This is a genomic window from Acinetobacter sp. H1(2024) (assembly GCF_046557555.1).
In the GTDB taxonomy this organism is placed as follows: domain Bacteria; phylum Pseudomonadota; class Gammaproteobacteria; order Pseudomonadales; family Moraxellaceae; genus Acinetobacter; species Acinetobacter seifertii.
The window spans coordinates 461,371-576,713 of sequence record NZ_JBKGFO010000001.1; the positions used below are offsets into that span (position 1 = coordinate 461,371).

Annotated in this window: 112 protein-coding genes, 1 tRNA gene and 2 pseudogenes (2 of these 115 only partly in view); 51 read left to right on the forward strand and 64 right to left on the reverse strand. The window is 36.8% G+C overall.

Annotated elements, in window-relative coordinates; translation table 11 throughout:
- Positions 1 to 53 carry the final stretch of a hypothetical protein gene (locus ACLCEG_RS02170; protein WP_019459019.1) on the forward strand. Its footprint begins 316 nt before the window's first position, so 53 of the gene's 369 nt are visible here — the last part of the coding sequence; its start codon lies off the left edge, out of view; it ends in the stop codon at positions 51 to 53.
- A 53-nt stretch (positions 54 to 106) separates the two neighbouring features.
- On the opposite strand, the gene ACLCEG_RS02175 is transcribed toward ACLCEG_RS02170, so the two are convergent.
- The 7 genes from ACLCEG_RS02175 to ACLCEG_RS02205 all read right to left on the reverse strand — a co-directional run bounded on the left by ACLCEG_RS02175 (position 107) and on the right by ACLCEG_RS02205 (position 10,382).
- Entirely contained in the window at positions 107 to 766 is a 660-nt protein-coding gene (locus tag ACLCEG_RS02175) for an SOS response-associated peptidase family protein (RefSeq protein ID WP_410565434.1), read from the reverse strand.
- A gap of 108 nt (positions 767 to 874) precedes the next feature.
- Positions 875 to 2,605, reverse strand: a complete 1,731-nt coding sequence (locus ACLCEG_RS02180; RefSeq protein ID WP_410565437.1) for an ABC transporter ATP-binding protein — start codon at positions 2,603 to 2,605, stop codon at positions 875 to 877.
- Positions 2,606 to 2,617: 12 nt separating this feature from the next.
- Positions 2,618 to 3,760, reverse strand: coding sequence for an ABC transporter permease (locus ACLCEG_RS02185; protein ID WP_086496051.1), 1,143 nt, complete (start codon positions 3,758 to 3,760; stop codon positions 2,618 to 2,620).
- A 7-nt stretch (positions 3,761 to 3,767) separates the two neighbouring features.
- Positions 3,768 to 4,706, reverse strand: coding sequence for an ABC transporter permease (locus tag ACLCEG_RS02190; RefSeq protein ID WP_004709076.1), 939 nt, complete (start codon positions 4,704 to 4,706; stop codon positions 3,768 to 3,770).
- 12 nt (positions 4,707 to 4,718) lie between these two features.
- Positions 4,719 to 6,752 (reverse strand): M3 family metallopeptidase, encoded by a 2,034-nt coding sequence (locus ACLCEG_RS02195; RefSeq protein ID WP_410565440.1) that lies wholly within the window; start codon positions 6,750 to 6,752, stop codon positions 4,719 to 4,721.
- Entirely contained in the window at positions 6,753 to 8,576 is a 1,824-nt protein-coding gene (locus ACLCEG_RS02200; RefSeq protein WP_240287063.1) for an ABC transporter substrate-binding protein, read from the reverse strand. It lies immediately after the preceding gene.
- Positions 8,577 to 8,591: 15 nt separating this feature from the next.
- Positions 8,592 to 10,382 (reverse strand): ABC transporter substrate-binding protein, encoded by a 1,791-nt coding sequence (locus ACLCEG_RS02205; RefSeq protein ID WP_240287061.1) that lies wholly within the window; start codon positions 10,380 to 10,382, stop codon positions 8,592 to 8,594.
- A 142-nt stretch (positions 10,383 to 10,524) separates the two neighbouring features.
- Here ACLCEG_RS02205 and ACLCEG_RS02210 point away from each other — a divergent pair, with 142 nt between their 5' ends.
- The 6 genes from ACLCEG_RS02210 (at position 10,525) to ACLCEG_RS02235 (ending at position 16,492) form a co-directional block, all read left to right on the forward strand.
- Positions 10,525 to 10,638: a hypothetical protein gene (locus tag ACLCEG_RS02210; protein WP_139344670.1), complete on the forward strand. Its 114-nt coding sequence runs from the start codon at positions 10,525 to 10,527 to the stop codon at positions 10,636 to 10,638.
- Between the two features lie 520 nt (positions 10,639 to 11,158).
- Positions 11,159 to 13,861, forward strand: a complete 2,703-nt coding sequence (locus ACLCEG_RS02215; RefSeq protein WP_410565443.1) for a TonB-dependent receptor — start codon at positions 11,159 to 11,161, stop codon at positions 13,859 to 13,861.
- A gap of 117 nt (positions 13,862 to 13,978) precedes the next feature.
- A complete protein-coding gene (locus ACLCEG_RS02220) occupies positions 13,979 to 14,701 on the forward strand; it encodes an energy transducer TonB (RefSeq protein WP_410565446.1) in 723 nt (240 codons plus the stop codon).
- A gap of 41 nt (positions 14,702 to 14,742) precedes the next feature.
- Positions 14,743 to 15,624 carry a MotA/TolQ/ExbB proton channel family protein gene (locus tag ACLCEG_RS02225; protein WP_081407955.1) on the forward strand — a complete coding sequence of 294 codons (882 nt, stop codon included), beginning with the start codon at positions 14,743 to 14,745 and terminating at the stop codon, positions 15,622 to 15,624.
- Positions 15,625 to 15,639: 15 nt separating this feature from the next.
- Positions 15,640 to 16,062, forward strand: coding sequence for an ExbD/TolR family protein (locus ACLCEG_RS02230; protein WP_004701951.1), 423 nt, complete (start codon positions 15,640 to 15,642; stop codon positions 16,060 to 16,062).
- Positions 16,063 to 16,081: 19 nt separating this feature from the next.
- Positions 16,082 to 16,492, forward strand: a complete 411-nt coding sequence (locus ACLCEG_RS02235) for an ExbD/TolR family protein (RefSeq protein WP_410565449.1) — start codon at positions 16,082 to 16,084, stop codon at positions 16,490 to 16,492.
- Positions 16,493 to 16,544: 52 nt separating this feature from the next.
- On the opposite strand, the pseudogene ACLCEG_RS02240 reads toward ACLCEG_RS02235, so the two are convergent.
- The 4 genes and pseudogenes from ACLCEG_RS02240 to ACLCEG_RS02255 all read right to left on the reverse strand — a co-directional run bounded on the left by ACLCEG_RS02240 (position 16,545) and on the right by ACLCEG_RS02255 (position 21,802).
- Positions 16,545 to 16,866 (reverse strand): annotated as a pseudogene (locus ACLCEG_RS02240) (GNAT family N-acetyltransferase).
- Between the two features lie 155 nt (positions 16,867 to 17,021).
- Positions 17,022 to 19,187: a malate synthase G gene (locus ACLCEG_RS02245; protein ID WP_077164009.1), complete on the reverse strand. Its 2,166-nt coding sequence runs from the start codon at positions 19,185 to 19,187 to the stop codon at positions 17,022 to 17,024.
- 369 nt (positions 19,188 to 19,556) lie between these two features.
- The gene (zapE, locus tag ACLCEG_RS02250) at positions 19,557 to 20,699 is read right to left on the reverse strand and encodes a cell division protein ZapE (protein ID WP_004701955.1); all 1,143 of its coding nucleotides are present in this window, start codon (positions 20,697 to 20,699) and stop codon (positions 19,557 to 19,559) included.
- Between the two features lie 83 nt (positions 20,700 to 20,782).
- Positions 20,783 to 21,802: a helix-turn-helix domain-containing protein gene (locus ACLCEG_RS02255; protein WP_410565452.1), complete on the reverse strand. Its 1,020-nt coding sequence runs from the start codon at positions 21,800 to 21,802 to the stop codon at positions 20,783 to 20,785.
- A gap of 121 nt (positions 21,803 to 21,923) precedes the next feature.
- Between ACLCEG_RS02255 and ACLCEG_RS02260 the strand changes: the two genes are divergently transcribed.
- Both ACLCEG_RS02260 and ACLCEG_RS02265 read left to right on the forward strand, forming a co-directional pair.
- Positions 21,924 to 23,471 carry a flavin-containing monooxygenase gene (locus ACLCEG_RS02260; protein WP_410565455.1) on the forward strand — a complete coding sequence of 516 codons (1,548 nt, stop codon included), beginning with the start codon at positions 21,924 to 21,926 and terminating at the stop codon, positions 23,469 to 23,471.
- Positions 23,472 to 23,517: 46 nt separating this feature from the next.
- Positions 23,518 to 24,429 carry a lysine exporter LysO family protein gene (locus ACLCEG_RS02265; protein ID WP_410565458.1) on the forward strand — a complete coding sequence of 304 codons (912 nt, stop codon included), beginning with the start codon at positions 23,518 to 23,520 and terminating at the stop codon, positions 24,427 to 24,429.
- On the opposite strand, the gene pyrF is transcribed toward ACLCEG_RS02265, so the two are convergent.
- The 28 genes and pseudogenes from pyrF to ACLCEG_RS02405 all read right to left on the reverse strand — a co-directional run bounded on the left by pyrF (position 24,426) and on the right by ACLCEG_RS02405 (position 46,468).
- On the reverse strand, positions 24,426 to 25,124 hold the full coding sequence (pyrF, locus tag ACLCEG_RS02270; RefSeq protein ID WP_049063992.1) for an orotidine-5'-phosphate decarboxylase: 699 nt from the start codon (positions 25,122 to 25,124) through the stop codon (positions 24,426 to 24,428). The two genes, ACLCEG_RS02265 and pyrF, sit on opposite strands and share 4 nt — an antisense overlap.
- Before the next feature lie 169 nt (positions 25,125 to 25,293).
- Positions 25,294 to 25,659 (reverse strand): lipopolysaccharide assembly protein LapA domain-containing protein, encoded by a 366-nt coding sequence (locus ACLCEG_RS02275; RefSeq protein WP_004701960.1) that lies wholly within the window; start codon positions 25,657 to 25,659, stop codon positions 25,294 to 25,296.
- A gap of 23 nt (positions 25,660 to 25,682) precedes the next feature.
- Positions 25,683 to 25,985: an integration host factor subunit beta gene (locus ACLCEG_RS02280; protein WP_004701961.1), complete on the reverse strand. Its 303-nt coding sequence runs from the start codon at positions 25,983 to 25,985 to the stop codon at positions 25,683 to 25,685.
- 156 nt (positions 25,986 to 26,141) lie between these two features.
- Positions 26,142 to 27,815 (reverse strand): 30S ribosomal protein S1, encoded by a 1,674-nt coding sequence (rpsA, locus tag ACLCEG_RS02285; RefSeq protein WP_002050239.1) that lies wholly within the window; start codon positions 27,813 to 27,815, stop codon positions 26,142 to 26,144.
- A gap of 104 nt (positions 27,816 to 27,919) precedes the next feature.
- Positions 27,920 to 28,606 carry a (d)CMP kinase gene (gene cmk / locus ACLCEG_RS02290; protein ID WP_151761125.1) on the reverse strand — a complete coding sequence of 229 codons (687 nt, stop codon included), beginning with the start codon at positions 28,604 to 28,606 and terminating at the stop codon, positions 27,920 to 27,922.
- A 10-nt stretch (positions 28,607 to 28,616) separates the two neighbouring features.
- Positions 28,617 to 29,056: pseudogene (locus tag ACLCEG_RS02295) on the reverse strand (SRPBCC family protein).
- Between the two features lie 69 nt (positions 29,057 to 29,125).
- Positions 29,126 to 29,629: a tRNA adenosine(34) deaminase TadA gene (gene tadA, locus ACLCEG_RS02300; RefSeq protein ID WP_410565461.1), complete on the reverse strand. Its 504-nt coding sequence runs from the start codon at positions 29,627 to 29,629 to the stop codon at positions 29,126 to 29,128.
- Between the two features lie 7 nt (positions 29,630 to 29,636).
- Positions 29,637 to 30,761, reverse strand: coding sequence for an enoyl-CoA hydratase/isomerase family protein (locus ACLCEG_RS02305; RefSeq protein WP_151685288.1), 1,125 nt, complete (start codon positions 30,759 to 30,761; stop codon positions 29,637 to 29,639).
- Positions 30,758 to 31,471, reverse strand: coding sequence for a uracil-DNA glycosylase (gene ung / locus ACLCEG_RS02310; protein WP_410565464.1), 714 nt, complete (start codon positions 31,469 to 31,471; stop codon positions 30,758 to 30,760). Before ung ends, ACLCEG_RS02305 begins: the two co-directional genes overlap by 4 nt.
- A 50-nt stretch (positions 31,472 to 31,521) precedes the next feature.
- Positions 31,522 to 32,118: a 6-pyruvoyl trahydropterin synthase family protein gene (locus ACLCEG_RS02315; RefSeq protein ID WP_004701975.1), complete on the reverse strand. Its 597-nt coding sequence runs from the start codon at positions 32,116 to 32,118 to the stop codon at positions 31,522 to 31,524.
- A gap of 229 nt (positions 32,119 to 32,347) precedes the next feature.
- Entirely contained in the window at positions 32,348 to 33,307 is a 960-nt protein-coding gene (gene gspK, locus ACLCEG_RS02320; protein WP_191000185.1) for a type II secretion system minor pseudopilin GspK, read from the reverse strand.
- The gene (gene gspJ / locus ACLCEG_RS02325) at positions 33,307 to 34,008 is read right to left on the reverse strand and encodes a type II secretion system minor pseudopilin GspJ (protein WP_410565467.1); all 702 of its coding nucleotides are present in this window, start codon (positions 34,006 to 34,008) and stop codon (positions 33,307 to 33,309) included. Before gspJ ends, gspK begins: the two co-directional genes overlap by 1 nt.
- Entirely contained in the window at positions 34,008 to 34,388 is a 381-nt protein-coding gene (gspI, locus tag ACLCEG_RS02330) for a type II secretion system minor pseudopilin GspI (protein WP_019458993.1), read from the reverse strand. Before gspI ends, gspJ begins: the two co-directional genes overlap by 1 nt.
- Positions 34,378 to 34,929, reverse strand: a complete 552-nt coding sequence (locus ACLCEG_RS02335) for a type II secretion system protein (protein WP_004701984.1) — start codon at positions 34,927 to 34,929, stop codon at positions 34,378 to 34,380. Before ACLCEG_RS02335 ends, gspI begins: the two co-directional genes overlap by 11 nt.
- Positions 34,930 to 34,938: 9 nt before the next feature.
- Positions 34,939 to 35,547 (reverse strand): TetR/AcrR family transcriptional regulator, encoded by a 609-nt coding sequence (locus ACLCEG_RS02340; protein ID WP_000375838.1) that lies wholly within the window; start codon positions 35,545 to 35,547, stop codon positions 34,939 to 34,941.
- A 37-nt stretch (positions 35,548 to 35,584) separates the two neighbouring features.
- Complete coding sequence (locus ACLCEG_RS02345) at positions 35,585 to 36,358, reverse strand: TatD family hydrolase (protein ID WP_410565470.1); 774 nt, start codon at positions 36,356 to 36,358, stop codon at positions 35,585 to 35,587.
- Positions 36,359 to 36,375: 17 nt separating this feature from the next.
- On the reverse strand, positions 36,376 to 36,717 hold the full coding sequence (locus tag ACLCEG_RS02350) for a PilZ domain-containing protein (protein ID WP_001183024.1): 342 nt from the start codon (positions 36,715 to 36,717) through the stop codon (positions 36,376 to 36,378).
- 11 nt (positions 36,718 to 36,728) lie between these two features.
- Positions 36,729 to 37,709, reverse strand: a complete 981-nt coding sequence (locus ACLCEG_RS02355) for a DNA polymerase III subunit delta' (RefSeq protein ID WP_410565473.1) — start codon at positions 37,707 to 37,709, stop codon at positions 36,729 to 36,731.
- An 11-nt stretch (positions 37,710 to 37,720) separates the two neighbouring features.
- Positions 37,721 to 38,482, reverse strand: a complete 762-nt coding sequence (gene kdsB / locus ACLCEG_RS02360; protein ID WP_410565476.1) for a 3-deoxy-manno-octulosonate cytidylyltransferase — start codon at positions 38,480 to 38,482, stop codon at positions 37,721 to 37,723.
- A gap of 9 nt (positions 38,483 to 38,491) precedes the next feature.
- A complete protein-coding gene (gene lpxK / locus ACLCEG_RS02365; protein WP_410565479.1) occupies positions 38,492 to 39,502 on the reverse strand; it encodes a tetraacyldisaccharide 4'-kinase in 1,011 nt (336 codons plus the stop codon).
- Positions 39,503 to 39,504: 2 nt separating this feature from the next.
- Positions 39,505 to 41,232 (reverse strand): lipid A export permease/ATP-binding protein MsbA, encoded by a 1,728-nt coding sequence (msbA, locus tag ACLCEG_RS02370; protein WP_151741069.1) that lies wholly within the window; start codon positions 41,230 to 41,232, stop codon positions 39,505 to 39,507.
- A complete protein-coding gene (locus tag ACLCEG_RS02375; protein WP_004701995.1) occupies positions 41,229 to 41,657 on the reverse strand; it encodes an ExbD/TolR family protein in 429 nt (142 codons plus the stop codon). Before ACLCEG_RS02375 ends, msbA begins: the two co-directional genes overlap by 4 nt.
- Before the next feature lie 15 nt (positions 41,658 to 41,672).
- Entirely contained in the window at positions 41,673 to 42,308 is a 636-nt protein-coding gene (locus tag ACLCEG_RS02380; protein ID WP_410565483.1) for a MotA/TolQ/ExbB proton channel family protein, read from the reverse strand.
- 49 nt (positions 42,309 to 42,357) lie between these two features.
- The gene (locus tag ACLCEG_RS02385; protein ID WP_049063485.1) at positions 42,358 to 43,245 is read right to left on the reverse strand and encodes a ParB/RepB/Spo0J family partition protein; all 888 of its coding nucleotides are present in this window, start codon (positions 43,243 to 43,245) and stop codon (positions 42,358 to 42,360) included.
- Positions 43,242 to 44,024 (reverse strand): ParA family protein, encoded by a 783-nt coding sequence (locus ACLCEG_RS02390; RefSeq protein ID WP_410565486.1) that lies wholly within the window; start codon positions 44,022 to 44,024, stop codon positions 43,242 to 43,244. The genes ACLCEG_RS02385 and ACLCEG_RS02390 overlap by 4 nt, the downstream gene beginning before the upstream one ends.
- A 21-nt stretch (positions 44,025 to 44,045) precedes the next feature.
- On the reverse strand, positions 44,046 to 44,678 hold the full coding sequence (rsmG, locus tag ACLCEG_RS02395) for a 16S rRNA (guanine(527)-N(7))-methyltransferase RsmG (RefSeq protein WP_410565489.1): 633 nt from the start codon (positions 44,676 to 44,678) through the stop codon (positions 44,046 to 44,048).
- Positions 44,679 to 44,765: 87 nt separating this feature from the next.
- On the reverse strand, positions 44,766 to 45,455 hold the full coding sequence (gene murU, locus ACLCEG_RS02400; RefSeq protein ID WP_410565492.1) for an N-acetylmuramate alpha-1-phosphate uridylyltransferase MurU: 690 nt from the start codon (positions 45,453 to 45,455) through the stop codon (positions 44,766 to 44,768).
- On the reverse strand, positions 45,455 to 46,468 hold the full coding sequence (locus ACLCEG_RS02405; protein ID WP_410565495.1) for an aminoglycoside phosphotransferase family protein: 1,014 nt from the start codon (positions 46,466 to 46,468) through the stop codon (positions 45,455 to 45,457). The genes murU and ACLCEG_RS02405 overlap by 1 nt, the downstream gene beginning before the upstream one ends.
- A gap of 120 nt (positions 46,469 to 46,588) precedes the next feature.
- Here ACLCEG_RS02405 and ACLCEG_RS02410 point away from each other — a divergent pair, with 120 nt between their 5' ends.
- Positions 46,589 to 49,024, forward strand: a complete 2,436-nt coding sequence (locus ACLCEG_RS02410; protein WP_410565498.1) for an LPS-assembly protein LptD — start codon at positions 46,589 to 46,591, stop codon at positions 49,022 to 49,024.
- Positions 49,024 to 50,334: a peptidylprolyl isomerase gene (locus ACLCEG_RS02415; protein WP_200028054.1), complete on the forward strand. Its 1,311-nt coding sequence runs from the start codon at positions 49,024 to 49,026 to the stop codon at positions 50,332 to 50,334. The genes ACLCEG_RS02410 and ACLCEG_RS02415 overlap by 1 nt, the downstream gene beginning before the upstream one ends.
- Positions 50,335 to 50,455: 121 nt before the next feature.
- Here ACLCEG_RS02415 and fba read toward each other — a convergent pair whose 3' ends face one another.
- From fba to ACLCEG_RS02430, 3 genes are all read right to left on the reverse strand, one after another.
- Positions 50,456 to 51,493, reverse strand: coding sequence for a class II fructose-bisphosphate aldolase (gene fba, locus ACLCEG_RS02420; RefSeq protein ID WP_410565501.1), 1,038 nt, complete (start codon positions 51,491 to 51,493; stop codon positions 50,456 to 50,458).
- Between the two features lie 121 nt (positions 51,494 to 51,614).
- Complete coding sequence (locus tag ACLCEG_RS02425; RefSeq protein WP_019458980.1) at positions 51,615 to 51,857, reverse strand: hypothetical protein; 243 nt, start codon at positions 51,855 to 51,857, stop codon at positions 51,615 to 51,617.
- Positions 51,858 to 51,979: 122 nt separating this feature from the next.
- On the reverse strand, positions 51,980 to 53,167 hold the full coding sequence (locus ACLCEG_RS02430; protein WP_410565504.1) for a phosphoglycerate kinase: 1,188 nt from the start codon (positions 53,165 to 53,167) through the stop codon (positions 51,980 to 51,982).
- A gap of 138 nt (positions 53,168 to 53,305) precedes the next feature.
- On the opposite strand from ACLCEG_RS02430, the gene ACLCEG_RS02435 reads away from it, so the two are divergent.
- The 14 genes from ACLCEG_RS02435 (at position 53,306) to putP (ending at position 66,951) form a co-directional block, all read left to right on the forward strand.
- On the forward strand, positions 53,306 to 53,689 hold the full coding sequence (locus ACLCEG_RS02435; RefSeq protein WP_004702019.1) for a DUF2237 family protein: 384 nt from the start codon (positions 53,306 to 53,308) through the stop codon (positions 53,687 to 53,689).
- Positions 53,689 to 54,282 carry a Maf family protein gene (locus ACLCEG_RS02440; protein WP_134261614.1) on the forward strand — a complete coding sequence of 198 codons (594 nt, stop codon included), beginning with the start codon at positions 53,689 to 53,691 and terminating at the stop codon, positions 54,280 to 54,282. The genes ACLCEG_RS02435 and ACLCEG_RS02440 overlap by 1 nt, the downstream gene beginning before the upstream one ends.
- A 30-nt stretch (positions 54,283 to 54,312) precedes the next feature.
- On the forward strand, positions 54,313 to 55,476 hold the full coding sequence (locus tag ACLCEG_RS02445) for a cupin domain-containing protein (protein WP_191105334.1): 1,164 nt from the start codon (positions 54,313 to 54,315) through the stop codon (positions 55,474 to 55,476).
- Positions 55,477 to 55,836: 360 nt separating this feature from the next.
- Positions 55,837 to 56,403 (forward strand): TetR/AcrR family transcriptional regulator, encoded by a 567-nt coding sequence (locus tag ACLCEG_RS02450; protein WP_019458976.1) that lies wholly within the window; start codon positions 55,837 to 55,839, stop codon positions 56,401 to 56,403.
- Positions 56,404 to 56,877: 474 nt separating this feature from the next.
- Positions 56,878 to 57,186: an ArsR/SmtB family transcription factor gene (locus tag ACLCEG_RS02455; protein ID WP_004702027.1), complete on the forward strand. Its 309-nt coding sequence runs from the start codon at positions 56,878 to 56,880 to the stop codon at positions 57,184 to 57,186.
- Between the two features lie 425 nt (positions 57,187 to 57,611).
- Positions 57,612 to 58,814, forward strand: coding sequence for a serine/threonine transporter SstT (gene sstT / locus ACLCEG_RS02460; protein ID WP_019458975.1), 1,203 nt, complete (start codon positions 57,612 to 57,614; stop codon positions 58,812 to 58,814).
- Between the two features lie 5 nt (positions 58,815 to 58,819).
- Entirely contained in the window at positions 58,820 to 59,497 is a 678-nt protein-coding gene (locus ACLCEG_RS02465; protein WP_077164029.1) for a YoaK family protein, read from the forward strand.
- 3 nt (positions 59,498 to 59,500) lie between these two features.
- Entirely contained in the window at positions 59,501 to 60,037 is a 537-nt protein-coding gene (locus ACLCEG_RS02470) for a DUF2058 domain-containing protein (protein ID WP_174736714.1), read from the forward strand.
- A 374-nt stretch (positions 60,038 to 60,411) separates the two neighbouring features.
- Positions 60,412 to 62,259, forward strand: coding sequence for an ABC transporter ATP-binding protein (locus tag ACLCEG_RS02475; protein ID WP_039255223.1), 1,848 nt, complete (start codon positions 60,412 to 60,414; stop codon positions 62,257 to 62,259).
- On the forward strand, positions 62,259 to 62,699 hold the full coding sequence (locus ACLCEG_RS02480; RefSeq protein ID WP_019458972.1) for a MaoC family dehydratase: 441 nt from the start codon (positions 62,259 to 62,261) through the stop codon (positions 62,697 to 62,699). Before ACLCEG_RS02475 ends, ACLCEG_RS02480 begins: the two co-directional genes overlap by 1 nt.
- A gap of 108 nt (positions 62,700 to 62,807) precedes the next feature.
- Positions 62,808 to 63,833, forward strand: a complete 1,026-nt coding sequence (locus tag ACLCEG_RS02485; protein WP_019458971.1) for an AraC family transcriptional regulator — start codon at positions 62,808 to 62,810, stop codon at positions 63,831 to 63,833.
- Positions 63,834 to 63,871: 38 nt separating this feature from the next.
- On the forward strand, positions 63,872 to 64,246 hold the full coding sequence (gene gcvH / locus ACLCEG_RS02490; protein WP_410565508.1) for a glycine cleavage system protein GcvH: 375 nt from the start codon (positions 63,872 to 63,874) through the stop codon (positions 64,244 to 64,246).
- Between the two features lie 97 nt (positions 64,247 to 64,343).
- Positions 64,344 to 65,051: an SIR2 family NAD-dependent protein deacylase gene (locus tag ACLCEG_RS02495; protein ID WP_410566539.1), complete on the forward strand. Its 708-nt coding sequence runs from the start codon at positions 64,344 to 64,346 to the stop codon at positions 65,049 to 65,051.
- A gap of 409 nt (positions 65,052 to 65,460) precedes the next feature.
- The gene (gene putP, locus ACLCEG_RS02500) at positions 65,461 to 66,951 is read left to right on the forward strand and encodes a sodium/proline symporter PutP (protein WP_410565511.1); all 1,491 of its coding nucleotides are present in this window, start codon (positions 65,461 to 65,463) and stop codon (positions 66,949 to 66,951) included.
- 35 nt (positions 66,952 to 66,986) lie between these two features.
- Here putP and ACLCEG_RS02505 read toward each other — a convergent pair whose 3' ends face one another.
- Entirely contained in the window at positions 66,987 to 67,475 is a 489-nt protein-coding gene (locus ACLCEG_RS02505) for an Lrp/AsnC ligand binding domain-containing protein (protein WP_004702048.1), read from the reverse strand.
- A 124-nt stretch (positions 67,476 to 67,599) separates the two neighbouring features.
- On the opposite strand from ACLCEG_RS02505, the gene putA reads away from it, so the two are divergent.
- The 4 genes from putA (at position 67,600) to ACLCEG_RS02525 (ending at position 73,602) form a co-directional block, all read left to right on the forward strand.
- Positions 67,600 to 71,352, forward strand: a complete 3,753-nt coding sequence (putA, locus tag ACLCEG_RS02510; RefSeq protein WP_410565514.1) for a trifunctional transcriptional regulator/proline dehydrogenase/L-glutamate gamma-semialdehyde dehydrogenase — start codon at positions 67,600 to 67,602, stop codon at positions 71,350 to 71,352.
- A gap of 105 nt (positions 71,353 to 71,457) precedes the next feature.
- Positions 71,458 to 71,931, forward strand: a complete 474-nt coding sequence (locus ACLCEG_RS02515) for a GrpB family protein (RefSeq protein WP_200001955.1) — start codon at positions 71,458 to 71,460, stop codon at positions 71,929 to 71,931.
- A 106-nt stretch (positions 71,932 to 72,037) separates the two neighbouring features.
- On the forward strand, positions 72,038 to 73,123 hold the full coding sequence (trmA, locus tag ACLCEG_RS02520) for a tRNA (uridine(54)-C5)-methyltransferase TrmA (RefSeq protein ID WP_410565518.1): 1,086 nt from the start codon (positions 72,038 to 72,040) through the stop codon (positions 73,121 to 73,123).
- Positions 73,124 to 73,371: 248 nt separating this feature from the next.
- On the forward strand, positions 73,372 to 73,602 hold the full coding sequence (locus tag ACLCEG_RS02525; protein ID WP_002050077.1) for a hypothetical protein: 231 nt from the start codon (positions 73,372 to 73,374) through the stop codon (positions 73,600 to 73,602).
- A 35-nt stretch (positions 73,603 to 73,637) separates the two neighbouring features.
- Here the strand turns inward: ACLCEG_RS02525 and ACLCEG_RS02530 are convergent, their stop codons facing one another.
- Entirely contained in the window at positions 73,638 to 74,384 is a 747-nt protein-coding gene (locus tag ACLCEG_RS02530) for a phosphodiester glycosidase family protein (protein WP_410565521.1), read from the reverse strand.
- Between the two features lie 189 nt (positions 74,385 to 74,573).
- On the opposite strand from ACLCEG_RS02530, the gene ACLCEG_RS02535 reads away from it, so the two are divergent.
- A complete protein-coding gene (locus ACLCEG_RS02535) occupies positions 74,574 to 75,164 on the forward strand; it encodes a lecithin retinol acyltransferase family protein (protein WP_039255209.1) in 591 nt (196 codons plus the stop codon).
- A gap of 45 nt (positions 75,165 to 75,209) precedes the next feature.
- On the opposite strand, the gene ACLCEG_RS02540 is transcribed toward ACLCEG_RS02535, so the two are convergent.
- The gene (locus ACLCEG_RS02540; protein WP_019458961.1) at positions 75,210 to 75,791 is read right to left on the reverse strand and encodes a YceI family protein; all 582 of its coding nucleotides are present in this window, start codon (positions 75,789 to 75,791) and stop codon (positions 75,210 to 75,212) included.
- Positions 75,792 to 76,004: 213 nt separating this feature from the next.
- Between ACLCEG_RS02540 and ACLCEG_RS02545 the strand changes: the two genes are divergently transcribed.
- The gene (locus ACLCEG_RS02545; RefSeq protein ID WP_198071160.1) at positions 76,005 to 76,415 is read left to right on the forward strand and encodes an OsmC family protein; all 411 of its coding nucleotides are present in this window, start codon (positions 76,005 to 76,007) and stop codon (positions 76,413 to 76,415) included.
- 16 nt (positions 76,416 to 76,431) lie between these two features.
- Here the strand turns inward: ACLCEG_RS02545 and ACLCEG_RS02550 are convergent, their stop codons facing one another.
- Together ACLCEG_RS02550 and tkt are read right to left on the reverse strand one after the other, a co-directional pair.
- Positions 76,432 to 76,932, reverse strand: coding sequence for a hypothetical protein (locus ACLCEG_RS02550; protein ID WP_410565525.1), 501 nt, complete (start codon positions 76,930 to 76,932; stop codon positions 76,432 to 76,434).
- Between the two features lie 101 nt (positions 76,933 to 77,033).
- Complete coding sequence (gene tkt / locus ACLCEG_RS02555; RefSeq protein WP_410565528.1) at positions 77,034 to 79,022, reverse strand: transketolase; 1,989 nt, start codon at positions 79,020 to 79,022, stop codon at positions 77,034 to 77,036.
- Positions 79,023 to 79,547: 525 nt separating this feature from the next.
- On the opposite strand from tkt, the gene metK reads away from it, so the two are divergent.
- Positions 79,548 to 80,714 carry a methionine adenosyltransferase gene (metK, locus tag ACLCEG_RS02560; protein WP_004702069.1) on the forward strand — a complete coding sequence of 389 codons (1,167 nt, stop codon included), beginning with the start codon at positions 79,548 to 79,550 and terminating at the stop codon, positions 80,712 to 80,714.
- 123 nt (positions 80,715 to 80,837) lie between these two features.
- On the opposite strand, the gene ACLCEG_RS02565 is transcribed toward metK, so the two are convergent.
- Positions 80,838 to 81,086, reverse strand: coding sequence for a hypothetical protein (locus ACLCEG_RS02565; RefSeq protein ID WP_216985175.1), 249 nt, complete (start codon positions 81,084 to 81,086; stop codon positions 80,838 to 80,840).
- 258 nt (positions 81,087 to 81,344) lie between these two features.
- Between ACLCEG_RS02565 and ACLCEG_RS02570 the strand changes: the two genes are divergently transcribed.
- Positions 81,345 to 81,536, forward strand: a complete 192-nt coding sequence (locus ACLCEG_RS02570) for a hypothetical protein (RefSeq protein ID WP_004702073.1) — start codon at positions 81,345 to 81,347, stop codon at positions 81,534 to 81,536.
- A 68-nt stretch (positions 81,537 to 81,604) separates the two neighbouring features.
- Here the strand turns inward: ACLCEG_RS02570 and ACLCEG_RS02575 are convergent, their stop codons facing one another.
- The 3 genes from ACLCEG_RS02575 to ACLCEG_RS02585 form a co-directional block, all read right to left on the reverse strand.
- Positions 81,605 to 82,165 (reverse strand): FxsA family protein, encoded by a 561-nt coding sequence (locus tag ACLCEG_RS02575; RefSeq protein WP_410565531.1) that lies wholly within the window; start codon positions 82,163 to 82,165, stop codon positions 81,605 to 81,607.
- Positions 82,166 to 82,593: 428 nt separating this feature from the next.
- Positions 82,594 to 83,139: a GNAT family N-acetyltransferase gene (locus tag ACLCEG_RS02580; protein WP_410565534.1), complete on the reverse strand. Its 546-nt coding sequence runs from the start codon at positions 83,137 to 83,139 to the stop codon at positions 82,594 to 82,596.
- Positions 83,136 to 83,729 carry a helix-turn-helix domain-containing protein gene (locus tag ACLCEG_RS02585; protein WP_410565538.1) on the reverse strand — a complete coding sequence of 198 codons (594 nt, stop codon included), beginning with the start codon at positions 83,727 to 83,729 and terminating at the stop codon, positions 83,136 to 83,138. The genes ACLCEG_RS02580 and ACLCEG_RS02585 overlap by 4 nt, the downstream gene beginning before the upstream one ends.
- A 226-nt stretch (positions 83,730 to 83,955) precedes the next feature.
- On the opposite strand from ACLCEG_RS02585, the gene ruvC reads away from it, so the two are divergent.
- Positions 83,956 to 84,501 carry a crossover junction endodeoxyribonuclease RuvC gene (gene ruvC, locus ACLCEG_RS02590; RefSeq protein ID WP_002121356.1) on the forward strand — a complete coding sequence of 182 codons (546 nt, stop codon included), beginning with the start codon at positions 83,956 to 83,958 and terminating at the stop codon, positions 84,499 to 84,501.
- A gap of 4 nt (positions 84,502 to 84,505) precedes the next feature.
- Here ruvC and ACLCEG_RS02595 read toward each other — a convergent pair whose 3' ends face one another.
- Entirely contained in the window at positions 84,506 to 85,966 is a 1,461-nt protein-coding gene (locus ACLCEG_RS02595) for an NAD(P)H-hydrate dehydratase (protein WP_410565541.1), read from the reverse strand.
- 26 nt (positions 85,967 to 85,992) lie between these two features.
- On the opposite strand from ACLCEG_RS02595, the gene queG reads away from it, so the two are divergent.
- Together queG and bioB are read left to right on the forward strand one after the other, a co-directional pair.
- Positions 85,993 to 87,093 (forward strand): tRNA epoxyqueuosine(34) reductase QueG, encoded by a 1,101-nt coding sequence (queG, locus tag ACLCEG_RS02600; RefSeq protein ID WP_086497406.1) that lies wholly within the window; start codon positions 85,993 to 85,995, stop codon positions 87,091 to 87,093.
- 87 nt (positions 87,094 to 87,180) lie between these two features.
- On the forward strand, positions 87,181 to 88,170 hold the full coding sequence (gene bioB / locus ACLCEG_RS02605; protein ID WP_004702085.1) for a biotin synthase BioB: 990 nt from the start codon (positions 87,181 to 87,183) through the stop codon (positions 88,168 to 88,170).
- A 42-nt stretch (positions 88,171 to 88,212) separates the two neighbouring features.
- On the opposite strand, the gene ACLCEG_RS02610 is transcribed toward bioB, so the two are convergent.
- Entirely contained in the window at positions 88,213 to 88,425 is a 213-nt protein-coding gene (locus ACLCEG_RS02610) for a hypothetical protein (RefSeq protein ID WP_004702086.1), read from the reverse strand.
- A 64-nt stretch (positions 88,426 to 88,489) separates the two neighbouring features.
- Positions 88,490 to 88,840, reverse strand: a complete 351-nt coding sequence (locus ACLCEG_RS02615) for a hypothetical protein (RefSeq protein WP_004702088.1) — start codon at positions 88,838 to 88,840, stop codon at positions 88,490 to 88,492.
- A 444-nt stretch (positions 88,841 to 89,284) separates the two neighbouring features.
- Between ACLCEG_RS02615 and ACLCEG_RS02620 the strand changes: the two genes are divergently transcribed.
- From ACLCEG_RS02620 to ACLCEG_RS02635, 4 genes are all read left to right on the forward strand, one after another.
- A complete protein-coding gene (locus ACLCEG_RS02620) occupies positions 89,285 to 89,821 on the forward strand; it encodes a fimbrial protein (RefSeq protein ID WP_004702089.1) in 537 nt (178 codons plus the stop codon).
- 73 nt (positions 89,822 to 89,894) lie between these two features.
- Positions 89,895 to 90,635, forward strand: coding sequence for a molecular chaperone (locus ACLCEG_RS02625; protein WP_410565544.1), 741 nt, complete (start codon positions 89,895 to 89,897; stop codon positions 90,633 to 90,635).
- A gap of 54 nt (positions 90,636 to 90,689) precedes the next feature.
- Positions 90,690 to 93,227: a fimbria/pilus outer membrane usher protein gene (locus ACLCEG_RS02630; RefSeq protein WP_410565547.1), complete on the forward strand. Its 2,538-nt coding sequence runs from the start codon at positions 90,690 to 90,692 to the stop codon at positions 93,225 to 93,227.
- Positions 93,224 to 94,243 carry a fimbrial protein gene (locus tag ACLCEG_RS02635; protein WP_410565550.1) on the forward strand — a complete coding sequence of 340 codons (1,020 nt, stop codon included), beginning with the start codon at positions 93,224 to 93,226 and terminating at the stop codon, positions 94,241 to 94,243. The genes ACLCEG_RS02630 and ACLCEG_RS02635 overlap by 4 nt, the downstream gene beginning before the upstream one ends.
- A gap of 945 nt (positions 94,244 to 95,188) precedes the next feature.
- On the opposite strand, the gene ACLCEG_RS02640 is transcribed toward ACLCEG_RS02635, so the two are convergent.
- Positions 95,189 to 96,040 carry a LysR family transcriptional regulator gene (locus tag ACLCEG_RS02640; protein WP_410565553.1) on the reverse strand — a complete coding sequence of 284 codons (852 nt, stop codon included), beginning with the start codon at positions 96,038 to 96,040 and terminating at the stop codon, positions 95,189 to 95,191.
- Positions 96,041 to 96,134: 94 nt separating this feature from the next.
- Here ACLCEG_RS02640 and ACLCEG_RS02645 point away from each other — a divergent pair, with 94 nt between their 5' ends.
- The 3 genes from ACLCEG_RS02645 to ACLCEG_RS02655 all read left to right on the forward strand — a co-directional run bounded on the left by ACLCEG_RS02645 (position 96,135) and on the right by ACLCEG_RS02655 (position 99,311).
- A complete protein-coding gene (locus tag ACLCEG_RS02645; RefSeq protein WP_223861054.1) occupies positions 96,135 to 97,064 on the forward strand; it encodes a DMT family transporter in 930 nt (309 codons plus the stop codon).
- Positions 97,065 to 97,178: 114 nt separating this feature from the next.
- Positions 97,179 to 97,643 carry a hypothetical protein gene (locus tag ACLCEG_RS02650; RefSeq protein WP_410565556.1) on the forward strand — a complete coding sequence of 155 codons (465 nt, stop codon included), beginning with the start codon at positions 97,179 to 97,181 and terminating at the stop codon, positions 97,641 to 97,643.
- 252 nt (positions 97,644 to 97,895) lie between these two features.
- Entirely contained in the window at positions 97,896 to 99,311 is a 1,416-nt protein-coding gene (locus ACLCEG_RS02655; protein WP_410565559.1) for a purine-cytosine permease family protein, read from the forward strand.
- 59 nt (positions 99,312 to 99,370) lie between these two features.
- Here the strand turns inward: ACLCEG_RS02655 and ACLCEG_RS02660 are convergent, their stop codons facing one another.
- Complete coding sequence (locus tag ACLCEG_RS02660) at positions 99,371 to 99,808, reverse strand: PACE efflux transporter (RefSeq protein WP_100192678.1); 438 nt, start codon at positions 99,806 to 99,808, stop codon at positions 99,371 to 99,373.
- Between the two features lie 89 nt (positions 99,809 to 99,897).
- Between ACLCEG_RS02660 and ACLCEG_RS02665 the strand changes: the two genes are divergently transcribed.
- Positions 99,898 to 100,797, forward strand: a complete 900-nt coding sequence (locus ACLCEG_RS02665) for a LysR family transcriptional regulator (protein ID WP_410565562.1) — start codon at positions 99,898 to 99,900, stop codon at positions 100,795 to 100,797.
- A gap of 252 nt (positions 100,798 to 101,049) precedes the next feature.
- Here ACLCEG_RS02665 and ACLCEG_RS02670 read toward each other — a convergent pair whose 3' ends face one another.
- A complete protein-coding gene (locus ACLCEG_RS02670; RefSeq protein WP_191013097.1) occupies positions 101,050 to 102,276 on the reverse strand; it encodes an integrase family protein in 1,227 nt (408 codons plus the stop codon).
- Positions 102,277 to 102,436: 160 nt separating this feature from the next.
- On the opposite strand from ACLCEG_RS02670, the gene ACLCEG_RS02675 reads away from it, so the two are divergent.
- The 3 genes from ACLCEG_RS02675 to ACLCEG_RS02685 all read left to right on the forward strand — a co-directional run bounded on the left by ACLCEG_RS02675 (position 102,437) and on the right by ACLCEG_RS02685 (position 104,920).
- Positions 102,437 to 102,513: transfer RNA gene (locus tag ACLCEG_RS02675), tRNA-Ile, on the forward strand.
- A gap of 865 nt (positions 102,514 to 103,378) precedes the next feature.
- A complete protein-coding gene (locus ACLCEG_RS02680; RefSeq protein WP_031944963.1) occupies positions 103,379 to 103,786 on the forward strand; it encodes a hypothetical protein in 408 nt (135 codons plus the stop codon).
- Positions 103,787 to 104,203: 417 nt separating this feature from the next.
- Positions 104,204 to 104,920: a LuxR family transcriptional regulator gene (locus ACLCEG_RS02685; RefSeq protein ID WP_100192675.1), complete on the forward strand. Its 717-nt coding sequence runs from the start codon at positions 104,204 to 104,206 to the stop codon at positions 104,918 to 104,920.
- A 507-nt stretch (positions 104,921 to 105,427) separates the two neighbouring features.
- Here ACLCEG_RS02685 and ACLCEG_RS02690 read toward each other — a convergent pair.
- Positions 105,428 to 106,291 carry a hypothetical protein gene (locus tag ACLCEG_RS02690; protein WP_410565565.1) on the reverse strand — a complete coding sequence of 288 codons (864 nt, stop codon included), beginning with the start codon at positions 106,289 to 106,291 and terminating at the stop codon, positions 105,428 to 105,430.
- Between the two features lie 276 nt (positions 106,292 to 106,567).
- On the opposite strand from ACLCEG_RS02690, the gene ACLCEG_RS02695 reads away from it, so the two are divergent.
- The 3 genes from ACLCEG_RS02695 to ACLCEG_RS02705 all read left to right on the forward strand — a co-directional run bounded on the left by ACLCEG_RS02695 (position 106,568) and on the right by ACLCEG_RS02705 (position 108,781).
- Positions 106,568 to 107,131, forward strand: a complete 564-nt coding sequence (locus ACLCEG_RS02695; protein WP_019458940.1) for a TetR/AcrR family transcriptional regulator — start codon at positions 106,568 to 106,570, stop codon at positions 107,129 to 107,131.
- 192 nt (positions 107,132 to 107,323) lie between these two features.
- Positions 107,324 to 107,869 (forward strand): 1-acyl-sn-glycerol-3-phosphate acyltransferase, encoded by a 546-nt coding sequence (locus ACLCEG_RS02700; RefSeq protein WP_086497613.1) that lies wholly within the window; start codon positions 107,324 to 107,326, stop codon positions 107,867 to 107,869.
- 162 nt (positions 107,870 to 108,031) lie between these two features.
- The gene (locus ACLCEG_RS02705) at positions 108,032 to 108,781 is read left to right on the forward strand and encodes a YebC/PmpR family DNA-binding transcriptional regulator (RefSeq protein ID WP_004702129.1); all 750 of its coding nucleotides are present in this window, start codon (positions 108,032 to 108,034) and stop codon (positions 108,779 to 108,781) included.
- A gap of 43 nt (positions 108,782 to 108,824) precedes the next feature.
- On the opposite strand, the gene ACLCEG_RS02710 is transcribed toward ACLCEG_RS02705, so the two are convergent.
- Entirely contained in the window at positions 108,825 to 109,295 is a 471-nt protein-coding gene (locus ACLCEG_RS02710; RefSeq protein WP_002050132.1) for an Lrp/AsnC family transcriptional regulator, read from the reverse strand.
- Positions 109,296 to 109,643: 348 nt separating this feature from the next.
- Here ACLCEG_RS02710 and ACLCEG_RS02715 point away from each other — a divergent pair, with 348 nt between their 5' ends.
- A complete protein-coding gene (locus tag ACLCEG_RS02715; RefSeq protein ID WP_191105350.1) occupies positions 109,644 to 110,960 on the forward strand; it encodes a DcaP family trimeric outer membrane transporter in 1,317 nt (438 codons plus the stop codon).
- Positions 110,961 to 111,011: 51 nt separating this feature from the next.
- Here ACLCEG_RS02715 and ACLCEG_RS02720 read toward each other — a convergent pair whose 3' ends face one another.
- From ACLCEG_RS02720 to ACLCEG_RS02740, 5 genes are all read right to left on the reverse strand, one after another.
- Positions 111,012 to 111,755, reverse strand: a complete 744-nt coding sequence (locus ACLCEG_RS02720) for an amino acid ABC transporter ATP-binding protein (protein ID WP_019458936.1) — start codon at positions 111,753 to 111,755, stop codon at positions 111,012 to 111,014.
- Positions 111,756 to 111,768: 13 nt separating this feature from the next.
- Positions 111,769 to 112,446, reverse strand: coding sequence for an amino acid ABC transporter permease (locus tag ACLCEG_RS02725; RefSeq protein WP_004702135.1), 678 nt, complete (start codon positions 112,444 to 112,446; stop codon positions 111,769 to 111,771).
- A 2-nt stretch (positions 112,447 to 112,448) separates the two neighbouring features.
- Positions 112,449 to 113,291 (reverse strand): amino acid ABC transporter permease, encoded by an 843-nt coding sequence (locus tag ACLCEG_RS02730; RefSeq protein ID WP_004702137.1) that lies wholly within the window; start codon positions 113,289 to 113,291, stop codon positions 112,449 to 112,451.
- A gap of 91 nt (positions 113,292 to 113,382) precedes the next feature.
- Positions 113,383 to 114,276, reverse strand: a complete 894-nt coding sequence (locus tag ACLCEG_RS02735) for an amino acid ABC transporter substrate-binding protein (protein WP_004702139.1) — start codon at positions 114,274 to 114,276, stop codon at positions 113,383 to 113,385.
- A 539-nt stretch (positions 114,277 to 114,815) separates the two neighbouring features.
- On the reverse strand, positions 114,816 to 115,343 hold the 3' portion of the coding sequence (locus ACLCEG_RS02740; RefSeq protein ID WP_191105351.1) for a glutathione S-transferase family protein. The gene runs 237 nt beyond the window's last position; only the last 528 of its 765 coding nucleotides appear in the window; its start codon lies off the right edge, out of view; the stop codon is at positions 114,816 to 114,818.

A 115,343-nucleotide genomic window follows, 5' to 3' on the forward strand; every position in this document is an offset into this window, starting at 1 on the left:
CTTATCTAGCACATGATAATCAGGTACAAACTTTAAGTAAGAATATTGACTAACTATAAAGGGTTATTGACTTAACAATTAAGCCAATAACCTAGCCCCACTATTGCTATTCAAACATACTTAATTGAGGTGTTGGTTTTATAATTTTCTCTTTAGGAACATGTAAACATTCGAACTCCTCAACAGGGAAACCCTCAATAAAGCTTGAAATATCTGGTGTTTCTAAACTTAACCATTCATCTAAACGGTCATGTGGAATCACAATGACTGATCTTTTGACATCGCCCGGTTCGTGGAAGTCTTTCATCATAGGATGGTCAATCGCGTCCATGGTTAACATACTTGCAGAACGAACAATGGTTTCATTCATTTTGCAAATTTCATAAATTGCTGCAATGAAAAAGGCCTGTCCATCTTTACGGCGTACAGCCCATCGTTCAGGTTTATCATTTATATATTTACTTTCATAAAACTCGGTCACAGGGATCACACCAAACTTACATTTAAGTGCGGCTTCTTGAAAACTTGGTTTTTGGAAAATTGTTTCGTGACGCGCATTATAAGTATGTTTTGCTATGTTTGTATCTTCCGCCCATTTGGGAACTAATCCAAACATGACTTCACGCCATTCAAGACCTTGCTGTGATTTGAATAATAGCGGCGTTGTGCCAGCAGGATAAACCTCCTCGGCATAACTAAAGCCGACCACAGGCAACTGAAGTTGCTGTAATTGGGCAAGCGTTAAAGGTTTAAAGTTGGCACACATAGCAAGAATAAAACACTATACTTTTTACTTCTCTTATTTTATAAGCATTTACCACATAAACCAAATGAAAAGGCACTCGAAAGTGCCCTTAACGACATAACTTTACGCTTATGAAACGTGTTGAATGCCTTGTGGAATCGCCTGCAATAGTCGCTTAGTGTAGTCATGTTGAGGATGTGCATAGAGCTCATCCGAATTGGCAATTTCAACAACCTCCCCATGATTCATGACCATGACTTGATCCGAGATATATTTCACAACCGATAAATCATGTGAAATAAAGATATAACTTAGTCCAAACTCATCTTGTAAGTCCTGTAATAAGTTAAGTACTTGTGCCTGAACTGAAACATCGAGTGCCGAAACAGACTCATCACAAATTAAAATTTCAGGCTTTAGCGTTAAACAACGTGCAATAGCAATACGTTGGCGTTGCCCACCCGAGAACTCATGTGGATAACGATAGTAAGCTTGTTCAGGTAAATTCACTCGTTCAAGTAACCCAAGTGCAATTTGTTTACGCTCCGCATCATCTTTACCAATGTTATGAATTTGCATAGGCTCTAATAAAATCTGCCCGATGGTAAAGCGTGGGTTAAGCGAAGCATATGGGTTCTGAAAGATGATCTGTATCTTTCGCTGATATTTAGCAAACTCTTTTTCAGTTAATGAAAGAATATCTTTACCCTCAATGAAAGCTTCACCACCTGTTGCTTCATGTAAACGCATGAGCAAAAGTCCCACAGTAGTTTTACCTGAGCCTGACTCTCCCACTAGACCAAGCGTTTTCCCTTTAGCCAGTTTGAAAGAAACACCTTTTACTGCTTGAAATTCTTCTTTTCCAAATAACCCTTTACGGCTATAAAAGCTTTTTTTCAAATCCTTTACTTCTAAGACGATTTGCTCTTCTCCATTTAAACCGCGTTTACGCTGTGGAATTTCTGAAACATCAAAGCTTTGCTCTACCAATACATTGTCTTCTTGACGCATAAAGTCGCTGGTCACAGGCAAACGATAAGGTCGCTGTGACATTTGAGGACGACAGTAAAGTAAAGCTCTCGTATATACATCTTTAGATTGCTCTAGAACTTGTTCTGCAAGTCCCTGCTCTCTAATTTCACCATGACGCATTACAATGACTTGATCTGCAATTTCACCTACCAAAGCCAAATCATGCGTAATAAAAAGCATCGACATTTGACGACGCTGACGCAACGATTCAAGCAGATCAATAATTTGTTTTTGAATGGTGACATCAAGTGCCGTTGTCGGTTCGTCAGCTATTAGTAGCTTAGGTTCACAAGCGATCGCCATTGCAATCATGACACGTTGCTGTTGACCACCAGACAGCTGGTTAGGATAAGCATCAATCTTAGTTTCTGGTGAAGGTATCCCGACCTCTTTGAGTAACTCTAAAACACGTTGACGGGCCTGTTTACGACTCATACCCATGTGTAAACACAACACCTCTGCGATTTGATTACCTACCGTAAAAACGGGATTTAATGATGACATTGGTTCCTGAAAAATCATGGCAATATCTTTACCACAGATTTTTCGCATATCTTTACGAGATAAGCTGAGTAAGTCTTGACCTTCAAAAACAATCTTACTTTTTTCATCAATTTTACTTTGGCCGACAGGTAGTAAGCCCATAGTTGCCAAAGAAGTAACTGACTTGCCGCTACCCGACTCACCAACTAAAGCTACAGTGGTATTTGCTGGAATATCAAAGGATATTCCTTTAACAGTTTCGATATACTGCTTGTCTTCACCTTTAAAGCTTACACGTAAGTTTTCAATGTGGAGTAAAGGGACACTTTTTTGTTGTTCTAACATTAGGTTTTCCTCTTATTTTAGTTTTGGATCTAATGCATCACGCAGTGCATCAGTAAACATTGAAAAAGCCGTAACCAAAACAGCCATTGCGACAGAGGCTGCGACAAGCTGCCACCATTTTCCTAAAAGAAGTTCACTTTGTGCTTCATTTAACATGCTCCCCCAAGACACTACGCCTACTGGCACACCGAAGCCTAAGAAACTCAAAATAACTTCAGATTTAATAAAAGAAACCACCAAAATTGACATTTGAACCAAAGCAATATGGCTGACATTAGGAAAAATATGAATGAACATACGGCGGAAATGTCCAACACCAATTGCCTTGGCAGCCAGAACATATTCACGTGAGGTATGTTTCATATACTCAGCACGAATTAAACGGTAAACACCTGTCCAGCCCGTTAAACCTAAAATTAGAACAATAGATAAAATGCCCTTTTGTTGCAGTACGGCAGCTATCGCAAGAACTAATAATAAATATGGAATAGAAGTAAAAATGTTATAAAACCAGTTAAGGATGTCATCTACCCAACCACCAAAGTAGCCTGAAATTGCCCCTAATAATGTGCCTAAGGTCACTGCGAGTAATGCAGAAACTAGCCCTACAATAATTGAGGTTTCGGCACCTTTAATGGTCTTTTTAAGGACATCTTGTCCCCATTTGTCAGCTCCAAATATAAGCGTACTTTTAAGTTCACTTTGCTGATCGAGTAAATGTCCACCTAGTTGCTGATCAATTGCTTTCATATCATCTGCTAACGGATCAACTACACCATAATAATCAATTGCACTTCCAGAGCTCTTTTCTTGTTTAATTTCAGCCTTGAGTTGGTGAATGACATCTTTTAAGGGATCGACTGGATTTTCCGGTAATTCCTCATCTACAGCAGCTGTCTTTTGCAAAGCTTCATTTGTTTTATCTGCACCTATAAATGTAGGAGGTGCATAACTGACAGCAACTTCTTTATTCCAGTCCGATGCAATCACTCCCGTAAATGATAGTAGTAATACGACCAGATAGAACAGCACAACAATGAGTGATGCAATTGCAATTTTGTCAGCCCGAAGGCGACGCATTGCAAGCCGCCATAAACCCGCTGAAGCAGGCGCTGTCTGGGTTTGTAATTTTCTTTTTGATAGAACACTTAGCATAACCCACCTACTTCAACTGTACACGTGGATCAACCACTTTGTAGACTAAATCAGCAATCAAGTTAAAAATCATGGTTGCAGCTGCAATGTAGACTGTAATTGCTTTAATCACAGGAAAATCACTTCGCTCAACTGCGATAATTACTTCTCGACCAATACCGGGAATACCAAAAAAACGTTCAATTAAAAATGCACCTATGAGCAACGCAGGCAAAGTCGCCATGACATCGGTAATAATAGGAATTGAGGCATTACGTAAAACATGCACACCTAAAATTCGGCTTTCACCTACACCTTTAGCCCGTGCCGTTCTAACATAATCTTGGTTAATTTCATCAAGCACAAAACTACGGTATAAACGTAAAGTAGGTGCAATACTCACCACCAACATAATTAAAATTGGAAGTAAGGCGAACTTAAATAAATTATCGGTAAAATTATCGCTCCAGCCCTGCACTGGGAACCAACTTAACTGATAAGCCAGAACATATTGAAAAACAATAATATAAACCAAGATACTAATCGACATGCCAATGGTACATAACATCATGACCATACGATCTGTTAAAGAGCCACGTACAGCCGACACAGCCAATGCCAAGCCAATTGAAATAACGGTTTGTAAAATAGTAAGTGGAATTAACAGCGTTAGCGAAGGCCCCAAGCGGGTTAAAATAATTTGTGAAACCGGTTCCCCTGTACTCCAACTTGCACCATAGTCAAAAGTGAGAATCTGCTTAATAAAAATCCAGAGCTGAACGTAATAAGGTTGGTCTACCCCTAGCTGTTTACGAATGTTTTCAATCTGCTCAGGATTAGACATCTTACCTGCCAAAATATAAGCTGGATCTCCACCTACCCAGTTAAAAAGAATAAAGATAAACAGTACTACTCCCAACATGGTTGGAATCATCTGCCATAACCGCCGAATAACATATGCCAGCATAGTGATAATTCCTTATTTAACCCGTTGTCCGGTAATTTCATTAAAGAATGCTTTATTGTCAGGATCACGACCAAGGAAATCTTTAACCAACTCAGCTGCTGGTTTTTGGCTACCTTGGGATAAAATCGACTGACGGTAACGTTGCCCGACTTGTGGGTTATTTAGGTTGTCACCATAAGCAGAAAGCATATCGAGAGCTAAAACCTCAGACCACATATAACCGTAATAACCCGCTTGATACCCACCCATTAAGTGTCCAAACTGTCCAGGAAATTCTGTTGTTGGTACATATCCCAAGGCTGTAGCTGCTTCCATTTTTTGCCAAGTTTCTAAAGGTTTTACTTTTAAGGCATCAGCCGTATGAAGTGCCATATCGTACTGTGCATAAAGTGTCTGACGTGCATAACGTAAACCGCGCCCATAGTTATGTACTGCTTTTAAACGGGCAATTAATTCATCATCAACTCGTGGACATGCTGGATCACAATAATCAGCTACTTTAGACAAAGTTTCCTTACGGCGTGCCCACTCTTCATACATTTGAGATGGTGCTTCTACGAAATCACGCTCTACAGAAGTTCCAGACTGACTTGCATAACGGGTATTAGATAAAATGCCATGTAAGGCATGACCAAATTCATGAACAAAAGTTTCGAGCTCATCACTATTTAAACCTTTACGGTTAAAGTTTGTGACAAGTACTGACACAGGTAAGCGGTTAGTTAAAGTACTGCCACCATATACTCCCCAAACGGCAGCATGACCATATTTCCCTTCGCGAGGGAATTTATCCATATATAGAGCACCCAGAAGCTTTCCTGTCTTTTTATCGACTACATCGTAATACTCAACTTCGCTTTGCCATGCTTTCACTTTGACAGGTTTAAAATCAATGCCATAAAGGTCAGATGAAATAGCAAATAACCATTTTTGTGCCGCTAAAGTCGGGAAATAATCACGAAGCTTTTCCTGATCAATTTGATATTTGCTCTTACGCAGTTTCTCACTCCAGTAAGCTTCACTCCAACGTGTTATCTCGGTTTTATCTAATGGTGTTTTTAAAGTTTGTGCTTTAAATGCACGGAGCTCTTCTACTTCTTTGCGCTCAAGTGGTGCCACCGTTTTTTGTACTTCTGCCAAAAACTGATTTACAGCTTCGGGCGTTTTTGCCATACGGTCCTTTAACGCCCAATCTGCATAACTTGCTTTTCCAAATAACTGCGCCAGTTCATAACGTAAATCTATTGCTTGTTTGAGTAATTTTAAGTTTTGTTCAGTACCACGTCGTGTAAAGGCGATTTGATATCTTTTTCGGGCATCATCATTATCTGCCAGTTCCATAAATGGACGATATTCAGGATACTCAAAACCTAATAGATAGTTACCTTTGCCATTTTTCTTTAACCCTGAAATATAACTTTCCGGCAGACCTTTCATCTCTTCAGGCGTAAATTCAAGTTTTTCAGGGTTATCACGAATATTACGGCTATATTCTTGTTCGAGTTTAGTCAACTCATCAAGAATCGCTTTCATTCTTGCACGTTTTGCTGGTTCTAATTGAACCCCTGTGTCTTCAAACTGATCCAAAATATCCTGACGGTATTTTTTATCTATCGGATCAGTCGCTTTTGTATTTTTAATTACGTTATATAATTTTGAATTTTGAAATATATCGGTATGTAACTGATTAATTTTAATTTCGCAATCTTCGGCTGCCTTACGTAATTTCGCATCTGGATCTACATTACTATATAAACCGACAGGTCCTGAAAAATCTTCAAGATGAGCAAAAACTTTGTCCCACTTTGCTAATATTGGAGCAGCGGCAACATCAGTTTTAACAGGTGTTTTTTCAAAGTTTGAAATCTCTTGCTGGATTTTTTTTAAATTAGAATCGCACCATGTGGGAAGTTGCTCTGCTTTAAGTAATGGTAAGGTTGCACGTGTTGTCTCTGCCGATGCAAATTGACTTATACCTATCGTCAACATACATAATGTAGTCATTTTCAGTGTGTTATTTTTCATCGTATCTCCAATTTTTTTCATTTAATGATTAGATTTCGTATTTGTATCAATATCGAAGTACATCCATTCAGCATGTAAAATCGGATGCTTCTTATATCCAATGATTCGTGGTTGAGCCAACATATTTCTATAACGTGCATACAACACTTGCACTGGCATATACACTTCTAACAAACGTGTCATTTTTCGATAAATCACATCTCGTTCTGGGCCAGGCTTAACCTGTTGAGACTGACGATATAATTGATCAAACTCTGGTATTGAACCGCAAGACCAGTTGGTCATATGAGTGTTCGGGCCATAAAAATTCTGCATAAAATTATCCCCATCTGGATAATCGGCAATCCATGCAGAGGAACCAAACATTCCATCACACTGTTTTTGCGCCCGAATGAGATCTGAAAAGAGCATTGGTTTGTAAACCATACGAATATTCAAACTGTCAAAGTTCTTTTTCCAAAGCTCAGCGCTTTGCTGACCAATACTGTCATTGCGCGCCATATATTCAATAACAAGGGGCTTACCATTTGGTTGTGTACGCCAACCTGATGCATCTTTTTTATAGTTATATTTATCTAATAATAAATTTGCTGCTTTGACCGAATATGGGGTACTGCTTCTATATTGAGGTTCAGCCCCTACTACACCTGGTGGAACTGGAAAATGTAGACGCTCAGCATCACTATTACGTACTAATTTAATTTCTTGATCTATTGAACGAGACATTGCAATTGCACGGCGTAAAGCAATTTTTTCTTTACTCATCCCTCCAACAACGGGATTTTTAAGATTCCAATAGTTATAACTAATTTCCGGATCAACAATACGAGATAAATGCACACCCTCTTTTGCAAGCTCAGGACTTAATTTACCGTCTTTAATCGCTTTCGAGACTAATTGCCCTTCAAGTTGAATGATATCAACTTCACCACGCTGAAATGCCAGCCACCTTGACTGGTTTTCTTCCATTACCTGAATATCAATTATGCCGATTTGAGGCATTTGCTTACCTTTGAGGCGTTTTACAATTGCTTGGTCCTCAGCACTACTGGCTACAAAGTTCCAAGTAAAACCGCGATAATCAGGATTCGCTTTTAAAACAATACGCGAAGCAGGCACCCACTTACTGAGCATATAAGGTCCTGTCCCTACTGGATGCCCCATAACAAAGCCAGATTTATCTTTATATTTTTCGATAACTTCACGTGCTACAGCCCCTGTAGGGTCATGTGCTAGTAATAAAGGAAAGTTATAATCAGGCTTCGCTAACCGAATAACCAAAGTGTACTTATCAGGTGTTTGTAAACCACTCACACTTTGATCATAGTTAAACTTTCCTGTTTTACTGGCTGATTGTACTAAAGCATCCATACCCTCAATTTTGTTCTCCAACAACCAGCTATTTGGCGAACGTAAATTTGGGTCCAATAACCGCTTAAAAGAGTATGCATAATCGTAAGCCGTTAACTCTCTAGGTTTACCTTTAAAAACAGGGTCCGGCGTAAAATAAATACCTTTTTTAATGTGAATCGTATAAGTCAGACCATCTGCACTCACTTCTGGCATAGCGGTTGCGATTTGCGGAATAAGCTTTGCTGGCCTTGCTAAATAATCGTAGGTATATAAAGTTTCAAATATCGACGTGGTTACATGTGCCGAATATAAGTCATGGATATACGCTGGGTCGAAACCTGTTTCAGCTGTCGGAAACGTATAATGGAGAACTTTATTTGGATCGGCTGGGCTTTTTGCAAAAATAGTCGTGTTACCCGTTAATGCCATACTGACAAATAATAGACCTACACTACAGTGCTTGAGCTTTTGTTTTAAATTTTCAGTCATGATGATCTTTATCTAAAATTATTTTTTAATAGGGGTAATATCAAGATATTGCCAGTTTGTATTCATCATAGGGTGAGGTTTAAAACCCTGAACTTGTGGGCGTATCAACCAATTACGAATTCGAGTTACATGAATAATCCAAGGATTATCAGCTTCTATCTGGCGATTAAGCTTTTCATAATATGGTAGACGTTGTTGCGGTGGTAAATGAATGGCCTGAGTGTAAAGAGCATCATATGTTTTAGACTGATAACACGCATGGTTTCCCTGTCCAGCATTTGGTCCATATAGTAATTGTGCAAAATTATCTCCTTCGGGATAGTCAGCAATCCATGCACCACTCCACATCATATATTTACATTGAGTTGCGGCTTTTAAGTTATCTGCAAAATTACTTACTTTAAAATCAGCACGAATGCCTATCGCATCTAGATTTTTTTTCCAAAGCTCTGAATGAATAACGGATGCTGAGCTATTTTCATTGTTAATTTTTAAAACTAAAGGCTTGCCATTTGGTAAGGTCCGATAGCCATCAGCCCCTTTTTTATAACCATAATAATCAAGCAGTTTATTTGCTAGCTGCGGATTATATCCTACGCTACTTTTATACTTCGGGTTATATCCGTTTACACCTTCAGGTATGAACATTTCTGCTCTCACTGCCTGACCTTTATATGCCTGTTTTATGCTTTCTTTTTGGTCATAGGCCAAAGTAATTGCTCGACGAAGCGCAATTTTTTCTGGACTAAAACCCCCAATAACCGGATCCCGCATATTCATCATGGTATAAATAATTTCGGGATCTTTATTCGGATAGTGTTTGATTCCTCTTTTTTGAAAAGAAGCCTTAAGTTGATTTCCATCTAAGGCTTGAGGAACAGCATCGGCTGTAAGTTTGTCAAAATCTAATTGACCAGACTGGAAAGCTAACCATCGTGACTGTTGCTCTTCAATAATACTAACCACCACCTTGCCAATTTGTGGCATTTTCTTTCCAGACATTTCCTTAACAAGTTGGTTATCCCAAGGCGTTCCTGTTGACTTAAAATTCCAGACAAAACCACGATAATCAGGATTGGCAACCAACTCGACCTTACTTCTTGGAACATATTTACTTAGCATATAAGGTCCGGTACCTACAGGGTGCATACCAATACGGTCACCATAATAATCAACAACCTCTTTGGCAACGCCGCTAAATGTAATATAGGCAAGAATATAAGGAAAATTAAAGTCTTGGCGAGTTAAAGTAAATTGTAGAGTATAGCGATCAGTCGCTTTAAGCCCTGCAATTGGCGCAGCATAATCAAATTTTCCTGTTTTTTTTGCTTGAGCTACCACTGCATCGGCACCCACCAACTTTCCATCCAAAAAAGAAACGGAAGGCGCTCTGTTTTTAGGGTCTAAAATACGTTTAATTGCATAGACATAGTCTTCAGCTACCAACTCGCGGCGTTTACCTTTAAAGGCAGGATCATCCGTAAAATAAATACCTGGCTTAATTTTAAATATATAAACTTTACCGTCTTGCTCAACCTTCGGCATGCTTTCAGCCGTATAAGGAACCAGTTGTAGTGGACGTGCTAAATAATCGTATTTAAGTAGAGGTTCAAAAATAGCTTCTGCAATACTTGCACTATAGAAATTGGTGGTTTTAACCATGTCAAAACCGTCATCAGGTGCTTCATAGGCAACATGCAAAATCTTGTTTGGTTGTGCTGGCGTAATTGCATAAGCACATGGAACTGATGTAATAGCCAAACTTAAAATGGCGAGCTTAAAAAATTTTAATTTCAAGTTCATATCCACGTAACTAATTTTTTTAAAAGACATTAACCTTTTGAGTAACATCTAAATCCGCATAAGAAAAGTTCTTTTTTCAGCAGATAGGCCTATTGGGGATTTGGAATTCACTTTCCTTTATCATCTTTTTATTTGATCAAATGGAAAAATAAATTCAAGTACCCAGTGTTTTGTAACTACTGAATATAAAGCGAATTTCATGCCATCTATGAGTATTCATAATAAAATATTTAAGAATATTAGAAATTCATATTTTTATTAGGTACTTAAATCCGTTTGAACTATATAAATAAAAGTTACTTTTTGCCAAATATTATATTTGTATAACTTAATCATTTAACATCTTAAATGCACAAAAAAAATCCATTGATGATTCATTATGCATCATATTAATCCATTTACACTTAAGAGAAAATATTAACTTAATATACTGATAATTAAATAAAATTATATAAAAAAATCTTACAATAAATAGTATAACATTACATATGATAAAGTTCTAAAACGATACATTTTTATTTATTAAGTATGTGAACTGTCCATTAATGTATATTTTTTATACAAATAAATTTGAAACTTTTAGCCAATACAAAAAAATTTGCCAAACGGAAAATTTATTTAACTTCAAAAGATACAGAGGCACTGCCCTCAAACATAATAAAATCAATATTTATCAATATTTTGCATAAACTAAAAAAAGAAAAATATATAGTTGGCACTTGCTTTGCTTAAAAACATTCCAGCAATATCGCTAACTACAACAAAAAGGGATCAAATCCACGATGAAAAAAAAATACAATGTTCGATCTCAGGTAACCCCCAAGATCGGCAAGACAATACTTAAATTAAGTACCCTTAGTTTAAGCATGATGTGTCTTACCATGGCACAAGCAGCAGAAACAGAACAATCAAGCAATGATGATAAACCTGCAAAAGTCGTAAAAGTTGCCGTTACAGGTTCTTCAATCAAAGGTGTTGCAGCACAAAGTGCTTCTCCTATTACCATTATTAAAGGCGAAGATCTCGCTAATGCTGGCGTTACTACAGTTGAAGAAGCATTAACCCGTGTAAGTTCCAATCAGGCAGGTTTTTCAACTGACCAAAATGTGGGTGCTAGTAATACTGATGGTTCTACCGCTAACCTTCGGGGTTTAGGTAGCGATAAAACACTCGTTTTACTGAATGGACGACGCCTCGCAGCGAACCCTTTTGGTACTTCCACCGTAAACCTAAATATTATTCCTTTGGCAATGATTGACCGTATTGAGATTTTACGTGATGGTGCATCGGCTGTGTACGGAGCCGATGCTGTTGCGGGGGTTATCAACTTCATTACAAAAAAAACATATAAAGGAGTTGGCATTAGTGCAGGCTTACTACAACCAGAACAAAGTGGTGGTGACAAACAAGATGTTTCTATTTTTGGTGGCTACGGAGACTTAGATGAAGATGGTTTTAATATTTTTGGTGTCGTAGATTATCGTCGTACTAACGGCATTATGGCAAAAGACCGAACAATTTCAAAACGTGGAGATGTATTACCGGAACTTGGGCTAGATGGCCGCTCTGCTAACTCTTTTACTGCAAATTTTTATGATCCTGTCTCTGGAGTTTCAGGAAATCCATATGCTCAAAATGGGCAATGTCTTGGAGGAACATCCGAATCAGCTGAGGACGGCTTTTGTTATACAAATACTCGTTCTTTAATCGGGATTAAGCCAGATTTGGAAAATGTATCTGTGTTAGGACGTGGTACATTTAAAATTAATGATAATTTAAATGCTATTGGTGAATATATTTATTCGCGCAGTGAAGTTGTCACTTCCGTTGCTCCAGATCCTTATAGCCGTAGTAATCTTGCGACTCGTGTTACTATCCCGAGTGACAGCCCATATTATCCAGGAAATGGTATTGTTCCTAATGTTGAAGGATTAAGTGGCTCACCACTTGAACTTTATTTGCGTTCCCAAGCAGGAAATCGTATAGCTAAATCTATTAACCAATCTCATCGTCTTTTTGCTGGTTTAGAAGGTGAAGTGTGGGGTTGGGATTTAAACACTGGTATAACATATGCAAAAAGTGAAGCATCTGATAATTTCGTTAATGGGCAATTAAGCAAATCTAAATTACAAGATGCTTTAAATAACGGAACATTGAACCCATTTGGTGAAAGTAGTGATCCAGATATCTGGAATACTTTATCAATTAAAGGCAAATACAATGAGGCAACTTTAGAATCTACTACTGCAGATTTCAGTATCAGCCGTCCTATTTTCAGTTTACCTGCTGGTCAGGTTGGTTTTGCTTTAGGAGGAAGTTTTACAAATCAAGATTGGAAGCAACACATTAATGCAGATTTAGTCCGTCAAGCTCCTAGTAGTGGTACAGACCCTGATAAACCCGATAATTCTGGTGACCGTGATATTACATCTGCATTTGCAGAATTACAAATACCTATAACTAAAACAATTGAGGCACAACTTGCGGCTCGTTATGACAACTATAGCGACTTTGGTGACACCTTTAATCCTAAATTCGCGATCCGTTGGGAACCATTAAAACAACTCATGTTCCGTACCTCATATAGCACAGGTTTCCGTGCACCAAGCCTATATGAGATTAATGCGGCTCAAAGCAAAACTTATACTGGCGCAAGATATAATGATCCACTTTACTGCCCAGGCGGTGAGGTTGTAGAAGGGAAAAATAAAAACGATTTTTGTAATAGACAATTTATGAAATTACAAGGTGGCTCACAAGATTTACAGCCAGAAGAATCAAAATCATTTACTGCGGGCTTTGTTTTTGAACCAATCAAAAACTTAGTACTTACCGTTGACTATTTCAATATTAAAATTGATGACCTAATTGCTCAAGTAGGCGAAGCTACAATCTTTGGCGAACCTGAAAAATACTCATCTCTTTTTGTAAGAAATTCTGATGGTACTATCGATTATGTAAAAACTAATTTATTCAACTCGGGTGGTATGAAAACAGAAGGTTTTGATATTAGTCTAAACTATTTAACTCCAATGACATCCACAGGCCGATTTGGCTTTGGAATTGATGGAACTTACGTATCCAAATTAGATTACCGTGACTCAAAAGCTGAACCATGGACTGGTCGGGTTGGCCTATATGAAGACCCAGCCGTTGTACGCTGGAAGCACACAGCTAATATTAACTGGGCATATGAAAATTGGAGATTAGTTTTCGAACAACAATTTATACGTGGTTATGATGATCAAAATCAGATAGGTGAAGAACAATACGATCATCACAAAGTTAGTGATTATACGCTTTACAATATTTCTGGGACATATAAAGGCTTTAAGAATCTTGAGCTAACAGCCGGTATTAAAAATATTTTTGATGAAGACCCATCTGCTTCAAATGTTTTAGATAATTTCCAATATGGATATGACCCTCGGTATGGTGATCCAACAGGACGTACATACTACTTACGTGGTACTTACAAGTTCTAACTGGTTATTTTGTAAACACGAGTTTACAGCTCGTGTTTGCAGAACAAATACTCATTCTTAGCTTCTTAGCCAAACAGTCATTTTAAAAATTGTTTGTCTACAGTTTCAGGAGTAACTATGGGCATGACTTTTACAGACATAGAAAATAAATCTGCCAAACGCCTAATTGGTATTGCTGCAGTCATTTTTCTGCATCTTCTTGTTGCCTATATTCTGATGTCAGGTTTAGCAAACAATATTCAAAAACCAGCGGAAAAACCTGTGGAATTACAAATTATTCAGGATATTAAGCCGCCTCCTCCACCAAAGCCGGAAGAGCCGAAACCAAAGGAAAAACCACCTGAACCACCAAAAATGGTAGAAAAAGTTGCCAAGGTTCCAGAGCCTCCTAAACAGGTTGAGAAAGTTGTGACTCCTGTGCAAAAAAACACTCCAATAGCTCAACCAACTAAAGTTGCGACTCCTGCTCCAGCAGCACCGGCTGCACCTAGTGCACCATCACTAAGTCCAGTTGCGGCACCTGCTCCAGCTGCGGCTGCTCCAGCACCTAAACCAACTGGCGTAACTCGTGGTGTTTCAGAAGGTTCCGCAGGTTGTGAAAAACCAGAGTATCCACGTGAAGCACTGATGAATGAAGAACAAGGTACGGTGCGCATACGTGTTTTAGTTGATACTTCCGGCAAAGTGATTGATGCGAAGGTGAAAAAATCAAGTGGTAGCAAAACCTTAGATAAAGCAGCAACTAAAGCTTACAGCCTATGTACATTCAAACCAGCAATGAAAGATGGTGTGCCTCAGCAGGACTGGTATGAAATTGAATATCCTTTCGTAATTGAATGAACAAATTGAATTAATCAGAAATTAAAAATATTGGAGAAAATATGATGAAAAAATCAACTCAAGCGCTAGTACGTTTCACTTCTGCAAGTTTAATCGCAGCTTGCTCACTGCTCCCATTAAGTACAGTTTTTGCAGAAGAAACAAGTAATACTCCTGTTGCAACGGCAACGACTGAAGCGACATCAAACTCAAGCACACCGACTCCACCGCCAAAGCCTGCAACGAGTGAAACCGTTAAAAACCCTTATGGTTTAGAAGCACTTTGGCGTGAAGGTGATTTAGTTGCAAAATCAACCCTATTCATATTAGTACTTATGTCTATCGGTACATGGTACATCATCGTTTCTAAACTATTACAACAAGGAAAAGTTAAACGACAAGGAAAAGAAGCTGAAAGACATTTCTGGGAAGCTACTTCTCTTGATAATGCTGCTGAAGGTTTAGAACAAAGTAGCGCTTATCGATTTATTGCAGAAAAAGGCATTAACTCAACTAAGTCACACGGCGGTTCTTTACTTGAACGCATTGACTTCAATACTTGGGTAAGCATTTCAATACAACGTTCAATTGAAAAAGTACAAAACCACTTAAGTGGAGGTTTAGCCTTTTTAGCAACGGTTGGATCTACAGCCCCTTTCGTAGGTCTATTCGGAACAGTATGGGGAATCTATCACGCGTTAACAGCTATCGGGATTTCAGGACAGGCATCTATTGATAAAGTTGCAGGTCCAGTTGGTGAAGCACTGATTATGACAGCTATTGGTCTTGCAGTCGCAGTACCAGCTGTGCTTGGTTATAACTGGTTGACTCGCCGCAATAAAGCAGTGATGGAAAACGTACGTTCATTTGGTTCAGATTTACATGCAGTTTTATTAAGCGGAGAAATTAATACTAATAATTCAGTTAACCGCAGTATTAAATAATCAGGAGCAAACATTATGGGTATGAGTGTTGGTTCTGAAGATGAAGACGAAATGATTGGAACAATTAACACGACTCCTCTGGTGGACGTCATGTTGGTTTTACTTATTATTTTCCTAATTACCATTCCAGTAGTTACACATACAGTACCTGTGAAACTACCTGAAGAAAAAAATACGCCGTACGCAACTACGCCTGAAAATATTCAACTCTCAGTCAATAAGAAAGGAGATATTTTCTGGAATGAAAGTTATGTACCAAATAAAGAAATTTTACTAGCGAAATTACAGGCTGTGGCGCAAAAAAGACCACAGCCAGAGGTACATATTCGAGGAGATCAGCTTACCCATTTTGAAGCGATAGATCAGGTCATTAGTACGACCAAACAAGCTGGTATTGGCAAAATTGCCTTTGTTACTACCCCTCCAGCCTCCCCATAACTATTTTAAGGAGAATCTTATGGGTATGAATGTTGGTTCAAATGATGATGATGTGATGTTAGAAGTCAACATGACACCGCTTATTGATGTCATGTTGGTACTCATTATCATGTTTATTATTACCATACCTGCACCAAACAACGCGATTAATATTAATTTGCCAAATGGCACACCGCCACCAACAAATGAAAAGCCACCTGAAGTGGTTGATGTAAGAATTGATGCAGCAGGTAAAGTTTTTTGGAATAACCAGCAGGTTTCAGACCGCACCGCACTAGAGACTTTATTTCAAAGTGTTGTTGCCAAAAAAGATCAAGACCAAATCAAACTCAAACCAGACCAAATGGCTGAATATAAAAATGTAGCGATGGTCATGGCTACGGCACAGCGTTTAGGCGTCACTAAAATTGGAATTGTAAGTAGTAACTAATATTACTTTTCAATCTATTTAACTCTATTAACTCCTGCGCTAACTTGAATCTTCAGTTAGCGTTTTTTTTTGAAGCCGAAATATTCAACTCTAAAATAATATCGCCACATTCATCATATTCTCCAGTTTCTATAAAACCCATTTTTTTATAATGCCTTGGTGCCATAACCTTTGGCTTGATTATCTTTGTCAATCATCAAACGAAATAACCAAAATAATGTCTCATCAGGCGGATCAATTTCGACGCAATACATTAGGAACCCAACGACTTCATCATTAAAACAGATGACTCTTGGACAGTAATGTTCTTCTACTTTAGACTCAGCAATAGAATATACATTTGGTGCAACATAATCTTTTTGCGATCCATGCAATCACAACTTTGCACATAAAATCCAATTTTCACGATTAAGATCTTTTAAATTAATCAATCTCAAAACCTTTTAGCTATAAATTCCCTTTCTATAAGCACAAAATATACCGAAAATAAAAAAGCCCCCGAAGAGGCTTTTTTCAAAACAGGTTAAAATTAGTCACCTGTATAACCTTTTAATTTTAAGCGAGCAGCATGAAGTAAAGGCTCGGTATAACCAGAAGGCTGTTCACAACCTTTAAAGATAAGATCAGAAGCTGCTTGGAAAGCAATATTCGTTTCAAAGTTAGCTGCCATTGGTTTATACAATGGGTCATTCGCATTTTGCTCATCAACAATTTTTGCCATGCGTTTAAGCACTTCTTCAACTTGTTCACGAGTCACAATACCGTGACGTAACCAGTTCGCAACGTGTTGAGAAGAAATACGTAATGTTGCACGGTCTTCCATTAAACCTACGTTGTTAATATCAGGAACTTTCGAACAACCCACGCCTAAGTCAACCCAACGAACAACGTAACCTAAAATACCTTGGCAGTTATTTTCAAGTTCATTGTTGATCTCTTCTGCTGACCAGTTTGTTTCTGGTGCAAATGGAGGAGTTAACAAGTCATCTAATGACAACATTTCTTCAGCTTTTAACTGATCTTGACGCGCTTTTACATTTACTTGATGGTAATGCATCGCATGAAGTACAGCACCAGTTGGTGATGGAACCCAAGCACATGAAGCACCAGCATTTGGATGAGCAGCTTTAGTTGCTAACATATCTTTCATACTATCTGGTTTTGGCCACATGCCTTTACCAATTTGAGCTTTACCTTGTAAACCACATTTCAAACCAATGGCAACGTTACGATTTTCGTAAGCAGCAATCCATTTTTGTGTTTTAACCGCTTCTTTACGAACAACTGGTGCAGCTTCCATAGAAGTATGGATTTCATCACCTGTACGGTCCATGAAACCAGTGTTAATAAAGATAGTACGATCTTTAGCAGCAGCAATACAGTTTTTCAAGTTTACAGATGTACGGCGTTCTTCATCCATAATACCGATTTTTAAAGATTTCGCGGGTAAACCTAATGCTTGCTCAGCACGTTCAAATAATTCAACAGCAAAAGCAACTTCTTCTGGACCATGCATTTTTGGCTTAACAATATACATAGATCCTTTACGAGAGTTTTTATTTTCGTTCGTACTACGGATATCAGCAACTGATAACAATGGAGTGACCAATGCATCCATAATACCTTCGAAAATTTCTTCACCATCTACCAAAATAGCAGGATTCGTCATTAAGTGACCTACGTTACGAAGTAACATAAGTGAACGACCATGAAGTTTTGTTGTTCCACCAATTAAGTTTTTAATTTCACGGTCTTTGCTTAAAGCACGGACAATTGTTTTACCATTCTTTTCGATAGATTCTTGAAGCGTACCCTTCATTAAACCTAACCAGTTACGGTAACCTTCAACTTTTTCTTCAGCATCTACAGCTGCAACAGAGTCTTCAAGATCTTGAATCGTCGTAACCGCAGCTTCAAGTGTTAAATCTTTAACACCCGCTAAATCAGTTTGACCAATTGGACTATTTGCATCGATTTCAATAATGACATGCAAGCCATTACTTAAAAGTACAACTTCCGATGGGTTCGCTTCTTCACCATTAAAACCAACGAACTGAGCTTCATGAGCTAAACCTGTTTGAGTACCATCTTTTAAAGTCACAACAAGTTTATTTTGCTCAATTGCATATTTAGTTGCATCTGCGTGTGAGCCTTGTGCAAGTGGGAAAACTTCATTTAAGAAGTTTTTAGCAAACTCAATTACTTTAGCACCACGTACAGGGTTATATCCTTTCCCTTTTTCAGCACCACCTTCTTCTGAAATTACGTCAAAACCGTAAAGTGCATCATATAAAGAACCCCAACGTGCGTTTGCTGCATTTAAGCAATAACGTGCATTACGTACAGGTACTACTAACTGCGGACCTGCTAATAATGCAATTTCTTCGTCTACATTTTCAGTTGTGATCTGGAAATCTTCAACTTCTGGTAATAAATAACCAATTTCAGTTAAAAACGCTTTATAAGCACCTAATTCAAATTTGTTATTACGGTGCCATTCATCAATTTTTGCTTGTAATTCATCACGCTTAGCCAATAACGCTTTATTTTTTGGGCTAAGATCGACAACAACTTGCTCAAAGTTCTTCCAGTAAGTTTCACTATCTAAACCAGAACCTGGTAAAGCTTCATTTTCGATAAAATCGTAAAGTTCTTTAGCAATCGCTAACTTGCCTTTTTGAATACGTGCAGTCATTGTCTTTCCTGAAGTTGCTACTTTTTATACCAAGAGAAACCTAGTATACCGATTTAAATTAAGCTGAATACTAATATCACATTCCTAAATAGTAAGCATTTTCCGTTGCAAAACTATTGACAAAGATAAATTTTTCTATATAGGAAAATATTAAAATTCTAACTAGGTTTCTCAACAATTTATTCAATATTTAAAAATACTGAAACTAGACTTTTTGTTAACAAACAAAAAATTTCAGTATCTGATTTTTCTAAAGCGTATTTAGTTATATCAAACTTTAAGCTGTGAAAAAGCACTATTTAATTAAATTTATCAATTTTTTGTTATAAAAAAAGCGCTCTATCTAGAGCGCTTTTCACAACTATCTTCTTAAGAAGTTTTAGCTTCATCAATTTGTCGGTGTTCTGAATGCAAATAATCATCTGACTGCATTTCCAACAAACGAGAACGCGTACGCTCAATTTCAAAAGCTAATTTCTCACCTTGATAGATATCAATGATACTATCTTGAGAAGTTAAGAGTAATTTCACGCCACGGTCATAAAACTCATCGACTAGATAAATAAATCGACGCGTTCCTTCTGACAAGAAGTCGGTTAAGTGCGGAACATTGCTGACCAGAACTGTATTATAAATATTAGCAATTTCAATAAAATCTGCTGGGCTACGCGGCTTTAAACAAAGTTCAGAAAACTCACACCATAAAACATCTTCGGTGTGACCTAGCGTTTCAACAACACGGTTATTGATCACAATTGGTTCTTGAGAATTTGCTTGCGTATGCGTTAAGGCAGTATAACGCTCAGATATCCAACTTTGCGCTTCATTACCTAAAGGCGATTTGAACAATTGAGCTTGTTTCAAAACACGTAAACGGTAATCTACGCCCGCATCTACATTTAAAATAGCACAATTCTTTTTAACCATTTCAATGGTAGGTATAAAACGGTCGCGATGAATTCCATTTTTATATAAACCGTCTGGTGCAATGTTTGAAGTAGCAATCAGTGTTACTCCACGAACAAATAACTTCTGGAATAAATCACTCAAGATCATTGCATCTGTTACGTTTGAAACGAAAAACTCATCAAAACAAATAACAACAGCATCTTTATAAATTTGATCAGCCACGATATCGAGTGGATTACGTTGACCAGAAAGTTTATTTAATTCTTTATGAACATGCTGCATAAAGTGATGGAAATGCATACGTGTTTTACGACGAAATGGCACAGACTCATAAAATTGGTCCATTAACCAAGTTTTTCCTCGACCTACACCACCCCACATATACACGCCTTTTGGAGAGGTTTGACGGCGGAAGCGACGGAAAGCTTTCTTAGAAGCTTTATAGCGGTTTAAAAGTTCCTTCCAAACACGATCTAATTCTTGCACTGCCTGTGCTTGTGCTTCATCTGCCATAAACTGGCCTGAAGCCAATGCCTCAGCATAGCGCTCTGCTGGGGAAGAAGGAGTAAAAGCAGTACTATGAGAAGATTTTAAATTTAACATATCATTTTATTTCAATTTTAACTGAAGAGAGTATAGCGAACATTTTGTCCGACCACATTAGCTTTTAGCATCAAGAGTTATGCTCAGTAAAACTCTTTTCCATATTGCCGAGGACTCTGCCCAAACCATCTTTTAAACGCATGATTAAAAGCTGCAGGTTCAGAATAGCCAAGCGACTCAGCAATAACTTCTATTGAATATTCTTTATATTCCATAAGTTTAAGCGCCTTATTCTTAATAATCTGTTCACGAATTTGTTTATAACTCGTATTAAGCTGCTGCAATTGATGCCTTAATGTCCTTTCAGGCATTTTTAAAGCAAAAGCGGTTTCCGCCATACTCGGGATAATTCCTTGTTGTAGCTCTAGATAATCTTGTACATATTGAATAATGGGTGGTATTTGATGATCTTGCTCATTTAATCGTTTTATTTCTTTAATACATTTCGCTTCATAGATACGATGAGTAATGATATCCGCTGAAGGAACTTTTATTCCAAGCACATTCTTACTTAGGCTAAATGCTGCATGTGTAGAATTAAAATGCAGATCATCTCCATAATATGAGAAATATTGAGCAACGGTATCTGTATTATTTGGTTTGGGAAATGGCAAATCTATACGCATAAGAGGCATTGTTAAGCCCATCATGGTGTAAATATCTTGAATAAATTTATAAGTCCCTGAAATTTCACACTGGGCACGAAGTAAACCAATTTCTGTTTTTAAGTCGACAGGTAAATAGTTCAGAATGATGTGACTCTCAGTTTCTTGTAAACTCAAAGTGCCAAATAAATGAGTGAGTTTTTGATAGTGTATGCCTTTTTCCAATGCAGTTTGTATATCTTGGCTTGTTACAAGTAGCATTAATAAAGGACCATAACCTGCTAATGCATAGTGCTGCCCGATGAACAACCCTTTTTCAGGATCAACATTTTCACTAATAATTTGTTGAATATCCCACTCTAAACTATCGTGAATTGTTGAACTTGGATCCAAATAATCTACTTTAATGCCTATATTAGCCAAACGTGAGTCGACATCAATGCCCGCATTGCGCATTCCTTGAATTAAATAGATTAAACCAAGTGCCGATCGTTTCATTCTTCTATCAATTTCCCTAGACTGAAATGTTTTACTATAAAGAAGTAATAAAATTAATTGCCGAATATATCAATTTTCACGTCGGTACAATCATGTTTAAACTGATCAAAAAACGTTAGTCTTGCCTGCAATCCTCTTTACAGCATATGCAGGGTTTACAATGCACAGTGCAAAACAAAACGCTATTCAAAAAACTAAAATCGCAATTATTGGTGCTGGATTCGGTGGCCTTGCAATGGCTATTCGTCTATTACAGAACAAGCAAACAGATTTTCTTATTTTAGAAAAATCTAATGATGTGGGTGGAACTTGGCGCGAAAACCGGTATCCTGGAGCTGCATGTGACGTTCAATCGCATATGTATTCTTTATCTTTTGCACCTAAAACTGACTGGTCAAAACGTTATGCAGAAGCTGCGGAAATTTTTGATTATATTCAAGATATAACTCATAAATATCAAATTAAAAACTACTGTAAGTTTAATCATGAAGTTACTCATGTTCAGTATGATGAAACGCGCCATGTATGGACACTAAATTTTATAAACCAACCTTCATTAGAAGCACAATTTGTAGTATTTGCCTCTGGGCCCTTACATATGCCACAAATCCCTCATATTCATGGTATCGAAAAGTTTAAAGGTAAAGTCTTTCACTCATCGCAATGGGAACATAACTACAACCTTATAGGTAAATCAGTTGCCTCGATTGGTACAGGTGGTAGTGCAATTCAATATATTCCAGAAATTGCAAAAGATGTTAAACAACTATATGTCTTTCAAAGAACAGCAGCATGGGTAATTCCACGAGATGAGCGCAAATACTCAAACTTAAGTAAAGCCCTATTTAAAACGTCTAATCTTTATAGACAAATTCATCGCAGTCGCCTTTATTGGAGTAACGAATCACGGGTTGTGCCAATTGTTCAGCCGCAAATCATGAAATATGGGCAAAAATTAGCTGAGGCTTTTATACGTTTCCAAGTCAAAGATAAAGAATTAGCAAAAAAACTTACACCAGACTTCGTGATGGGTTGTAAACGCATTCTTATTTCAAATAAATACTTTCCGACATTTAACCGTAAAAATGTTGAATTAGTAACGGATGGTATTCAAGAAATTAAAGAGCACAGCATTATCACAAAAGATGGAAAAGAAAGACCTATCGATTGCCTGATTTATGGGACTGGTTTTATTACCGACCCACGTATTTATTTAAAACATTTTACTTGTATTGGTCGTAACCAAATTGAATTAAAACAAGCTTGGAAAGATGGTGCAGAAAGTTATTATGGCATTATGACCAAAAATTTTCCTAATTTATTCCAACTCGTTGGGCCAAATACTGTTTTAGGTCATAACTCAGTTATTTTTATGATTGAGTCACAAGTTAATTATATTTTACAGCTGATTGAACTTGTCGATAAATCTGGCCAACATGCGATAGAAATTAAACCGGAAGTCCAAGATGCTTTCAATGAAAGAATACAGAAACAACTTCAAGGCACAGTATGGCAAGCTGGGGGGTGTAATAGCTGGTATCAGGCTGCCGATGGAAAGAACTTTTCCTTATGGCCAACTTACACTTGGAAGTATTGGCTAGAAACCCGTAAAGTGAATACCAAAGATTATTTGTTGCTAAATAAATACTCTAAAAACTATGCAGCATAAAATGTTCAATACATAATAGATAGGTTGATAACAATCTATCTATTATATGCAATCTGTTAGCCTCATTATTCAAATTTTTATTGTCATAGCTTTTGGTTACTTTTTAGGCCCTAAACTTTCGTTAAATATTCGAAAACTTATTTTCAAAGTTTTGCCCTATTTTTCTTATATTTTACTCACAAGTGTTGCTTTAGAATTAACGCTTGCGCTTGATCAAATTAACAATCCTTCCACCATACTGCCACCTGCCCTATTAATTGCAGTCACGACATCACTCGGTTCCTTTTTTACATGTTTATTGGCTTATACAGTTTTTGATAAAGAAAGTATAAAAGGAAAAATTTCACTTCAACTTTTTATAAATGCTTTAAAAAATATTGCGAAGGCATTTTTGGCTTTAGCTGCAGGTATCATTTTAGGTATTTTTTTAACTCGACTAAATGTACATATTCCATTTAATAGCTGGTACTTGTTATTAGTTTTTATTTTTCTGATTGGTATCGAATTAGCTTTTACTCATTTTAATCGAACATGGTTAAGCTGGAAAATCCTTATTGTGCCATTGGCTGCTTTTATAGGTTCATGTATAGCTGGATTTCTCAACTATTTCTTACTAGGTAATCATTTTACACTCAACGAAATGCTAGCCTTGGCTCAAGGCTATGGCTGGTATTCAATGTCGGGCATTTTATTTACACAGTTACATTCAGCCGAGTTAGGCGGAATTGCTTTACTTACAGATCTATTTAGAGAAATAGTGGCAATTTTACTGATGTATACAATGGGATGGCGTTTTCCGCGCCCAGCAATCTCAAGCGCTGGCGCTACCTCAATGGATGTAACGTTAGCTATGGTAAAACAGTCATGTGGCACACATTATGTACCACACGCCATGATGAGTGGCTTACTTTTAAGCCTGCTCGCTCCACTTTTAATTACTGTGTTTTTAAACTTTTAAGCAATTGAAGCAAGAATTGATTTCAACATCTCAGTTGGATCTTCTGCTTTAGTAATCGGGCGACCAATAACTAAATGAGTAGAACCATCAAGCATTGCTTGTTTTGGAGTCACAATACGTTTCTGGTCATCGGCATTGCTACCTTCTGGACGTATTCCCGGAGTAACTAAAGAAAAATCTTGTCCAATTAATTCACGGAGAATTTTAGCTTCCTGAGCAGAACAGACCACACCATCTAAACCACTGTCTTTGGTAAGTTTAGCCAATCTTTTAACTTGCTCTACAGGCTCGATATCTAAACCAATATCTTTTAAGTCCTCACGTCCCATTGAAGTTAAAACTGTTACTGCAATTAGCTGAGTTTGATAATTACCTGCCTTTAAACGCTCAACACAGGTCTCCATCATTTTACGACCACCTGATGCATGTACGTTCACCATCCATACCCCCAAATCTGCTGCAGCACATACAGCTTGAGCAGTCGTATTAGGAATATCATGGAATTTTAAATCGAGGAAAACTTCGAAATTTTCATCTTGAAGTTTTTTTACAACAGATGGGCCTTCATGAGTAAAAAGCTCTTTACCTACTTTCACACGGCATAACGTAGGATCAAGTTGTTCAACAATTTTTAAAGCGTCATATTGGCTTTTAGCATCTAACGCAACAATGATACTCAAGAGACTTTCTTCCATCACATAAAATCAGCGCTATTATAATAGACAAGTCAGCTACTAATAAAGAAATCTATTGAGACAAGTTTTTGAATAAGAAAATATTGATTTTGAATTTATTTAGTAATTGAAATATAGAAATGAAAAATACTACTCTTTATAACTGGATAAAGAGTAGTATCAGAAATAATTATAATGGAGTAGAGTTTTTATCTTGCGGATAAATATCTACAACAGTTTTTTCATGTCTTACATTTGCAGCTGCTTCTGCCGCTGCCAATTGAGCAGTTTGAATTTGTTCTTTTCTCAAATGATCAATATCTTTGCGAAGACGTTTGATTTCCCAGCCTTTTTGAAAGACTCGGAAAACTTGCACACCTAATAAAAGTCCAACCACAATTCCAAGCGCTAAGGTAAGCAACAATAATAGTCCTAAACGCATTGCTGGAACTTGAGTAAATAATAAATCAACAGGAAGTTCTGTTGGATTCTGCAAAACGAGTGCTAAAGAATAGCCAAATAAAATAATGAGTAATGCAATTAGAATATAACGCATAGGCACCCCTTATGAGTTTTTATTTATTTTCCAGATTCATTCACTGCATCACGTAGTGCTTTACCTGGTTTAAAGTGCGGAACCGCCTTTGCTGCAACATCAACTGACTTACCAGTTTTAGGGTTGCGACCAACTCTAGGTTCACGGTGATGTAAAGCAAAGCTACCAAAACCACGGATTTCAATACGGTTGTCCGTCGAAAGAGCTTCAATCATTTGATCAATCATGATTTTAACCGCTTCTTCCACTAAAGGTTCAGCCAAGTGTGGATTTTTTAGCGAAATGCGTTCGATTAAATCAGACTTATTAAGAGCTTCAGTAGTCATCTACGACCTCGTTATTTATTACTACTCTAAGTCGTTTGATAATAACCTGTTTAAATACAAAACGGTAGCGCAGTATGTTGAATACTACGCTACCGTTTACAGTAATTTGTATAAAAAGTACAATTTCGTTACATGAAACTGTACTTTGTTAACTTATTACTTCATTTGTGCTTTGATCAAGTCACCAATAGTCTTAGGACCATTTTCTTGAGAAGCTGATGCTGTACGTAAGTTAGCAACTGCTTCTTTCTCTTCAGCTTCGTCTTTCGCTTTGATAGACAAGTTGATAGAGCGAGATTTACGATCAACGTTGATGATTTTCGCTTCAACTTCTTGACCAACTTCTAAGAATTTAGTCGCATCTTCAACGCGGTCACGGTTGATTTCAGAAGCTTTAAGAGTTGCTTCAACTTCGTCAGCTAACTTAACAGTTGCGCCACGAGCATCAACTGCAGTCACAGTACCTTTAACTAAAGCACCACGTTCGTTAGCAGCTAAGAAATCATTGAACGGATCGCTGTTCAATTGCTTGATACCAAGGCTGATACGGTTACCTTCAGCGTCTACAGACAAGATAACAGCTTCAACTGTGTCACCTTTCTTGTAACGACGGATAGCTTCTTCGCCTTGTTCGTTCCAAGAAATATCAGACAAGTGAACTAGACCGTCGATACCGCCATTTAAACCAATGAAGATACCAAAGTCAGTGATAGACTTGATTGTACCTGAAACTTTTTCGCCTTTCTCATGAGACTTAGCAAACTCTTCCCATGGGTTAGCACGAGTTTGTTTGATACCAAGGCTGATACGACGACGTTCTTCGTCAACTTCAAGAACCATAACATCAACTTCGTCACCGATCTGAACAACTTTAGATGGGTGGATGTTTTTGTTAGTGTGGTCCATTTCAGAAACGTGTACTAAACCTTCAACTCCTTCCGCGATTTCAGCGAAACAACCGTAGTCAGTTAAGTTAGTAACACGTGCTTTAACGATAGAACCTTTAGGGTAACGGCTCATGATCGCTAACCATGGATCTTCGCCTAATTGCTTAAGGCCTAAAGATACGCGGTTACGTTCACGGTCAAATTTAAGTACTTTAACAGTAACTTCTTGACCAACTTCAACAACTTCTGAAGGATGCTTGATACGCTTCCAAGCCATATCTGTGATATGAAGAAGACCATCAATACCGCCAAGATCAACGAATGCACCGTAATCAGTAAGGTTTTTGATAGTACCTGTAACTGTTTGACCTTCTTCAAGTTGAGCAAGTAATGCTTCACGGTCAGCAGAAGATTCAGCTTCCATAACAGCACGACGAGATACAACAACGTTGTTACGTTTAGCATCAAGTTTGATTACTTTAAACTCTAACTCTTTACCTTCAAGGTGAGTAGTGTCACGGATAGGACGAGTGTCAACTAATGAACCTGGTAAGAATGCACGAACAGGACCGATGTCAACAGTGAAACCGCCTTTAACTTTACCAGAGATAACACCAGTAACGATTTCGCCATCTTCAAAGATTTTTTCAAGTTTAGTCCAAGTTTCAGCACGTTTAGCTTTTTCACGTGATAAAACTGTTTGACCCATACCGTTGTCAAGAGCTTCAACAACTACGTCAACAGTATCGCCAACCTGAACTTCAAGTTCACGTTGTTCATTTAAAAATTCAGCACGATCAACAATGCCTTCTGATTTAAGGCCAGTGTCAACAGTAACCCAGTCGCTATCGATGTTTACAACAACACCTTGGATGACTGCACCCTTTTCAACGTTGAGGTTTAATTCACTTTCTTCAAAGAGGGCTGCAAAAGATTCGGTCATGATATACCTGATAAATTCAGCGGTCTTGGATCAGACAAGGCCGGTTTAGTTAAGTATCAACATAGTCTTTATAGACTGATCAAGCTATGCGTCAACTGATAATCTTAGTTGCTAAAAGTACGGCTATTGACATAATCAACCATTAACTTAAATACTTGATCGATCGTTAATTCCGAACTATCAATAATATAAGCATCTGCGGCTGGCTTGAGAGGAGCAACTTCTCGCTCCATATCTCTTTTGTCACGCGCTTGTATATTAGCTAAAATGTCGTTTATTTTAGCATCTAGCCCCATGCCCTGCAACTGTTTTACTCTTCGCTCAGCACGCGACTCAGCCGAAGCTGTCAGATAAATTTTTGCATTAGCTTCTGGGAAAATTGATGTTGCCATATCTCGGCCATCTGCAACTAAACCTGGAGTTTGCGCAAATGCTCTTTGACGATCAAAAAGTGCTTGTCTAAGTTCAGGAATTGCTGCAACTTTAGATGCATATTCACCAACTCGCTCTGTGCGGATGGTTTGCGATACATCTTCTCCATCAAGGAAAACTAATGTTCCCTCAGGTGAAGTTTCAAACTTAATATTAAGCTGACGAGCATAATTCACACACTCATCTAAATGGCTATCTAATTTTTCCAATAAATCATGTTTATGTAATGACAACCCTAACAAACGATACAAGGCACCAGAGTCAAGTAAATGAAATTGATAATATGCAGCAAGTTTTGCCGCTAATGTTCCTTTACCCGAACCACTCGGACCATCAATAGTAATAATTTGAACTGTCATTGAACTCTCACTAAGAAGCAAATGCTTTAGCTAATCTCGAAAAGCCTAGTGTAATCGCTAGTTTTAGCTGTGCAAGAATTAATTTACTTAAAACTGGAGCTTTTGCCGTTAATTCGATACGATAAGTAACCAAAGTAATATAAGGGGTAATTTCAGAAAACTCGATACGACCTAAATGGTGTTTAATTAAAGGATTATCAATCAATTTATATTCAATACGTTTGTTTTCTTCGAGATGAGTAATTTCTTCTTTAAGCGGTTTAATTGCACCAAATCCCATACAACGAATAGAACAAACCCATCTGGTCTTTCAGGATCTGCTGAGTCTTTCACACGTACAACTTGTAGTGGAGCAAATGCCTTGTTGTAAGTTGCATGTTTAGAAAGCAGGTTAAATACATCACACAGCGGAGCATTAAATTCTTTTTGTATAGTAATTACATTACGCATGAAAGTTCCTTATTTAAATAAATCATGTCAATGAAACGGCGCTAGTTTGCCATAACCCCATGACATTTTTTAATCATTTAAGGACGTTTTTTGTTGTTTCTCTTTTTTCTTTTGTTCACGTCTTTGCTTAAAAAAAAGACTTAACTGTTGAGCACATTTTTCATGTAAACACCCTTGCTCAAAAGTAAATTTATGATTGTAATAACCATTTTCTAATAATTGACGCGCACTGACAACTGAACCAGCTTTAGGTTCTGTTGTACCAAACACAACGTGTTTAATCCTTGCATGTACTAAGGCCCCTACACACATGGTGCATGGCTCGAGCGTAACATACAAAGTTGCGTCTTCTGGTAAACGATAATTTTTCAATGAGTCACAAGCCGCACGAATAGCTTGAATTTCCGCATGGGCAGTAGGATCAGATAAACCAATTGGAGCATTAAAACCTGCTCCAATTAATTTATTTTGACTTACGATTACAGCACCTACAGGAATTTCACCCTGTTCAGCCGCTAACTCAGCTTGCTCGTAAGCAAGCTGCATCCAATACTCGTTACTAAATTTGGACATTTATTGACTATGAAACTACGCCATATTGTCTAAGTAAAGCATTCCAGCTATCAATAGACGTTATTGGTGGATCATCAGCCAAAATACCTCTTAAGCTAAGGTCTTCACATGCTTTCCATTCTGGCGATAAATCTTTATCAACCAAACGGGCACGAACACCTTCGACAAAATCAGGATGACGAATTTTCCATTCAGAGATTTGCGCTTCTAAATCAAAAACTTCGTCCCAAGAATGTACTTGCTTACCCCATTGCCATAATAACCAAGTAATGGCTGCTGTGCTCGGTGAACCCTTTTGCAAATTTTCGCTGGCTTGACGCAACCAATCACTGCTTGCATCTCGTAAGCTAACAATTGATTGATAGTCTTGTTCAAAACTTGAACCACGACAAACACTATGGATAACGTCTAACGAATTTTGTAATGGCCCTGCTGCAACCGGGCGATGCAAACTATTTAAAGTATCATCAATCGCGCGGAAATCACCTGCCGGATAGTGAGCCCAATTAATATTAAGTACTTTTTGCAGGACATTATCACGTTGTGCTTCACAAATATGTGTCGCCCAACCAATGCTAAATGCCCCAGCAGCAGTCATAATTGAACCAGTCAAACCAGTAAATAAACCAATTTGCCCACGGTCAGCAAGGAAACGGCTTGCTCCAACATCCGGATATAGGCCAATGTTAATTTCAGGCATTGCTAAACGTGAATATGGCGTAACAAGGCGGAAAGGCGCCGCCATGAACAAGCCTAGTCCACCACCCATTACATAACCTTCGCCCCACACCACAATAGGTTTGGCATAGTTATGCAACAGTAAATCCAAAGCATATTCTTGCTGGAAAAACTTATTTGCTGTTTCTACTTCTTGATTGATCACCAATTGACGTAATTTGCGTACATCTCCGCCTGCACAAAAAGCTTTTGGTGTTGTCGAATCCAACCAAATTGCTTTTACTCGCTCATCATCACGGAAGTTTTCAAATACTCGTAATAAAGCCGTTACGATTGATTCATCTAAAGCATGTAATGATTTAGGTCGATTCAAACGTACAATACGCCAACCATTTTTCGCTTCTTCAACTACCAAATCCGGATGATAGCTATTTACATTGGGAGAGTTCATCATGCGTCCAATTGCCAGTCTATGGGCTCAATGCCATGTTGTTTCAAATATTGATTTGTTTTTGAAAACACTTTACACCCAAAGAAACCACCACGATTAGCCGCAAGTGGTGATGGATGTGCAGCTGTTAAAACCAAATGTTTTTCTCTATTTATACGTTGTCCTTTACGTTGTGCATAAGCACCCCATAAAATAAACACGATGTGCTCACGTTGTTCATTTAAAACATCAATTACTGCGTCAGAAAATTCTTCCCAACCTTGTTTTTGATGTGATGTTGGTTGTCCTGCTTCTACAGTAAGTACACTATTTAATAAAAGTACACCTTGCTCGGCCCATTTAGTTAAATCACCATGACGCGAAACAGGTACACCTAAATCAGTGTTTAATTCATGAAAAATATTACGTAAAGAAGGAGGTAATGCAATCCCTTTTTGTACGGAGAAACTTAACCCATTCGCCTGATTAGGGCCATGATATGGATCTTGCCCTAAAATAACGACCTTTACATGATCTAAAGGCGTAATATTTAAAGCACTAAAAATTTGTTTGCTTGGTGGATATATTGTTTTCTGAGCTTGCTTCTCTTGGAAGAGAAATTCTCGCAAACTATCCATATAAGGGCTCACCAAAAATGGAGTTAATGAGCTTTTCCAGCTTTCTTCTAATTGAACTTTACTGAGTTTGTCTTGCTGTTGCTCAGTTAATTGCATTAATGTCATCCTAGATCAATTTTCATTTCTAAAAACAAAGGGAAGTTAACTTACACTTCTACTTGTAAGTTAACATGCGGATTATGAAATTTAATCCCTTGTTTTAAGTTTTCATACATTTGTGGATCAGTCCACTCAGATTGAACTTGTTCTGAAAAAACAATTCCTTCAAGGTTTAACAAACCCATTTGCTCATTTTGAATATCTTCAAGGAAACTTTGGGCATATCCCGTATCGGTTTCATGAACAATCACTGAATAAACTTCAACATCGCCTTCCCCATTTTGGGTAACGGTCGATTGTAATACCTGTTGAGCTAAGAAAAAGAAGATACGAGAAAATTGCTCGGCAGATGGAGACACTGGTAAAGAAATCCAACGTGCACTAAAAGTCTTACAAGCATCGATATATTGAGGGTCGTCTTTTTCCCAGAAACAAATCGCATGATCAAAACTATCAAAAAGATCCTTAATTACACCTTTTAACAGTCCAAAATCATATACCATTTGTCCATGATCTAATTTCGAAGCTTTAAGTAATAACTCGACTTTATAACTATGCCCATGAATCGATCGCTTACAACGATCCGATGTACAGTTACGTACAACATGTGCATTTTCAAACTTAAATAACTTACGAATTAACATGTGCCAAATCGATCATTCCTTCTAAGAACATTATTATAAAGCAAAAGACAAAAACTTCGCACCACTTTTCAAATAGAAACAATTAGCAAAAAGTATGATAAGAGATGTGAAGGAATTTTGAAGATATTGATTTTTACTTTAAATACTGTCTATGCAGAAATATGACCCCATCCCTTTTATTAATAAGTTTCAAGTATTACAGACTCAAAAAAAATATCAATAAATTTATTCAGTTAAATGGAGCCAAGCTTCTGGAATATACATATACTTGCTTGTCTTTTCGCATTAAAGCACTGGTAAACTGACGCTTTCTATTGTTTAGAACAACTTCAATTTGAGCTTGAAAGAAGTTGGATTTAACATCAATAAGACCACTCACCTGCTTTTTCTTCTCAGTATCAACCGCTGAAAAAGCATTCAATTGCCAAAGTTCATCAACATTTTGAAAGAACTTTAAGTTTTGCTGTCGTGCTTGTAATTCTTTTTCTATAGTTCCCACATCTAGTTTTTCATCAATACTTGCTAAAACCAATGGTGAAGCAGTATTAATATTTAACTTCGTATTTTCAGGTAAGGCAGAAATATATGGAGAGATAAGGTCATATTTTTTACCTTCAAAGCCTCTGACCATCTTTAACTCTTCAATACGATGAAATTTAGTATTTGCAGCCATATAGCTTGGATCTAAACCTTGATAATAACTACTTTCTGCTCCCATTGGTCCAGCTGGTTCATCATTTGCGTCTTGCCAATCAATAACAGCTTGACTTAACTCAGCCGGTAAACCTACTCGCACAAGCAAACGCTCGAACCAATTTTTAGCATCTTCGTTAACAGCGCCTTCCCCATTGGTCAAATTATTTATATTAAATTTCCCCGACTCATCAAGTAAACGCCCTGAGACAGAACCATCTTCCACTGGGAACGGTGGCATAGGTTGCGCCCATGTTTCCTTTAAATGATCCACTCCACCAGCATTATTTGCATCTTGAATTAATAATTCCGAAAAAAATGCTTCTGCACTTTTTGCATAGAGCAAAGATTGATTTTGCCGCATTAAGTAAGCTGTATTTTCCATAGTATTATTTTGATGCTTGGCAATTGAAGCAGCTAAAATTGTAGCCAAGGCGACCATAATAAGTATTGTCAATAAAGCTACACCCTGTTGGTGCTTATAACGAATAACCATTATGAACCACCTTGCTGGGAAAGTGCTAAATTGCTTTGATTCAAGCTATAGATCCATTCATAACTTACTCCCGCTACTGTAATTTGGATTTTTATTCCTTTCGGTAATTTTTTTAAATCGTTAGGTTTTGTTGGATCAATATTAACTTCGGGCCATTTTGTTACTTCTTGCGGAGTTAAAACCATGATCTGATATTGGTCAACTTGACTTAGCAAGGTACTTGATAAAGGTTGCTCGTTATTCGAGGTATTTAAATTTGTATATTTAAGACGATATAGTTTTTTTTGATCAGCATCATAACGATATTCAATTCGTTCAAATGGTGACAAACCCTGTTTTAAAGGATCAGTTACGCCTGCTTTGCTAAAACGTAAAATTTGATTATCGATTTCTAAAGCTGGATGAAGTTGCCCACCTTGATTTGCAGATAAAGGAATAATTTGCAGAGTATCACGAAGAATTTGTTGATAAGCATCTTGTAATTCAAATAAATGCACTTCATGTTCAGCGTTACGATCACGCACCTTGAGCAAATAATCGAATATTTTCCACCCCAATAAAGATAAAACCGCGAAAATAGCAATCGCAACCAATAACTCAACCAACGTAAATCCTGATGCGCGAGCTAATCGAGCACTGCTCGATCGCGCCGCAAGATGAGAAACAGTGTTTCGGGTGCAAAAGTACTTATTTTTTATCATTATTTTGCTTTCACTGGATAATTAAAAAAGACCATATGAGTAATACCGTTTTGTACTTTTCCCTTATCCGGATCATATAAGCTAATTTGTACATCAATTTTTTGAACATTAGGGCTAACAGTTGATTCAGCTGATTTATCAATCTGCCAAGTCTCACCTTGAGAAGTTACCTGCTTACTTTGAGTACCCTGCAACCACTCTTGGTTAATCTCCATCATAGCAATTTCATTCATTGCTACAAATTGAGCTTTAGTTCGTAAAATCGCATTAGAAGTAGACTGTGTGTACTGCATAGCCACTTTAGTTAAAGCGACAGCTGCTACTGCAAAGATTGCAAGAGCTACCATAACCTCTAATAGGGTAAAGCCTTTAGATTTCATTAATTTTACCCAAATGATCTATTTGTATTTCTGAACCAATCGGTTTTTGTTCTAAATAAAATTGTATTTTTACAGTCTTGGCTTCACCATTGCCAAACCAAATGAGTTGAGGCGTTTGCCCTCCCACTAAATCGGTATTTTTAGCTTTAGAATAATTCTGCCCATCTATCGGTTGCACAGAGAAAGACACATGCGTAGGAAGTTGCCGTGTTTTAAACTCAGCATATTTCTGCCATTGGTTTTTTATATCTTGTACTTGCAAGGTACTTTGATCGTGATATTCGTATAATTCATAAGAAAATGGTGAGACATCTGTCTCACCATGAGTTTCTAAAGCTAATACACGCGATTGATCAAGTGATTCTTTATTAATTTTCTGCAAATCTAATAAAAATAACTCTCGTGCCTGCATTGCCTTCTTTTGGTCTATACCGCCGATGTTCAATACAACAAGTGAGGTCATAATTGTCATAATCACGATGACCACCATCACTTCTATGAGGGTAAAGCCTTTTTGTGATTGAAATGATTTCGATTTCATATCGACCTATTAAGCGTATTGCTCAACTGCTTGTTTCGGTAAGGCCAATGCCTGATCAATATAAGCTACCCTTAAAGTATCTCTTGAACCCAAATAACGTTGGTAAAAACTTGAGTTCAGAATTGCAGCAGCTCCATGAGTGAGCGACCAGATTGAAGCCAAGTAATCGCGCGTAGTCATATGACTCTGGATTGACTCTAAATAATGGTCCGTCATACGAATAATGATACGTAAGCGCTGTTTTCTTACCTGATACAACTCATTAAAAAGGTGGTGTACACCTTGAGCAGTAATCGAAAGCTTTTCTTCAATTTGATGAAACAAAACTGTTCGTTCTGGGTGGTGCAAATGATGCAACATAAAGAAAGCCAAATGTTCTGGAAAAGCTTTTTCAGTGTCTTGGACCATTTCAAGTAGCATGCGTTCATTACGAATAATTAACAGCATGTACAATTCATCTTTACTTTGAAAATGTTTATACAAGGTACCTTTTGCCAAATCAAGCTCAGCAGCCAGCACATCAAGTGTCATTCCGGCTTCGCCATTTTCTAACAACAACTGTTCCGCAACTTGAAATATTAACGCTTCTCTTGCTCGGAACTGAGCTTGACGGTCCATCTTCACGCAATTACTCTCTTTATATAGTTTCTATAAGTTAAATCGCTTTGAGTAAATTTTCAAAATTTTGAGAAGTGATTCTTGCAATTTCCTCAACCGACTTATCATATACATCACTAAGTGCTTTCGCTACATAGGGCACGTATTTTGGTTCATTTGTTTTACCACGATATGGTACTGGAGCCAAATAAGGACTATCTGTTTCAATTAAAAGTCGATCCAAAGGGACTTGCTTGGCAACATCTCGTAGATCTTGCGCATTTTTAAATGAAACAATCCCTGAAAAGGAAATATAGTAACCGCAGTCTAATACGGCTTTTGCTGTTTCCCAGTCTTCAGTAAAACAGTGCAAAATACCATGTGTAGATTGTTCAGCTCGAATAATATCTACCGTGTCATGTTTGGCTGAACGTGTATGAACAACTACTGGCTTTTTGACATTTTTAGAGGCTTGAATATGCCGAGCAAAACAAGCCTTTTGCTCATTAATAAAGTCAGTGCTATGGTAATAATCTAAACCTGTTTCACCTAAAGCCCACACTTTTTCTGATTGGGCTAACTCAGTCAAATACTCAGTGGTTGCTCGGGCCATGGTATCTACATCCTCACAAGGATGTACACCAACAGTATACCCAATATCTTCATGACGCTTTGCGATTTCAGCTAAAGCAATGTAATCATCAATGTCAACTGAAATTGCCATAAACTTAGAAACACCTTCTGCTCGCGCAGCAGCAAGGGCAAGATCTAAATCACCGTTATAAGGCGTTAAATCTAACATTGTTAAATGGCAATGAGTATCAACAAACACTGTACTTTCCTATCTGCTTACATGGTATAACTTGGACGATCTAAAGACATACTACCAGCTAAAATCCGTTCAGCCTCAGCTTTATAGTAAATACCTTTATCTCCACTCAATTGAATTGCAAAGCCTTGCGGCTTAAAACCACTTTGCTTATGTGAAATCCACACTACTTTACCAGTTAAAGGAATTTTTTGTGATTGCTCTGGTAACGTAGCTAAAATAAAAATTTCTTGACCCATCTTAACTTTTTGCTTTGATGGGACAAATAAGCCCCCACCTTGCACATACCCCATATAACTTGCTTGTAAGGTTGCTCTATCAGGAATATTGACCTGAATAATTCCACCCATTTGTGGCTGCATTATAGTTCCCCTTAAACGTTCATTAATTTTATAAAAAGTTGATCTGTGATGAGTTGTGTTTGTACATTTTGTTCAACCAATCTTTTAGATTGCTGTAATTCCTCATAAAGACTGAATAAGCTTTCTAAATTATAGTTTTGTGCCAATTGATCAAATTGTAAATCAATATTTTTCTGTGGTTGGTTCAGCTTGACACAAATTAAATCCCCTAACAAGTATTCTAGAAGTATCATAAAATCACTAAAGTTGAGCTCTTTCTGCCACTTAGCTGAATAAAATAAAGGCATATTTTTTTGATTAACTACCTTAGTCCAGTCTTCTAAAAAGGACTGTCTTTTCGCAAACCAATCGCTAGTGGCAATTTCGACTGCTTGCAAAGGCATATCATTAGAAAGACCTAACAATAATTCAGGTGGCACTGACGCAATTTCCGCCAAATGCTCATTTAGATAAGTTGTTGCCTGCTCATATGAAATACGGTCTAAAGCAAAATGCTGTAAGCGACTTCGAATGGTGGCTGGTAATTTCAAATAGTGATCAGCCAACAAAATTAAAACAACACGCTCACCGGGTTCTTCTAAAGTTTTTAACAGTGCATTTGATGATGCAAGATTTAAAGCTTCGGCTGGTTCAATAACAATAACACGCCATCCTTCACCAGTTTGCTGGACAAATGGCAATAGATCTCGAATTTTTTCTATTTTAATTTTTGCATTCTGTTTTTTATTTTCTTCATCAGTCGTGATATGAACATAGTTTGGGTGCGTATCTGACTTTAACCATTGACAGCTACTACATTCACCACAAGCACCGTGAGGTTGTTTATTTAAACAAAGTACCCACGCTAAGAAATGCTTAGCAAAAGCATGCTTGCCACAACCTTGTTTACCATAAAATAATAAGCCATGCCCAATATTGGGAAAACGTGTTGTTAACGTTTCCCACATTGTCTGTTGCCACGGATAAACCTTAGAAGTCACATTCTGATTCATTAAATTAACACTTACTCAAAAGACTCAACAGGCATATTATTTAGACGGTCAAGATCTGCTTGGGTGTCAACACCTGGCGGTAAATTCGCTTCTGCTACAGCAATAGCAATACGATGCCCGTTTTCTAAAACACGTAATTGCTCAAGACTCTCTAACTTTTCAAGTTTACCCATGTCCCATGTAACATATTCTTGTAACAAGTTCACACGATAAGCGTATAAACCTAAATGACGAAATGCTTGACTATGTAAAGTTGATTCAGCTTGTTTAGCATCATCTCGATCATAAGGAATAGTTGCACGACTAAAGTACAAAGCTTCATTTTGATTAGACATGACCACTTTCACAATGCTGTCACGCTGAAACTCATCTAAAGCATGAATAGGCTCACATAATGTGGACATTGAGCAATTTGGTTTTTCAACTAGAAGCTTAGCAACCTGCTGAACAAGTTGAGCTGGCAGTAAAGGCTCATCACCTTGTACATTTACAATAATGTCATCCGCATCCCAACCTTTAATACGAGCAACTTCACTTAAACGGTCTGTTCCCGATGGATGTTCAGCACTTGTTAAAACAACATCAACGCCCTCTGCACGGCATATTTCAGCAATACGTTCATCATCGGTTGCTACACACAGATCATCGAAACCTTCAACTTTCTTTGCCTGATCTACTACGCGTAGAATCATAGGACGATCATGAATAAGTAACAATGGCTTACCTGGCAAACGCGAACTTGAGAAGCGTGCTGGAATAACGATGTGTTTCATTTTTTCTTCCTAAGATATTTGAATATCAAGCTTTTGCAATTGCTGATTTAAAACCTGATAGCATTCTTCAGACAAAACAGCTTTAACAGGTACGACCCAAATAGGCCGTTTAAATTCTGGATGCTTTTCGAGTAACGGTAACAACTTAACCGCATCTTTTTCAGTCGTAATGATAGGTTGGTCATCATTAAATACAAGGTCATCAATAACGTAATCATGATGATCACGAAAAGCATGCTCTTGAAATTGGTTTATACCTAAACCTTTAAGTGTTTGGTAAAAGCGCTGAGGAAAACCAATACCAACTACTGCATGGTAATTATTTTGAGTATTGAATGATAATTCAGTTGATGAAGAAGGATTCAACAAGTAAGGTTGGCCTGCATCCAAATGCATATGCATTGCTGTTGAAGGAGCAAATGCATGTTCGATTACTGTACCAGTTTTTAAACGTTCAGCAGGTTCACGCAAATAGCCTTCTGGTAATAACTTTCTATTTCCAAGGCCACGATTTTGATCAAGCACAATCCATTCTATTTGACGACCTAATGCCCAGTGTTGCAAACCATCATCACTAATAATTAAATCTAGTTTTGTTGATGCTAATAATAACTCGATTGCTGATTGTCTATTGGGCCCTACAGCCATAGGAACGCCTGTTGACTGTACAATCAAAGCAGGTTCATCTCCTGCTTCAGCTGCCTGACTAGCTGATGTCACCAACATAGGAAAAGGACCAGCTCCACCATAACCCCGACTAATTACCCCTACTCTTACGTTATGTTTTTTTAGGTAGTTAACCAGTTCTATTAATAATGGCGTTTTGCCACTACCTCCCACTGTAATATTTCCAATCACCATGACCGGTACAGGCGCGTTATAGACCTTTTTTAAACCTGAATTATAAAAATGACGATTCAATAAAAACCCAGCACGATACAAACATGATAATGGACGCAAAACAACTAACCAATTTGATTTTTTATTCCATGCATTTTGTATCAGCTGGGCTAAAGACATACTTAGTTGTCCTCAAAATTACGCTGATGTAATTGATGATAAGCACCCTGTTTAGCAAGTAATTCTTGATGAGTACCTTGTTCAACAATTTGTCCACGATCTAACACAACAATACGGTCTGCATTTTCAATTGTTGATAAACGATGCGCAATCACAATCGTTGTACGATCTTGCATCGCTTCATCAAATGCTTGCTGAATAAAATGCTCAGATTCATTATCAAGCGCACTTGTCGCTTCATCTAAAATAAGAATTGGCGCATTTTTCAAAATTGCGCGAGCAATTGCTATACGTTGACGTTGACCACCAGACAAGTTTAAGCCTTGAGCACCTAAGACAGTATCGTAACCATTTGGTAAGTTCATAATAAAGTCATGGGCATAAGCAGCTTTTGCTGCTGCTATCACTTGTTCATCACTTGCATCATGTAACTGACCATAAGCGATATTTTCACGTACTGTTCGGTTAAACAAAACAACTTGCTGATTTACCATTGCAATTTGCGTGCGCAAACTTGAAAGTTCAATATCACGTATTGGTAAATCATCTAAATAAATTTGACCACTTGAGACTTCTTGAAAACGCACCAGCATGTTCACTAAAGAGGTTTTACCAGCACCAGAACGCCCTACCAATGCAACAGTTTCGCCTGGGCGGATATCTAAAGAAAAGTCTTTAATCGCCTGAGTGCCATCAGCATAGTTAAGTACAACATGATCAAAACGAATTGCACCTTGCAACTTAGGTTGAAGCTGACCGCTGTTTTCTTCTTCCGGTAAATCTAATAATTCAAAAACGGAATGTGCTGCTGCCAAACCACGCTGCAACTTCTCATTGACATCAGTTAAGTTTTTGACAGGTTTTGAAAGTAAGCCAGCCGCTGTAATATACGCGACAAACTCACCAGCACTTGTATTACCTAAAATTTGTGGTCTTAAAGCCAACCATACAATAAGAGCCATTGCGCAAGCCATAACCACTTGAACAACTGGGCTATTTAGATTTTGCACAATCACCATTTTTAAACCGCGTTTTAAGTTCTCTTCAGATGACTTATAAAAACGCTCTTGTTCTGACTCTTCACCAGCGAAACTTTTAACAACTGCACTACCACTAATGCTTTCTTGCACTACATGGTTGACATCACCCATAGTATCTTGCACTTGCAGTGAAAGTTTACGCATTCGTTTTGATGCTTTACGTACTAAAATACCAATAATCGGTAAAAAAACCATGATACAAATAGTCAAACGCCAATTTGTATAAAACAAATAACCCAACAGTCCCAAAGTAATCATGCCATCTCTAACGATGGTTTTTAAGGATTCAGATGAAGCAGCCGTCAGCTGTTCAACGTTATACATAATTTTGGCTGTAATGTGTCCCGAAGAGTTATCGAGATAATACTGGGCTGGCAATCTTAAAAGTTTTGCATAAACCTCTTGGCGAATGCTAAAAACTAAACTACGTGAGATAACAGCAGTATAGTAGCCACCCATAAATAGGCCAAGGCCACGGAAAAATACTAATAAAATAATTAGTAAAGGGAACCAATCCAGATCCGCTCTACTTGTATTTTGAATTGCATCAATAATGAATTTAATGAGCTTAGCAACTGAAACCTCTGTTGCTGAGTTCATACCGAATCCGATAAGAACTAATAAGGCCACGCCCCAATAAGGTTTTAAATAAGATATGAGACGCAAATAAACCTTAAAATCTTGATTCACTCAGAAAAACCTCTAGAAGGAACTTTGGTACTAATATTGATGTTAACAAAACCGAGTTGTCCTGCTACATCCATAACACGAATAACATCTTGATGAGACGCTTTTGCATCAGCAGCAATGATAAACATAAAATCACGGCGCTCTTGAGCAATTTGCTTAATTGCAGTACTCAAATCAGCTATATCTTTGGTAGATAATGCCTGACCGTTGACAGCGTAATGACCGCTAGAGTCTACCACGACTTCAATTTTATGATCGTACTGTTTTGGTGGGACACCTTGCGCATCTGGTAATGTTAAATTGATACGACTTGGCTGGTTAAAAGTAGTAGATAACAATAGAAACACTAAAATAAACAACAAACAGTCAATCATCGGTGTCAGATTGATATGAATATCTTCAACTTGAGAACGTTTAAACTTCATATTGTTCCCTATCTATCAACCAACACGACGGTGTTCTTGAGCAACAGAAGAGCGTTTGTAAAACAGTGATGCGTGAAAGAGTGTAGACTGCTGCTCTAATTCCGCAATGTAGTTTTGCACTACTCTTTGAAAATAGCGATATGAAATAAGAGCAGGAATTGCAATGAGCATACCAACGGCGGTCGTAATTAGGGCTTTTGAAATACCCGGAATCATTAGACTTGGACTACCTGCCGAACCAAAATCAATCACTAGAAAAGACTCAATAATCCCTACAACTGTCCCAAGCAACCCAAGTAATGGTGCAATCGCACTTAAAGTTCCCAAGAAATTAATATTTTTTTCTAAATAAGAAATTTCTTGAGAAGCCATTGCTTCCATTTGTGCTCGAGCAAACTGCTCACCATGCTCCTGATGCTCAAAACCAGCTTTTAGAATATTTCCTAATGCTGTGTTTTGGGCAGCAGTATCCTGCTCCAAATTTGTGATGATTTGAGAAACATCTGCACTACCATCACTCATCAGTAATTTGGGCAAAACTTGTGAACGTCTTAAACGTATAAAACGCTCAATACTAATAGCGACCGTTAAAATTGAACACAAAATTAAAGGCAGCATTAACCAGCCGCCCGCTTTCACAAGTTCCCACATATTTTCTTCCCCAAGAATATAAATTAGAAATATATGACCTAACTTAGAATTACTCTGGCAAACAAATATTCAAAATACCATCTAACTCATCGAGTGAATGATAATGAATAACAAGCTTACCTTTACCTTTCTGGTTATGATCAATTTTAACATTGGCACCAAATCGCTCAGATAATTTTTGCGTTAATTGCTCAATGTCTGGAGCAACAGGAGTTTTTTCTTTTTCCTGTTTAGGCTCATTCCAATCGCGCACTAACTGTTCAGTCTGACGAACAGATAATCCTTTTTCGATAACAATTTTGGCAACTTCAAGCTGCTCTTTGCCTTTTAAAGTCAAAATGGCACGAGCATGCCCCATATCAAGCTGGCCCTGTTGCATAAACTCTTTAATATCATCAGCCAAGCTTAATAAACGCAGTAAATTACTTACCGTTGTTCTTGCTTTACCGACAGTATCAGCGATTTCCTGATGACTTAAACCAAACTCATCATGAAAACGTTGCAGTGCTAAGGCTTGATCAATAGGGTTTAAATCTTGACGCTGAATGTTTTCAATCAGCGCTAAAGCAATGGCAACTTGGTCATTTAAATCACGAACAATTGCAGGAATTTCAGTTAAACCGGCAATTTGTGCAGCACGCCAACGACGCTCACCTGCAATAATTTCGTAAGGATGAGCTTCATCATCTACAGGTCGGATAACGATTGGCTGCATTACCCCATGCTTTTCAATAGATGATGCTAACTCTTGCAAATCATGTTCATGAATAAAACGACGTGGCTGATATTCACCACGTTTCAACAAATTCACATCAATTTGCTTTAATTGACCATGATCAAGCGCTTGAGCTTCTAGTTGTAATTTTTCTTTTTGAATTGAACCAAGTAATGCATCTAAACCACGTCCTTTCGCCAATCCGCGTTTTTTGATGCTCATACTTTACTTCCTTTCTTCACTTTATTTTTCTTTAACATCTCAGCTGCAAGATTTAAGTATGCAACTGCACCTTTAGAACTTTTCTCAAAATAGATAACTGGTAAACCATGTGCAGGCGCTTCTGCCAATCGAACGTTACGCGGAATCACAGTATCGTAGAGTTTTTTACCAAAAAACTGCTCTAACTCAGCTGACACATCACGTGTCAAAGCATTACGTGCATCATACATAGTACGTAAGACACCAATGATTTCTAAATCAGGATTTAAAGCTTTTTGAATACGATCGATAGTTTGAGTTAAATCTGCCAAACCTTCTAATGCGTAGTACTCACATTGCATAGGAATGATTACACTATCTACCGCCGCTAACGCATTCACAGTAATTAAACTTAAGCTAGGTGCACAGTCAACAATAATGTAATCAAATGAATTTCTGATTTCATTTAGTGCATTCTTTAAAATGAATTCGCGTCCTTCTTGTTCCGCAATTGCCAGCTCAACGCCTGAAAGCTCACGGTTTGCGCCTAAAACTTTATATCCAACCTCTGCCTTTTGAATTGCTGTTTCGATTGGAACTTCACCCAATAAAACATCAGTAATTGAATAAAGCAGATCATTCTTTTGAATTCCAGACCCCATCGTTGCATTACCTTGCGAATCTATATCGACAAGTAACACACGTTTTTTCAATACAGCTAGTGACGCTGCAAGATTTACTGCAGTCGTTGTTTTACCAACACCACCTTTTTGGTTTGCAATCGCAATAATTTGAGCCATGGTAACCCTAATACTTTTTATTTAAATTCGTTGAAGTAAAAGTAAATGACGTTGTTCATCAAGTCTTGGTACATGCAGTTCAATCACTTTACATGAAAACTCCTGCTTAAGCTCTTCCATTTCTTCAAATGGAATGAGTCCTTTCATTGCAGCAATTATACTCTGCTCATGTAAATATGGACGTGCAGCATCAACAAAATCAGTTAGTGATGCAAATGCACGACTTGTAATCACATCGAACTGACCAAGCTCATCAATTGTTTCTTGATTTTCAACACGTGTTTGCACAGCTACTACGTTTTTAAGCTTAAGGTCAGCAATAAACTGTTTCAAAAAGCGAATTTTCTTACCATTTGAATCAAGCAATACACAAGAACGTTCCGGCTGACATAAAGCAATGATCATGCCTGGCATGCCACCACCTGTACCTACATCTAGCAAGCGCCCTGCTGGCAAGTCTTTCAAAATACTTAGGCTATCTAACAAATGCTTCACTAACATTTCTTTCGGATCACGAATCGCTGTTAGATTATAAGCTTTGTTCCAAAGTACCAAAGCATCTTGATACTTTAACAATAACGCCAAAGCTTCATCACTAAGCGATAAAGCTAATTTTTGACTACCCTGTTGTAACTCTTGAAAAAACGGATGCATAAACAGATAACATCTAAGTAAAATTTAAAACAAAGTATACCCATTTATGCATCGTGGAACACTATTTAACGATTAGGGATTACGCAGTTAATCGTAGAAGCCTTCACGAATTTGCAAATCTAGCTCCATTAAACGCTCAGGCGTCCCTACATCTACCCATGCACCTTTAAGCTTTTCAGCGGATACCTTTTGATTTTGCATTGATTGCTTCAATAGTGGAGCTAAAGGACGTTTACCAGGTTCCAATCCATCAAAAAGCTTAGGATGGATAACAGATATACCACTAAAAGTAAGGTTCTCACCCTTCACATCTTGATCGAATGCAAAAGCGCGCCCATCCAATAATGTAAAGTCGCCTTCAGGATGTTGTTTAGGATTATCAACCAATACAAGGTGTGCTAAATCGTCATTTAGCTTAACATCGCGCAGAGCTTCAAAATCCATAGTGGTCCAAACATCACCATTCACTAGAATAAAAGGATCCGTTCCAAGTAGTGGCAAAGCATTAATAATGCCGCCAGCTGTTTCAAGGCCTTCTTCTTCTCGTGTCCAACGGATGTCCACACCAAATTGAGAACCATCGCCTAAACTACTAATCAGCTTATCAGCCAACCACGCAGAATTGATGACTATTTCAGTCACACCAGTTTTTTTGAGTTTCTCAATATGCCACACAATAAGTGGCTTACCGCCTACCTCAAGCAGAGGCTTTGGCGTATATAGCGTGAGTGGACGCATACGATTACCCAAACCAGCAGCAAGAATCATTGCTTTCATTATGCTGCTACCTCATAGCTTCCATATTTCTCGATAAACTTAGGCATCACAATGTTATTTACAAATGACATGAACTCTTCAAGCTCAGCGTAACCAAGACTTTCCTCAAGTAAATACCACATCACTCGCGGTAAATCTTTTAGGTATCCAGACTTGCCATCTCGCTCAAACAAGCGGACAAAAATACCCAAAATTTTGATATGGCGTTGAATTGCCATTAAATCAGCATCACGTTTAAATTGCTCAAAACTTCGGTTTTGTTTAGCAGAGACTGGTAAAAGCTCATAGAAAACTTTAAACCAATGATAAACACGTTCGGCATTCCACTGAACATATGCATCGCGCGTAATAGAGATCAAATCATATGTATCAGCTCCAATAACCGCATCTTGGAAATCGATTACACCCAATTCGTCTTCGCTTGCAATCTTCATTAAATTACGGCTATGAAAATCGCGATGTACAATAACCTGAGGTTGAGCTAGTGCTGATTGAGCCAAAAAATCAAAAGCATTATCAATAATTTTCTTTTGATCAGCTGTTGGATGAATCCCAAGTGATGGCAACATCCAGTCTGTCAATAAGTGCATTTCTGACATTAACTTTTCATAAGAATAAGCTGGAAAATTGTCAGTGCCATTAATCGATTGCAAATGAACGAGCTGCTTAAAGCTTTGTTCATAATACTGATCTACTGTCTCATCATTTAATAATGTAGATAACAGTACATCCCCAAAGTCTTCTAACAAAAGAAAACCTTGAGTAAGATCCTTTGCAATAATTTGGGGTACCCGAACTCCATTACCCGCAAAAAATTCGTCAATCGTCACAAACGGAACACAGTCTTCTTTTTCAGGAGGCGCATCCATAAGCATATATGTTTTATTTTGTAACTGAATGCGAGCATAACGGCGGAAACTCGCATCACCTGCTAAAAAAGCGATCTGAAATTGATCATTTTCAAGAACAGATGTAAGCCATGTATGTATCAATTGTTCACGTTGTGTATTCATTTGCAATAAAATCTAAAACAAGCTGAGATTTTTGAAGGGTTAAGTGTAGCCACTTATAAACTTTTTCTCTATGATGCGACAATAATTAATTGTGAATTAGCATACTTGGTTAATGAGACAATGAAGCATCAGTTTAAATTTAATCCTTTAGCGACCGCTATTTTTACGCTCTTATGTAGTGGCTCCATACAATCAAGTTATGCTGAGTCAGCTGATGTTGTCTCCAACATAGACAATAATCAACTTAAGGCGAGTATTAAGGAAGCCTATCCAGGACAGGAATTCTTTCAACAATATTATGTTGATAAATCTGTACCTGAGGCGCAGTTGCGCAATAATAAATATTTGAGTTCGGCATTTTGTCAAGGAACTTGGATTACCCCTATTAATCCTGAAACCAAAGCGTTAGATGCAGATAAAACCAGTTCGGTCGTTACGGCCGATTATGGTCATTACAACCCTGCTGGCGACTCGGTGTTAGAAGGAAATGTGGTAATTGATCAAGAAGGTCGCACGGTTCGTGCCGACAAAGTGACCATTGATAAAACTCAAACATTTGCACATGCAAAAGGCCGAGTACAGTTGGCTCAAGGTGGCTTACTCTCTCAAAGTGACGAAATTGATTACAATTTAAAGACTCAGACTGGTAATTTAGACAATAGTTTTTATATTGCCGAACAACAACATGCCCATGGTCATGCTGGAAAAATCGAAAAAACCTCTCCAAATGTGATGGTTCTTAACGATGCAACATATACCACTTGCCCTCCAGGTCAAAAACCTGCATGGAAGATCCAAGCCAATAAAATTGAGCTAAATCAGGAAACCGGTCGCGGTGTTACGCGTGGAACAAAAATCTATGTTAAAGATGTTCCTGTTATTGCCGTTCCATATTTCAACTTTCCAATTGATGACCGCCGAACTACGGGCATTCTCAATCCCCAGTTTGGCTTCTCAAACGATGGTGGTGTTGAGCTTTCTGTACCTGTTTATTTAAATCTTGCACCTAATTATGATGCAACCGTGACTCCACGTTACTTAGCAGACCGTGGTGCAATGCTTCAAGGCTCGTTTAGATACTTAACTGACGGCTTCGGTTCTGGTCAAATATGGGGCGGTATACTTCCATCTGATAAAAAATACGATGATCAAGATCGTAAAAACTTTAACTTCCTTCATAACTGGGATATTAACGATCAGTGGTCAACCAATCTTGAATATCGTTATGCATCGGATAAAGATTATTTTGCTGATTTAGATAACAGCCCAAACTCTAAAACCGATGTAAATTTACGTAGAGCTTGGGAACTTAACTATCAGCACGGTATTCCTGGCTTAAAAGCGCAGCTTAAAGTTGAAGACTTCCAAACACTAGATCCAACAATTTTGGATGCAAATAAACCTTATGCACGTTTACCACAGTTTTTATTAAATTATGTCACTGGTAACCCACAAGGATTACAATACGAATTTAATAACGATACGGCATACTTTAAAAAATCAATTAATGACGGTTCTGCTCAGGAAAGTAGTGGTACGCGTATTTATAACCAGTTCGCAACACGTTATAACTATCGAACACCATCAGCCTTTGTTATTCCTGAAGTTTCTGTACGTTCTGTCCAAACATTCTATGATAAAGATACTCAATTAAATAACCCTGGTGGATCGGAAAATAAATCAGTCGTTGTACCTCAGTTTACTTTGGACAGTGGTTTAACTTTTGAACGCGAAGGTAAATACCTACAAACGATCACCCCTCGTGCATTTTATGCGTATGCGCCTTACAAGAACCAAGACGGTTATCCAAACTTCGACTCAACTTCAGCATCGGTTAATTACGATCAACTCTTTAACCCATACCGCTTCTATGGTCATGACCGCCTTGAAGACAACAACTTCTTATCACTAGGTGTAAGTTATAGTCTTTTTGACACGGTAGGTTTAGAACGTTTGCGTGCAAGTGTAGGACAAAGTTATTACTTTGAAGATCGCCGCGTTACTTTAAACGAACAAGATGAGATTGATACCGAACGTAATACTGGTCCTGTTGTAAGCTTAACGAGCCAGCTTAACCAAAATTTTACGATTGCAGCCAATTCAGCATGGATGTCAAATGGTGATAACGCCCAGAGAGACTTCCAAGTTTACTATACAGGCGACAAAGGCAACCTTTACAACTTAGGTTACTTCTATCGCAAAGACATTCCTGGTCGTCAAGATACTTACGATCAAGTTGTTGCATCGTTTATACAACCAATTAAAGACAATTGGCGTATTATGGGCCACGTACAATATGACATCGATAATGATGTTGCCCGTGAAATTTTACTCGGTGTTAACTACGAATCATGCTGTTGGGGTATCTCAGTCTATGGTCGATCTTACTATAACGATCTAGATGATCCGAAAGCTTCGAATGTTAGTGAAAAACGTGCGATCATGGCTGAAATTACCCTCAAAGGTTTAGGCGGTTTAAACAATAAACTTGCATCTTTACTCGAAAATCGCGTGTTAGGTTTTAACAAAATTAATCAATCTTGGACACAACGTTAATGAAGACAAAGCATCTTAAACAGTTTTTTAAAGCAACAACCCTTGCTGTATTAATATCTTCATCAATGCATAGTTTTGCCCAACCCGCGGATGAAGTTGTGGCAATTGTGGACAATAGCGTAATTTTAAAAAGTGATCTTGAACAAGGAATGGCTGAAGCCACCCATGAATTGCAAGCGCAAAAAAAAGAAGTACCACCTCAACAATACCTACAGTTTCAGGTTTTAGATCAACTTATCTTACGTCAAGCTCAACTTGAACAAGTAAAACGTTATGGCATTAAGCCTGATGAGAAAAGTCTAAATGAAGCAGTACTTAAAGTAGCAAATCAATCTGGTAGCAAAAGCTTAGAAGCATTTCAACAAAAGTTAGATGCTATTGCACCAGGTACTTATGAAAATTTACGTGGCCGTATTGGTGAAGATTTAGCAATCAATCGCTTACGCCAACAACAAGTAATGTCTCGCATTAAAATTAGCGATCAAGATGTAGACAATTTCTTAAAGTCACCTCAGGGACAAGCAGCTCTTGGCAATCAAGTACATGTGATTCACATACGAATTTCTGGGGACAACCCTCAAGAAGTTCAGAGTGTAGCCAAAGAAGTTCGTTCGAAGCTTGCTCAAAGTAATGACTTAAATGCACTCAAAAAGCTTTCAACGACAAGTGCGAAAGTTGAAGGTGCAGATATGGGATTCCGCCCTCTTTCTGACATTCCAGCTGAACTTGCTGCGCGCATTACTCCGCTACAAGAAGGTCAAACAACTGATCTAATCTCTGTACGTGATGGCGTACATGTTCTAAAACTTTTAGAACGTAAGCAAAATGAACAAAAAGCTTTAGTAACACAGTATCAAACTCGCCATATTCTTATTCAACCGTCTGAAGTCGTTAGTCCTGAAAATGCGAAACAAATTATTGATAGCATTTACAAGCGATTAAAAGCAGGACAAGATTTTGCTACACTTGCAGCAACTTATTCAAACGATACAGGTTCAGCACGTGATGGCGGTAGTTTAGGCTGGGTTACACCAGGTATGATGGTTCCTGAGTTTGATAAAAAAATGCAGGAAATTCCTGTAGGTCAAATTAGTGAACCTTTCCAAACTCAATTTGGCTGGCATATCCTACAAGTAACAGACAAACGCGAAAAAGATATGACTCATGAATATCAAGAGCGTATGGCACGTCAAATTCTAGGTGAGCGTCAATTCAACACCGAAGTTGATAGCTGGTTACGTGAAGTACGTGCTAATGCCTATGTAGAAATTAAAGATCCTAGCCTCGACAAGAAAAACTTACCAAAGTAAGTTCTTCTCGCCGCTATTAAAACCTGTGTTTATCACAGGTTTTTTTATGAATAAAAATCCAGCTAATAAAAAAACCGGTTATTTACATAACCGGTTTCTACAAATCAAACCCTAACGGGAATTATTTATAACGATCAACCATTTTCTCTAAAGAAATTGGGCGGATCTTATCAGCATTACCAGCTGTACCAAACGCTTCATAACGATCAATACAAATTTGCTTCATTGAATCTATAGTTTTAGCAAAGTATTTACGTGGATCAAATTCAGCTGGGTTCTCAGCCATAAACTGACGAATTGCACCAGTAGATGCTAAACGTAAGTCTGTATCAATATTGATCTTACGCACACCATGTTTAATTGCTTCTACAAGCTGTTCAACAGGCACACCATAAGTCTCTTTAATATCACCACCGAATTCATTGATCACTTTCAACCATTCTTGTGGTACAGAGCTTGAACCGTGCATAACAAGGTGAGTATTTGGTAATGCCGCATGAATTTCTTTAATACGGTCAATTGCCAATATATCGCCTGTAGGTGGACGAGTAAACTTATAAGCACCATGTGAAGTACCTACAGCAATCGCCAATGCATCTACATTGGTATCAGCAACAAACTGAGTCGCTTCCTCAACAGAAGTAAGAAGTTGTGAGTGATCAAGTACGCCTTCAGCACCAACACCATCTTCTTCGCCAGCCATACCAGTTTCAAGGCTACCTAAACAGCCAATCTCACCTTCAACAGAAACACCACATGCATGTGCTAAAGCAACAACATTACGAGTTACATCAACGTTGTATTCGTAAGATGTAGGTGTTTTACCATCTGTACCTAATGAACCGTCCATCATCACAGAGCTAAAGCCAAGCTGAATTGAACGTTGACAGATCTCAGGACTTGTACCATGGTCTTGGTGCATTACCACTGGAATGTGCGGCCATTCTTCAATTGCAGCCAAAATAAGATGGCGCAAGAATGGAGCGCCTGCATATTTGCGAGCTCCAGCTGATGCCTGAACAATCACAGGTGAATTGGTTGCATCCGCGGCAAGCATAATTGCACGCATTTGTTCTAAGTTATTTACGTTAAATGCTGGTACGCCGTAGTTATGTTCTGCAGCGTGATCCAAGAGCTGGCGCATTGAAATGAGTGCCATAATATCCTCCCAGGTAGTGCGGCTTATTCTACCTTGTCATTTATTTCAATTCAGCAACAAATCACAGTATTTCAAAAAAAATCCCTGCATTTGCAGGGACTTTTTAACAAAATACAACAAATTAATGAGTTTCTGAAGCAGCCGGCTCGCTAGACGCGCCACCTTCAACCACATCGGTATTCTTTTCATCTAAAACTGGCTTATCAAGCGAATCAATTGTAGCTTGCTGTTCAGGAGTTACTTTATCAGCAACTGCTGTAGAAGCAGCATCTTGTCCTGCTTTAGAAGACTCTTCTTTTTTGCCACAAGCAGTCAACATCACTGGAACAATTAACAAAGCAGCTAAGGTAAGTTTTAAATTCATCACTATTTTCCACAATTGGTGATTTAGTGTTCATTATTTTATTTCAGAAATATGACAATTTAATGACTTATCCATGAAAAAAGGGGTTGAACCCAACCCCTTCTTATTTTTACATATATCTATTATGCACGTTCTAATAATACTGCAACTGCTGGCAAAGTTTTACCTTCAACGAACTCAAGGAATGCGCCACCACCAGTTGAAATATAGCCAATTTGGCCAGCAACATTATATTTATCGATCGCAGCAAGTGTATCACCACCGCCAGCAATCGAGAATGCATCAGATTCAGCAACAGCAAGAGAAAGTGCTTTAGTACCTTCGCCGAATTGATCAACTTCAAATACACCAACAGGGCCATTCCAAAGAATCGTTTTAGAAGTAGTCAAAATTTCTGCAAAAGCTTTAGCTGTTTCAGGACCAACATCTAAAATCATATCGTTTGATGTTACATCTTCAACTTTCTTAACAACAGCTTCCGCTGCCGCTAAAGAACCCAAGAAATCTTCAAAATTAATTTGAGATGCATCAGCAACAACAACATCTGTAGGAAGCGGAACACTTACTTTAGCAGCAATTTGTTTTGCAGTTTCAACCAAGTCAGCTTCGTATAAAGATTTACCAACGTTGTAACCTGCTGCCGCTAAGAAGGTGTTTGCGATACCCCCACCAACAATAAGTTGATCACAAATAGTAGACAATGAGTTTAAAACATCAAGTTTTGTTGAAACTTTAGAACCAGCAACAATAGCAACCATTGGTTTTTCAGGTGTTTGCATTGCACGACCAAGTGCATCTAATTCAGCAGCTAATAATGGGCCAGCAGCTGCAACAGGAGCAAAACGCGCAACACCTTCTGTAGAAGCTTCCGCACGGTGAGCAGTACCAAATGCATCCATAACAAATACATCACATAGAGCAGCATACTTTTGTGCAAGTTCAGGATTGTTCTTCTTTTCACCCACATTAAAACGAACATTTTCAAGCAAAACTACTTGTCCAGCCTGAACCTCTACACCATCAAGATAGTCAGTAAATAATTTAACTTCTTGGCCTAATGCTTCAGTTAAATATGCTGCAACTGGTGCAAGTGATTGTTCTGGCTTTGGCTCACCTTCAACAGGACGACCTAAATGCGAAAATACCATTACAGCAGCGCCTTTTTCTAAAGCAGCTTTTATTGTTGGAAGTGCTGCACGTAAACGAGCATCGCTGGTAATCACGCCATTTTTAACAGGAACGTTTAAATCTTCACGAATAAGTACACGTTTATCTGCTAAGTTAAGGTCAGTCATACGCTGAAAATTCATGTAAAGCTCTCTTTATGATTTTAAAAACGCGCCAATTTTAAATGATTACATCAAAAAAGGTTAGTTTTTTTGCATAAAAGCTGTAGAAAGCCAAAGTTTTGATTATGATAGAGGTAGTAATCTAATATTTCATCCATTATGTCTATTCATCCAGATCCACAAATCAATCGTTTAAATGTTTTAGGTGAACCTTTAGCAAGCTGTTGTTTTGATCCTATTACTGGTTATTTTCGAAATGGTTTTTGTCATACAGCGGTAACAGATCTTGGGCAACACACTGTATGTGCCCAAATGACTTCAGAGTTTTTAAATTTTTCACAAAAAATTGGAAATGATCTTATCACCCCTCTGCCTGAGGCAGGCTTCCCGGGTTTACAGCCTGGCGACTTCTGGTGCATCTGTGTAACTCGCTGGGTTGAAGCTTATCAAGCTGGACAAGCACCTCCCATCAAACTCCACGCTTGTCATCAAGCAGTATTAAGCTATGTTCCTTTAGATGTGTTAATGGAATTTGCAGTTTGATGAAGCAACCCAAAATTATCTTGGCATCGAGTAGTCAAACGCGTAAGGATTTGATGAATCGTTTAAGACTCGAATATACCTGTATTAGCCCAGATATTGATGAAAGTCCTTGTGGTGAGACTCATGCCGACGATTTAGCAAAAAGATTAGCATTTGCTAAAGCACAGCTTATAGCTCAACAGAATCCTCAAGCAATTGTAATTGGATCAGATCAGGTTGCATGGCGAGAACATGCACCTCATGATTTTATTGGTAAGCCATTAAACTTTGAAAATGCCAAAGCTCAATTAACGGCCAACTCTGGTAAAACAGTCTTTTTTAGTACAGCTTTAAGTGTCCAGTGCATTGAAAAGGGTTTTGAACACACTCTCATTGATCACTATCAAGTTAAATTCCGCAATCTAACCCAGTTTGAAATCGAAAGATATATCGAGTTAGACAAACCCCTCCATTGTGCGGGAAGTTTTAAGTGTGAAAGTCTAGGTATTAGTCTATTTGAAAAAATGATAGGCCAAGATCAAACCACTTTAATGGGTTTACCCATGATTCAGCTTTGTCAGATTTTAAGACAGCTTGAACTTCAAATTCCTTAATATTTATTAGCTTCTTTATAGGTTATCTCCATGACGCAACCTTTAACCGTTTTAGGCGGCATTACTGCTGAACAATTCCTAACAGAATATTGGCAGAAAAAACCATTACTTGTACGCAATGCTATGCCTGAAATTATTGGCATGTTAGAGCCAAATGATGTAAAAGAACTTGCTGTAGAAGATCATGTCAGTGCTCGTCTTATTCGTCAAAAAGATAAGAACCCAAATGAATGGCATTTAAAATCATCACCGTTAACCAAAGGTGACTTTCAAAAACTACCAAAACTATGGACGCTTTTAGTACAAGCAGTTGATCATTACTCATTTGATTTAGCCGAGTTATGGAAGAAGTTTCCTTTCATTCCACAATGGCGTCGTGATGATATTATGGTTTCTTATGCCCCTAAAGGTGGTTCAGTCGGAAAACATTTTGACTTTTATGACGTATTCTTAGTTCAGGGCCATGGTCACCGTCGTTGGCAACTCGGACAAATGTGTGATGAAACTACTCAATTTGTACCTAATCAACCTTTAAAGCTTTTATCTGAAATCGATGTTCATTTTGACGAAGTTTTGGCTCCTGGAGACCTTTTATATGTTCCACCTGGATTATCTCACTATGGTGTTGCAGAAGATGAGTGTTTAACCTACTCATTTGGTTTTCGCATGCCTAATATTTCAGGCATGATCGATAGAATTAGCGATCAATTTGCTACCGATGAATTACTACAAAACCCAGTTGTAGATATTGCTCGGAAGAATATTTCTCAAGTTGGTGAAATCAATCCAGAAGAATTAGCTTATTTAAGAGATTTGGTTTTAGCTCAGTTGCAAAACTCATCAGTGCTTGATGCTGCTATTATGGCCTACATGACTGAGCCTAAATATCCAGACAATATTCCAGAACCTGATGAAATTGAAATTGAAGATTTAAATGCTATTTTGTCAGAAGGCTATGAATTATTGCTAGAACCTGCTTCTCGCCTGCTTTATAAAGAACAAAATGGTGTTTTAAAGTTTTGGGGTAATGGAGAAGATTTACCAATTGTGGAATCTTTTGCCACTCAACTTAAAGCTATAGCTGACGGAAAAAGCATTCCTTTCAATAGCGAACTAAGCAGTTCAGATATTTTAGAGAATATTGTTCAATTATTAAATGATTCAATTATCATGCTTCTACCTCCTGCGGAATAATATTAGCTAATCATCACGAAAGGAGAAATTTATAAATTTCTCCTTTTTTCTTTTATAAATACATGTTTAAATATACCATTCTTTAAACCCATGTTTATGGTTATTCGTTTATGGTATAAATCAATCTTGCTAAGTGAAAAAATGATCTATTACAGACTTTGTAAAATATAGAAATTTTTTTTAATAAATATAAAATTTATATTTAGAGCATTTGGCTTTATATCTTTTATTGTTTTCAAAAAACGTATTTTTTTCTATCAATAACAATCAATACAATGTAAAATTGCGCGTTCGTGCTTTTTATTTATGCATTCCACCATTTAGGCTAAGAGCAAAATATTTGTGTGAGGCTATCAAAACATGTCAAAAAAAGATGACATCATTACCACTGCTTTAAGACTTTTTAACTCATATAGTTATAATTCTATAGGAGTAGATCGTATCATCAGTGAGTCTGGTGTAGCAAAAATGACATTTTATAAATACTTTCCTTCAAAAGAGAAACTTATTGAAGAGTGTTTATTGTTGAGAAACTCACTTTTGCAAAATTCTCTTACTGCTGCTATTTCCCAAGAAGATGAAAACAATCCATTAGCTCGTATTAAAGCAATATTTTTATGGTATTCAAATTGGTTTAATAGTGATGATTTTAATGGGTGTATGTTTCAAAAAGCCCTAGAAGAAGTATTAAAACAGTACCCTTCTACTCACCAACCTGCAACCTTATATAAAATATGGTTGACCCAGCTAATGCAAGACCTTCTTATTGAACTTAAAATTGAAGAGTCCCGCCCTTTAGCTTTACTTCTAGTCAATATTTTAGAAGGTATGACCATTCAAGCTCAAGTTGAACATGGTTCAGTAAAAATTTATGACTACTGGAAACGTGTGGAGAGATTAATTGAGTTTGAAAAAACTGCACATTAAAAAATAAAGCGTGATATTATTCTTCTTATGTTGTTGAATCTTCTTCTTATTCATCACGCTGCGTCTGAAAGTCATTCTAGTTTAGAGTTAGACTTCTTTTTGGAATAAGATTCCAAACCAGAATATACAGACCTGTCTGTACACGATCCATTATATCTTTAAAAAGTAAAAACTCAATCTTTTTTTATCGACTTTTTTGACATAAATCAGAATTAACTATTGATCCGAGTTAAAACATGGATTGTTTACTTTGACTTTGTTTCATTTATACTTAACAATTACGCTTCTCACACAACGCAACACTTTTGACACAAAACAACTACAAATTCTTGTTTTACCTTAATAATGCTATATATTTATCAATTACACTTATAAACCTTTTCAACAAAAACAATTGGATTGATTAGTTTTGCTACATTCATTTCTGCAAGATCAATCTATACTATGCCGGCCATATTGATATAGGTATAAAGTATGAAAGATGGACTCCAAATTGAAGAAATGAAAAATGCGGCCGATTCTGTCGTAGGAACATTAAAGTCTTTAGCTAACACTGACCGTTTATTAATTTTATGTCACTTAGCTCATGAGGAGTTGAATGTCTCTCAGATTGAAGACAAAACACAAATTACCCAGCCCACCCTTTCACAACAATTGATGATGTTACGTAAAAGTGATGTTGTTTCAACCCGTCGTGATGGCAAACAAATTTTCTACTCTATAAAGGATGATAAGATGCATTCAATTTTAAATATGCTTTATCAGTTATATTGCATAAAGTAACTGATCTGCACTTATAAAATTATAATAATATTAATGTATTTCCTGAAATATGCGATTTTTCAACTTGGTAGCGGGTGTAGTTGTTCCAGCAAAGAGGATTGAAAATTCGCGTAGTTTTTCTAGTATTCAAATCTATTGAAAACAAAAATAATCTCTTCTATTTCTTTTTACATCTTTTATCTTCAACCATTCATTTACTAAATAACCAAGTCTACATAATTGGTTTATTGATTGTAATGTAAGCAAAACATCTTTCTTGGCACTTTAATAATATTATTTTAATATTTTAAAAACATATACTTAATATTACCACAGCTTATAAACCCGATTAGTTGCTATAAAAAAGCTTAAGATTCCGATCACTTAAGTATAAAATACTCCGCTTGTTCAACCTTTAGCCACGAATAGGTTAATAAGGCCTTTATATGCTTGAATTCTTTTCTCGATTAAGCTTAGTCACCAAAATTATTATTGCGATTGTTTTAGGGATAGGCGTTGCACTATTATTTCCAAACGTTACACCCTATCTAAGCTTGTTTGGTGAACTGTTCATTAAAGCATTGAAATCAGTTGCTCCTATTTTAGTTTTTGTATTGGTTCTTTCTTCTATTGCCAACTTCCAAGTAGGTCATAGTGCAAATTTACGTCCAGTCTTATTACTTTATGTTGTGGGCATGCTATTAGCTGCTTTTAGTGCGGTAATTGCTAGCTTGTCTTTTCCAAGTACCTTATTTCTCAACACTGTTTCACATAACAACCTACAAGCGCCAGGTAGCCTCGCTGATATATTAAAAAACTTGCTTTTAAGTTTTATTGCAAACCCAGTACAAGCGATTAGCGAAGCAAACTTTATTGGTATTCTTGCATGGGCAATTGGTCTCGGTTTGGCAATGCGCCACAGCTCAGATACCACTAAGCAAGTGATGCATGATGTTTCACATGCAGTGAGCGCGATTATCCATAAAGTGATTGCATTTGCTCCGGTGGGTATTTTTGGTTTAGTGGCAGTAACTTTTGCTGATGCTGGTTTAGCAACGCTTGAGAGCTATGCACAATTATTAGCTGTTCTACTGGGAACAATGCTTTTTGTTGCTCTTGTAGTTAATCCAATTTTAGTAGGTTTAACAATTCGTGGTAACCCATACCCACTCGTTTTTAAATGCTTAAAAGAAAGTGGTATTACGGCATTCTTTACACGTAGTTCAGCAGCTAACATTCCGGTTAACCTCGATTTAGCTGAGCGTTTAGGCGTTAACCCATCTACTGCAAGTGTTTCTATTCCTTTAGGTGCAACTGTTAACATGGCTGGTGCAGCTGTGACCATCACGGTACTCACGTTAGCAACTGTACATACATTAGGAATTCATGTTGATTTAGCAACCATGATTATTTTATCAGTAGTCGCTACAGTTTCAGCATGTGGAGCATCTGGTGTTGCAGGCGGTTCACTACTTTTAATTCCTGTAGCTTGTAGTTTATTTGGTATTTCATCAGAAATTGCAATGCAAGTTGTTGCGGTAGGTATGATTATTAGTGTATTACAAGATTCAACGGAAACGGCTCTTAACTCATCTACTGATGTTTTATTTACAGCCGCAGTTGATATTCGCTCCAAACAAAACTCTTAGAGAACATGCCATTTCAACGTTTACCAAACTGGTTCCAAATTGGTGCCTTCTTACTGGCAATAAATGCCGGAATGATTAATGTATTAGGGCTAATCACCCTTTTACATCAGTCAGTTTCGCATATGACAGGTAATGTCAGTATGCTAGCGATGAGTTTGGTAAACTGGCAATTTGAACACATCATATATTTAGTACTTGTTATACTGTGTTATGTATGTGGATCATTTTATAGTGGCTTTATTTTAGGTAACAGTCATTTTAAATTAGGCCGTCGATATGGCCTTCCTTTAAGCTTAGTTGCTCTCTTTATTTTTCTCTGTTGGCTATTACTCCCTTATTTTCCCAAATATGGATTATTATGGGCTTGTGTCGCCATGGGATTACAAAATGCCATGGTCAGCCATTATAAAGGGACCATTATCAGAACCACTCATTTATCAGGTGTTTTGACAGACCTTGGTCTTGCTCTTGGTTACATGGCACGTGGTTTAAAAGTTGAAAACCGTCGTATAATTTTGCATCTACTTATTTTTTCAGGTTTTCTGTTTGGTGGTATAATTGCTGCTTTAGTTCACCCCTACTTGAAATTGCAAGCATTTTTGCTTCCAGCAATTTTGAGTTTAACTCTCAGTATCTCGTATTGGGTTGTTTATTTTCACAGTTCTTCTTCAAATTCGGATTAAGTCATGGTTAAAAATGCCTTACAAGCTCAGTTACTCAAAGCTGGTTTAGTTGATAATAAAAAAGCGAAAAAGCTAACCAAACAAGCTCAACACGAGCAACGTACAGGCCAAAGTAATGAGGCAGAAATTAAGGCAAATATTGAAAAAGCTCAAAAAGAGAAACTAGCAAAAGATCAAGCTCTAAATTTAGAAAAACAGCAACAACTTGAAGAAAAAGCATTGAAAGCTTCAATCATTCAAATGATTAAGCAACACAAAATTTCTGATTTTGCTGGCGATGTCGCTTATCAATTTATTGATGAAAATAAAGTTAAAAAAGTCTACCTATCTCAGCAAGTCTATAATGCCCTTGTAACAGGAAGCTTAGTGATTGCTAAAGATCAAGATCAGTATGCTTACCTTCCAAAGGCTTTAGCTGAAAAGATTGATCAAAAGATGCAAGGCTTTATTTTGATTAACAATGCAGAGAAAAATGAACAAACCACCGACGAAGAAGATCCATACGCAGCGTATGTTATTCCAGATGACTTAATGTGGTAATTTTCTCAAGCCTTTATCAATTATGCGATAAAGGCTTATACTTTTTAAATTAATTATTAATATTTTATCAATTATTAAAAAAAACTATAAAAATTACATTCAGGTCAAATTCATTCACCACTTCATCTATTATTATCGATATAATGAATAAAACATTTTTGTCTTTACCATGCCTTTTAGGCTTTTCCCGATTCCAAATTTATGTCTTGTCTAAATCATGTCAGTTTTAGCCAAAGATATAAAACATAAACTTTAATGTGTTTTCACACATATCCGAAAGATCAATATCTTTGTCGAGCTTGATCTAACTGACTTATTGCAAAATTAAATTGCGGAATTTTAATAAACTAGCTGATGTATAAAGGTAGTCATTCATGCTGAAGTGGTTTGAAAAACTTGTCGATCCTTATCCAACCAAAGGTCTGGATGAGCCCTTACCAACACGCTTTTTCCCATTTGTTTGGCAAGCTACTGAAGGCGTACGTCCATACTTACTGCTTCTTGTTATCTGTACAGCAGGTGCAGCGACATTTGAAGCATTACTCTTTTCAAAAATTGGACAACTTGTAGATTGGTTAAGTAAAAGTCAACCTGAAAGTTTTTTAAGCCAACATGCTTCAAATATCCTTATTTTAATAAGTGTCTTATTTGCTAATATTTTATTTGTTAATATTCAATCCATTATAAAACATCAGATTTTATATAGCACTTTTCCAATGCGCTTACGTTGGCGCTTTCACAATCTTTTATTAAAACAAAGCCTAGATTTTTTCCATAATGATTTTGCAGGTCGCCTTTCAGCAAAGGTTATGCAAACAGCTTTAGCTATCCGCGAATTCTGGATTATTCTGGGCGATATGTTGGCTTACGTCAGCATTTACTTTATTACTGTTAGTATTGTTCTTGGTGCAATTTCACCGACTTTACTTATTCCACTTATGGTTTGGTTGGGCTTATTTTTATTAAGTGCTTGGTTCTTTATTCCGCGTTTAAGCAAAGTGTCACAACAACAAGCCGATGCACGTGCCGTAATGACTGGCCGCGTAACTGACGCCTATACAAATATTCAAACAGTTAAACTATTTGCCCATGCAGGCCGTGAAAGCCAATACGCAAAAGCCTCAATGAAAGAGTTTATGACAACGGTCTATGCGCAAATGCGTTTAGGTACTCTTTTTGAAGTTAGTATTAATATGCTTTCTGCTGTTTTATTTGTAGGCGTGATTGGTACCGCAGTTTGGTTATGGACTCAAGGTTTAGCGGCTTTAGGTGTTATTGCTGCAACTACAGCCATGATTTTAAAACTTAATAGTATGGCTGAGTTTATGATGTGGCATATGTCCGCGTTATTTGAAAATGTTGGAACCATTCAAGATGGTATGCAAACACTCGGCAAAAAAATCAATATCCAAGACAAACCAGAAGCAAAACCACTTGCAGTAAAACAAGGTGAAATCGTATTTAAAGATGTCACTTTTGCCTACAATAATAAAAATGTTATCGATCACTTTAATCTACATATTAAAGCAGGTGAAAAGATCGGTATTGTTGGGCGCTCAGGTGCAGGTAAGTCTACTCTCATCCAATTACTTTTACACTTCTATCATCTTAAAGAAGGTGCAATTTTAATTGATGGACAAAATATTGAAGATGTTACACAAGATAGTTTGAGAGCGAATATTGCTTTAGTTACTCAAGACACATCCCTATTACATCGCTCAGTTGCCGAGAACATTAAATATGGTCGTCCAGATGCAACTGATCACGATATGCAAAGTGCGGTTCATAAAGCTAAAGCAGCCGAGTTTATTCCCCAGCTTGTAGACCTAAAAGGTCGTTCTGGTTATGAAGCGCAAGTTGGTGAACGTGGTGTCAAACTCTCAGGCGGTCAAAGACAACGTATCGCTATTGCACGTGTTTTCCTAAAAGATGCACCAATTTTAATATTAGATGAAGCAACAAGTGCACTAGACTCTGAAGTTGAAGCAGCCATTCAGTCTAGTTTAAATGACCTGATGGTTGATAAAACGGTTATTGCAATTGCTCACCGTTTGTCTACCATTGCTCAAATGGACCGTTTAATTGTTCTTGATGAAGGTAAAATTGCAGAACAAGGTACGCATGAAGAATTAATTGCCAAAAATGGTATATACGCACAATTATGGAAACGTCAAACTGGTGGCTTTCTTATTGAGCAAAAAGTAGTACAGGGTCAAGATTAATGCTTTATTTAGAAGATTTAAAAGTTGGTGATCGTTTTATTAGTCGTGAATATGAAATTACACTAGATGAAATTAAACAGTTTGCAAGCCAGTATGACCCCCAACCTTTTCATACAAATGAAGAGCTAGCTAAAGAAGACCCTATCTTTAAAGGTATTGCCGCTAGTGGGTGGCATACTTCTGCAATTACGATGCGTTTATGGACAGAGTGTATGCCAATTCATGGCGGACTGGTGGGTTCAGAGTCTAGTCTGCGGTGGCCACGTCCAACACGACCAGGTGATCGTATTCATGTTGAAGCTGAAATTTCCGCCATTACACCATCCAAAACAAAATTGGATCGTGGTATTGTAAGTTACGTTACACAAGCCTTAAATCAACATGGGGATGTTTTACTTATTTCGACGACAAAAATCGTTGTCTTTAAAAAGAATGTTTAATGAATCGTTGATATGATTGTCTAACAGTTTTTATAAACTCAAATTATATTTCATGACAAGATGTGTAAGAAATGCACGTAGAGAATTGATGAGAGCAACGGAACGCATATGAAAATTACCTCAGCTCGTCAAGATCAAGGTATTCCAGGAGTCTATGGCTTATTGCTTTTAGATGTTGTTTCACGCTGGGGATACAACGATGAGACTTTATTTGCTCCTTTTCATCTTACTAGTGAGCAATTGGCCGATCCTGAGTATCGTATTTCAACACCTGTAGCAAATGAACTGGTTAAACATGCCTTAAATCTCACTGGTGAAAGTACATTAGGTTTCCATATTGGCACCCAAATGCGCATTTCGATTCATGGATTTATTGGTTACGCAATAATGACAGCAAAGGATATTACAGAAGCGATTGCTCTTGCTGCTCGTTTTATCCAGTTACGCTTACCCTTTCTACAACTCTATTTTTCTACATTTGGCCCCAAAGCCACATTACAGTTGCAATGTGATATTGAATTAGAGCCACTTCGCACCGAAATTGTTTTAGGCTTAACGATTGGCATCATGACGATGGCAAAAGCAATGACAGGTATCGAAGATTTAGCAGGTGATGTTGATTTAGACTTTCCTGAACCAGCAGGCTTTGATAAATATAAAAGTAAATTAAGCAGCACTATTCGTTTTAATCAACCTCATTTAATTTCTAGTTTTGATAAAAAATATTTAGGTCTTAAATTAATTAATTCAGATCCAATCGCCAGTCAAATCGCCATTAATCAATGTGAAGCGGAACTATCAGCTTTAGGCGAACGTCGCCGTTTGGCAATGCGTGTCCGTGATATTCTAAGTAATTCTGAACAACATTACTTAAGCATAGAAAATGTAGCAGAATACTTACACATGTCAGATCGTACTTTAAAACGACAGTTGGCTGCTGAAGGAACATCATTTTCAACATTAGTAGATGAAGTCAGATATCGTCATGCGACTTCATTACTTTCACGTACAGATTATAGTCTTGAACAAATTGCGGATGAATTGGGTTATTCTGATGTCGCAAATTTCAGCCGTGCTTTTAAACGCTGGAGTGGCCGTAGTCCAAGCAACTGGCGTAAAGACCCCTATTTATAATGTTATTAAAATATTGGACACAAGCTTAAGGAGTTGTCATGAACCACCCTTCAGAATTGAAGTATGCACGCACACATGAGTGGGTAAAAATTGAAGGTGATCTTGTTATTACAGGAATTACCGACCATGCACAAGATGAACTTGGAGACTTGGTGTATGTTGAGACTCCGGAAGTTGGCAGCAAAGTAACAGCCGGCGAACAAGCTGGAGTAGTTGAATCAGTTAAAACGGCCTCTGATATCCACGCCCCTGTATCTGGTACTGTAGTAGAAGTAAATACAGACCTTGAAGATGATCCGGATTTCTTAAATGAAGATCCATATGGCAAGGGATGGATTTATAAAATCAAGCCAGACAACATGGCAGACGTTGAAAAACTATTAACAAATGCAGAATATGAAGCTGGTCTATAAAAGTTAGCAACGCTTTCAGTATTTGATAAAAACCAGTTTACTTTTAAACTGGTTTTTTTATATATGTATAAAATAGATACAAAAATGGATGCGTAGGATCAATAACATGACAAGACTTGTTGTATTTTCCGGTGCAGGTATGAGTGCAGAAAGTGGAATTAGTACTTTTCGCGACAGTAATGGCCTATGGGAAAATTATGATATACAACAAGTAGCCACTCCAGAAGCTTGGAACAAAAACCCGGCTTTAGTCCAACGGTTTTATAACGAACGCCGTAAAAATATTTTAGAAGCTCAGCCAAATGAAGCTCATCAGTACATTGCCAAACTACAAGCTCATTTTGATGTACAGGTTATTACGCAAAATATTGATGATTTACATGAGCGTGCTGGTAGCCACAGCGTCTTGCATCTACATGGTAATATTCGACTAGCAAAAAGCTCGGGACCAGATGCACAATATACAACTCAGTTTTATGAGATTAATGGTTGGAAGTTAGATTTAGAACATGACTTTTGCCCGAATGGTTATCCACTTCGTCCTCATGTAGTTTGGTTTGGTGAAGCAGTTCCAGCATTTGAAGAAGCCATCAAGCAAGTACAGGAAGCAGATATTTTCATTGTTATTGGTTCAACCTTAAGTGTTTATCCTGTTGCTGCTTTAGTTCATGAAATTCCTAATTACACTGAAGCCTACTATATAGATCCCCAAGCAGATCATTCTCGTGTTCCATCTCAATATAAACTATTAAATATGACAGCCACAGAAGGTATGAAAGAGCTATTTCATCAGTTGACGAACTGATATTTTCATAGTTTTTACTGCAGATTTCGTCTTTAGAGTAGTCCCTTCATCTAAAATTGATTTAAAAATACTCAACTCATATCAATTTTTCTTGTAGTGAATATATTGTCATTGCTAATTTTGTAACCAAACATGCTATTTTATTCTCAAAATTTACCATTTCTATAATTTTTGAAAGTTTATAAGAATTATGCATACCCTATAAGATATTGATTAAGATTAATTTAATTTATAATGTAACTAGAATTACATTGGTTTACATAAAAATACATAAAATACATCACAAAGATAACAGAGCAAAAAAATTCTTTTGTGGTTGAATCTCAACCTCTTGAAATGCCGTACAAGAAAACAGCGACCTGGATTAGGTTACAATCACGGATTATGGATATAAGGACACACATCCATTATGAGTTATTTTGATCCCACCCTCATCATGTTTATGGTGTACATCGTAGCAATGGTACTTATTGGCTTATTCGCCTACCGTGCTACAAGCGACTTCTCTGATTATATTCTTGGTGGTCGTAGTTTAGGCAGTTTCGTTACTGCATTATCCGCAGGCGCATCAGACATGAGTGGTTGGTTACTCATGGGCTTACCAGGAGCTATTTATCTTTCTGGTTTATCTGAGGCGTGGATTGCAATTGGTCTAATTATCGGTGCTTGGCTTAACTGGTTACTGGTTGCTGGTCGATTACGCGTTCATACTGAAATCCAAAATAATGCACTCACTCTGCCCGACTATTTTACAAGTCGATTTGATGACCAGAAAAAGATTCTTCGCATTTTCTCTGCCGTTATTATCTTGGTTTTCTTCGCAATTTACTGTGCCTCAGGTATGGTAGCTGGCGCACGTTTATTTGAAAATTTATTTGGTATGTCATATACCACCGCAGTCTGGTTAAGTGCTATTGCAACAATCAGTTATGTTTGTATTGGTGGGTTCTTAGCCATTAGCTGGACCGATACTTTCCAAGCTGGCTTAATGATTTTTGCTCTTTTACTCACCCCAATCGTAACTTACCTTGCAATTGGTGATACGACTCACTTTGTAACGCTCATTGAAACTGCTCGTCCGCATGCATTTAATATTGTTTCAGATTTAAGTGTGGTGGCTGTTTTATCCTCCATGGCATGGGGCTTAGGCTATTTTGGTCAACCGCATATCCTAGTACGTTTCATGGCCGCTGATTCTGTAAAATCAATTCCTGCTGCTCGTCGTATCGGCATGACTTGGATGATTTTATGTTTAGTTGGTGCTGTTGGTGCTGGTTTCTTCGGTATCGCATATTTTGAGCAACACCCTGAATTAGCAGCAGTTGTAAACAAAAATCCTGAAACTGTATTCATGGAATTGACTAAAATTTTATTCAATCCTTGGATTGTGGGTATCATTTTGGCTGCAATTTTAGCTGCTGTTATGAGCACGCTAAGCTGTCAACTTTTAGTATGTTCAAGTGCTTTAACTGAAGATTTATACAAAGGTTTCCTTCGTAAAAATGCATCTCAAAAAGAGCTTGTGTGGGTTGGTCGAGTTATGGTTCTTGCGATTGCAGTTCTTGCAATTGTGCTTGCAGGTAATCCAGACAGTAAAGTTCTTGGTCTTGTTGCCTATGCATGGGCTGGTTTCGGCGCTGCATTTGGTCCGCTTATTATCTTGTCATTGTTCTGGAAACGTATGAATTTACAAGGTGCTTTAGCGGGTATGATCGTTGGTGCTGTTGTAGTGATTGGCTGGAAGAATCTTTTCGCAAGTACTGGTGTTTACGAAATTATTCCTGGTTTTATTCTTGCATTTATCAGCATTATTGTAGTGAGTCTTTTAACTAAAGCGCCAAACACAACAGTAACTGGACGCTTTGAAGAAGCAGATGAACTCTACAAAGAAAGTGTATAAAAATGAGTAAAATAAAAAGGGGCTTCGGCCCCTTTTTATTTGCTTTTAGTTTTGATTTTAATTTTTGAAGTATCTTTGACTACTTGCATTACAGGGTAACTACGGGTTTCTTTTACCCCTGGTAATTGCCATAGTACCTGCCCAGCAATACGTCTAAACTCCTCCATGCTGCCACTTCTTAACTTAATTAAGAAATCAAATCCGCCACTCACCATATGGCATTCAACGATTTCTGGATAATGCACGACAGCATCAATAAACTCGTCTAAAACGTTAGGTGTTGTTTTATCAAGCAAGACCTCTACAAACACTAAAAAATTTGCATTCAGTTTGATTGGATTCAATTTTGCTTCATAGCCCAAGATGAATTCATCTTTTGTTAACTTCTGCACCCGAGCCATAACAGCGGTTGGAGATAAGTTCACCATTTCGGCTAATTTACTATTAGAAATTCGCCCATCTGTTTGAAGAATATCCAAAATTTTTAAATCAGTGCGATCAAGGCTTAATAATGGGCCATTCATCTGAATTTTCCTCTAAAAAATAGGCTAAATATAGTGAGTTATTCGGTGTTTCTTCTGTAATCATAAATTATCTAAACCTCTCTACTCAAGATGAGTTTATGAGAGTCGGTTGTCGGAAATAGATATGAACACAATGGATACTTTTCATCAAATGGATAAATCTCACCAAGGCTATATCACCGAATTCAATGATAAAAGTGAGTTTGAACAACGCATTAATACAGCTTGGCGTCGTGCTGAACCGGAAGCTGTAGAAGAGCTATTACAAGCTGCTGCGGTATCTGATGATTTAGATCATAAAATTTATGAACTTGCATTTAATCTTGCCCATAACTTACGTGAACGTAAAACCTCTTCAGGTAAAGCTGGTATTGTTCAAGGGTTATTACAAGAATTCTCTCTTTCTTCTCAAGAAGGCGTGGCGCTTATGTGCCTCGCTGAAGCTTTGCTTCGTATTCCAGACTCTGCAACACGTGATTTGCTTATCCGAGATAAAATCAATCAAGGTAACTGGAAAGAACACGTTGGTCAAAGTAGCTTAATGTTTGTAAATGCTGCTGCATGGGGCCTTATGTTAACTGGTAAGCTTATGGAAACCCCAAAGCAAACCAGTCTTTCAAGTGTACTTACTGGCCTTTTAGCCCGTAGTGGACGTGGCATTATTCGTAAAGCAGTTGATGTTGCAATGCGTATGATGGGTGAACAGTTTGTAACTGGGGAAACTATTGAAGAAGCTGTAGACCATGCGAAAGTGCTTGAAGATAAAGGCTTCCGCTATTCGTACGACATGCTAGGTGAAGCAGCTTTAACTGACCATGACGCTGAACGCTACTTTAACGATTATACGCAAGCTATCCATGCAATTGGTAAAGCGTCTAATGGTAAAGGTGTTTATGATGGCCCAGGTATTTCAATCAAGCTTTCTGCTTTACATCCTCGCTATCAACGTGCGCAAATTGAACGTGTTCATCAAGAACTTTACGGCAAAGTATTTGAACTCGCTCGTTTAGCAAAACACTACAACATTGGTTTAAATATCGATGCTGAAGAATCAGAGCGTTTAGAAATTTCGCTTGAGTTACTTGAACGTCTTTGCTTCGAGCCAGAACTAGCCAACTGGAAAGGTATTGGATTCGTTATTCAAGCTTACCAAAAACGCTGCTTCTTTGTAGTTGATTATATTATTGATCTTGCTAAACGCAGCCAAAAACGCCTCATGATTCGTCTTGTAAAAGGCGCATATTGGGATAGCGAAATCAAGAAAGCTCAAATCGAAGGTATGGATGACTACCCTGTCTTCACGCGTAAAGTACATACAGATTTATCTTATATTGCTTGTGCTAAAAAATTACTTGCAGCCCCTGAGTTCATCTATCCACAATTTGCAACTCATAATGCTCAAACATTGGCAACGATTTATCATTTAGCTGATCCAAGTAAATATTATGCTGGTCAATATGAATTCCAATGCTTACATGGCATGGGTGAACCACTTTATGAACAAGTTGTGGGTCCTCGCGAGCAAAATAAATTAGGCGTACCATGCCGTATTTATGCTCCGGTTGGTAACCATGAAACTTTGTTAGCTTATTTAGTTCGCCGTTTACTTGAAAATGGTGCGAATACTTCATTTGTTAACCGTATTGCCGATAAAACACTTAAAGTTGAAGATCTCATTCAGTCTCCAATTTACGATATACGCAATACTGCTAAACTTGAGGGTTCAGTTGGTTTAAAACACCCATCAATTCCTCTTCCTTTAGATATGTATGGGTCACTTCGTAAAAACTCTAAAGGCTATGATTTAGCAAATGATACTCCACTTGCAGCTTTAGATAACACAGCTCAACAACTTCGTAACCGTGTTTGGCAAAGCCATCCTTTACTAGGAAATAACGCTTCAACAGAACAACGCCATTCTGTTGCAATTACAAACCCAGCACAAAATGATGAAATTGTTGGGTATGTACAAGAAGCTGATCTTAATGATGTAGAAATTGCATTGAATGCAGCTGAACAAATACAAATTGAATGGGCAAATACACCTAAAGATCAACGCGCACAATATTTAAAACGTGCAGCTGACCTTATGGAAAGCCGTATTCAAGAGTTAATGGTATTACTTTGCCGTGAAAGTGGTAAAACTTATGCGAATGCCATTGCAGAAGTTCGTGAAGCTGTAGACTTCTTACGTTACTACGCAACTCAAGTTGAGAGTCTTCCTGCAAATACAACGATTCAGCCGCTTGGTACTGTACTTTGTATTAGTCCATGGAACTTCCCTCTTGCAATTTTCTCTGGTCAAATTGCTGCAGCATTAGTCAGTGGTAACTGTGTTATTGCAAAACCTGCTGAACAAACACCATTAATCGCGGCTCAAGCAGTGCAAATTTTATGGGAAGCTGGTATTCCACATGGTGCTGTACAGTTATTACCTGGCCGTGGTGAAACAGTAGGTGCTCAGCTTAGCCAAGATCGACGCATTGATGGCATCATGTTTACTGGCTCAACTGAAGTTGCAAAAATTTTGCAGAAAACAGTTGCAAAACGTTTGGCTGCTAATGGTCAATCTATTCCTCTCATTGCAGAGACTGGTGGTCAGAATGCAATGATTGTGGACTCATCTGCTTTAACGGAACAAGTTGTACTTGATGTTGTAAGTTCTGCATTTGATAGCGCAGGTCAACGTTGCTCTGCTTTGCGTATTTTATGTGTACAAGAAGATAGTGCTGCAACCGTTATTAAAATGCTTAAAGGTGCAATGCAACAGTTAATTGTTGGTAACCCTGCTATTTTAAAAACGGATATTGGCCCTGTTATTGATGAAGAAGCAAAACAGACAATTGATCAACATATCCAAAAAATGAAGTCTAAGGGCTATCCAGTACATCAACTGATGTTTGGTGCAACTAACCAAAATGAATTGAGCAAAGGAACTTTTGTTGTACCGACAGCAATTGAGCTACCTAACCTCGATGACTTACAACGCGAAGTTTTTGGACCTGTTTTACACATAATTACCTATAAGTACGGCGAGCTTGAACAACTTATCTCACGTATTAATGCCAAAGGTTATGGTTTAACAATGGGTCTGCATACTCGTATTGATGAAACCATCCAAACCGTTATTCAACATGCTGAAGTTGGTAACCTTTATATCAACCGTAATATTGTTGGTGCTGTTGTTGGTGTTCAACCATTTGGTGGTGAAGGTTTATCTGGTACAGGTCCGAAAGCTGGTGGCCCGCTTTATATGTATCGCTTAATGCAAAATTGTTCAAATAAAGTATTGGCAACACCATTTGCTATGAAAAATGAACAAACTGCATATGAAGGCTTTAACCGAGAGGTTTATCAGAGCTTACAAAACTGGGCGAAAGAGCATTTATCTCAAGCAAATCGTGATATTGAACCATTTGGTGTAGGCAAGTTTTATGAGTTACAAGGCCCTACTGGGGAAAGTAACCAATATATTATTTTACCGCGTCACCGTGTGCTTTCAATTGCTGACACTGAAGAAAATCAATTGCATCAATTGCTCGCAATTTTTGCAGTGGGTAGCCAAGCTGCTGTAATGCCAAATAGTCCATTGTTGGTAAAACATAAACAAACGTTGCCAAAAGATGTACTTGATGCAATTACTACAGTTAAAAACATTACGTCAGATAATTTTGATGCTGTTTTACATCATGGCAATCGTGAAGAGGTTCTTTCATTACAGCAAGAAATTGCTAGCCGCTCAGGCGCAATTGTTGGCATTACACATGTTGAATCAAATGAATCGATTCCACTTGAACGTTTAGTAATTGAACGTGCAATTAGTGTGAATACAGCCGCTGCTGGTGGTAATGCAAGCTTAATGACTATGTCTGACTAACGCCTAATTTATTTAAAAAGCCCAAATCTCAGTATTTGGGCTTTTTTGTTTAATGAAGTAATCTATTTTTAAATATATAAATTTTATAGATTAGAGAGTTTCGTAGTGATCTTTTTAGAATCAGAGCAATATCAACAAAAATGTATTCAACTTTTTAATTCATATAAAAAAGATATTTCCACACTTCTCCCATTTGCCAAAGTTGAGCATATAGGTTCTTCTGCAATACCTCATGCAATTTCCAAAGGTGATCTAGATATTTATATCGAAGTTATGCCTGAGCAATTTGAATTCGCAATAAACCAGTTAAAAACACTTAATTTTATAGAGAAACAAAATACGCTTAGAACACAAGAGCTTTGCATGCTCGAATCACTGAACAACGATGATGTTGCATTTCAAGTTGTAGTAGCCAATTCAGTATTTACGTTTTTCTTAACATTTAGAAATAAGCTTATAGACTCACCAAAGCTCGTGAATGCATATAATCAACTAAAATTAGAGTGTAGTCATTTAGACCATGATCAATATAGAAAAGTAAAATCAGATTTTATTCAAAATGTCTTAAATCATCTCTAATTTAAGTACCCTATTTGTTTATGAATATCTGAGTAAAATTGGCTCCTGCAAGCGCGTTTTTTTTGGTACCATTCACTATTTGATTCTGTTTAAATTTTCTTTGTCTATGACCACTTCTTATCGTCAACAACTTCAAGCTAAAATTGATCGCATTACTACTCAATTTTCTGAATTTACACCGCCTAAATTAGAAGTGTTTGAATCACCTGAACAACATTTCCGTATGCGTGCTGAGTTTCGGATCTGGCATACAGAAAATGATATGTTTTATGCCATGTTTGAACGTAACGATGAAGACAAGCAAAAAACAGTTGTTCGCATAGACGAGTTTCCTATTGCTGATAAAAGCATTAATGATTTAATGCCGAAACTTTTGGAAGAACTTAAAGCAGAAGATAAGCTTTCTAACCGTATATTTGAAGTGGATTTCCTCGCAACACTAAGTGGGCAAATGCTAGTTACTCTAATTTATCACCTTAAATTAGATCAGGAATGGGAACAAGCAGCTAAAGCACTTGCTGAAAAACTAAATATTAAAATTATGGGCCGTAGCCGTGGCCAAAAAATTGTGATTGGCGACGACTTTGTTGTAGAAGAATTTGAACTTTTAAATCGTACATTCAAATATAAACAAATTGAAAGTAGCTTTACCCAACCTAATGCTCAAGTTTGCAAAAAAATGCTGCAATGGGCATGTGATGCAGCGGAAGGTTCGAAAAAACATTTATTAGAACTTTATTGTGGTAATGGTAACTTTACCCTTCCGTTATCACTAAAATTCGAACGCGTACTTGCTACAGAACTTGCTAAATCATCAGTCTATGCCGCTCAATGGAATATTGAACAAAACCAGATCGATAATATTCAGGTAGCTCGTCTATCGGCTGAAGAGTTTACTCAAGCATATCAAGGTGAGCGTGAGTTCCGCCGTCTACAAGAAGCAAATATTGATATTCAGAGCTATGACTTTGACACGGTATTCGTAGACCCTCCGCGTGCCGGAATTGATGATGAAACTTTAAAACTTTTACAAGGTTTTGAGCGTATCATCTACATTTCATGTAATCCCGACACCTTATATGAAAACTTAAAAATGCTGACAAAAACTCATCAAGTGACTAAGTTTGCTTTGTTCGATCAGTTTCCTTATACACATCATGTCGAGTCAGGTGTATTACTTGAGAAGATTTAAACAAAATTTTTCAATGTAACCAAATTTTATAAGGAGATTAAATATCTCCTTATTTTTCAATACATTTCATATAAGCACTTAAATTTTTAAAAAATATCAAGTCATCTATTCGTCATAATTTCGTTTAACTCAACCATTGCTATCGAAAATTCTTGAGTTCAACTGGTGGATTTATCACATATAGAGTCTTGTATTTTAATTTAAATTGGCTATATTTCGAGCTATGTTAGGTTGTATATGAAGGCTCTATGAGTTTTTGGCAAAAGCTGTTCTTAGCAGATCAACAGCATAACGAGCATAAGAATCAAACTGCTTGTGTTGAAAATGACTGCTCATGTAAAACTAATGAACAACTTCTAAGTGCGCTTGCACAAGCAACAGATGAAGATGTCATTATGGGAATAAAAAAAGTTCTTATTTCCCGTGGGTATAGCCGAAAAGAGTTAAATGAACTCATTCAAAAACCATCTATTCATTAATAATAAAGCCAGTCTTGTACTGGCTTTTTTGCATTTCATTTGACTGTACAATTTTTGCGACTAACCACACCAATAATTGGCCCCATATAAAATTTTCTATCATTACGGTTATTTTTTTTCAAATAAAGACTAGATATAGAACCATCAAGATAAAGAGCTTGTTCTACTTTTAAATTCTTTTGGAAAAATTCAGCAAAATTATAAAAATTCACTCTATTTTTAGAAATTACAAAATAAAGCTTATTATTTTTTATACCCACCCCATTTCGTATTTTCTTTGAATCGCTATTTGCTAGAAACAAGGGATTTAGTTTTCCATTAATCACCAACATTGGACCAGATTGTGTCGCATAATCCGGTTGAAAAGCCTTTGCTTCATATTGTTCAGTTGTCCATATAACAGCTTGTCTTTTATTCCATGCAAAAACTCCGTTAGGCTGTAAGAAGAAGTTCCCCCACCCTTTATCCTGATTTAAAGGTTGGATCTCTTGCCCTTCTTCGATATATAGGCCTACAGGTGAAAAGCCTGAATGAAACATCCCTCCGTTCATTGCAAAAGTAAGTTGTTCACATGACTTGAGCTGGTACTGAATATTATCGAAACTTTTATAATATTCATTCGTTTGTGGCTTCTTCAGAAATAGACGTAATTGATTTAAATTAGAAATTTCAATAACTTCAAATTGATCATCCGTATCATTTTCAATTTGTCGATGCTCTAATGCTAAAGCAGACTGCACAAAGACAAAAAAGTTTATAATACACAGTATTACTATTTTCATTAACGATGAATCTCATAAGTCATTTTATGTTTATAAAATACACTTTATTAAATTAAAAAAGGTTTCATAAGATGTATATCCGAAAGTCGCTTATTCCACCTAATCAATACACTAGGACACAATCATATTCGCTATAATGCTCAAAGCTTTTAATAAAAGTGATTAAAACTTTATCGGATCAGCGTGAATATGCAACAAACAAATAAACGCTACCCTTTAGGGGCCCATCTTATTGTAAAACATCTCGGTTATAGCCATCATGGTATTTACGCTGGGAGAGGTCGAGTTATTCATTATTCAGGCCTAGCACATTTTATAAAAAAGCGTCCCATTGAAATCACTTCAATAGATGCCTTTTCTCACGGCAAAAAAATTCATGTACGTTCTTATGATGCTCCACGCTACAAAGGTAAAGTTGTTGTACGACGTATGCGCTCACGCATGCACGAAAATCATTATCATTTGATTATTAATAATTGCGAACATTTATGTAGTTGGGCAATTACAGGCATTGAAAGCAGTACTCAAGTTGAACGCATGATGCATCGTCTAACTACAATAGGCTATGTAAGTTCAATTATGAGTTATATGAATGGCATGATGCTGACGGTAGCAACGACCTGCTTTGCTCTTGTTCTCTATATTAAAAAGAAATTACGTGATCAGGCAAAAATGAAAGTCCCGACATATCAATTTTTAAGAGAAAAAGCAGAGAAAAGAAAGATTGATCCTGCTCAACCTTTAGTTTTTATAGAATCAGATAAAAAAGAACCCATCTAATTAAAAAAGTCCTCACAATTGAGGACTTTTTAGAAAACTCACAACTTATTTTTTAGCTGCCGTTGCTTCAGTCGTAATGTTTACAGTGATCTTATCACCTACATTCGGTACATAGCTGCCTAGACCAAACTCTGAACGATTGAATGAAGTTGTCGCATTGAAACCAATTGCAGGAACTTTTGCCATTGGATGTTCGCCCTGTTTATTTAAAACAGCATCAAGTACAACTGGCTTAGTTACACCCTTAACAGTTAAGTCGCCAGTAATTTTGAAATGCTTTTTGTCTTTAGTTTCTACTTTCGTACTTTTGAAAGTAATATTTGGATATTTAGCTGCGTTAAACCAAGCTTCTTGTTGGAATTCTTTATCTAAAGCAGGTACGTTTGTATTTACGCTGCTTAAAGGGATTGTAACATCTACAGAAGAATTTGCTGGTTTAGCATTATCAACTTTGATTACACCTTGGATGTCTGAGAAGTTAGCACTTGGTGTTGAAAAACCAAAATGATTCCATGAAAAAACAGTAGCTGTGTGCGTTGGATCAATTTTATAGTCCACTGGAGCAGCCAAAGTAACTGTACTTGCCAATGCTACTGCTAAACCGAAGCTTAATGTTTTAAGATGCATTTTCGTATCCTTTATTGATATAGTCGTTAGTGTATACATCAAGTAATTTAATTCACTATTCTTTATAAAACGATATGTTTCATCCATGCAACAATAAAAGCGTTACAGTTGTTATTCAAAACCCATATTATAAAGTATAGATATTTTTCTATCCGAAACCTTCAGATTTATTGGTTTTTACTTCGATTTTATTGATAAATAACAAGGTAAAACATGGTTAACACAGTCCAAGCACAAAGCACTTCTATTCCTTACCGAGTAACACTTACTGATCCATCTGGTCATCAATGGTTTGGAGATGAACCAACTGATAAAGGTGGACAAGATACAGCTCCAAATCCAGTTCAGCTTTTACTATCGGCTTTAGGTGCCTGTACCACCATTACTTTAGAAATGTATGCAAGTCACAAAGGGATTAAGCTTGAGCATGTACAAGTCGATTTAGCCTTAAATCCAAATGGTGATCCGGAAGCAGGCACAAATAACATTGAGCGTAAAATCACACTTAAGGGTGATTTCACCGAAGACCAACATAAACGACTACTCAAAGTTGCTGAAAGCTGCCCCATTCATAAGTTATTGACTTCGAATATTTCGATTCAGAGTGAATTAAGTATTGAGTAAGTGGTCCTTCCTTACACTAAATTTCAATCACATCCGTGTGCCATTCCAATGAGCCACTCATTGAAATATCTATTGCTAGGTCGACAATATTTGTGAGCTCATTTGGAATAAATGAATATAAATTTTCCCCATCGAAATGAATCCAAAATTCAGGAGGTGGTGTATCAGAGCCATCTATAAAACCACCTGTTTCTTTTTCACCTAAACAGTCAAACATTGATGAGTGCACATCAAATGCTAATATTTTGCCCTTTAACTTCGCGCAACTTGGTATGTAATGATATTTAACCCGAGCTTGAATAGTCTCTTCAAAATAAGTCTGCGCACGATAAGCATAATCGCCACCAAATGCTGAGTCACCATTTTCATGTTTGAAACTTTCCTTTAATGCGCGAAATAAAAAATTATATTGTGCACACTGCCAAAACATTTCTTTTTTATTTAAATTTTTCAAATAGCCATATTTAATATCATTTAAGATGTCTTCAAAAACACGAAGTTCAAATTCTTTTCTCATCACAATCTCTTAATCTTTCAAGTTTCAATGAAGTAGCAGTGATTTAATTATCATAAAAAAAGCGCCCCAATCAGAGCGCTTTTTTATACTACTTAATTAGATTAAGCAGTCAATTCTTTAACCGCAGCTACTACAGCTTCAGTTGTAATACCAAAGAATTGGAACAAGTCTTTCGCTGGTGCTGACTCACCATAAGTTGACATACCAATTACTTTGCCATCAAGACCAACAAACTTCCACCAGTAGTCAACATGAGCTGCTTCAACTGCAACACGTGCACGTATATGAGCAGGTAATACAGCTTCACGATATGCAGCGTCTTGTTTCATAAACTCTTCTGCACATGGCATAGAAACTACACGCACACCGTCAAGTTGAGCATAAGCTTCCATTGCTAAAGAAATTTCAGAACCAGTCGCAATAATAATTGCTTTAAGCTCACCTTTTTCTTGAGCAAGAACATAACCACCTTTTGCTGCATTCTGAATTTGTTCTTCAGTACGCGTTTGGAATGGCAAGTTTTGACGAGAGAAAATAAGTGCTGTAGGGCCATCTTTACGCTCTAAAGCAGATTTCCATGCAATTGCTGTTTCAACAGTATCGGCAGGACGCCAAGTATTTAAGTTTGGTGTACCGCGTAAAGAAGCAATTTGTTCAATTGGTTGGTGTGTTGGACCATCTTCACCTAAACCAATTGAGTCATGTGTATAAACATGAATTACACGTTGTTTCATCAATGCAGACATACGCACTGCGTTACGTGCATATTCCATAAACATTAAGAATGTTGCCACGTAAGGAATAAAGCCACCGTGCAATGCAACACCATTCGCAATTGCAGTCATACCGAACTCACGCACACCATAGTACACGTAGTTACCAGCTGGGTTTTCTTGAACACCTTGGCAACCTTTCCAAAGCGTTAAGTTAGAACCAGCTAAGTCCGCAGAACCACCCAATAATTCAGGTAATAAAGGACCAAATGCTTGTAATGTGTTTTGGCTTGCTTTACGAGTTGCTACAGTCTCAGCTTTAGCATTTGTTTCGCGAATAAATGCATCTGCTTGAGCTGAAAACTCTGCTGGTAAATCACCGCTAATACGACGAAGTAACTCAGCTGCTTCTGTTGGATATTTTGCTTGGTATTGAGCAAATACTTCATTCCAAGCTGCTTCAACTTCATTACCTTTTGCTTTAGCATCCCATGCAGCATATACATCAGCAGGAATAACAAATGCTTCTTCTGTCCAGCCTAAAGCTTCACGGGTTAAGGTAATTTCATCTTTACCTAATGGTGCACCGTGACAATCTTCTTTACCTTGCTTGTTTGGAGAACCTAAACCAATAATTGTTTTACAAATAATGATCGTTGGTTTTTGAGTTTCAGCTTTAGCTTCAACTGTTGCTTGACGAATAGCATCAGCATCATGGCCATCTACACGAAGAACTTGCCAGCCGTACGCTTTGAAACGTTCTTCAGTGTCATCACTGAACCAACCTTCTACTTCACCATCAATCGAAATGCCATTGTCATCATAATAAGCAATCAATTTACCAAGCTGTAAAGTACCTGCTAATGAACATACTTCGTGAGAAATACCTTCCATTAAACAGCCGTCACCCAAGAAACAATAAGTGAAGTGATCAACTACTTTTAAATCATCTTTATTGAACTGAGCAGCTAAAGTTTTTTCAGCCAACGCAAAGCCAACAGCATTTGCAATACCTTGACCTAAAGGACCAGTAGTTGTTTCGATGCCTGGTGCATAACCATATTCAGGGTGACCAGGAGTTTTTGAGTGTAATTGACGGAATTGTTTTAAATCTTCAATTGAAAGATCATAACCTGTTAAATGAAGCAAAGCATATTGCAACATTGAACCATGGCCATTTGATAAAACAAAACGGTCACGGTTTGCCCATTGTGGATTAGTTGGGTTGTGATTTAAAAACTCGCGCCAGACGACATCAGCAATATCTGCCATCCCCATTGGAGCACCTGGATGCCCTGAGTTTGCCTGTTGCACAGCATCCATTGCCAATACACGAATTGCGTTTGCAATACGACGTTCGTTTAAAGGGGTCGTCATAGATCAGAATCCAATTTTAATAGATTGATGAAAAGAAGAAGATGAATAACCATTCAGTGCCGCTATATTGTCTTAAAAAAACGCCTATGGGTAAACCCCAACACTGTATATTTCTTTATTTTTAACCGTTTCTTGGTTACTCAAAAAACATTTAGATTCTTAAGTTGCATAAAACAATGCATTTTATAGTTCCTCTTTAATCAACAATTGTAGACGTTTGATGACTATAATGAGCATATAAAGATGAATTTACGTATGCTATTTATACTTTTCCACTTCACAGTGCAAATTTTATTGATTAATATTTCGCAAAATCAAATGTTTAAAATTTAAACGACTATAAGCAGCTCTTGTTTAAAAACAATTAATTTTCAACCTACTATATCAATTTCGCTGATACACTTATCAATTAAAACATAGTAGAAATGAAATAAATTCATGCTTTTTAGTCAGTATGAACTAGTCCTCAAGCTCAAGTCGATGTAACATATTATGTCTTTTTGAAATAACCAAGATAGGACTTTCATGCGCGAGTACGCTGTTTTTACCTCGGAATCTGTAAGCGAAGGTCATCCCGATAAAATGGCCGACCAAATTAGCGACGCTATTTTGGATGCAATCTTAAAAGAAGACCCATACGCACGTGTTGCTTGTGAAACACTGGTAAAAACAGGCGCTGTTGTACTTGCAGGTGAAATCACAACTACTGCGAATATTGATGTAGAAGCTGTTGTTCGCCAAACTGTTAACGGTATCGGCTATCACCACTCAGATTTAGGCTTTGATGGTTCAACTTGTGCAGTGATTAATATGATTGGTAAACAATCACCAGAGATTGCTCAAGGTGTAGACCGTCAAAAACCTGAAGATCAAGGTGCCGGTGACCAAGGTTTAATGTTTGGTTACGCAAGTCGTGAAACTGACGTGCTTATGCCAGCTCCTATTTCTTATGCACATCGCTTAATGGAACGCCAAGCTGAACTTCGTCGTTCAGGCGCATTACCATGGTTACGTCCAGATGCAAAAAGTCAGGTTACTTTCGCATATGAAAATGGCAAACCTGTACGTTTAGATGCAGTAGTACTTTCTACTCAACATGACCCTGAAATTACTCAAGCTCAGCTTAAAGAAGCTGTAATTGAAGAAATTATCAAGCCAATTATTCCTGCTGAAATGTTCCATGCAGCCACTAAATTCCACATTAACCCGACTGGTATGTTCGTTATTGGTGGTCCTGTAGGTGACTGTGGTTTAACAGGTCGTAAAATCATCGTTGATACTTACGGTGGTATGGCTCGTCACGGCGGTGGTGCCTTCTCTGGTAAAGATCCATCTAAAGTAGACCGTTCAGCTGCATATGCTGGTCGTTATGTGGCTAAAAATATTGTTGCCGCTGGTCTTGCTGACAAATGTGAAATTCAGGTGAGTTATGCAATTGGTGTTGCAGAGCCTACTTCTATTTCAATCAACACTTTTGGTACTGCAAAAGTTTCTGATGAGTTAATTATCCAATTAGTACGTGAACATTTTGATTTACGTCCATTTGGTATTACTCGTATGCTTAACTTGATTCAGCCAATGTATAAGCAAACAGCTGCTTATGGCCATTTTGGTCGTGAAGGTTCAGATTCTGCATTTACATGGGAAAAAACTGACAAAGTTGAAGTACTTAAAGATGCTGCGGGCCTATAAGCCTCATATATTAAAAGCCCGCTTAATGCGGGCTTTTTTATTATTTTTATATGCTATTAAAATTAAACAATAAGCTTTTCGATACACTTTGTTTAAAGGTATTTAGCAACAACTTAAGTCATACTACTGTTTAGTGGTCTTATCATCTTCATTTAGCACGTCCAACAAAGTCGACTGCGTAGGTGTATCTTGATGATTTTGAATATAAATATGAACAACTTTAAATACAACAACCACAGCCAGACATGCCATCACACAGAACATCCATAACCCATACGGGCTTCGAATATGGTGTGAACCACAATATGGACATGATTTGTCAGTTGATGCCACGACTTTGTCACAACATGCACAATGATATTGATATAGCATAGGTAACCCTCCTTCCCTCACTTCAACCGTTGTTGTTTTAATAGGTTTGCTACAATTTTTACTTTATACATCCTTTATATTTATCCTATGTGAAATGAAAAGAGAATTCAATCTGAATGAACAATGCGTTCATTTTAAAAATATTTAATTTATACAATGAGATAAATTAAATATTATTTTTTATGTACTATTTTTCTTATTTTGATATTTTGCTGAATTTGCTAAAATGCATAAATAGTTTATTTTCTAGGCCAGTCTATGTCACACACACAGCTCATTAATAAAGGTGGCTTTCGTGAAAGAGCCAATAGAAGCCGAAAATATCAACAATCTGAAAACAAACAAACAGCCCTACCTTCAAATAAATATCAGCCTCAGACGAAGTTAGAAGAAAATCCAACTGCAATAGCTCAAGCTGGAACAGATAATACTGATTCTTCAAATTCATAATCGATAGAATATAAAAAAGGCCTAAACATTTAAGATTTAGGCCTTTTATCTTTTATATAAGGAATTAATTAATCCTTATTTTTATGTTCAATTTTCTTATGGTCTGGAGTAACTTCTCGTGCTTCACCATCAATAATGCTTGAATCTCCACGGTATGGGCTACCACCTTGTGGGTCCTGCATATCCTGCATTTGACGCATTAAATCAGCAAATGGATTTTGACCACCACCTGCACCGCCCATGCCACCCATCATTTTTTCCATCATGGCTTGCTGACGCTTCGCAAGTGTTCTCATTGCGATATTACGGAACGCAGTTTGCACGCCCGGAATTAGAATTAGAAGCGCTAAAACATCTGATACCAACCCAGGCACCATCAATAAAAAACCTGCAAAAGCATATGCTAGTTTTTTAGTCACGGTCGGATCGCTACCTAATTGTCCAGTCATCTGCATTTGTTGTAATTGCGGCATAATACCAGCCGTACTCTTACGAATAAGCGTTAGACCAATAAAGAAAGCAATAATGAACCAGAAGAACACATACCATCCACTGATGAACTGCGCTACGCCAATCCATACGGCAATTTCAACAATCGCGCCCAGAACCACAATAAGAAGTAAATTCATGTAAAACTTTATCTATCTCAAAAAGAAAATTCATTGCAGATTTCACTATCTAACCTATGAACCCTTTTCAATTGAAAAAAAGGTTGAATAGATTGTAAAGCTTAGACAATATTTTCTTGTAACTTAACTAAAATCGTCGCTAAGCCCAAACTCTGCAATACTATCAATAAGACTGATTTCAAATTAATAAAATAGCCATACTTCATTATTAATGAGTGCTATAAAAACTTTATCAAGTGTTTTTTCTACAAGATTGCAATTTTTTCTTAAATTAACCCCTTTTGTCAGGTTAAATGCTTAGTTTTATACGAAAAGAGATTACTTTGTAAAAGTTTAGAAAAATTAAGTATTCTATATATCTCCCGTATGACCCAGATCAATTATCTAAAAATTGATCTGAGTCATTGTGTATCCAAGACTTTTATAATTTAGCCATCAATAGGTTCAAATGGGGTATTTAAAATTAACTGATAAAAAGCAGCGTCTAACCATTGTCCAAATTTAAAACCTACCTGTTTAAAAGTACCAGCATGTGTGAATCCCATTTTTTCATGGAGGCCTATACTCGCTTGATTTGTCGCATCAATACACCCAATCAGTACATGAAGCTGGTCTTCTTGAGCTCGCTGAATTAACGCTTGCATTAAAACTTTACTCAGACCAGCACCACGATGTTCATGATGTATATAAATACTATGTTCAACTGTATATTTATAAGCTGGAAAAGCTCTGAAAGTTCCCCAACTAGCAAATCCTAATAATTTACCTGATTCATCTACCACACCAATAATAGGGAAACCGTTTTCTCTTTTTACAGAAAACCATGTTTTCATTGAATCAAGCGAACGCGGCACATAGTCATATAGTGCTGTTGAGTTAATAATCGCATCATTCAAAATCTCTAAAATAGCCACAGCATGTTCTGCTTCATTACAGTCAATTAAACGAAAACTAGAATCGAGGGAATAGTTCATAAAGCTTCCTTAGGAGCAGACACGAGTTGATTAGAGACAACTAAAATATAACGTGCGACTTGAGATGAATTGTTACTGTATATAACAGGTTGATCTAGTTGCATAGCCAAGCAATCGCCTTGGCCTAATGCATAAGAATTTTTTCCTAATTGAATATCAATTTGCCCTTCAACTACCCAAAGTTGCTGTTGTACCACTTTAGAGCTTTCACTAATTTCATAAGTAACTCGAGAATGAGGCGGGAACTCAATTTCAACAATCTGAAATGGTAGCTTCAAATTGGGTGGCGAAACGGTACGGCGAATATAGCCAGTTTCCGGATCTCGCCATTCAGCTTGTTCATTTCGGTGAATAACCGGTTGAGGAGATGGACTACTTATTTCATTGATAAAAATTTGGGTTAAAGGTACTTCAAGTCCATTTGCTAATTTTTCAAGCACAACTGCTGTAGGACTTGTTTCCCCTCTTTCAATTAAAGAAATAGCTGAACGGCTAACTTGGCATCGAGTGGCAAGCATCTCTAATGTATATCCACGCGCTAAACGTAACTCTCGTATTCGATGTGCAATCCTGATATTGATATCATCCATCGAGTAAACTCAATTCCATATTTATAGATAAGTATTCCATTAAAATAGAATTACATCAAATCATTTCACATTATGGTTTATAAGTATTTGTAGAGTTTTAAACAATTAAAATTAGACCAGTTAAACCCGAAAAATAACTATTTACAGCAGCATTCTTTAAATTACGCATGCAGAACCGTTTTGGCTATGTAACAATACTCTCTAAACTAATTATATAAGTCTTCACATGGCATTGATTATTGGAATTGACCCAGGTTCACGCTTAACAGGTTATGGAATCATTGAAAAAGATGGTAGTAAACTGCGTTTTGTCGATGCTGGTACAATCCGAACAGAAACTCAAGAAATGCCAGAGCGCTTAAAGCGCATTTTTGCTGGCGTCGAGCGAATTGTGAAATTTCACGGCCCTACTGAAGCTGCGGTTGAACAAGTTTTTATGGCTCAAAACCCAGACTCTGCCTTAAAACTAGGACAAGCCCGTGGTGCTGCCATAGCTGCTTTGGTTAATTTAGATTTACAAGTTGCAGAATATACTGCCCGTCAAATCAAACAATCTGTAGTGGGTTATGGCGCTGCCGATAAAGAACAAGTACAAATGATGGTTATGCGATTACTTAATCTGACCATTAAACCGCAATCCGATGCAGCCGATGCCCTTGCAGCAGCGATTTGCCATGCTCATGCATCAGGAAGTATGAGTAAACTTTCGGTCTTAAATGCTTTAGGTGGTATGGCACGTGGACGAAGTCGCTCGAGTAGCCGTAGACGTTAAAGCTTTATTGATTCACGACTTGAGTAATTGCCTGATTCATTTCATAAGCCTGTAAACCACGCATGCCCTGTTTTGCAAGTTCATCACCTGCCTGCGCATGCAAAGTCACTATCTCATGTAATGCAATATCTTTGTGGAACTGAGCTTTTAAACTCGCGATCATACCTGCCAATATATCTCCCATGCCACCAGTACCCATACCTGCATTACCTTGGGTACAAATGTACAAGTTATTCTCTAAAATTAAGCTACCAGCACCTTTAAGCACCCATTGCCCACTATATTTTTGCTGCAACGTATAAATTGCATCAATTCGGTCATTTTCAATTTCCGCTGTAGAAGAACCCAGTAAGATAGCAGCTTCTCCCGGATGAGGCGTCGCATAAACATGCAGACCCAATTTCTCAGGCTGCTTCGCAAGGAACCATAATGCATCCGCATCTAATACAACTTCCAAGTGTGAAGCCTGATTTAAGAAATTAAACCATTGTTGATAAATTTGCTGTGACCAGTCATCACGGCCTAATCCCATCCCAAAACATACGGCATCAACTTGAGACAAAATATCTTTAATGCCATTTTCATCAAGTCCATTAATATCACGAAGCATAATATTAGGTGCTCGTGACAAAATAGCCTGATGATGGTTGCGATGACAAATCACTGTCACTTTACCTGCACCTGCATGAAACGCAGCTTCCGCAGCCATAATTACAGCTCCACCCATTTGCTCATGCCCACCAATCACCAAAACATGCCCGTAACTTCCTTTATGCCCAAAAGCCAAACGTTTAGGAAGTCTGATATGTGTTGGTGTCAAATAAGCTAAAGGTTTCAGCTCTTGGTCTATTGGAATTAAATTAACTAAATGAATTTGTCCCGTGTACTCTTTACCTTGACCAGTAAACAGTCCTGCCTTAAGACCTAAAACAGTAAATATATGATCTGCCTTTACAGCTGAGGGTAAAATACGTCCTGTATTTGCTTGCAAACCACTTGGTATATCAATCGAGATTTTTAAGCCAGCCTGCTCATTAAATTGTTGAATAGCATGTTGCCAATAATCATTTAACTCTCGGTTTAAACCAATCCCAAATAGTGCATCAATATGGCAATCAAAGGTTTTACTCACCTCAAAATCTTGGTGAACCTGAACATTATTTTCTTTCGCAAAATCGACAGCATGTTGTAAATCAGTTGAGTCACCCAAATCAGCCGCAAATATCTCTACATAAAATCCAGCTTGTTTTAAATAACTTGCTATAAAATAGCCATCACCTGCGTTATTACCCTGTCCGCACCAGACTGCAATATTCTTAGTAGCATGATTTTCAAAAAGTACCATGAGCTGTTGACTGATTGACCAAGCTGCCTGCTGCATTAAGCCTAATGATGAGTTTTGCGCAGCAAACCAGCGCTGCTCCCATGCTCGAATATCATCGCTATGGTAAACTACCGCCTGCATATTATTATCCTCTTGCATTTTGGTTTATGACATCTTCCGACACATCACGCATTGCAGTGCAACAAATTGATCCTTATGAACTAAAAGCATGGATCAAAGCTCAAGCATTAGACTTGGGTTTTGCTGATTGTGTCATTGCAAAACCAGATGCTCAAGAGCAAATGCCACGTTTTTTAGAGTATCTTGAACGTGGTTATCATGCAGATATGACCTATTTAGAAGAAAATCTAGAAAAACGAGCTGATCCGACCTTATTAGTTCCAGGCACAAAAAGTATTATTTGCGTACGCATGAACTATCTTGTGGAATCTCCAAAACCACGATATGTCCCATTTGAACCGAACTCAGCCATTATCGCGCGTTATGCGCGTGGGCGTGATTATCACAAGGTGATGCGTGGTAGATTGAAAACTTTAGCAACACGAATTCGTGAAAAAGTCGGAGATTTTGAATCACGCCCTTTTGCAGATTCGGCACCTATATTTGAAAAATCACTGGCTGAAAGTGCTGGAATGGGCTGGACAGGTAAACATACTTTGCTCATTCATAAAAAGTCAGGTTCATTTTTCGTTCTAGGAGAGCTATTTACATCACTTGACCTACCTTTTGATGAGCCAGCCACAGCACATTGTGGTTCCTGTAGCGCGTGTATCGACATTTGCCCAACGCAAGCGATTGTCGAGCCCTATATGCTAGATGCCAGACGCTGTATTGCATACCTAACTATCGAATATAAAGGAATTATTGCTGAAGAACTGCGTGCAGGTATTGGTAACCGAATTTTTGGTTGTGATGACTGTCAGTTAATCTGCCCTTGGAATAGCTTTGCAAAAAAAGCTTCTATTACCGATTTCGACCCTAGACATGGTTTAGATAATATTAGTCTGCTCGAGATTTGGCAGTGGGATGAAGCTACTTTTTTAGCCAATACCGAAGGTAGTCCAATACGTCGCACAGGTTATCAATCATTTAAACGCAATATCGCTATTGGAATGGGTAATGCGCCATATTCAGAAGAAATTGTAGATCAGCTACACAAAGGCAAAAATCTACATGACGAAATCGTTAATGTGCATATTGATTGGGCAATTGAGCAACAACTTAATCAACTTCAGCGATCAAATTAAAAAAATGATGTTTTTTGCCCTATAGCTTTAATACGAATTCTGTATGATTATGTACAGTGAATTAATGCCATCATCATGGATATGACAATGACTCTACGTAATGATTGGAATCGTGAAGAAATCCAAGCTTTATATGAACAACCTTTTTTGGATTTAGTTTTCAAGGCTCAACAAGTACACCGCGAGCACTTCACTGCCAATACAATTCAGGTCAGTACCCTTTTATCTATTAAAACGGGTAAATGTCCTGAAGATTGCAAATACTGCTCACAATCGGCACATTACGAATCAAAACTAGAAGCAGAAAAGCGTATTGCTGTAGAAAAAGTAATTAGTGAAGCGAAAGCTGCAAAAGATTCAGGTTCTTCACGTTTTTGTATGGGTGCTGCTTGGCGTAACCCACATGAACGCGATATGCCTTATGTTTTAGAAATGGTACGCGAAGTTAAAGCATTAGGTATGGAAACCTGTATGACCTTAGGTATGCTTAATCAATCTCAAGCTGAGCGCCTGAAAGTTGCTGGTTTAGATTATTACAACCATAACTTAGATACCTCTCGTGAATACTATTCTCACATTATCAGTACTCGTACTTTTGATGATCGTTTGAATACACTTGATTATGTTCGTCAAGCTGGTATGAAAGTTTGTAGCGGCGGTATTGTCGGTTTAGGCGAAAGCCGTGAAGATCGTATTGGTCTATTGCATGAACTAGCTACTCTACCGATTCATCCTGAATCTGTGCCAATTAACATGCTTGTTCCAATCGAAGGAACACCTTTAGCTGATGTTGAAAAGCTTGATGTAATTGAATGGATCCGTACTATTGCAGTTGCACGTATCATTATGCCACATAGTTATATCCGTCTCTCTGCAGGCCGTGAATCTTTAAGTGATTCAGATCAAGCTTTAGCATTTATGGCAGGTGCGAACTCTCTGTTCTCGGGTGATAAATTGCTTACCACTCCAAATGCTGGTGAAGGTAAAGACCAAGCATTATTTAACAAACTTGGTTTAACTGCTGAAAAGCCAAAACCAACTGTTGCTGATCTATCAGTAGATGCGATGAGTGCTTAATAGCATCAAGAATTTAAAAGCCCTGATCATTCAGGGCTTTTTTTATATAGATGTTACTAGTATTCCATAAGTCGCATTCAGAAAAGTTCCAACTCGAATAATATCCCTACCTGCTGCATGTGTAACCGATAACTCTTGGCTCAGCACATCAAAGTGGAAAGTTTCAAAAACATCTTGGTGATGCATGAGCCAAGTCACTGTATCTGCTACGTTCTCATCCGCAATATAAGTTAAGGCTTTAAAGTCTTTACTCATAAATCACTCTTAAAAATAAATATTTATGAATTCTATATGAGTTAACCCTACCTTAAAAGAGAGTCTAAGCAGCTTTAGGATTCACAAGCGAATGTCCCGATAACAAACTTGCTAAGGCCTGAGGAGAAAACTCCAAAGATAGCACATGATTCTTAAGATTGATTGAATGCTTACTAATCAATGGAAGTAAGCCTTCTTCAGTTTCAAACACGTATTCATCCGCAATATTTAGAATACCCTCAAGATTCGTTGTACTAGATGCTAAATCATGACTAAAGATGTCATAAATTGTTTGTAAATTAAACGTCGTATTCTGTTCTGTGGGATGTTTAAGTAAATAGTCCTTTAAGAATAAGACTAATTTATGGGCAAAGAAAAAATAATTTGGTTTATAACTGTATTTCATGCTGTTCATGGAAATAAACTCCAGACGATCTTTTATTGAATCACAACTAAAACACTAGGAATTAAACCTTAAAAAATTCTTAAAAAAACAAATATCTTCATACAACATAAACAAATTATTTTTATTAATAAAAAACATATACTTAATAAAACATTTTATAAATAATTTATATTGTTTTCTAAAGAAAAACTTAAATTAATTAAATTCAACAACTTAAATGAAAATTATTATCAATTTTATTTTAACAAAATAAAACTTAATTATTTTACCATCTGGTATAAATTAAATTTTAAAACAAAATTTCACATAAAAAACAATCAATCAAAATACATAAAAATATAATGTAATTCTTGTTTTTTACTCGAAAGGTGCTATATTTCCACGGCGTTACTTGATCAGAATAAAAGCACTGAAGAGTAATAAATCTACTTTATAAAATATTCTGGGGAATTTATGAAAAAGCTTATTTTTATAGCAGCAACTTCTATTTTTAATATTGCCACTGCACAGGCTGCTGATGGCACAATTACTATTAATGGTTTAGTAACCGATAATACTTGTACGATCGATACAGGTGATAAAAATCTAACCGTAAATTTACCTACAGTATCATCTCAATCTTTAAAAAATGTTGGTGATATTGCTGGACGTACTCCATTCCAAATCAATTTAACGAATTGCGCTTCAGCTGGTAAAGTTGCAACTTATTTTGAACCAGGTGCAACAGTCGATTTTAATAGTGGACGCTTATTAAACCAAGCAACAACTGGTGCGGCTACTAATGTCAATATTCAGTTATTAGGAAGTAATAATGCAGTAATTCCTGTACTTGCTAAGGGTGCTTCAGGCGCACAAGATAACTCACAGTGGGTAGATGTTTCAGCTGGTGGTAATGCTGACCTTAATTACTATGCTGAATATTATGCGACGGGTGTATCGACTGCTGGTACCGTAACTTCACAAGTTAAATACACCATTATTTATCAATAAACTAAAAATCAGCTTCTATTATCAAATAGAAGCTATATCTCATCTATTATTTATTATATTGAGAATATGACTCATGCTTTTTAGTGGTCGTAAATTTTTGTGGGGAATGGCTTGTCTTCAAGCAGCTATTGCTATTACAGCACATGCTGAAGTAGTACTACATGGCACGCGTGTAGTATATCCATCGGATGCTCGAGAAGTTAGCTTACAGCTAAGCAATAACGGAACAACACCTTCACTGATTCAAGCTTGGATTGATGATGGAAATCCAAAATCCACGCCAGATGAGTCAAATGTACCTTTCATTATTACGCCTCCTATTTCAAGAGTCGAACCGTCTAAAGGGCAAACTTTAAGAATTACGGCATTACCTAATGCATCTCAATTAAATCAAAATAAGGAAAGTATATTTTGGCTTAATGTATTAGATATTCCCCCAAGACCAGAAGGGAAAAAACAAGAAAATAGTGAAATATTAACTAATAATTTCCTTCAATTGGCCATACGCTCTCGAATTAAATTCTTTTATCGACCTGTAAATTTAAAAGAGAGTATTGATACAGTGGGTGAAAAAATTCAATGGATAAAAAATGAAGATAATTTGCTTATTAAAAACCCAACACCTTTTCACGTTACATTAAGTTCCATTTTTCAAGAAGTAAATCATCAAAAAATAGATCTGTTAAAGCAAGGTTTAATGCTTTCTCCTTTTTCAGAAGATCACATAAAACTTAAAAATAACAATATAACAAATATGCGTTTTGTTTACATAAATGATTACGGTGGTCGAGTTGAACAAGTAATCAAGTTCTAATTTTATTTACCATTTTTAAATTTAAACACCTATCCATGAATAGGCATAAAGATGATGTCAGAGTGGTTCATACCCCATATTTGCTTAAAAAAGCGAAGTACATATTATTTAGTGTTAAGCATCGCAATTAATGTGCCTTTGGCTGTATATGCTTCTGACAATATGAATAACGAAAATGCGTTAAAAGCTGACTTTGATACTAATTTTTTAGTAGGAAATGCACAGAAAATTGATATTGGTCGATTTAAATACGGCAACCCTATTTTACCTGGCGAATATAGTCTTGATGTATATATTAATGGACAATGGTTCGGTAAACGAAAGTTTTTCTTTAAGACCATAAATTCCAATGAAAATGCAAAAACCTGTTTTACGGCAGATATGCTTTTAGAATATGGGGTTAAATCAGAAATTCTTGATAGAGAAGCAAATAATTTACCTGTTTGTAATGATTTAGAAAAATGGATCAAAGATGCCTTTTATCAATTTGATACGGCTCGTCTTAGGCTTGATATTTCAATCCCACAGGTCGCTTTGCAGAAAAATGCTCAAGGATATGTCGATCCACGCTTATGGGATCGTGGCATAAACGCCGCTTTTTTTTCATACAACGTCTCTGCTTATCGCATTGTAAATAATGATCATGAAACAAATCATGCTTTTATGAGTACAAATGTTGGGATAAATTTGTACGACTGGCAATTACGCCACACTGGACAATGGAAATGGCAAGATCATAATGAAATACAGAATAAGAATTCTTCTTATACATCAAATAACACCTACGCCCAAAAAGCCTTTCCTCAATTAAATAGCGTCGTAACTGTAGGAGATTATTTTACAAATAGTAATTTTCTTGAGGCTCTTCCTTATCGGGGTATTAACCTATCAAGTGATGACCGCATGCTTCCGAACAGTATGCTTGGATATGCTCCTCAAATTCGAGGTTATGCAAAAACCAATGCAAAAGTAGAGGTACGCCAACAGGGAAATTTAATTTATCAAACTACCGTTACCCCGGGAAGTTTTGAAATCAACGATCTTTATCCCACAGGTTTTGGTGGTGAACTCCAAGTTTCTGTACACGAAACAAATGGAGAGATTCAAAAGTTTTCTATTCCCTATGCATCTGTAGTAGAAATGCTTCGTCCCAAAATGAGTCGATATTCTTTTACCTTAGGGCAGTTTAGAGATGCGAATATCGATTTAAAACCGTGGTTGATACAAGGTAAATACCAAAGAGGTATAAACAACTATTTAACAAGCTATGCAGGTTTTCAATCTGCTGAACATTATCAGTCATTTTTAATAGGTAGCGCTTTTGCGACACCAATTGGTGCAATTGCATTTGATGTAACTCAATCAAAAGCTGATTTTGACCAAAGTCCTACCCTCAAAGGGCAAAGTTACCGTCTAAGTTACAATCGATTATTTACCCCAACTCGCACTAACCTAACTGTAGCAACATACAGATATTCAACAGAAAATTATTTAAAGTTAAGAGATTCAATATTAATCCAAGATTTACAACAACGAAATATAGATAGTTTTTCAGTAGGGAAACAAAAAAGTGAATTTCAGATCACATTAAACCAAGGTCTTCCGAACCAATGGGGTAATTTTTACTTAGTGGGTTCTTGGATTAATTACTGGAATCAACCTAATCGTAATCAACAATTTCAATTTGGATACAGTAATCAGTTTAAAGATTTAACTTACAGTATTTCTGCAGTTAGGCATGAACTTGACTTAGAAAAACAAGATTCAGGACATGAGACACAATATTTATTGTCATTATCCTTTCCGCTCAAATTTAAGAAGAATACGGTTAATTTTAATAGCTCTATTTCAGAAGATAGTAAAATTTTAGGAATGAGTGGTTATATCGGCAACCGCTTCGACTATGGTTCATCCGTTACCTATCAAGATCAAGCTCAGACAAGCATAAATATTAATGGCAACTATCGTACTAACTACACCACCGTAGGGGCTTCTTATAGTCAATCCGATACATATCAACAAGAAATGATCAATTTAAATGGAAACATTGTTGCCCACTCTCAAGGTATTTTATTTGGACCTGATCAGGCCCAAACGATGGTATTGGTCTATGCTCCTGAGGCTACTGGTGCACGAGTAGGTAATACAACAGGTTTAAGTATTAATAAGCAAGGATATGCTGTTATTCCCTATGTTACGCCTTATCGCTTAAATGATATTAGTTTAGATCCTCAAGGTATGCCTTCAAATGTGGAGCTTTCAGAAACTAGTCATCGTATAGCCCCTTATGCTGGGTCCATCACCAAGGTAAATTTCTCGACAAAAACTGGATATGCACTTTTTATTAATACCCAAACCCCAACGGGTACTCATCTTCCTTTTGCAGCACAAGTTTTTAACCAAAACAAAGAATTAGTTGGGATGGTCGCCCAAGGTAGTCGAATTTATTTACGTACACCTCTAACCCACGATCATCTGTATGTGAGGTGGGGTGAAAGGAATAATGAGGAATGTCAACTTGAATATGACATTCAATCAAAAATCTCTCAGGAAAAACAATCAATTATTATGACAGAGGCAATCTGCAAATGAAAAAAGTACTAATGAAAAGTGGCTTATTAGTAACTAGTCTATTTATTTATAATCAAGCTTATGCAAACTGCACTTTAAGCAAAGGTTTTACTACAGTAGATATTCCTATAACAATTGGTACGATTATCGTTCGTCCAACTGATCCAATAGGCACAGTTCTACAAAAAAATACTTTTACGATTTCGCCAAATAATTCTACGGCAACGTGTAACCGTCCAGGTGACCAAATTACAGCAGCATTACCACTAAACTATCCAATTAGCTCAATAGGCAACAATGTATATGCTACAAACATTCCGGGTATAGGCATTCGAATTTATCGTGAAGTAACAGACTCTTCAAACGCTTCTGGCTATTACCCTTATAAACTTACATTGACGCCTCACACAACCTATACACTTTCACCAGGCTACATTGTTCTGGAAATTATTAAAACTGCTGCCACTACAGGTTCCGGTGCATTGGTAGCGGGTCGATATAGTACCTACTATGTGGCAGGACAACAAAACCGTCCGTTCTTAACAACCACAGTACTAGGTAGCTCCCCTATTCTAATTGCATCATCATCTTGTGAAATTCAAAATGGTCCAAATATTGTTGTGCAACTTCCCACAGTAACAAAATCAGGTTTTAGAGCTATTGGTTCAACGCAAGGTGAAAAAAACTTTAACCTATCTATTCTTTGTAATGGAGGCGAGAATAACTCAGGAGTACCTACCAGTAATTCATTGAGCTTAAGCTTTGACTATAATTCGGATAGCTCAAATAATCAGGTTATTAATAATAGTGCTGCTGATTCAACAAAAGCGAACGGCGTTGGTGTAGAGCTTTTATGGAATATGAATGGTGCGAACAGCCCTATTCAAAAAGGGAATCCGCTAGATATTGGTACTGTAAGTTCTAATCAAACTGTAGAATATGATGTGCCTTTAACAGCACGTTACTATCAAACAGCAACTACTGTTACAGCGGGTGAAGTCAAAGCTAATGCAACTGTAACCATTCAATATGATTAGCAGTAAACTTATACAAAACTGAGTTTTATTACGTCTCTATTTGTAGTGTGAATCAAGCTATATAAACTATTATTTTTAATTAACGCTAAACAAAAAGGATTTTAAATAATGACAATTTTTAAATTTTACTAACTAATAAATTAAAAAAATGCTCATCAGCGAATAAAGCCAATGAGCATTAGTGATAACCACTTAACCTGAAATACAAATTGTGGGAAATAGATCACAATTTGCATCACTATAATTCCAAAATTTAACTTAAATATCAAGTCTTTTTTTTAACAAAGGTTTGATAAATACACCTAACTGGTTAATTTTAAATACAATTAAATTAAAAATAAAATTCAATATCACTATTCTACAGACTTTCTAAAGAATTACCATTCTATTAATTAAGAAAATTTGAAATTTACAAAGATTAATGTTCAATATAGCTAAAAAATCTATTACATCGTCTTTTTCAATATTGAATGTCATTTCACTGTATTTAAAGTCTAAAAATTATAAAGTTTTACACAACCTATAAGAAAAAAAACATAAAAAAATCTTTAAATATTCTTCAATTACAGTCTAACTTCAAGTGTTTACAACAAAACAGCATGCTCATTTTTTGGAAAATATTTTGCATTTTATTATTAAGCTTAGGGGCTTCGGCAATTGGTTTTGGTATTAGCAATCTAGATTTTTTCTTATTTTTTATTGGTTTACTTTTTCTAGTATGTTTTTTTCTAGCTTTAAAACAAGGGCGAGAAGATGCAGGTCACTTCCCTGAATAATTTAAGTAACGTAGCAGCCAGAAACATTAATTATAACTCTGATAGGGACCAATCTAATTTACGTAGAGCAATAAAAGTGAGCTTGGGAAGATCTGTCAAATTGAAGGAGCTGCTGAACTACAGCAGCTTTTAAATTGATTAATATAAACTCATTTTTAATTAACGAAATCTAGACTTTAAAAGACTCAAAACAACTCACAAGAAAATCAATTGCTACTCGCACAGCTGGGCTATGCCTTAAATCCTCATGAGTCACCAACCAGATTTCTGCACTCATCGGGTGATCATCTGGAAGTTTCTCTAAGTTACCAAGACCACCTAAAAAATCAGGCAAAACAGCTAAACCCACTTCCCCACATGCGGCTCTCCATTGCAACTCAGGATGATTAGTCATCATAATCGGCTCTTTATTATTTAATCTTTCTTTTAATTTTTGTTGTTTTTGTCCATGTACACCACCGACCTCAACGCTAATCCATTCATAATTTTCTTCACTCGTAGCAGCTAAGTAATTTGGAGCAGCATATATTCCAAAAGGGATTTCCCCGACTTTACGAGCAACTAAATAATCATCTTTAGGTCGTCCAAATCGCACAGCTATATCCGCTTCGCTATGCAGCAAAGATACATAATGAACGTCACCAAGTACACGTAATTTTAACTGCGGATAATGGCGATAAAACTTTCCAAGTTGAGGCATGATGAGGTGAGCAGCAGTTAACGGAGGCATGCTAATAGAAACAGTACCTGTAACTTCCTGCTGTCCAGCCTGAGCAAGTCTCTCAATGGAAAAAGTTTCTTCCATCATACGAGCTACAACTTGAGCAAGCCGCTCTCCATCTGAAGTAAGTACGTATGTACGTGGCCTACGATCAACTAGCTTTAATTTTAAGTTCTGTTCTAACTGTGCGATTCTTCTTGCAACAGTAGCATGGTCGACTCCCAACTTTCTTGCGGCAGCTGAAAGTGATTTCTCTTCTGAAAAAACTGAAAAGTAATGTAAATTTTCCCAATCAATCATTGTGCAAATTTTCACATCAAAGATGAATTAATATGGAATTGTACACCTTTAAGTGATTACTCAGAATAGAGACATTCTTTTTCGGAGTCCCATCATGAATAAAACAATGGTTTATGCCTATACAGGCGTTGTGATCACAATGCTGTTTTGGGGCTCAGCATTTAATGCCATGTCATATATTATCCAACATATGCCTCCACTTTCAGCAGCAGCTGAGCGCTTTACACTGGCAAGCCTTGGGCTATTTATTATTTTTGCGGCTACGGGGAAGTTGCGTTGGGATGCATTACGGCAGAATTTACTTATCTATCTGCTGATTGGAATTATAGGTATTGCTGGTTTTAATATAGGCTGTTTCTACGGTTTACAAACAACATCGGCAGTTAATGGTGCCTTAATCATGGCAACTACTCCACTGATTACTCTATTGTTAGCAATTTTGCTTGATGGAGAAAAATTAACACTTGCTAAATCTATTGGTGTTGTATTTGGTTTAAGTGGAGTGCTTTTTGTTATTAGTCATGGTCATCTATCAACGCTACTTCATTTAAAAATAGCAATCGGTGACTTATTTATCTTACTCGGTGGTATCAGTTTTTGTTTAGCCAATGTGTTATCACGTCGCTATGTAAAAAATGCTACACCTCTAGAAACTACAACTTTTTCTATGTTGTTCGGTGCTTTGACTTTAATCACATTAAGCCTAATTTTCGAACATCCAATCAAAGCAGTAGTTATGGCACCTATTACTGCACACTTGGCAATGGGTTACGTCATTATTTGCTCTACCATGATTGCTTATTTATTTTGGTTTAATGGCATTCAAAAACTAGGCGCAGGTCGAGCATCAATCTTTTTTAACTTTGTTCCAGTTTTTAGCATGTTGGTGGCACTATTGGCTGGTCAAACTCTTAATATCTGGCAAATTATAGGGACTGCTTTAGTCATGCTCGGTGTGCTAAGCAGTGGTGGGTTTATTCACATTAAACGTCCGACACTTATGGCTAAACCTTGTACGAAATAGTAGTCACACAAATTCATCTTAATTATTGCGTTGTAACAAAGATTGTATGTTTCTTTAAAACTTAACAAATGGCTGCCATATATAGTTTTAAAAATACAACAAGGAGAAATTAAGATGAATTTGGATTTTACAACAATCGAAAAACAGGCCAAATTGCTAAAAGAAGAGCAAGAGAAACTAGAACAGCAAGATCGTGATTTTCAATTAGCCTTAGACAAGCACAGAGAATCGTTAAAAGATTTATTTAAAGAACTGTTTCACGATCGTGAAATTAAAACAGAAAAAGGAGGCCAATTTTGTGCTGTATTTGGTGACTTTAAAATCTCTTTACTCATTGAAACTGCCAAGTTTGAAAATGGTGTACCCGTTAAATTAAACTCTGTAAATCCTATCATTGTTAAATTTAAAAAAGACAAGCCTGTTGCGAAAGCCCAATTTTCCAATGCAACTCAATATCTCGATAGTGCTTTTGAAACACCGCATTATCAATACTATTATAAGCATGATGATAAAACTCAATTAGTTCAATTTTCAGAACTACCTGAATTTTTTCAGACCATTCTTGATGCTGAAGTCTGACTATCTGCCCTCATTGGAGGGCTTTTTTATGAAATTAACTTTTTGATTAATCATTTTCATACTTATAAAAATGATTATAGCCCCGTTGAATTTTCCATCGTATTTAAACTTATAGACTTAAAAATTTTATAAGAGTGATTTCACTGACCCATTGCTTCTTTCTAGAATTACTTGTATATACATGTTTGTATTTGTTTGTACAAAATAGACTCAAATAAAAGAAAAGCTCTTAAAGGATAAGGAGAGTGTTATATGGATTCAGCAACAGGAACATCTAAAAATGGGTTTGTTGAAAACCGCAGTATTGACTTTATTCCTGAAAATGAAAGACACGGCAGTATATTCGCCCAATTTACACTTTGGTTTGGTGCTAATTTACAGATTACAGCGATTGTCACGGGTGCTTTAGCCGTCGTATTAGGCGGTGATGTGTTTTGGTCAATCATTGGATTATTTATTGGACAATGCTTTGGTGCGGCTGTTATGGCTTTGCATGCAGCTCAGGGACCAAAACTTGGCCTTCCCCAAATGATTTCGAGTCGGGTGCAATTTGGGGTCTATGGTGCATGTATTCCTATTATTCTGGTTTGCCTGATGTATATTGGCTTTACAGCAACTGGTGAAGTACTCGCAGGCAAAGCACTTGCACACCTTACACAAGTCAGTAATACAACAGGTATTTTAATTTATGCTTGTTTCATTATTGCATTTGCAACGATTGGCTATCGGTTGATTCATTGGGTAGGAAAAGTCGCAAGCATTATCGGTTTAATTGCTTTTGTTATTATTCTTACTCAAATTTTGGCCCTCTCGAATTTTTCAGAATTGCTTGCTGTACGCCACTTTAGCTGGTCATCATTTCTATTAGCAGTTTCTCTTTCGGCTTCTTGGCAAATTTCATTCGGGCCTTATGTTGCCGACTACTCGCGTTATTTACCTACAAAAACCTCTTCAACTCGGGTATTTTGGGCAGTTGGTCTTGGCTCTTTGATCGGCTCACAAATTTCCATGACACTTGGTGTATTAATTGCTCAAGTCTCAAATGGTGGTTTTGTTGGTAATGAAGTTCAGTATGTTGTAGGTATGAATCCCATCGCTCTCATCATTACTTTCTTATATTTTAGTATTGCTTTTGGAAAGGTCACTTTATCGACACTCAATGCTTATGGCAGTTTTATGTGTATAGCAACCATTTGGAATAGCTTTAAACCAACTGGACAAATTTCAAAACTAACCCGACTTATCATTGTTCTTGCGATGGTTTTAATCTCGACGTTCATTGCAGTTGTAGGTGAACATACCTTCTTAAGTGCATTCAAAGCTTTTATTTTATTTCTTCTGACATTCTTCATTCCTTGGAGTGCAATTAATTTAGTTGATTATTATTTTATTTCCAAAGAAGAATGTGATGTAGACGCACTATATGACCCGAATGGAAAATATGGCCGCTGGAACACCATTGGTATTAGTTGCTATTTTCTTGGCATATTACTTCAGCTTCCCTTTATTGACAGTAAATTCTACAAAGGACAAATTGCTGAAATGTTAGGCGGTATTGATTTATCATGGTTAGTTGGATTGTTATCGACTGCAATTTTATATTATGTACTAGCAAAAAGAGCTCAAATAAAATTTTCAAAAAATCTTGAGCTTGAACAAATCAAATAATTTGAGGTGAGATATCAAAGTTAATAGATCAATACTTTGATATCTCTTTGAAATTTTCTCTATTCTTGAATAGGCTTAATCTGTGCAGAAACAGGTAATCCGAATAATTTATCGAACGTCCAGTTAAATATAAATGTATAAATTGGAATGATGATAATAAAGGCAACATCTAGCCAGAATGCTGCAACGAGAGAAATATCCATCCACCATGCAATAAGCGGAATTAAGAATATCACTAAAGTGATTTGAAATCCGATCGCGTGTACGATTCTACGTTTAACAGTACGTGACTTACTCTCTTGCCGAGCTTCCCACTTTTCGTAAAGAATGTTGTAAATAAAGTTCCATGTTACCGCGATGGTCGTAATCATCACTGAAAGTGGGCCAGTATGCTCTACACTGTCTCCAGCCAAAAGTGCTAAACCTACCGATGAAATTACCATTCCAATAACTTCATATGAAGAAACATAAACAATACGACGCTTTAAACCTTGCATAACCAATCAACTTTTCTAACTTCCTTTTATTTTAGTTTCAGTTAAAATCACAATTAAAGTTAACAGCTTTCAGTTGTACTGATATCAAAATGAATTTTAATAGCGAAAATATCGAGCTTTTCTTAACTGTGTTAGATACCGGATCTTTTTCCGCTGCGGCCCGCAAATTAAGTCGAGTACCGTCAGCAGTGAGTATGGCTATTGCCAATATCGAAGCAGAGCTTGGTTATCTTCTATTTGAACGTACTCACCGTAAAGTGATTCCTACTTCTTCGGCTTTAGCATTAGAACCTCAAGCACGAATTATTGCTGAACAACTTAGATTATTAGGTACCCATGCGTATGAGCTCTCTCTAGGACTAGAAAGTAAACTGAAAATTGGTGTTGTTTCAGATGCCAACACCGATTTACTTCTTAAAGCGATAAAACAATTGGCTGATAAATTTCCATTACTCAATATAGAAATTATTACTGCTCCACAAGACGATATACTCAATTTGCTCTATACAGAAAATATTAGTCTTTGCCTTGCAGGTTCAGATCTCAATATAAAAATGCGTGAAAGCTTACAATTAGTTATGAATGAAACTTTAGTTGCCACAATTTCTGTTGATCATCCATTTTTAAAACAAAAGAACACGCTCATTTCTATTGAAGAATTAATTAATGTCCGACAAATTGTGGTCGCAAGTACTGAATTAAATATGCAGGACTCACGTTCAATCGTTGGAGCAATGTATTGGAAAACCAATAATTTACAAACCGCTATTAATATGGTCGAGGCAGGTTTAGGCTGGGGAAATTTTCCTTTATCTTTAGTAAAAGAAAAAATTGAACAGGGGCATTTAGTTCAACTAGATTTTAAAAATACAAAAAATCATTTGCCGCTCTCTATCTATCTCATTTGGCTCCAAGATAAACCCTTATCAAAAGCAGCAAGAGAACTGGTTCAAACTATTCAATCAAGCCTATCTAAGCTTACCCACTAAAAAAAGCAAAAAGCCTATTCATAGTGAATAGGCTTCTTACTGTATTTCAGGACTAAGCAATATTAATAATTATGAGAAAATACTCTGGTACTGTATAAATTCCAAGTGATTTAGTCAAGTATAAAATTCATCAATTACAAATAGTTGTGAAAAATGTGAAGAAATATTCATTCTGCGTTTTACAGACAAAACTTAGACTTATTTGATAAGGGGTGTCAGTTCTGTGTTTTTTATTTTTGAGAATAAAAGTTCTTAGGAATTGATGTTCATTAATGCGATAAATTCATCTCTATATGAACTTAAAACGATTTGTTCAATTTTATTCATTTTGTGACGCATATCTTGATCATGAACAACATGGTCAGATTCTAATATTATTTTCTTTTCATTTGTGTTTTTTATAAATATGGGTTCATTACTTAAATTACTTGCAATAAAATTAAATGTTCTACGTAAATCTTGAAAAGTAAAAGAAATATTACTTTGTTCATTTATCTTTTTTCGGAATTTAGAAATATTAACAATATGACCAGTTTTAGATTTAGCGGATGGGAAAACCCACTCTCCCCCCATTTGCATTTTACGTTTTTTCATTAAAAGCCATAAAAAATCACCCATATAAAGTTTATAACTCTCATTATTATAAGTATTTATAAAAGAAAGTGTTCCTTCATGTAAATCTAGATCTTCCCAACGTAAACACTCACACTCATTTCTAAAAAGTCCCGTTAGGACAAGCGTGAATAAAAAATCTTTATTTGTTTCATTCTCCTTCTCCCTATTTTTATATTCAACTATTGTATGAACCCATTTTTTTAAATCATCTATATCAATATAATCATTTCGAGCTGGGATTTCTCGCCATACTTCTCTTGAATTCAGCAGAGCAATCGGGTTCATGATTGGGATTATTGTTTGCGTATTTTTATAATATTTTACCGAAAAATGATAAATAGCTCGCAGAACACGCATAGACAAATTGGCTTTTGCATAACTACTTTTAGATAGCTGAGTATACTTATCTATAACCATTTGTTCAGTAATATAAATTAATTTAAGTTCCTTCAAGTCTATTAAGTATTTTTCTATAACTTCTTTATAATCAGCAATTGTTCTTTCTTTCAGTTTATGATGATCGATATAGGCTTGGAAAGACTCTGCTAGAGTGGGCTGATAATATTCCTTATTTAAATTATTTTTTAATATTTCATCATTTTTAATACAAGCAAGACTGGTATCAGATAAATCTTTTAACTTTTGCCGTGCAAGTACACGTGCGTCTTCAAGAGTAATTTTTTCATAGTCAGCTATTTTGCAACGTATAGATTTACCCTTTATTTTCTTCTCTATAATATATGTTTTATAAGAATTATTCACACGAATAGCAAAGCCGATAATCTCACTGTCGCGATAAATTGCTGGAATGAGTTTAAGTTGATCAATAAATGACTTGGTTAGCTTTACTCGGGAAGTGCTCATAAGCTAAAATCCGTATCGCTTGTGATAATTAACAATATATCAAAATATTTTTCAGGTCTACTGCATATCTAGTTTTGAAAAATACTTGTGTTTAAACAAAAAATTGATTAGTATTGCAGGCACTGAAAAGCCTTGAGAATAAAAGCTTTTCTTTCTTATAGGGCCTATAGCTCAGTTGGTTAGAGCAGCGGACTCATAATCCGTTGGTCCCGTGTTCAAGTCACGGTGGGCCCACCAAATTCGAACCTCATAATCTTTTAGGTTATGAGGTTTTTTAATGTCTTCTATTTTTCAGAACATCTGGATATTTATATCTTTTCAGTGGTTCATAATTTTAATAATCCGTTGGTTTATAGGTCAAACTTCACACTATTTAATTTTTAAATATCTTGTCTTTCTTATCAGTATTAAATATCTGTCCTATCATTCAATACCTCATTACTAAAAAAGAAAGTAAAACGATCTATCTTCGGAAAATTTAAAATTTCAGCTACTTACCCCTTTTCCTATTAGCACAAGCGGTTTCATAATGTTTTCTTGAACTGTGCATGATAGACAATAAAAGTATTTATATTCATCTCCCTATGAATGTTCTCAACTTCCTACTAATAACACGTCAGACTGTAGTTAAAAATTTTCACTTATGACAATTACCCATCATGAGTACGCTAGTCTATTTCATTATTTAATAAAGCCATACTTTGTAGCTTAAAACAAAAAATTTGTTTTTAAAGAATTTTTCTTAGTTCCGAATATAAATGATTGTGAAAAAACAACAGTGAAAATTACATCATTAAACCATTACACCTTCTTATCATCGTTAAAAAGTTCAACTGATTGAACTTGCCCCTTTCAAAACTCAAAAACATCATTTTTTGCTTAAAAACCGTAAAAAATTACAGTTATTTCCTTTCAAAAAAACCATTAAATTTTGATCAAAGAATAAGCAGATGTATTGATATCACGGAATCTTATAAATGCATCTACCTACAAGAAATCATTCCATACCGGAGTGACTGTGGATTCCAGAAACCACAAAAAATAAATGGGGCGAATTTCGGAAAAGCCAGACGAGTACGAAAATTTAAAAGGAAGTATTAAAATGAGCAAATGTCAATGTGAAAAAGACGTGATCCCTGACTACACAAAAGTCGGATTTGAAAATCAACCTGCAAACGCTAATTTAGCAAGTGACAATAATAACTTAACAGCTGAGAATAATATAACTGTAGAAGGCCTCAAAAGCCAACTAGATTCAGCTGGAGTTCAAGCATTAAACCTTCAAGCTTGTGTTTCAGCTTCTTATGATCCAAAAACAAACAAAATATGCTTCAACTTTCCAATCATTGGGCAAATTTGCTTCCCATCTCCTATTAGTATTCCAATTGGCGCCACACTAAAAGTCTGCGGTGATGTTTGTACAACATGGGGTATACCTAAAGGTTTAAAAATTACACTCTATCTTAACAACAATCCTGTTTGGTCTGGTGTTGTTTGGGGTTCTTGTTAAATCTAAACAATCACATCAATCTGCTGCACTATAATTTTATAGTGCAGCAGATTCATACTTTTTGTCATCTACACGAATTTTCATATTTAAGGGCAATCAAAATAAATGCATCATTTATAATTAAAAGACAGGAGCTTTTACTTCTTATTCATGGTTAGCTTTTGTTCGTAGGTAAAAACTTAGCTTTAATTAAAGATTAAATATAATGTATAATTAATATACAATTTAAACCTATTATATTATTAATGGTGAATTGGTGAGACCGAAGTCAAAGCAGTAAGGACCACTCATAAAGTTTATTTATTAACCAATTAATACCAATAATTTGCAGTTATAAAAATCCTATCAAGGGAATACTTGACCATAAAAATCAAATACTTTTAATAAAATTTTATGCATTAAGGACAAGGGGAAAACATGGAAAATTGGCAAGAAGATCTGCTTTCTGCATCTTTAAATGCAAAAGATACGGATCAGCTGTTTGATACAGCCAAGTCCATTAGCTTGCAACTGGGATATAACTATTGTGCTTATGGCATGCATATCCCACTCTCTATTACTCAACCTAAGTTAATCTTATTAAATAATTATCCCGAAGAATGGCAGCAACGTTATGCTCAGCATCGGTATATTGTTATTGATCCAACAGTGCGCCATTGTCTAAGCTCATTAAAACCACTTATTTGGTCTAGCCAAAAAGCAAATAAACAATCACTAAAAGATTTTTGGGAAGAAGCACAATCATTTGGCTTGAGCGTTGGTTGGTCACAATCATGTCGAGATTTAATTGGTACGCAAGGGATGCTCACACTTGCCAGATCAGCCGATCCAATTTCTGAACAAGAACAAAAATCGCAATCCTCAAAAATGTTTTGGCTTGCTCAAATGCTGCATAGTAGTCTTGCCAAAATTGTGAATGACAAAGAGTTCCGTGATTTAAATCTTAAGTTATCTAACCGAGAAAAAGAGGTATTGCGTTGGAGTGCAGAAGGAAAAACCGCTTCAGAAATTGCGCTAATTCTATCTATTAGTGAGAGAACAGTAACTTTTCATGTGGTGAATGCAATGCAAAAACTCAATGTAAACAATAAAATTTCAGCAGTCATTCGAGCAATAATGCTAGGATTGCTATAAATTTGCATCGAAATCAATTTAGCAAGCTAATATAAATCAACATTTAAAAAAATAATGTAGATCCACCGCCAATCGTAAACTCTTATAAATTATTAATATATTAGGGATAAACTCATATTTATTAATTGAATTGACCAACAATATTATGCAAATACAATCTCATTGTAAGGGTATTCCGATTTTACAATGACCAGAATACATCTGCCCCTAAATAGCACTAAACCAAACTACAAATTCCATAGAAAAACATCATAAGCAACTGATTAATCTAAGTTTAAATAAAAACATTTAAGTTCTCTAATTCATTGGGTAGCCAAATTTAACCCCCTAAAAATTTAATTTTGAGGGTTTTATAATTCTGAATATCTTAAAATACAAATGAATAGCACACACGATTCAAAGATTGCTCACTTAAAGACTAAAAGAGTTTTGCTATTTCCATATTTTCAATATTCCTTTTAGTATTTATGTTTATTATAAATTATGAGTTCAATATTTGAGATATTCTTAAGCCAAATTTTGTTTAGGAATTGATTTTGATATCTCCATTTGCACATCCCAAAATTTTTCCCACAAATTACAATATTCAAGGCATAGATTTTCTAAATAAATATAGTCTTCTTCAGTACAAGCCTGCATCAAAATGAACCATAAATCTTCTTCATGATCATCATCTGCTGCCTCGGCAGTTTCATCTTCAGAAATGCCATGAACATGGTAATAACCACCACCCTCGACATCTATACCGACAGCACTGGTTGCTTTACGCAAAGGTGGACTATACAAAATCACCTCTTCTTCAGCCACAGCTAATAAAGCAGAAACAGCTTTATAGTCATTATAAGAATTCTCTAAAAAATCTCTCACCTGATGCGCGATTTCTGTTGGCTTATAGTTGCGACGCTCCTCTTCAGTTACTCCAAAATCATTCAAAACATCTTCAAATAATGGATAATGAGCATATTCAGGGTTTCCTTGATAATAACCATCTCGGTCAGCACCAGGCCTGAATCCGAACTCATCAAATATATTTAGACTTAAAAGAAAACGCGGGAACATTTTGGCTCCAGCATGCAATTTTGGTTCTAATTGCTTTGTCTGATATTGAGCCATTAATAAAGCATCTGTAAAAGTTTGTACAATTGCATGGCGATACTCTAAATGAATACGCTTTAAATTTTGTTTACTGATTTCTCCATTGTTTAAAATTTCTATTGCGGGATGATGAGAAACAGGATGTTTTGAAATCTTAACTCTTAATTGGTTTAAAAAATTTAGATTTTTATCCCAAAGCTCAGCTGAAATGCTTTGTTTCATCCCTGCGAGTGCCTTTTTCCTAGGATTATTAAAGTTCTCAAATTTTTTTGGCATAATTCACTCTCGTTAAACTTATTAAAGTTATCTGATTTCCATATTTTATTTTAAAAACAAAGAATTACGCTAAAATCCAAACTCCTTTTGTTAAAAATCCATCTTAGAATTAAAATTATATTAAATCAAATAGAATATTTAAAAAAATTTAAAAATAATAAAGATTATTTTTATAATATTAACTTGAATCAAATTATGTTTTTGATTATGATCAAATTGATTAAAAAATCAAAAGCTATGCCAACTCATAATTAGTTCTAACTATATGGAAAAATAATGTCAAAGAAAGAAGATATTATAAATACTGCTTTAAACCTTTTTAATAAAATAGGTTATAACGCTACGGGTGTAGATAGAATTATTGCTGAATCAAATGTCGCCAAGATGACTTTTTATAAATACTTTCCCTCTAAAGAAAGTTTAATCATGGAATGCCTAGAGCATAGAAACATTAATATACAAAATTCTATTTATGAAAGATTGAATGCACATCCAGATGCAGAGCCACTTGAAAAAATACATCTGATTTTTAATTGGTATATCGACTGGATTAACAGTGAAAACTTTAACGGCTGCCTATTTAAGAAGGCATTTATTGAAGTATCTAAACAATACACTTCAATTCGAGAACCATTTCAAGAATATACAAATTGGTTAATCAATTTATTAAATAGTTTATTAGTAGAGCTTGGTATTGAAAATCCTACTCCGCTTACCCATATGCTTATCTCAGTTATTGATGGGATTATCATTGATGGAACGATTGATAAAGATTTGATTGATCCTAACAAAAAATGGCAATATATCGAGTATTTAATTAAAACTGAAAATCTTAGTTGAACTGATAAAAGTTAATCTCAAACCAATATATTATATATTTTTATATTGACTAGTTAAAATATAGCACTAATAAATATAAAGTTTATTGAGTATTAATATTAAAATAAATGAAATTTACTGCAGTGATAATTTTCTACCTTTTTAGACAAACTCATATTAGAATTCCGCATCCTTATTGTCTCCCATGTCTCTATGAAAAAGTTTTTAGGCAATTCTATCTTTAAAGCAGTTGGTTGGACCTATGATGTAGATCCTACAATTCTTGAGAAAAAACAAGTTATTATTGGTTTTGAGCATACTTCCAATTTGGATGCAATCTTATCTATTGCTCTGTTTCAAGTGTTAGACCTAAAAATTCATACTTTAATAAAAAAGGAACTTTTCAAAGGTCCAATGAAGCCTATTCTTGAGAAACTAGGTGGAATACCTGTAGATCGAAAAGCGAGTAAAGATATTGTCTCCCAAATGGTCGAAAAATTTCAAAGTCACGATACATTTAATCTAGTCATTGCACCTGAAGCAACACGTGCAAAAGATGGATCTGAACGCAGACCTATCCGTACTGGATTCTGGCATATTGCTAAAGCTGCTAATGTGCCAATCGTACTGATGTACGCAAATGCAAGAACAAAAAAAGGCGGTATTTTAGGCAAAATTTACCCTTCAGATTTGCAAAAGGATCTTGAAACAATTAAAGAACTCTATGCGCAATATGATATTGATGTAAAGATTAGCTAACCAATTTAGTCACAAACTTCGAGTCTATTTTTTTAGCTAAATTTAGACTCTCAAAGCGTGCTTAATTGGTTAACAAAACATAGGACAACAGTTTTCAAGAAAACCATGCCTATGATAATATTCTGGCACTTTTGCATTTTTTAATTTTTGGAGTTCACTTCCATGGCGGGTCATTCTAAATGGGCCAATATTAAGCATCGTAAAGCTAAACAAGATGCAAGTCGCGGTAAAGTTTTTACTAAATATATTCGTGAAATTGTGACTGCTGCCAGACTTGGTGGTGGAGATGCTGCTAGTAACCCTCGCCTTCGTGCTGTTGTCGAAAAAGCACTTTCTGTCAATATGACACGTGACACCATTAACCGTGCAATTCAACGCGGTGTGGGTGGTGAAGATAATGATGATTTAAAAGAAGTAACTTACGAAGGTTATGGCGTTGGTGGTGTTGCTGTTCTTATTGAAACAATGACAGATAACCTAAACCGTACAGTACCAGATGTACGTCACTGTTTTAGTAAAACAAATGGTAATTTAGGAACTGCGGGTTCTGTATCTTATCTATTTACTAAGCGTGGTGAAATTACTTTTGAAGATGTCTCTTTAGAAGATAAAATCATGGAAGTTGCTCTAGAAGCTGGTGCAGAAGATATTGAAGTTTCAGAAGATGAAATTTTAGTCATTACTTCACCAGAAACTTTTGGTGATGTTCAAGATGCTCTCGCTGCTGCAGGCTTAAAATCTGATAACGCTGAAGTTGTAATGAGCCCTTCAACTAAAGCTGAAATTACAGATGTTGACCAAGCAAAACAAATTCTCAAAATGATCGATATGTTTGAAGATCTTGATGATGTACAAAACGTTTATACAAACGTTGAATTCTCAGATGAAGTTTTGGCTCAATTAGATGCTTAAACCAAACATTGAAATTAAAAAACGCACCGATTGGTGCGTTTTTTTATAGCTTATTTAATAAGTTATAACAGTTAAACACATTGTACTCTTTAATCACAAAGCTCGAATGTAGAGCGACGACATTGTCAATTTTACCAATCCGTCTTAATAAAATTTCGCTGTAGTCATCCATATTACGTGCGACCAATTCAAGAATAAAGTCGGCACTTTGACCAGTGACTAAAAATGCATTTGTAACTTCAGGAATAGCTTCAATTTCAGAAAGGAATTTATCGAAGGTCTCGCTATCATGTTTACTTAAAGAGACTTGTAGCAAAATATGCAAGGTAAAACCCAATTTGCTAAAGTTAATTTCTCTTTTAAGCTGTCCCATGATATTAGCTTCAATTAAGTGCTTAATGCGGCGATGAACAGAGCTAACTGAAAGATTAATCCGTTCTGAGAGCTCATTCAAATTCAGGTCTTCATGAGACAAAATTTCCAGAATTTGTTTATCAAAACGGTCTAACTCCATTCTTTTCTCCAATCAGTACTCTTTATAAGTGAACAGTATATCCTAAAGCCAAGTCTACGTTAAAAATCAAACACGATTAAAAAAAGAATTAAGCTTTACTTCAATATGTTGACTCAAATCTGTGCCTGTTAACTGTGCAGTAGTATGACGTTTATAGCGCATTTGCAATGGTTTATAGCCTTATATCCTTTCAGTTTTTCATTTAACACATTAGTAAAACAATATGTTCTTTAAGAATAATGAGTATTTTCTAAATAAAATCAATTACTTTTCAGAATTTCAAAAAGTTGGCACTGTTTTTGATATGCAGATATTGGAAAAATTTTATATCCGATGTGGGGAATACCTGTGAAAAAAATCAAAACTTTAGTTCTTGCCATGAGTGCTGTTAGCCTAACAGGTATAATGGTGCCAGCCCATGCTGCTACTGATGCAGAAGTAGATGCTTTACGCAAAGAGGTCGGTGAATTAAAACAACTGGTTCAGCAACTATCAAGTCAGCAAAAAACAGCACTTGCAGCTAATACTCCAGCAGCTCCACAAACTGCAACTGTGGCAAATCCACCTGCTCCACAAGGCAAACCTGGATGGATGCAAATGCCTGATGGACAAACTCAAGTTAAGCTCTATGGAAACGTACGAGTAGATGCAACTTATGACTTTAAAGGTTCAAATGGAAGCATTTCAAATGCAGCCAATTACCCATTAAATAAAGATGATCCAAGACAAGATTCTTTAAATGTATCTGCTGCAACTACACGTATTGGTCTAGATATTCTTCGACCTACCCAATATGGTGATTTAACCGGAAAAATTGAAGCCGACTTTATGGGGGGTAATGGCGACAATGGCAGTGGAACTTTCCGTGTACGCCATGCTTATATGTCTTTAGGTAAATGGTTAGCAGGTCAAACGACTTCACCTTTCGTAAATACCGATACATCTCCAGAAACATTAGACTTTACAGGTGCAGTGGGCACAGGAACAACCCGTACCGTACAAGTCCGCTATACCCAGCCGATTGATGCGCAACAAAAAATCTTATTTGCTTTAGAAGGTGGCGATGTTGAAAAAGTAGGAAATGTTGCGGGTGGAAGCCGTTTCCCTGCTCTAACAACGCGTTATGATTTTAAAACTGCCGATAATAAAGGCTTATTACAACTTCATGGGCTTGCTCACGAAAACCGTGTCGCACCTAAAGATAGTTCATCTGAAGAAAAATTTGGTTGGGGTGTCGGCATAGGCGGAAAGTATGATATTACCCCTCAAGATAGTGTTATGGCGAATTACTATCATGTTAAAGGCGATGGTCGATATTTATCTTATAGCAACTCTGCTTATGCATATGACACAGTTAGTCAAGATATCAACTTAGGAGAATTTGATAGCGCTGTTATTGGCTATCAACGCAAATGGAATCCAATATTACGTTCTACTTTCGCAATTGGCGGAGTTCAGTATAAAGATGACAGCACATATGCCAATACTAATTTAAATAACACCAGCTATAACAAAGAAATTTATAATGCGCTGGTTAATTTAATCTGGAATCCAGTTAAGAACATTGACTTAGGTGCAGAATACACTTACGGTCAGCGTGAAACATTTGCAGGTGATAAAGGCGATTACTCACGTATAAATTTACTTGCTAAATATAATTTCTAATAGCTAGATATAAAAAAAGAGCCTTTAAAGGCTCTTTTTTTATTGTCACAATTAATGCATTGCCTGAATTTTCTCTAAGAAAAGTTTAGCGCGCTCGTGACGAGCCTCTAAATTATCAAAAAATTCATTGGTTGGACAATCTTCAAGAATTTTGCCTTCATCCATGAAAATTAAACGGTTCGATACTCGTTTAGCAAAACCCATTTCATGAGTAACACACATCATGGTCATACCTTCATTTGCAAGTTGTACCATCACTTCAAGCACTTCTCCTACCATTTCAGGGTCGAGTGCCGAAGTAGGTTCATCAAACAACATACAGACTGGGTCCATAGATAACCCGCGAGCAATTGCAACACGTTGTTGTTGTCCACCAGAAAGTTGTCCTGGAAATTTATCTTTATGCGCAAGTAACCCAACTCGTTCCAGATACTTAAGTCCCTTTTCCCGAGCTTCAGCAACTGAGCGTTTTAATACCTTCACTTGAGCAATCGTTAAATTTTCCAAAACTGTCATGTGCGGAAAAAGTTCAAAGTGCTGAAACACCATTCCTACGCGAGAACGGAATTTTGCAAGATCAGTTTTTGGATCTTTTAATGAAACCCCATCAACAATAATGTCACCTTGCTGAAATGGTTCTAAAGCATTTACAGTTTTAATGAGCGTTGATTTTCCTGAACCAGATGGCCCGCAAACAACAACGACATCACCTTTTTCAATACTCGTCGTGCAATCTGTTAAAACCTGAAAATCACCATACCATTTAGAGATATGTTGGATGTCTATCATTGGCATTTAAAATCTCCAATTAGCGAATGATGGCAATTTTTTTCTGTAAGCGTTTGACTAATTGCGATAGTACAAACGAGCTACAGAAATACACCACAGCGACGATTAAGTAGAATGTTGCTTTTGTTTCAGGACCATAGGTATTCGCCAATGTATCTGCACGACCTAAGAAGTCTGGTGCACTAATCACATAGACTAATGACACATCCTGAAAGAGAATAATGGTTTGAGTAAGTAATACCGGGAGCATATTACGGAAGGCCTGTGGTAACACCACATAACGCATAGATTGACCATAGGTAAAACCTAAAGCGTAGCCTGCATTGACCTGACCTTTGGAAATAGACTGAATACCAGAACGTACAATTTCCGAGAAAAAAGCAGCTTCAAAAATCGCAAAGGTCACAACACTCGAAAATAATGGCCCCCAATAAGTATCTGATTGAAACTCAAATATTTTCGGCAACAAAAAATAGAAAATAAAGATGACCTGAATTAATGGAATACCACGAAATAGATCGACATAGAACTTCGCAAAGTTACTTGCGATTGCGCTGTTAGATAAACGCATCATTGCCAATGGAGTTCCAATCAGGATTCCTCCCATCATCGCAAGTACCGTTACCGTAAGCGTGAAGATAAAACCTTCTTTGAGAGCAGCAATAACATCAGGATTATGTAATAGAGAAAAATCCATAATTATTTTCCTCCCGAACCTAAACCTGGTACAGCCATACGTTTTTCAATCCATGCCATCACAAATTTAATAGTGTAGGTAATGATTAAATAAACCGGTGTAGACAGAATAAGAATGATAATGTCCTGAGAAGTCTCTTCTCGCATGGTTTTGGTATAAGCGAAGAAGTTCAAAACACTTAACGCATATAGAACTGCTGAGTTCTTAAAAACGTTCATTGCTTCTGAAGTAATAGTTGGCCATACAGTGCGGTATGCAACCGGTAAAATCACATAACGATAACTTTGCGCCGTTGTAAAACCCATTGCAGAAGCTGCGAACTTTTGTCCGCGAGAAACTGTGTTAATCCCCGCTCTTACATGCTCAGAAACACGTGCTGCGGTATATAGTCCCAAAGCAAAAACACCAATAACAGCAGGATGATGATTTAGAAGGTTTTTCCACCATCCACCTGCTACAACGTCTCCACTTCCAGCACTTAAACTATCTGGTAAGAACTCTGGGAATACAAAAGCCCAGAAGAATAACTGTACAATTAAAGGAATATTACGGAATATTTCGACATAACAGTTGCCGATAAATGCAAGCGGTTTGTTGGGTAAAGTACGAATTACCCCGAGGAGAGAACCTAATAAAAATGCGATAAGAAAGGCTACAACAGCAGTCCATACCATAGTAAAGACACCAGAACCTAACATTTGTAACCATGTGGGCGCCTCAGAATAAGCATTGTAGCTAGAGCTACCAATGACTTTACAAACTGATTCTGCCCATGCGGCTTTATCGACACCATATTCATTAGACTCCGCACAGAATATAGTCCAGTTTAGCGAGCCGACTGACATGTTTGCCCCTTAAATGAATATCTTAGAAAATAGACCACTTGTGCAAATGAGGTTTTACACTTGCACAAGTAAATTTAGGACAAAAGGAACGTTAGATCCCTGCATCTGTTGGGTGGGCTTTAAGCTTTTTGTAAGATGCACTTGGCTGCATATTTAAATTAGTATTTTTTGGTGGAATTGGAGATAAGAACCATTTCTTATATAAAGCGTCCATTTGACCAGTTTTCCATAAATTATTTACGGTACGGTCGGCAACTGCTTTAAATTTTGGATCATCTTTTGCAATCATGATGCCATAAGGTTCTGACGAAAGTACCGGCCCTACAATTGCGAATGCTTTTGGTGTAGATGACTTAGCAATTAGACCAGCTAAGATATTGTCATCCATTACAAATGCTGCGGCACGACCAGATGCCATCATGGCAAATGAGTCAGAATGATCTTTACCATAAATGTTTTGTACATTAAGTGACTGACCTTTTTCATTCATTTTAATGTACTTGTCAGATGTTGTACCTTGAGTCGTAACCACTGCTTTACCATTTAAATCAGCTAGACTTTTAATACCAGAGTTTGCTTTAACAGCCATGCGCACTTCTGTTGCATAGTAGTTCGTTGAAAAACCAACTTGTTGCTGACGCTGTTTTGAGTTTGTAGTCGTACCACATTCCATATCAATATTTCCTGCTAAAAGCTCAGGAATACGTGTTGATGAAGTGACTGCCTTGTATTCAACTTTTAAACCAGGCATTTTCAATTCTTTCTTAATATCATTTGCGAACTGGTTACAAATGTCGACTGCATAACCTACTGGTTTACCTCCAACAACGTATGAAATTGGGTCGGATGATTCTCGGTGACCAATAACGATTTTTCCAGTACTTTTGATTTTTGCTAATGTGTCTGCTGCCTGAATTTGAGAAGTAGCACCAACCGTACAAAGCATAATTGTTGAAACAATGAGAGAGGTTGCAGAACGTTTCATAAGAACTCCTTGATGATCATTCCTCTATTTGTCTACAGAATCATTCTTATAGAGAAATAAAGTGATTTATTATTAAATTGCAATTATCGAGCCAACTTTTCCAAGTAGGACTTCATCCATTTGCTTCACTTATTATTTATCTGTTTCGCAGAGTTAATACCTTTAAAACTGCTCACATGTTTCTACTTTAATCTATATTTTAATCTTCTGTCTATTATTAAGCTCATCTAATTACACTTAAATGTGGCAATTTTTGATTACATTGTAAACACATGCACAATAAAGTGGCTTAATTTTTTCTAAAAACTGTTTTTAGAAAAACTATTTTATTAATAAAAAGAAAAATTAATTTTATTAGGCATTTAGACTAAAAGTCTAAGTTTGTAATTAAAAAACAAAACCAACCTCAAAATAATAAATAAAAATGTTTTAATAAAATTCATTTATAAAATTTATAGTAATGTTTTTTACAATTAAAATATTTCTACAAATATAAAAAAAGCCCGATTTATTTCGAGCTTTTTTATAAAACCTATAGATTAAATGCCTCGCCAATCAACGCGTGCATTTCTTTCTGTTTGATATATTCTTAAAACATATTGTCCAAGGGGCAAATCAAGTAAAGCTTTCTGATAATTGCTCCACTCTGGAGACACCTCTTCATCCTCTTCGGGTTCCCATGGCGTACCTTTTATTTCTAATAAAGGTGCAAGCATAGAACATACTGAAATATCAGCGAGGCTTAATCGGTCTCCAACCATATAACGTCCTTGGTTTTCAATAAGGTACTGATTCAGCTCACTGATGAGTTCATCCATACGCTCTTTTGACTGGCTCACCACTTCCCCTTCAAGCTTATAGTTCTTTTTTACTAAAGTTTTGAGGAAAGGTTTTGATATTTTTTCAAACTGACGCAAGTAACCTTGTTCGCCCATCATAATCTCGAGAGCATGGTCGCCATGGGCTAAAGTATGCGCTAGTGCCCAACGACGTACATGCACACCCAGTTCATCTGCCAAACTATCAATCTTAAGTGTTTGCTGCCTAAGTTGCTCATCACGGCGTAA

Bases quoted from the DNA above. Each gene is read 5' to 3' on its own strand.
- ACLCEG_RS02175 (WP_410565434.1), bottom strand. From the start codon at position 766: ATGTGTGCCAACTTTAAACCTTTAACGCTTGCCCAATTACAGCAACTT.
- ACLCEG_RS02180 (WP_410565437.1), bottom strand. From the start codon at position 2,605: ATGTTAGAACAACAAAAAAGTGTCCCTTTACTCCACATTGAAAACTTA.
- ACLCEG_RS02185 (WP_086496051.1), bottom strand. From the start codon at position 3,760: ATGCTAAGTGTTCTATCAAAAAGAAAATTACAAACCCAGACAGCGCCT.
- ACLCEG_RS02190 (WP_004709076.1), bottom strand. From the start codon at position 4,706: ATGCTGGCATATGTTATTCGGCGGTTATGGCAGATGATTCCAACCATG.
- ACLCEG_RS02195 (WP_410565440.1), bottom strand. From the start codon at position 6,752: ATGAAAAAAATTGGAGATACGATGAAAAATAACACACTGAAAATGACT.
- ACLCEG_RS02215 (WP_410565443.1), top strand. From the start codon at position 11,159: ATGAAAAAAAAATACAATGTTCGATCTCAGGTAACCCCCAAGATCGGC.
- ACLCEG_RS02220 (WP_410565446.1), top strand. From the start codon at position 13,979: ATGGGCATGACTTTTACAGACATAGAAAATAAATCTGCCAAACGCCTA.
- ACLCEG_RS02225 (WP_081407955.1), top strand. From the start codon at position 14,743: ATGATGAAAAAATCAACTCAAGCGCTAGTACGTTTCACTTCTGCAAGT.
- ACLCEG_RS02230 (WP_004701951.1), top strand. From the start codon at position 15,640: ATGGGTATGAGTGTTGGTTCTGAAGATGAAGACGAAATGATTGGAACA.
- ACLCEG_RS02235 (WP_410565449.1), top strand. From the start codon at position 16,082: ATGGGTATGAATGTTGGTTCAAATGATGATGATGTGATGTTAGAAGTC.
- ACLCEG_RS02245 (WP_077164009.1), bottom strand. From the start codon at position 19,187: ATGACTGCACGTATTCAAAAAGGCAAGTTAGCGATTGCTAAAGAACTT.
- zapE (WP_004701955.1), bottom strand. From the start codon at position 20,699: ATGTTAAATTTAAAATCTTCTCATAGTACTGCTTTTACTCCTTCTTCC.
- ACLCEG_RS02255 (WP_410565452.1), bottom strand. From the start codon at position 21,802: ATGAAACGATCGGCACTTGGTTTAATCTATTTAATTCAAGGAATGCGC.
- ACLCEG_RS02265 (WP_410565458.1), top strand. From the start codon at position 23,518: ATGCAATCTGTTAGCCTCATTATTCAAATTTTTATTGTCATAGCTTTT.
- pyrF (WP_049063992.1), bottom strand. From the start codon at position 25,124: ATGGAAGAAAGTCTCTTGAGTATCATTGTTGCGTTAGATGCTAAAAGC.
- ACLCEG_RS02275 (WP_004701960.1), bottom strand. From the start codon at position 25,659: ATGCGTTATATTCTAATTGCATTACTCATTATTTTATTTGGCTATTCT.
- ACLCEG_RS02280 (WP_004701961.1), bottom strand. From the start codon at position 25,985: ATGACTACTGAAGCTCTTAATAAGTCTGATTTAATCGAACGCATTTCG.
- rpsA (WP_002050239.1), bottom strand. From the start codon at position 27,815: ATGACCGAATCTTTTGCAGCCCTCTTTGAAGAAAGTGAATTAAACCTC.
- cmk (WP_151761125.1), bottom strand. From the start codon at position 28,606: ATGACAGTTCAAATTATTACTATTGATGGTCCGAGTGGTTCGGGTAAA.
- tadA (WP_410565461.1), bottom strand. From the start codon at position 29,629: ATGTCCAAATTTAGTAACGAGTATTGGATGCAGCTTGCTTACGAGCAA.
- ACLCEG_RS02305 (WP_151685288.1), bottom strand. From the start codon at position 30,761: ATGATGAACTCTCCCAATGTAAATAGCTATCATCCGGATTTGGTAGTT.
- ung (WP_410565464.1), bottom strand. From the start codon at position 31,471: ATGCAATTAACTGAGCAACAGCAAGACAAACTCAGTAAAGTTCAATTA.
- ACLCEG_RS02315 (WP_004701975.1), bottom strand. From the start codon at position 32,118: ATGTTAATTCGTAAGTTATTTAAGTTTGAAAATGCACATGTTGTACGT.
- gspK (WP_191000185.1), bottom strand. From the start codon at position 33,307: ATGGTTATTCGTTATAAGCACCAACAGGGTGTAGCTTTATTGACAATA.
- gspJ (WP_410565467.1), bottom strand. From the start codon at position 34,008: ATGATAAAAAATAAGTACTTTTGCACCCGAAACACTGTTTCTCATCTT.
- gspI (WP_019458993.1), bottom strand. From the start codon at position 34,388: ATGAAATCTAAAGGCTTTACCCTATTAGAGGTTATGGTAGCTCTTGCA.
- ACLCEG_RS02335 (WP_004701984.1), bottom strand. From the start codon at position 34,929: ATGAAATCGAAATCATTTCAATCACAAAAAGGCTTTACCCTCATAGAA.
- ACLCEG_RS02340 (WP_000375838.1), bottom strand. From the start codon at position 35,547: ATGGACCGTCAAGCTCAGTTCCGAGCAAGAGAAGCGTTAATATTTCAA.
- ACLCEG_RS02350 (WP_001183024.1), bottom strand. From the start codon at position 36,717: ATGCAGCCACAAATGGGTGGAATTATTCAGGTCAATATTCCTGATAGA.
- ACLCEG_RS02355 (WP_410565473.1), bottom strand. From the start codon at position 37,709: ATGAATCAGAATGTGACTTCTAAGGTTTATCCGTGGCAACAGACAATG.
- kdsB (WP_410565476.1), bottom strand. From the start codon at position 38,482: ATGAAACACATCGTTATTCCAGCACGCTTCTCAAGTTCGCGTTTGCCA.
- lpxK (WP_410565479.1), bottom strand. From the start codon at position 39,502: ATGTCTTTAGCCCAGCTGATACAAAATGCATGGAATAAAAAATCAAAT.
- ACLCEG_RS02375 (WP_004701995.1), bottom strand. From the start codon at position 41,657: ATGAAGTTTAAACGTTCTCAAGTTGAAGATATTCATATCAATCTGACA.
- ACLCEG_RS02380 (WP_410565483.1), bottom strand. From the start codon at position 42,308: ATGTGGGAACTTGTGAAAGCGGGCGGCTGGTTAATGCTGCCTTTAATT.
- ACLCEG_RS02385 (WP_049063485.1), bottom strand. From the start codon at position 43,245: ATGAGCATCAAAAAACGCGGATTGGCGAAAGGACGTGGTTTAGATGCA.
- ACLCEG_RS02390 (WP_410565486.1), bottom strand. From the start codon at position 44,024: ATGGCTCAAATTATTGCGATTGCAAACCAAAAAGGTGGTGTTGGTAAA.
- rsmG (WP_410565489.1), bottom strand. From the start codon at position 44,678: ATGCATCCGTTTTTTCAAGAGTTACAACAGGGTAGTCAAAAATTAGCT.
- murU (WP_410565492.1), bottom strand. From the start codon at position 45,455: ATGAAAGCAATGATTCTTGCTGCTGGTTTGGGTAATCGTATGCGTCCA.
- ACLCEG_RS02405 (WP_410565495.1), bottom strand. From the start codon at position 46,468: ATGAATACACAACGTGAACAATTGATACATACATGGCTTACATCTGTT.
- ACLCEG_RS02410 (WP_410565498.1), top strand. From the start codon at position 46,589: ATGAAGCATCAGTTTAAATTTAATCCTTTAGCGACCGCTATTTTTACG.
- ACLCEG_RS02415 (WP_200028054.1), top strand. From the start codon at position 49,024: ATGAAGACAAAGCATCTTAAACAGTTTTTTAAAGCAACAACCCTTGCT.
- fba (WP_410565501.1), bottom strand. From the start codon at position 51,493: ATGGCACTCATTTCAATGCGCCAGCTCTTGGATCACGCTGCAGAACAT.
- ACLCEG_RS02425 (WP_019458980.1), bottom strand. From the start codon at position 51,857: ATGAATTTAAAACTTACCTTAGCTGCTTTGTTAATTGTTCCAGTGATG.
- ACLCEG_RS02430 (WP_410565504.1), bottom strand. From the start codon at position 53,167: ATGAATTTTCAGCGTATGACTGACCTTAACTTAGCAGATAAACGTGTA.
- ACLCEG_RS02435 (WP_004702019.1), top strand. From the start codon at position 53,306: ATGTCTATTCATCCAGATCCACAAATCAATCGTTTAAATGTTTTAGGT.
- ACLCEG_RS02440 (WP_134261614.1), top strand. From the start codon at position 53,689: ATGAAGCAACCCAAAATTATCTTGGCATCGAGTAGTCAAACGCGTAAG.
- ACLCEG_RS02445 (WP_191105334.1), top strand. From the start codon at position 54,313: ATGACGCAACCTTTAACCGTTTTAGGCGGCATTACTGCTGAACAATTC.
- ACLCEG_RS02450 (WP_019458976.1), top strand. From the start codon at position 55,837: ATGTCAAAAAAAGATGACATCATTACCACTGCTTTAAGACTTTTTAAC.
- ACLCEG_RS02455 (WP_004702027.1), top strand. From the start codon at position 56,878: ATGAAAGATGGACTCCAAATTGAAGAAATGAAAAATGCGGCCGATTCT.
- sstT (WP_019458975.1), top strand. From the start codon at position 57,612: ATGCTTGAATTCTTTTCTCGATTAAGCTTAGTCACCAAAATTATTATT.
- ACLCEG_RS02465 (WP_077164029.1), top strand. From the start codon at position 58,820: ATGCCATTTCAACGTTTACCAAACTGGTTCCAAATTGGTGCCTTCTTA.
- ACLCEG_RS02470 (WP_174736714.1), top strand. From the start codon at position 59,501: ATGGTTAAAAATGCCTTACAAGCTCAGTTACTCAAAGCTGGTTTAGTT.
- ACLCEG_RS02475 (WP_039255223.1), top strand. From the start codon at position 60,412: ATGCTGAAGTGGTTTGAAAAACTTGTCGATCCTTATCCAACCAAAGGT.
- ACLCEG_RS02480 (WP_019458972.1), top strand. From the start codon at position 62,259: ATGCTTTATTTAGAAGATTTAAAAGTTGGTGATCGTTTTATTAGTCGT.
- ACLCEG_RS02485 (WP_019458971.1), top strand. From the start codon at position 62,808: ATGAAAATTACCTCAGCTCGTCAAGATCAAGGTATTCCAGGAGTCTAT.
- gcvH (WP_410565508.1), top strand. From the start codon at position 63,872: ATGAACCACCCTTCAGAATTGAAGTATGCACGCACACATGAGTGGGTA.
- putP (WP_410565511.1), top strand. From the start codon at position 65,461: ATGAGTTATTTTGATCCCACCCTCATCATGTTTATGGTGTACATCGTA.
- ACLCEG_RS02505 (WP_004702048.1), bottom strand. From the start codon at position 67,475: ATGAATGGCCCATTATTAAGCCTTGATCGCACTGATTTAAAAATTTTG.
- putA (WP_410565514.1), top strand. From the start codon at position 67,600: ATGAACACAATGGATACTTTTCATCAAATGGATAAATCTCACCAAGGC.
- trmA (WP_410565518.1), top strand. From the start codon at position 72,038: ATGACCACTTCTTATCGTCAACAACTTCAAGCTAAAATTGATCGCATT.
- ACLCEG_RS02525 (WP_002050077.1), top strand. From the start codon at position 73,372: ATGAGTTTTTGGCAAAAGCTGTTCTTAGCAGATCAACAGCATAACGAG.
- ACLCEG_RS02530 (WP_410565521.1), bottom strand. From the start codon at position 74,384: ATGAAAATAGTAATACTGTGTATTATAAACTTTTTTGTCTTTGTGCAG.
- ACLCEG_RS02535 (WP_039255209.1), top strand. From the start codon at position 74,574: ATGCAACAAACAAATAAACGCTACCCTTTAGGGGCCCATCTTATTGTA.
- ACLCEG_RS02540 (WP_019458961.1), bottom strand. From the start codon at position 75,791: ATGCATCTTAAAACATTAAGCTTCGGTTTAGCAGTAGCATTGGCAAGT.
- ACLCEG_RS02545 (WP_198071160.1), top strand. From the start codon at position 76,005: ATGGTTAACACAGTCCAAGCACAAAGCACTTCTATTCCTTACCGAGTA.
- ACLCEG_RS02550 (WP_410565525.1), bottom strand. From the start codon at position 76,932: ATGAGAAAAGAATTTGAACTTCGTGTTTTTGAAGACATCTTAAATGAT.
- tkt (WP_410565528.1), bottom strand. From the start codon at position 79,022: ATGACGACCCCTTTAAACGAACGTCGTATTGCAAACGCAATTCGTGTA.
- metK (WP_004702069.1), top strand. From the start codon at position 79,548: ATGCGCGAGTACGCTGTTTTTACCTCGGAATCTGTAAGCGAAGGTCAT.
- ACLCEG_RS02565 (WP_216985175.1), bottom strand. From the start codon at position 81,086: ATGCTATATCAATATCATTGTGCATGTTGTGACAAAGTCGTGGCATCA.
- ACLCEG_RS02570 (WP_004702073.1), top strand. From the start codon at position 81,345: ATGTCACACACACAGCTCATTAATAAAGGTGGCTTTCGTGAAAGAGCC.
- ACLCEG_RS02575 (WP_410565531.1), bottom strand. From the start codon at position 82,165: ATGAATTTACTTCTTATTGTGGTTCTGGGCGCGATTGTTGAAATTGCC.
- ACLCEG_RS02580 (WP_410565534.1), bottom strand. From the start codon at position 83,139: ATGAACTATTCCCTCGATTCTAGTTTTCGTTTAATTGACTGTAATGAA.
- ACLCEG_RS02585 (WP_410565538.1), bottom strand. From the start codon at position 83,729: ATGGATGATATCAATATCAGGATTGCACATCGAATACGAGAGTTACGT.
- ruvC (WP_002121356.1), top strand. From the start codon at position 83,956: ATGGCATTGATTATTGGAATTGACCCAGGTTCACGCTTAACAGGTTAT.
- ACLCEG_RS02595 (WP_410565541.1), bottom strand. From the start codon at position 85,966: ATGCAGGCGGTAGTTTACCATAGCGATGATATTCGAGCATGGGAGCAG.
- queG (WP_086497406.1), top strand. From the start codon at position 85,993: ATGACATCTTCCGACACATCACGCATTGCAGTGCAACAAATTGATCCT.
- bioB (WP_004702085.1), top strand. From the start codon at position 87,181: ATGACTCTACGTAATGATTGGAATCGTGAAGAAATCCAAGCTTTATAT.
- ACLCEG_RS02610 (WP_004702086.1), bottom strand. From the start codon at position 88,425: ATGAGTAAAGACTTTAAAGCCTTAACTTATATTGCGGATGAGAACGTA.
- ACLCEG_RS02615 (WP_004702088.1), bottom strand. From the start codon at position 88,840: ATGAACAGCATGAAATACAGTTATAAACCAAATTATTTTTTCTTTGCC.
- ACLCEG_RS02620 (WP_004702089.1), top strand. From the start codon at position 89,285: ATGAAAAAGCTTATTTTTATAGCAGCAACTTCTATTTTTAATATTGCC.
- ACLCEG_RS02625 (WP_410565544.1), top strand. From the start codon at position 89,895: ATGCTTTTTAGTGGTCGTAAATTTTTGTGGGGAATGGCTTGTCTTCAA.
- ACLCEG_RS02630 (WP_410565547.1), top strand. From the start codon at position 90,690: ATGTCAGAGTGGTTCATACCCCATATTTGCTTAAAAAAGCGAAGTACA.
- ACLCEG_RS02635 (WP_410565550.1), top strand. From the start codon at position 93,224: ATGAAAAAAGTACTAATGAAAAGTGGCTTATTAGTAACTAGTCTATTT.
- ACLCEG_RS02640 (WP_410565553.1), bottom strand. From the start codon at position 96,040: ATGATTGATTGGGAAAATTTACATTACTTTTCAGTTTTTTCAGAAGAG.
- ACLCEG_RS02645 (WP_223861054.1), top strand. From the start codon at position 96,135: ATGAATAAAACAATGGTTTATGCCTATACAGGCGTTGTGATCACAATG.
- ACLCEG_RS02650 (WP_410565556.1), top strand. From the start codon at position 97,179: ATGAATTTGGATTTTACAACAATCGAAAAACAGGCCAAATTGCTAAAA.
- ACLCEG_RS02655 (WP_410565559.1), top strand. From the start codon at position 97,896: ATGGATTCAGCAACAGGAACATCTAAAAATGGGTTTGTTGAAAACCGC.
- ACLCEG_RS02660 (WP_100192678.1), bottom strand. From the start codon at position 99,808: ATGCAAGGTTTAAAGCGTCGTATTGTTTATGTTTCTTCATATGAAGTT.
- ACLCEG_RS02665 (WP_410565562.1), top strand. From the start codon at position 99,898: ATGAATTTTAATAGCGAAAATATCGAGCTTTTCTTAACTGTGTTAGAT.
- ACLCEG_RS02670 (WP_191013097.1), bottom strand. From the start codon at position 102,276: ATGAGCACTTCCCGAGTAAAGCTAACCAAGTCATTTATTGATCAACTT.
- ACLCEG_RS02680 (WP_031944963.1), top strand. From the start codon at position 103,379: ATGAGCAAATGTCAATGTGAAAAAGACGTGATCCCTGACTACACAAAA.
- ACLCEG_RS02685 (WP_100192675.1), top strand. From the start codon at position 104,204: ATGGAAAATTGGCAAGAAGATCTGCTTTCTGCATCTTTAAATGCAAAA.
- ACLCEG_RS02690 (WP_410565565.1), bottom strand. From the start codon at position 106,291: ATGCCAAAAAAATTTGAGAACTTTAATAATCCTAGGAAAAAGGCACTC.
- ACLCEG_RS02695 (WP_019458940.1), top strand. From the start codon at position 106,568: ATGTCAAAGAAAGAAGATATTATAAATACTGCTTTAAACCTTTTTAAT.
- ACLCEG_RS02700 (WP_086497613.1), top strand. From the start codon at position 107,324: ATGAAAAAGTTTTTAGGCAATTCTATCTTTAAAGCAGTTGGTTGGACC.
- ACLCEG_RS02705 (WP_004702129.1), top strand. From the start codon at position 108,032: ATGGCGGGTCATTCTAAATGGGCCAATATTAAGCATCGTAAAGCTAAA.
- ACLCEG_RS02710 (WP_002050132.1), bottom strand. From the start codon at position 109,295: ATGGAGTTAGACCGTTTTGATAAACAAATTCTGGAAATTTTGTCTCAT.
- ACLCEG_RS02720 (WP_019458936.1), bottom strand. From the start codon at position 111,755: ATGCCAATGATAGACATCCAACATATCTCTAAATGGTATGGTGATTTT.
- ACLCEG_RS02725 (WP_004702135.1), bottom strand. From the start codon at position 112,446: ATGGATTTTTCTCTATTACATAATCCTGATGTTATTGCTGCTCTCAAA.
- ACLCEG_RS02730 (WP_004702137.1), bottom strand. From the start codon at position 113,291: ATGTCAGTCGGCTCGCTAAACTGGACTATATTCTGTGCGGAGTCTAAT.
- ACLCEG_RS02735 (WP_004702139.1), bottom strand. From the start codon at position 114,276: ATGAAACGTTCTGCAACCTCTCTCATTGTTTCAACAATTATGCTTTGT.